The organism is Geobacillus sp. C56-T2, from assembly GCF_007829715.1.
Classification (GTDB): Bacteria; Bacillota; Bacilli; order Bacillales; family Anoxybacillaceae; genus Geobacillus; species Geobacillus icigianus.
This window is the reverse complement of the sequence record NZ_VJWB01000001.1, coordinates 2252107-2367449: the sequence shown is the minus strand read 5'-3', so window position 1 is coordinate 2367449 and position 115343 is coordinate 2252107. Positions and strand designations below refer to the sequence as shown.

Genomic DNA, 115343 nt, shown 5'->3' with positions numbered 1-115343 from the left:
AAAAGGAAAGGAAGATCGGGTCTACATCGCGACAAAATTTTGCCGCGCCGGCGATATCCATGACCCGGACAACTATTCCGAAGCGTCCGTGCGCGCGTATTGTGAGGCGAGCTTGAAGCGGCTCGGCCGCGAGGTGATTGACCTGTACCAAATTCATTGTCCGCCGTTCGCCATTTTAAAGCAAGGCGCCGTGTTTGAGGTGTTAGAGAAGTTGAAGCAGGAAGGAAAAATCCGCTATTATGGCGTCAGCGTCGAAACAGTAGAAGAAGGGTTGTACGTCATCGAACATTCGCGGGCCAGCGCGTTGCAGGTCATCTTCAACGTTTTGCGGCAAAAGCCGCTCGAGCGCCTGCTTCCGGAGGCGAAACGGCGCGGCGTCGGCATTTTGGCCCGCCTTCCGCTCGCCAGCGGGCTGCTGACCGGCAAGTTCACGAAGCAAACGACGTTTGCCGAGGATGACCACCGCCGTTTCAACCGCAACGGCGAACAGTTTAATGTCGGGGAAACGTTCGGCGGCTTGGAATTTGAAAAAGGGGTGGAGCTCGCCGACAAGCTGCGTTGGATGGCCGACGGGCGCGGCAGCATGGCGAAGGCTGCGCTTCGCTGGGTTCTTGACCATGAGGAAGTGACATGTGCCATTCCGGGCTTTAAAACGGTGAAACAAGTCGAAGAAAACTTGGCGGCGCTGGCGGTGCCATCGTTCAGCGAAGAAGAAATGGCGCGGCTTCGCCAGTTTTATGAAACCGACGTGCATCCGCACATTCGCGGAGCATACTAAAACAAAAAGGATGACGATACGTGCGGACAGGAAACATTACGCTCGTCAAAAAAATGAATAAACAGCTCGTTTTGAAATTGATTCGCGAAAAGCATCCGATTTCGCGCGCCGATATTGCGAAAACGACCGGATTGAATAAAGCGACCGTTTCCGCGCTTGTGGATGAACTGATCGCCGAGCACTTTGTTCACGAAAGCGGCATCGGCGAGTCAACGGGCGGGCGCCGGCCGCTCATGCTTCGCTTTAACGCCGATGCCGGTTCGCTAGTTGGCATTGAGCTTGGCGTCAACTATTTGTACGCCGTGTTGACGAACTTAAACGCGGAAATCATTTGGGAGCAGCGCCGTTCGTTTCGTCCGACGGAGGGGCAGGAAGCGATCGTCGGTGAGATGGCCGAGCTCATTGAAGCGGCGATCCGCCGGGCGCCAGCAACGCCGTACGGGGTGATGGGCATCGGCATCGGCGTGCCCGGCGTGGTTCACACCGAAAGCGGGACGGTCGTTTTTGCGCCGAACTTGCGCTGGGGAGATGTCGCCCTCGCTTCGGCGTTGCAAAAACGGTGGCCACACCATCCGATTATCGTCGAAAACGAGGCGAAGCTGGCGGCGCTCGGAGAAAAATGGTTTGGCGCCGGCAAAGAGTTTGCCCATTTTGTTTACATCAGCGCCGGCATCGGCATCGGCGCCGGCGTCGTTTTGCAGCACCAACTGTATCGCGGGGTAAACGGGCTGGCTGGCGAAATTGGCCATCATACGATCGATTTAAACGGAATCCGCTGCAGCTGCGGCAACATCGGCTGCTGGGAGATGTACGCTTCTGAAAAATATATTGAGCGGCGATTAGCCGAGCAAGGGCGTTCCGAATGGCTCGGCGACCGTTTTTCTGTCGCGGCGATGGCGCTGGCCGCCGAGAGCGATGAGCAGCTGGCGCGCATTTTGGAGGAAGCGGGCCGCTATCTTGGCATCGGATTGCTGCAGACGGTGTATGCCTACAACCCGGAAGCGGTCATCATCGGCGGTTCGCTCGCCCAAGCCGGGGAGCACGTGCTTGACCCGGCGCGCCAAGAAGTGAAGCGGCGCATTCTTGTGAAAAAAGAAAGCGAGCCGTATATCATTCCGTCGGAGTTGAAGGAAAAAAGCTGCGCGATTGGCGCTGCCGCTTCCGTATTAGAGGCGGTCGTCCTGCCGCCGGAATTTGAGCCGGCGCTTCCGGCACCGCAGGCAAAGCAAGGCTGATTCCCCCGTCTTTTCCGCACCGAAAGCGAGGGGCGGCCTTGAAGGCCGACGGAAAGGCAAACGAATGAAAAGGGGCTCGTCGCTTTCGAGCCCCTTTGGTTGTCGACGGGCGGCTACGCCTTTTTCTTTACTTTCCCCGTCCATGTTTTGAATCCGCCCTTTAAATGATACAAATTGCGGTATCCTTTTCGATACAGCATTTGCGCGGCTCGCCCGCTGCGCAGCCCGTTTTGGCAGTACAAATAAATCGGCTGATCTTTGCGCAGTTCTTTCATGCGCATGCGCAGCTGCGTGAGCGGAATGTTGCGCGCTCCTAAAATATGTCCAGCCGCAAATTCGTCCGGCTCGCGGACATCGACGAGTTGCGCTTTTCGGTAGCCGGCGCGGAATTCTTCTTCGGTCAACGCTTTGACGATTCTCCGCTGCCATAAATAGGTGATGAGCGAATATACGACGATCGCCCCGAGAATGATGAGCAGCGCTTTCACGCCTCACGCCTCCTTTCCCTTCGTCCACTATTCCTATTATATAGAGTCGCCCGTAGAAAGCAAAGTCTTTTCGTGATGCCATTTTTCTTTCCTTGACTGACGTTGTTTGCTAAACTAGTAGGGGCGGCCCAACGCCTCTTTCTCAAGAACGCAAGGGGCCGGAAGCAAGGAATGACAGAGAAGGTGGAACGATGGCAAAAGAAGTATGGCGCTTTATTGATTCAGGCGATTGTCCTCCGGCGTTTAATATGGCGCTGGATGAAGCGCTTTTGGATTGGCACAGCCAAGGAAAAATTCCGCCGACGGTTCGTTTTTACGGCTGGAATCCGCCAACCTTGTCGATCGGCTATTTTCAAAAAGTCGAAAAAGAGATCGATTTAGAGGCAGTGAAACGGCACGGCCTCGGTTTTGTCCGCCGTCCGACCGGCGGGCGCGGCGTTTTGCATGACAAGGAACTGACCTACAGCGTCATCGTCTCGGAATCGCATCCGGCGATGCCGCCGACTGTGACGGAGGCGTATCGCGTCATTTCCCAAGGCATTTTGGAAGGGTTTCGTTTCCTTGGGCTCGATGCGTATTTTGCCGTGCCGAAAACGGAAGAAGAAAGAGCGGATTTGCGCAGTCCACGTTCCGCTGTTTGCTTTGACGCGCCGTCATGGTACGAGCTGGTCGTCGAGGGACGAAAGATCGCCGGCAGCGCGCAAACGCGGCAAAAGGGCGTCATTTTGCAGCACGGATCGATCTTGCTTGATCTCGACGAAGAACTGCTGTTCAGTTTGTTTAAATACCCGAACGAGCGGGTGAAAGAGCGGCTGCAGCGCGATTTTAAAAAGAAGGCGGTTGCCATCAACGAACTGACGAGCCGGACGGTGACGATGGAAGAAGCGAAGGCAGCGTTTTACAAAGGATTTGAAAAAGGATTGAATATCGTGCTAGAGCCGTATACGCTGACGGCCGAAGAGCGCGAATATGTGGAAACGTTGGCGCGAACGAAATATGAAAGCGATGAATGGAACTTCAAGCGCTGAGCAGCGGTGTGGTCAATCGTTCGTTTTCCGGCAAAAATGGCGGCACTCCCCTGTTTTTCTCTGCTTTTCGCCGTGTTTAGCTTTTTTTGCTTGACAAAAACGACATGATTTGTTCTCTTCACAATATATAGTATGATTTTCGTAAAAAATCATACTATATATTGTTTTTTTCTGTCCGATATGGTAAGGTAGAGAAGACAGGGCAACGTTGGCAAAAACATGAGAAACTATAGAAAAGAGGAGAGATAGGAGAATGACGGTGGCGTCATCCGAAAAAATGAAGATCGATATCGACAAACTGAACGAGGACATCCGCCTATTTCCGCAAGTGCATCCGATTACGCCCGATATGCACATCACCCATAAAGGCGTATCCCGTTTGGTGATGCTTGACCGGTATTCGTTCAAGGACACGGAGAAATTGACGCTCGCGCCGGGCGATTTTGTCGTGTTGACGATCAAGGAAGATCCGAAGTTTCCGGCCCGCGGCCTCGGGTTTATCGTTGACGTTGATTGGGAGACGAAAAAAGCGCGCGTGCTAATTGAGGACGAATACCGGCACGTGCTCGAAGGGGAAGAAGCGGAGACCGGCATTGTCGTTCGGTCGCTCGACATTATCGACAAGCCGCTCGAGATTTTCTATGAGCAAATCGCCAAGCGGAATGCGACCGGGCTGGCGGCGGTGGAAAAGACGGAAGAAAAGCGGAAAGAGTGGTTTGAAAAGTTTTATCAAGAGCTCTCGAGCATGAACTTTGTGCCGGCCGGCCGCGTATTGTACGGCGCAGGGTCGGGCAAGGAAGTGACGTATTTCAACTGCTATGTGATGCCGTTTGTCAAAGACTCACGCGAAGGCATTTCCGAGCATCGGAAGCAGGTGATGGAAATCATGAGCCGCGGCGGCGGGGTTGGCACGAACGGCTCGACATTGCGGCCGCGCCATACGCTCGCGCGCGGGGTAAACGGCAAATCGTCCGGGTCGGTCTCGTGGTTGGATGACATTGCCAAACTGACCCACCTTGTCGAGCAAGGTGGCTCCCGTTGACTAGGGCGCAAAACGGCGGGAGTAAAATCTCGCGAATTGCTGGAACACCCTAAAGCCAACTTGACCACAACGGAGCTGGCGACGGCAGACGTGACGGTTGGAAAACAAGTTGGATGCAACAATGGGCAACCAGCAGCCGAGCATCTCTGGAAACGGAGATGAAGGTTCAACGACTATTGAAACTTCCTACAGCCCTCGGTACAATCAGGGTAACGAACACTGTTTCGTGGGGGGAGGGCTATGGAAGGAGTAAATCGTATCCCGCGGCAACGGGGATACGAGGCGCGAGACAGGGAAGAGATAATGAAAACAGCAAAGTATCTGCATGAGGAGGGATATAGCCAAGTTAAAATCGCCATGATGTTGGGGATTTCTAGGGGAACCTTAATGAGATGGAATAAAGATCAGGGAGTATTCCAAACCAGAGCACCTGGAGAGGCTGGTAAGTTAGCAGTAAAAAAATACGGTTATAACGAGAACTATTTTTCCAATATCAGAACCCCAAATCAGGCTTATTTAGTTGGCTATATCTTAGGTGATGGAACGCTATATGATCGTAAAAAATCAAAACGACTTGTATTAACTGTGGCAGAAACCGATAAAGATCTCCTTTATAGTATAGCAAGGGAGATGAATATTGCTCCTGAAGCTGTGAAGTTTAGAAAAAATAATACATGTAATGAACAAAATAAGTATTCATTAACAATTAGTTGTACAAAAATCTGTAATGATCTCATGAGACTGGGAATATCCCCTAAGAAAACTGGGAAAGAGCCATGGATACAATTTAACAGTATTGAATTGCAATGGAGTTTTCTAAGGGGGATATTCGATGCTGATGGGAGTATTAGAGTGTATAGAAGGTATTATCGTGATAGGGAGAAGGACTACCTTAGGGTAAGGTTTGGTATTACTGGATCAAGACCATTACTAGAAGGAATCTTAAATTTTCTCAAAGCTAATGGAATTGCCCAAAATGTCAACTCCCTAACTGCCAAACAAGGTTGTTTTGATCTATATGTTTCCAGTATTAACGATGTAAAGAAAATATTCCATCACTTGTATCGATATGGAGACCTTAAGTTGAACCGTAAATACGAGATCTTCTCTTCCCTGATGATATAGTCTGATCTCCGACCGAAAGGCGGAGAGCTAGGCAGAAATGACCTAGCCCGCTCGTGGAAGCGAGCGAGTAACAATGTGCGCGGCGCCCAAATGATCATGCTTGCCGACTGGCACCCGGACATTATCGAATTTATCGTCTCAAAAATGCAAAACCCGCGTATTTTGCGCTACCTGCTTGAAAATATGGAAGACGAAGGCATCAAAAAAGCGGCGCGCGACAAGCTGAAATTCACGCCGCTCACCGACCGGGAGCGGGCGATGTACGAAGCGATCGTCCGCTATAAGAACGCACCGGACTACGGAGGCTTCACGGAGGAAATCATTAAAGACGCGGAAGAAAAACTGCGCACCGGCGGTACATATACAGTGCACAACCCTGACTTTTTGACCGGTGCGAACATTTCCGTCTGCTTGACGAAAGAGTTCATGGAGGCGGTGGAAAACGACGAAGAATATGCGCTTCGCTTCCCGGATGTGGAAACTTATTCCGAAGAGGAAATGCGCATTTATAACGAAAAATGGCATGAAGTCGGCGATGTGCGCGAATGGGAGAAAATGGGCTACCGCGTTCGCGTCTACCGAAAAATCCGCGCCCGCGAACTGTGGAAGCTGATCAACATTTGCGCGACGTATTCGGCCGAGCCGGGCATTTTCTTCATCGACAACGCCAATGAAATGACGAACGCCCGCGCGTACGGGCAAAAAGTCGTGGCGACCAACCCGTGCGGGGAACAACCTCTGGCGCCATATTCTGTCTGCAACTTGGCCGCCATTAACTTGGCGAACATGGTAGACAAAGAACGAAAGGTCGTTGACTACGAAAAACTGAAACGCACGGTTGAAATCGGAGTGCGGATGCAAGACAACGTCATCGACGCGACGCCGTACTTCCTTGAGGAAAACAAAAAGCAAGCGCTCGGCGAGCGCCGCATCGGCCTTGGCGTCATGGGGCTGGCTGACTTGCTCATTTACTGCGAAAAAGCGTACGGTTCTGAGGAAGGAAATCAACTGGTGGACGAGCTGTTCCGCACGATCGCCACGACCGCGTACCGGGCGTCGATCGAGCTGGCGAAAGAAAAAGGCAGCTTCCCGTTTTTGGTCGGCGAAACGGAGGAAGAGACGCGCAAGCTGCGCGAAGCGTTCATCAACACCGGCTACATGAAACGGATGCCGGAAGACATTCGCCAAGATATTTTGAAATACGGCATCCGCAACTCGCATTTGCTGACGGTGGCGCCGACAGGATCGACCGGAACGATGGTCGGCGTCTCGACCGGCCTGGAGCCGTACTTCTCGTTCTCGTACTACCGGAGCGGACGCTTGGGCAAATTTATCGAAGTGAAAGCGGACATCGTCCAAGAATATTTGGACAAACATCCAGAAGCCGACCCGAACCACTTGCCGCCTTGGTTTGTGACAGCGATGGACTTGCCGCCGGAAGCGCACGCCGACGTGCAGTGCATCATCCAACGTTGGGTCGACTCGAGCTTGTCAAAAACAGTCAACGCGCCAAAAGGCTACACCGTTGAGCAAGTGCAAAAAGTGTACGAACGGTTATGGCGCGGCGGTGCGAAAGGCGGCACCGTCTATGTCGACGGCAGCCGCGATGCGCAAGTGTTGACGTTAAAGGCAGAGGAAAATCAGATCGAAGAGCAGCTTGAACTGCTCCCCGAAGAGGGGGAAGAACACGAAGCGAAACGCCCTGTCGTGCTCGTTGATACGATTCAAGACGTGCGCGCCACCGATGTGACGATCGGCTCGGAAATCGGCAACATTTGCCCGATTTGCCGCGAAGGGACGGTCGAAGAGATCGGCGGTTGCAACACGTGCACGAACTGCGGCGCCCAGCTGAAGTGCGGGTTGTAATGGAAAAGGATGGGATGAACGAAACGCTGGTTCTATAACAGAACCAGCGTTTTTTTACATAAAGGGGAAAAACGAAAATATAGTGATAAAAGGGAAACGGGTAGCGTCAAAAGTTCTATGAAAACTCCACACAGACCATCCCATTGAGCATCGTGGGGCATGCAGAGAGCCGGATTCGCCCTTGACCAACACCCGCCAAAGGTGGGAAAGAGTCGTCAAGGGCGACGGGGACAAAAAAGAAGGCAATAGGAAAGCCGCCCTTGCTTTTACCGAATTTTACCTTTGGCGGTGTTCGGTTGGTCAAGGGTTCGCTTCGCCGAATCCGGCAGGAGTTCTGTTCAACGGGCTCTGGAGGACAAAAAAGTTAGGCTGCCTCGTTTTGAAGGAAGTCCTGAGCCATGGTGATGAGCTTCGTCCACCGGGCTGGCATATGCGGCAGCTCGGCGAGCTCCGGGATGACGACCGGCACCCGGCCTTCGAGCGCGCTATGCGGGCGCAGAAAGTTGAAATACGCCACAAACAGCGTCACAAAGGACACCGAGCCTTCTTCCGCACCGAACCCATGGGTCGGGCGGTAGTTGCCTTTAAAGGTCCGGTTGAATCGCTCGATGATCTGCTTGAGAGGGCGAAACTCTTCCGAGACCGGATCTTCGTTGGTCAGACCGATCACCTGGCGGACGTCAAACGAAATCCCGTGCTGGGCAAAGAAGTGTTGCGCCAACCGGTAAATCGGGTTGCCATCCACGACGAACGACAAGTCGTCTGGAAGGGACGGCAGCTTCCTGAGGACATCATCGATCGCCTTGATGGCCGAGAGCGTGTCCCGGTTGGGCGAGACGCGATAGGACAGCACGATCTTTTTGATGGCGTCAAACATAAAGAACAGGTAATGCCAGCGCCCTTTGACGCGAATATACGTCTCGTCCCCGCAAAACGAACCGGACAGCTCATACGGGAACCGGTCGACAAAGGGCTTGATCCAAAGCGCGACGCTGTTGGCGTAGTTGAGCACCGTCTGATGGGAGATCGAGACGCCATGGATGTCCTTCAGGGCGGCGGCGGTTTCCCTCGAGGACATCCCAAAGTTGACGTAGTACGTCAACACGAGCCCCAACACGTGCGGCGATGCAGCCAGCCGGGACAAATCGACCTTCGGCTTGATGAGCGATGAGGAAGCCAACGGGAGAAAGTTAAACAAGAACTCTCGAAACAAATACCGCACCTTGAAGGCTTGAGGATCCTGTTGAAACTGTTGGCGTTCCTTCTTCGTCATCCGGCGAAGGTTGGCCTGGTAAAACGGGCAATCGTTGTTCTTGCACTTATAGATGTTGTATTCTTTGCGTTCCTTGATTTTTTCCAACGTCTTTTTGCAGTGCGGACAACGAAAGACCGCTTGCTTGGTGAATCGGTTCCGGTGGTTGAACCGGCATTGGCACACTTTGCATTGGTATTGCCCTTTTCCGCCGTTATTGGCGTACAGGTAAGAAGAGGGAGCCTGGCAGCGAGGGCAGGTCAACGAATCCGGAACACGGTGTTTCGCCTTCGCGCGACGCTGAATGGGCCGTAAAGGACGTCTGTGCTGGGCTTCATAGTCTGCCAACAGCTTCCGGTAATCAAGGGTTTCCGGCACATCGATGATCGGAAGGTCATCGACCTGAAGTTTCCGGTACGGCTTTTGGATGGGTTCGTCCCAGTCCTCGAGATGCAAGGATTTTCCCAATATCACACCCATCAAATACACAATGATTTGATATTGGGTCTTGATGATTTCGAGCAAATAGGCTAATAATTGAGGTAACAAGCTTGTCACTCCTTTGTTTTGGCTGTTGGGTGTCGTTACCTCAATGATGGCCGAAAACAATGGGGGTGGCAAGCTTTTTTTCTTCCAACCGTTGAAACTCAAGGGAAAACCGTGAGTGTGGAGGATAAACTTTTGACAATACCGGGAAACGGGTAGCGTCAAAAGTTCTATGAAAACTCCACACAGACCATCCCATTGGGCATCGTGGGGCATGCAGAGAGCCGGATTCGCCCTTGACCAACACCCGCCAAAGGTGCGGAAGAGCCGTCAAGGGCGACGGGGACAAAAAGAAGGCAATAAGAAAGCCGCCCCTGCTTTTACCGAATTTTACCTTTGGCGGTGTTCGGTTGGTCAAGGGTTCGCTTCGCCGAATCCGGCAGGAGTTCTGTTCAACGGGCTCTGGAGGACAAAAAAGTTAGGCTGCCTCGTTTTGAAGGAAGTCCTGAGCCATGGTGATGAGCTTCGTCCACCGGGCTGGCATATGCGGCAGCTCGGCGAGCTCCGGGATGACGACCGGTACCCGGCCTTCGAGCGCGCTATGCGGGCGCAGAAAGTTGAAATACGCCACAAACAGCGTCACAAAGGACACCGAGCCTTCCTCGGCGCCAAACCCATGGGTCGGGCGGTAGTTGCCTTTAAAGGTGCGGTTGAATCGCTCGATGATCTGCTTGAGAGGGCGAAACTCTTCCGAGACCGGATCTTCGTTGGTCAGGCCGATCACCTGGCGGACGTCAAACGAAATCCCGTGCTGGGCAAAGAAGTGTTGCGCCAACCGGTAAATCGGGTTGCCATCCACGACGAACGACAAGTCGTCTGGAAGGGACGGCAGCTTCCTGAGGACATCATTGATCGCCTTGATGGCCGAGAGCGTGTCCCGGTTGGGCGAGACGCGATAGGACAGCACGATCTTTTTCACGGCGTCGAACATAAAGAATAGGTAATGCCAACGGCCCTTCACACGAATATATGTCTCGTCCCCACAGAACGAACCGGACAGCTCATACGGAAATCGGTCGACAAAGGGCTTGATCCAAAGCGCGACGCTGTTGGCGTAGTTGAGCACCGTCTGATGGGAGATCGAGACGCCATGGATGTCCTTCAGGGCGGCGGCGGTTTCCCTCGAGGACATCCCAAAGTTGACGTAGTACGTCAACACGAGCCCCAACACGTGCGGCGACGCAGCCAGCCGGGACAAATCGACCTTCGGCTTGATGAGCGACGAGGAAGCCAACGGGAGAAAGTCAAACAAGAACTCCCGAAACAAATACCGCACCTTGAAGGCTTGAGGATTCTGTTGAAACTGTTGGCGCTCTTTCTTCGTCATCCGGCGAAGGTTGGCCTGGTAAAACGGGCAATCGTTGTTCTTGCACTTATAGACGTTGTATTCCTTGCGTTCCTTGATTTTTTCCAACGTCTTTTTGCAGTGCGGACAACGAAAGACCGCTTGCTTGGTGAACCGATTTCGGTGGTTGAACCGGCATTGGCACACTTTGCATTGGTATTGCCCTTTTCCGCCGTTATTGGCGTACAGGTAAGAAGAGGGAGCCTGGCAGCGAGGGCAGGTCAACGAATCCGGAACACGGTGTTTCGCCTTCGCGCGGCGCTGGATGGGCCGTAAAGGACGTCTGTGCTGGGCTTCATAGTCTGCCAACAGCTTCCGGTAATCAAGGGTTTCCGGCACATCGATGATCGGAAGGTCATCGACCTGAAGTTTCCGGTACGGCTTTTGGATGGGTTCGTCCAAGTCCTCGAGATGCAAGGATTTTCCCAATATCACACCCATCAAATACACAATGATTTGATATTGGGTCTTGATTATTTCGAGCAAATAGGCTAATAATTGAGGTAACAAAGCTTGTCACTCCTTTGTTTTGGCTGTTGGGTGTCGTTACCTCAATGATGGCCGAAAACAACGGGGGTGGCAAGCTTTTTTTATTCCAACCGTTGAAACTCAAGGGAAAACCGTGAGTGTGGAGGATAAACTTTTGACAATACCATGAACACTTTGGAGGGAAACGAATGAAACCGTTTGTGCCCAAACTTGTGTATTTCGAGCCGGAGGCGTTGTCGTATCCGCTCGGGAAGGAACTGTATGAGAAATTTACGCACATGGGCATCGAGATTCGCGAGACGACGTCGCATAATCAAGTGCGCGGCATTCCGGGGGAGACGGAGCTGGCGCGGTATCGAAACGCGAAAGCGACGCTCGTTGTCGGCGTGCGGCGGACGCTGAAATTCGACTCCTCAAAGCCGTCGGCAGAGTACGCGCTGCCGTTGGCGACCGGGTGCATGGGCCATTGTCATTATTGCTATTTGCAGACGACATTAGGAAGCAAGCCGTACATCCGCGTGTATGTCAACTTGGACGACATTTTCGCCCAAGCGCAAACGTATATTGACGAGCGCGCGCCCGAGATTACGCGCTTTGAGGCGGCGTGCACGTCGGACATCGTCGGGATCGACCATTTGACCCATTCGCTCAAAAAAGCGATTGAGTTTATCGGCGCGACCGACTACGGGCGGCTCCGGTTTGTGACGAAGTACGAGCATGTCGACCATTTGCTTGATGCGAAGCATAACGGCAAGACGCGGTTTCGCTTCAGCGTCAACTCTCGCTATGTCATCCGCCATTTTGAGCCGGGAACGTCGTCGTTTGACGCGCGGCTTGCGGCGGCGCGCAAAGTGGCCGGCGCTGGCTATAAGCTCGGCTTTGTCGTCGCGCCGATTTACCGGCATGACGGTTGGCAGGAAGGGTATTACGAATTGTTTCAGGAGCTCGCCCGGCAATTGGAAGGGGTCGACTTGTCGGATTTGACGTTTGAGCTCATCCAGCATCGGTTTACCAAGCCGGCCAAGCGGGTCATCGAGCAGCGTTACCCAAACACCAAGCTCGATTTGGACGAATCGAAGCGCAAGTATAAATGGGGGCGGCACGGCATCGGCAAATATGTGTACGTTGACGAGGAAGCGCAGGAGCTGGAGGAAACGATTCGCTCGTATATCGCTCGCTTTTTTCCGGCCGCTCAAGTGCAGTATTTTACGTAATGTCCTCTTCATGGTATAATGGGATTGATTGCTATTTTTTGACCTGCCGGGAACGCTAGCGGTGTGTATAGGCTGGGGAAGGATGGCAGGCGAATGTGGCAGGAGGGGACATGCGTTGCCGACACCAAGCATGGAAGACTATATCGAACAAATTTATTTATTGATCGAAGAGAAGGGCTATGCCCGCGTTTCTGACATCGCTGAGGCGTTGTCCGTTCATCCCTCCTCAGTGACGAAAATGGTGCAAAAGCTCGATAAAGACGAGTATTTGGTGTATGAAAAATACCGTGGGTTGGTATTGACGCCAAAGGGCAGAAAAATCGGGCAGCGGCTCGTTTATCGCCATGAGCTGCTTGAGCAGTTTCTCCGCTTGATCGGCGTCAACGAAGAGAACATTTATCGCGATGTGGAAGGGATTGAACATCATTTAAGCTGGAACGCCATTGACCGGATCGGCGATTTGGTGCAGTATTTTCAAGAAGACGAACGCCGCATTCAAGCGCTTCGCGATGTCCAAGCGCGCAATGAACAAGGAGAGTAAGCGGGAGGCTTGCTCTTTTTTGTTCGCCGTACTAAGCGCCCTTGTTTGGTCTTACATATGTATAAACGGCCAAAAAAGGGAGGCGCGGCAATGGACATTGATCTCGTTTTTTCCGGCGGCGGAGTCAAAGGATTTGCGCTGCTTGGAGCGTATGAAGCGATTGAGGAAAAAGGACTGCGCTGGAAGCGGCTTGCCGGCACGAGTGCGGGGGCGTTGCTTTCGGCGCTGCTGGCAGCGGGCTACAGCGCCGGGGACATCGCTCGACTGCTTGAGGAGCTGGAGCTGGAGCAGTTTTTGGATGCGCGTCCGCAGTGGATTCCGTTCCCGCTTTGGAAATGGGTGCGCCTTTACTGGCGTCTCGGCTTGTATCAAGGAAAGGCGTTTGAGCAGTGGCTGGAGGCTGCGCTTGCCGCCCGCGGCGTGCGGACGTTTCAAGATGTGCCGGCCGGCAGCTTGTCGATTGTCGCGTCCGATGTCACCAATGGACGCATCGTCGTCATGCCGGACGATTTGCATCGGTACGGCATTGATGCCAAAACGTTTTCCGTCGCCAAAGCGGTGCGGATGAGCATCAGCATTCCGTATTTCTTCGAGCCGGTCCGGTTAAACGGGCGGGACGGTCTGGCGCTCATCGTTGACGGCGGGGTGCTAAGCAATTTTCCGCTCTTTTTGTTCGATGAGGAAAAGAAAATGAAAAAACGCCCGGTGCTGGGCGTTCAGTTGAGCCCCAAGCCCGGGGAGCGGCCAAAGCGGACGATCAGCAACGCCCTCGATTTATATGAGGCGCTGTTTGCGGCGATGAAAGAGGCGCACGATGCGCGCTACATCTCGCGCCGCCACGAAAAAAACATCGTCTTTTTGCCGGTGGACAACGTCATGGCCACCGAATTTTCGATTGATCCGACAGCGCGCCGCCGTTTGATCGATTACGGACGCGAGCGGACGCGGCAGTTTTTGCGCCAATGGGCGTATTAAATCGGAGTGCGGTCACCACCGTTTGTCGCTGGCGCGAATCGAATGGGCGAAGAGACAAAAAAAGAATCAAGCTAAAATGAAGCTCGATTCTTTTTTTTGCCTTTTTTGCCCTCAATGACGGTCAGATGCGGAATGGCCGTCCGCTTTTTGAGCGGCCGCTTCAGCTTTGCCGGCTTTGTCTGTTTGCGCCCGGGGCGGGGATGGAGCTTTTTCGATTGCCGCACCGCCTTTCCGTACGACCATCGATCGCTGTCGGTGCGGCGTTGATAGACGAATCGATAGAAGAGGAAGATGGCGGCCACAAACAGGGCGACAAACAGCAGCTGGCGGAACAGCACCGTCGGATGGGCAAAAAGTGTATAGAGAATGCCAACCGTCCCAAGCATGATGGTAACCCCAACAAGCGGATGAATGGTTCGGCGCCGCAATGAGTCCACCCCCTTTTGAACGATTACTGCACCGCTTGTTTCTTTTCCGTTTCGGCTTCCAGATCAAGAAGACGCTGAAATGAGGCGATGGCCACTTCCACTTGGTCATCGTCCGGTTCTTTGGTCGTCAGCCGCTGCAGCCACAAGCCGGGGTAGCCAAGCCAGCGCAGCAGCGGAATGTCTCTCAATTTATTTGTAAACTGCAGCACTTCAAACGAAACGCCAAGCACGACCGGAATTAAGGCGAGGCGGTTGAGAACCCGCAGCCAAAGCGGCTCGGTCGGCACAAATAAGTAGAGGAACAAGCCGACGACAACCGTAAATAAAATGAAGCTGCTGCCGCATCGGTAGTGAAGGCGGGAAGCGCGCTGGACGTGTTCCACCGTCAGCGGCCATCCCGCTTCATACGCGTTGATGACCTTATGTTCCGCGCCGTGGTATTGGAACACGCGGCGAACAAGCGGTGTGAGCGAAAGAAAGAAAATATAGCCAAGCAATAAGGCGAGTTTAAAAACCCCTTCAAGCAAAATTTGGCCCGTCTTGCCCGGAACGAGCGGCTGTAAGAAGGCGGCGGCAAGCGCCGGAACGAGCGTAAACACCGTTTTGGCGAACAAAAAGGAGAGCACCCCAATGACGGCGGCGCCAACGATGAGCGTCAGTCTGGAGCTGTTTTCGCCTTCTGTCCGCCCCTCCTCCGAACCGGCTTCATACCGTTCGCTGGCGAACTGCAAATGTTTCGCCCCGTTCGCGCTCGCTTCCACGATGGCGACGATGCCGCGGACGAACGGAATTTTTTTAAGCAAAGCCAATGTCGGATAGACGCGCCGCGGCAAAGTGAAATAGTCAATCGTTCCATCCGGACGGCGAACAGCGGTGACCGAATGGGTTCGGCCGGCAAACATGACTCCTTCCACTACCGCCTGCCCGCCGTACAGCGGTTTCTCCACTCGTTTCATTTGATCAACACCAACCTATTTTTATGTTTATTATTTTATTCTACAAGAAACGTCCGGAAACCTCTAGGTTGATGTTACTGTTATGATTTCCAAAAAAACCATCATTTACACAAGCATGATCATTTTTTCGTTTCATTCATGGGGGAGAAGGCAGCCGGTCATACTAACACGTAAGGAGGTGCAGTATGATGGCGCAACAAAACGGAACACTCGAGCAGGAGAAAACGGAACGGCCGATGACGCTCGTACAGAAAACGATCATCATTGGGTTTGTCGGCGGAGTATTTTGGAGCTTGATCGGTTATTTGGCGTACTTTTTCAATTTTAGCGACATCAGTCCGAACATGATTCTCATCCCGTGGGTCGCTGGCGACTGGAAGTATGGAAAAGCCGGAAACTACGCGGCGGTCGTGTTGATCGGCATCCTTTCGATCGGGGCGGCGCTTTTGTATTATGCGCTGCTTCGCAACGTGCGCGGCATGTGGGCGGGGATGGTCTACGGCGCCGGGTTATGGGCGGTGGTGTTTTATTTGTTTCATCCGCTCTTTTTCCATGTTCAGCCCGTTGCTAAGCTCGACGCCAATACGGTGATCACGACGCTCTGTTTATACATTTTATACGGGGTATTCGTCGGCTACTCGATTTCTTTTGAAGCGCAAGAAATGAACCAGCCGTCGGCAAGCGAGGGAAAAGAGGCGGCGAAAGAAGGGAGTTGATTTTCTTGCCCGCGCAACGGATAGATGACGGGATCGTCCTCAGTATGGTAAAATAAAGAAGGTTTTTATTGTTTTGGCATCGTTCCCGTTCGGGACGCCCTCGGCCTCTTCGGCAGGCACGGGGAAGCCAAATACGCGGGAAGAGGGGAATGCGGGATGGAAAAGCTAGAAAAGCTGCGAAAACTTCTACAAGAGCACGGGATCGATGGGCTGTTGGTCACAAACGGCTACAACCGCCGCTATTTGACCGGGTTCACCGGCACGGCCGGCGTCGCGCTCGTCAGCTGTGACGGGGCGGTGTTGATTACCGATTTTCGTTACGTCGAACAAGCGACAAAACAGGCTGATGGCTTTGAAGTTGTCGAACATAGCGGACCGATCGTGAAGGAAATCGCCCATCAAGTCAAGCGGCTCGGCATCAAACGGCTCGGTTTTGAGCAGGAAAACGTCACGTACGCGGCGCATCAGACGTATCAGGAGGCGATTGGCGCCGAGCTCGTTCCGACATCTTCGCTGGTGGAAAAATTGCGCTTGATTAAGTCGGGGGCAGAGATTAAGATAGTAAAGGAAGCAGCCGCCATCGCCGATGCGGCGTTTGCTCATATTTTGTCATTCATCCGTCCGGGCGTTACGGAAATCGAAGTGGCGAATGAGCTGGAGTTTTTTATGCGCAAGCAAGGGGCGTCTTCGTCCTCTTTTGATACGATCGTCGCCTCCGGCTATCGCTCAGCGTTGCCGCACGGGGTGGCGTCAGAGAAGACGATTGAGCGCGGTGAGCTCGTGACGCTTGATTTCGGGGCTTATTACAAAGGGTATTGTTCCGATCTCACACGGACGGTGGCCGTCGGCGACATCAGCGCCGAGCTCCGGACGATTTATGAAGTCGTCCTTGAGGCGCAGCGGCGCGGCATGGCTGGCCTAAAAGCCGGCATAACCGGCAAGGAGGCCGATGCGTTGACGCGCGACTATATTCGTGAAAAAGGGTATGGCGATTATTTTGGCCATTCGACCGGCCATGGCATCGGCCTTGAAATTCACGAAGGGCCGACGCTTTCCTTCCGTTCCGACGCTGTGCTTGAGCCGGGCATGGTCGTCACCGTCGAGCCGGGCATTTATATTCCGGGGCTTGGCGGGGTGCGGATCGAAGACGATACCGTCATCACCGCCGACGGGAACGAAGCGCTCACCCATTCGCCGAAAGAGCTCATCATTTTATAACGGATTGTGTGAGGAGGATTTGGGCCAATGATTTCAGTCAACGATTTTCGCACAGGGCTGACGATTGAAGTGGACGGCGAAATTTGGCGCGTTCTCGAGTTCCAGCATGTCAAGCCGGGCAAGGGAGCGGCGTTCGTCCGTTCGAAGCTGCGCAATTTGCGGACCGGCGCCATTCAAGAGCGGACGTTCCGCGCCGGCGAAAAAGTGAACCGGGCGCAGATTGACACGCGCAAAATGCAATATTTGTACGCCAACGGCGACCAGCACGTCTTTATGGATATGGAAACGTACGAGCAAATCGAACTGCCGGCGAAACAAATCGAACATGAGCTGAAGTTTTTGAAAGAAAATATGGAAGTGTTCATCATGATGTATCAAGGTGAAACGATCGGCGTCGAGCTGCCGAACACCGTTGAGCTGAAAGTGGTGGAAACGGAGCCTGGCATCAAAGGCGACACCGCTTCGGGCGGTTCGAAGCCGGCGAAGCTCGAGACCGGCCTCGTCGTTCAAGTTCCGTTTTTTGTGAATGAAGGCGACACGCTCATCATCAACACGGCTGACGGTACCTACGTGTCGCGGGCGTAAGCGGCGGGCTGCGCAGGGGCTGCCCGAAAAGGCGATCTCCCCTCAAGAAAGACACAGCATATCGTGTGGCAGGGAAGCGGTTAGTGCCTAGAGATAGCGATGAGAGAGGGTGTCCCAGTCCTTTTCGGTCCCCCTTCAAGATAGCAACATTCCATGCGAGAGAAGCAGTCAGCACGTATAGACAGCAACGTAAAGAAGGTGTCCCGATCCGTTTCGGCTCGCCCCCTTCAACATAGCGGCATTCCATGCGACAAAAGCAGTCAGCACGTATAGTCGGCAACGAAAGAGGGGGTCCCGATCCGTTTCGGGTCCCTTCTTTCATTTTGGGAGCGGTAAACGACCGCTTTTTTCATCGGCCTTTTGGGGCCGCTTTTTTTATGCGCTGGTCGAGCGACAAAATCTTCTTCTGAACCGGCTTGTTTTTGCATACGTTTGTACTAACCGATTCCATTTTGTCAACTAGGAGGGAAACATGAAACAATGGCTGCGGTCGATCGACCCGTCCGTGCTGTCGATGGCTGGCATCCGGATGGTGTCGGCGCTGATTGAGCTGAGTGCAGCGCTGTTGATGCTCGTTTTCAACGACGTCAAAAAGGCGTTGGCTGTGAACGCCGTCCTCGCTGTCGTCGGTCCGACGATGATGATTGTCACGATGGCGATCGGGCTGCTTTCGCTAGCGGACGAGCTTTCGTTTTCCCGGCTCGGATTCGTTGCCCTTGGAGTGGCGCTCATTTTGTTTGCGATTCACAAGTAAGGCATCAATAAGTTCGTGAGTGGCAAGCAGCGATGCGCCGATTCGTTTACGATTGACAAGTAAGGCATAAATGCCCCGCTCTGCCCATACATATGAACTAGTCCACATGAAAAGGGGGAGGGCTATGGAAGCGGTATGGGGAATGTTGCCGAAACCGATCGCTGCGCTGCTGCAAGAATCGCTTGTCGGGCCTCATGAGGTGGAAGAAATCCGCATCCGCATCTCCCGGCCGCTTGAGGTGATTGCGCGCGGCAAAGCCCGTTTGCTGCCGTATGAGGTGACGAAAGAGGACGGGGTGCATTTGCTCAACAAATTGAGCCATTATTCCATGTATGCGGTTGAAGAAGAGCTCAAGCGTGGATTTATCACGATTGAGGGGGGGCACCGCGTCGGCCTGGCTGGCAAAGTGATCACCGAAGGCGGAAAAGTGAAAGCCATTCGCGATGTCTCCTCTTTTAACATTCGCATCGCCAAAGAACAAGTCGGCATTGCCGAACCGCTTCTTCCCTATGTGTATGACGGCCGCCGCTTTCGGCACACGATGATCATCGGTTCGCCGCAAACCGGGAAAACAACGCTCTTGCGCGATGCGGCCCGCTTGATCAGCAGCGGAACGAACCAGATGGCGGCGCAAAAGGTGGCGATTGTCGATGAACGATCGGAAATTGCCGGCTGTGTCAAAGGCGTTCCGCAATTTTCGTTCGGTCCGCGCCTCGATGTGTTGGACGCTTGTCCGAAGGCGGAAGGAATGATGATGATGATCCGCTCGATGAGCCCGGATGTCATCATTGTTGATGAAATCGGGCGCGAAGAGGACAGCGAGGCGGTGCTGGAGGCGGCGAACGCCGGCGTTTCGGTATGGACGACGGTGCACGGCCGCAGCCTCAAAGATGTCTGGCAGCGCCCCACCCTGCGAGCAGTGATGGAACAAAAGGTGTTTGAACGGTTTGTGGAGCTGACGAGCGTCCCTCGCCCCGGTTCCATCCGGCGCATTCTCGATGCCGACGGGTCGATATTGTATGAACGGGCGGTGGCGAGCCGATGAAATGGGTTGGGGCTTTATTGATCCTCGCCGCCTCGACATGGTTGGGGACGGCCGCTTCCCGTCTGCTGCATGAGCGGCCGCGCCAACTTCGCCAATTGAAGGCGGCGCTGCGGGTGTTGGAAGCCGAGGTGATGTACGGCCATACCCCATTGGCTGACGCGGCCGGCCGCCTCGCCCGGCAGACCGCCGCCCCTTTTTCCGAACTGTTTGAACGGTTTGCCGCCGCATTGAACGCGGGGGAAACAAGCGCGGCCATGGCGTGGGAAAAAAGTTTGCGCGCCGTATGGGAAAAAACGGCGCTGACGCAGGGGGAGTTTGAAGTCATGCAGCAATTTGGGGCTACGCTTGGCCAGTACGATCGCCTCACCCAGCAAAAGCAAATCGCGTTGGCGCTTGCCCATCTTGAACGCGAGGAAGCGGAAGCGGTCGATCATGAGGCGCGCTACGCCAAGATGGCGAAAAGTTTAGGCGTGCTAGCCGGGCTGCTGCTCGTCATTTTACTCATGTAGACAGGAGGCGGAAACAATGGGCATCGACGTCGATCTCATTTTAAAAATCGCCGGCGTCGGCATCGTCATCGCGTTTTTGCACACGGTGCTCGATCAGATGGGGCGGAAAGAATACGCCCAATGGGTGACGCTGCTCGGCTTCATTTACATCTTGTTTATGGTCGCCTCGATTGTGAGCGATTTATTCCAAAAAATTAAAGATGTCTTTTTGTTCCGCGGGTAGGGGGGATCGGCCATTGACATTTTGCAAATTGTCGGTTTCGGGTTGATCGCCACGTTTTTAGCGGTGCTGCTGCAGGAGCAAAAATCGAATCTCGCGTTTTTGCTGACGGTGTTTGTCGGCTGCACCATTTTTTTGCTGCTTGTGGACCAAATCAGCCGCATTTTGACGATGCTGCGGGAAATGGCCGAGGGCGCCCACATTCAAATGGTGTACTTAGAGACGATGTTGAAAATCATCGGCATCGCCTACATCGCCGAGTTTGCCGCCCAAATTTCCAAAGACGCCGGTCAAGGGGCGATCGCCGCCAAAATTGAGCTTGGCGGAAAAATCGTCATTTTGGCGCTCGCTGTGCCGATTTTGACCGCCATTATCGAAGCGGTCATCAGCCTGATTCCGGCGGCGCGATAAGGGGGGGACGGGGTGAAACGAATCACGGTTTTGACCGCTGTGCTAGTGGGCTTCTTTTTTTCCCCGTTTATCGTACAAGCCGCAAGCGGCGAGTCGTCCATCAGCGAACAGCTCGCCCGCCTGGATGTGAGCGAGATCCGCCGCTATTGGGAAACGATCGTTCACGAGTACGGCGGTTTTTTGCCGGAAAGCGAAAAAGGCCCGCTCGCCGATTTTATAAGCGGCGAGCGGCAATGGTCGCCCGCTGAGTGGCTGAAGGCGCTTGCTAGCTACTTGTTTTACGAGCTCCAAGTCAACGGCAAGCTGCTTGGCACGCTCATTTTGCTCGCGGTGTTCAGCACGGTGCTCCAATCGCTGCAAAACGCGTTCGCCCAACAGGAAGTGAGCAAAATCGCCCAAGCGGTCATCTATATGGTGCTGCTGCTGATCGCTTTAAACAGCTTCCGGCTCGCAGCGGACTATGCGCTCGAAGCGGTGCGCACGATGAGCCATTTCATCATCGCTTTGGTGCCGCTGCTGCTCGCCCTGCTCGCTTCTTCGGGCGGCGTTGTATCGGCGGCGTTTTTTCACCCGCTCATTTTATTTTTGATGACGACGACGGGGACGGTCGTCGAATATGTCACTTTGCCATTGTTGCTGCTGGCGGCGCTTTTAGGGGTTGTCAGCACGCTCAGCGACCGGTACAAGGCGACCCAGCTCGCCAATTTGCTGAACAAGGTGGCGATCGGGCTGCTCGGCGTCATTTTGACCGTGTTTCTTGGCGTCATGTCCGTGCGCGGCGCGACGGCTGCGGTGGCGGATGGCGTCGCGTTAAGGGCGGCGAAATTCGTCACTGGCAACTTCATTCCGGTCGTCGGCAAATTGTTCACAGACGCCGCCGATACGGTCGTCGCCGCCTCGATGCTGTTGAAAAACGCTGTCGGATTGGTCGGAGTGGCGATTTTATTGATGATCGCCGTGTTTCCCGCCGTGAAAATTTTCGCCATCGTCGTCGTTTATCAGCTGTCGGCGGCGCTTTTACAGCCGCTTGGCGGCGGGCCGGTCTTGTCGTGCCTAAACATCATCGGCAAAAGCATCGCCTACGTGCTGGCGGCGCTGCTCATCGTATCGCTCATGTTTTTCCTCAGTCTCACGGTCATGATCATGGCTGGGAACATTACGATGATGGTCCGCTAGGAGGAGCCGTATGCCATTTGTCATTGAGTGGGTCACCAACATTATTTTGTTTTTGCTGTTTGCGGTGGTCATCGATTTTTTGCTGCCGTCCGGAACGATGCAAAAATATGTCAAAATGGCCATCGGGCTGCTGTTGTTGCTAGTGATGCTTACTCCGGTGTTGCGGCTGGCCTCGGTTGCGCCGGAACAGCTTGTCGCTTCGGCGCTGGCCCGCTTTTCCGGCGAGCAAACGGGGGAAGATGCCATAAAAAATGAAATCGAGCGGCAGAAAAAAGAAATACAAGCCTCGCAACGCGCATATATTTTAGAACAAATGGCTGTCCAGCTCGAAAACGACGTAAACGAGGAGTTGATGAAAAAGTATGGGTTGAAAGCCGACGTCAACGTTTCCGCTGAGCCAACAAGCGAAACTTGGCGCATGCCGGATGACATCCGGACGATTTCCGTCGTCCTTTCAAAGCAGCGGCCGGCCGGGACGGTGGAACCGGTCACGATCGACACGACAAAGCCGCCGGATTGGCCGGCGGGCGACGCCGCGCTGGCTGAGGAGGTGCGCTCGTTTCTCGCCGGACGCTGGGAAGTGGATGAACATAAAATTGATGTGCAATTCAGGGGGAGGGAATAGGGGGGATGCTGCCGTTTTTAAAGCGCCTCATTTCTTCACCGGCGAAGGACGAAGACGGGGGAGGGGGGGCGAAAAAGTCACCGTTTTCTTACATGGTCTTGCTGTTGCTGGCTGGCATCGTTTTTATGGCGGCGAGCCACTGGACGAACAGAGGGGGGGACGAGGCGACCCGCCCTTCCGCCATCAAGCCGTCTTCCTCGGCGGAGCCGGCGTTTCTAGCGAGCAAAGAGACGAAAGAAAAAGTGATTGCTGCCTATGAGGAACAGTACGAGAAAGAGTTAAAAGCGGCGCTTGAGTCGATCGAAGGGGTCGATGACGTCACTGTCGTCGTCAACATCGATTCGACGGAGCTCAAGCTGTTTGAGAAAAAGCGTTCCACAGAGCAGCAGACGACTGAGGAAAGCGATAAGGAAGGCGGAAAGCGGACGATTGAAAATCAGTCGACCAATGAAGAAGTGATCATCATTCGCAATGGCGAGGAGGAAACCCCGCTCGTTGTAGCCACAAAAAAGCCGGACATCCGCGGCGTGCTCGTTGTCGCCAAAGGAGCGGACAATTTGCAAATTAAAAAATGGATCGTCGAGGCGGTGACGCGCGTCTTAAACGTTCCGAGCTACCGCGTCGCTGTCTTGCCGAAAAAATGATGGGTAAGGGGAGGAGACCGGAATGTTGAAAAAGCAAACCGTTTGGCTGCTGACAATGTTGAGCTTGGTCGTTGTGCTGTCGGTCTATTATGTGACCGCGCCGAAAAACATGAACAACAGCCCGGCGTTCACTGCTGGCGAAAAAACAAAGAACACCGACGAGCCGAGCGTGGCGGTTGAGGAGACACAAAAGCCATCGGCCGCGAAAGAGACGGGCGATGACTTATTTACGGCGCTGCGCATGAAAATCGAGGATGAGCGGAGCCGCTTGCGCGATGAGTTGAACGCCATCGTCGCCTCAGCGAACGCCACGGCCGAGCAAAAGAACGAAGCGCTTAATAAAATTGAAAAGCTGCAGGCGCTCTCCGAAAAAGAAGCGACATTGGAAACGCTCATCAAATCGAAAGGCGGCTATGAAGACGTGCTCGTGCGCGCCGATGACAGCCAAGTGCGCGTGACGATCAAAGCGAAACAAAGCTCAGCGAAATCAGCGAACGAAATCATCCATATGGTGAAAAAGGAAATGCCCGATGCCGAATACGTGACGGTCGAGTTCCAGCCGGCCGGATGAACGCGCTGCTCTTTCTGGGCGGCTTCTTTTTTTTTGTAAAAGTCTTTCGTTTTCCTGACGGTTGTGTATATAATCGTTATGAATATGTTTGAATGCCTTTGCGGGGCAGGCTTCTTGACACTTGAAGAAAGGTGTGAGGAACGATGAAAATCCAAGAGATCCGCGAATTGATCCGCTTAATTGACCAATCTTCGATCGATGAATTTGTATACGAACAAGGTGAAACGAAAGTACATATGAAAAAAGCGGCGGCCGGGGTCGCCGTCACGCCGGCGGTTGCCTCGGCGCCCGCCGCCCAGCCCGCTCCCGCTGTGACGGTGTCGGCTCCCGCTGCCCCAGCGCCCGCCGCTATGCCTGTTCAGGCGGCTGCTGAAGCGCCGGCAACCGAGGCCGATCAGCCGGCCGTTTCGGCGGCGAAGCAGGCGAAAGAAGGAGCTTTTCATCAAATCACTTCGCCGATGGTCGGCACGTTCTACGCCGCCCCAGCGCCGGACAAGCCGCCGTATGTCAAGCCAGGCGACAAAGTGAAAAAAGATACAGTGGTGTGCATTATCGAAGCGATGAAGCTGTTTAACGAAATTGAGGCGGAAGTCGAAGGCGAAATTGTCGAGGTGCTCGTGCAAAACGGCCAGCTTGTCGAATACGGCCAGCCGCTGTTTTTAGTCAAGCCTGAGTAAGGAGAGAGAGCGATGATCAAAAAAGTATTAGTGGCGAATCGCGGGGAAATCGCCGTTCGCATCATTCGCGCTTGCCGCGAGCTCGGCATTGAGACGGTCGCCGTCTTCTCGCAAGCCGACCGCGACGCTTTGCACGTGCAGCTCGCCGATGAAGCCTACTGCATCGGACCGACCGCATCGAAAGACAGCTATTTGAATTTCACCAACATCATGAGCGTTGCCACGCTCACGGGTTGCGACGCCATTCATCCGGGCTACGGATTTTTGGCGGAAAACGAAGCGTTCGCCGAGCTGTGCCGCGAGTGCCACGTGACGTTCATCGGCCCGAGCCCGGAAGCCATCGCCAAAATGGGCATAAAAGATATTGCCCGCGAAACGATGCGCGAAGCCGGCGTGCCGATTGTGCCCGGATCGCGCGGAGTCATTGAAACTCTCGATGAGGCGCGGGCGATCGCCCAAGAGATCGGCTATCCGGTCATCATCAAAGCGACGGCCGGCGGCGGCGGGAAAGGGATTCGCGTCGCCCGCAACGAAGAGGAACTCATCAAAGGCATCAACATCACCCAGCAGGAAGCGGCGACGGCGTTCGGCAACCCCGGCGTCTATATTGAGAAATATATCGAAGATTTCCGCCATGTGGAAATTCAAGTGCTCGCCGATTCGTACGGGAACACGATCCACCTCGGTGAGCGCGACTGCTCGATTCAGCGCCGGCTGCAAAAACTCGTCGAAGAAGCGCCGTCGCCAGCGCTTGATGACGAGATGCGCCAAAAAATGGGCGAAGCGGCCGTCAAGGCGGCGAAAGCGGTCAACTACACCGGCGCCGGCACGGTCGAGTTCATTTATGACCATCGCCACCGACAATTTTACTTCATGGAGATGAATACGCGCATTCAAGTCGAGCATCCGGTCACCGAACTGATCACCGGCATCGATTTGGTGAAGGAACAAATCCGCATCGCCGCGGGCGAAAAGCTGTCGATCACCCAAGATGACGTTACGTTCAACGGCTGGGCGATCGAATGCCGCATCAATGCGGAAAATCCGGCGAAAAACTTTATGCCATCGCCGGGGAAAATCGCCATGTACTTGCCGCCCGGCGGACCGGGCGTGCGCGTCGATTCCGCCGCTTATCCCGGTTATACGATCCCGCCGTATTACGATTCGATGATCGCCAAGCTGATCGTCCACGCGCCGACGCGCGCGGAAGCGATCGCCCGCATGAGACGCGCGCTTTCGGAGTTTGTCATCGAAGGCATTCATACGACGATTCCGTTCCACATAAAATTAATGGAACATGAAAAGTTTCAAAGCGGCGAGTTTAATACGAAGTTTTTGGAGTTATATGATATTATGAAGGCAGAATAGGAGGTGCCTTATGTCGGAGCATATTTTTGAGACAGAACAAACGTATCCGGCGCTCGGCAAGGTGGAAATCGCCCCGGAAGTGATCGAGGTGATTGCCGGCATTGCCGCGTCGGAAGTGGAGGGCATCGCGCAAATGCGCGGCAATTTTGCCGCCGGCGTCGCCGAGCGGTTTGGAAAGAAACATCACGGCAAAGGAGTCAAAGTCGACCTGCGCGATGACGGCGTCATCATCGATCTGTATTGCCTCGTCCAGTTCGGTGCCTCCATTCCGAACGTGGCGAAAAAGGTGCAGGAAAACGTGCGCCAAGCGCTTTGGAACATGACGGGCCTCGAGGCGAACGAGGTGAACGTTCATATCGTCGGCATCCAGTTTGAAGCCGGCAAGCAGGAACCGGATGCGGTCGAACAATGAGAGCCAGGCGGCTGCCGAAAGAAGCAGCCGCCTTTTGTTTTTTTCGTCAAAGTTTGTTATTGTAATGAACGAGGCTGTGGCGCGGCGGGCGGACAAGCGAACGACCGATCGAAAAAAGGTGGTTTTTCCCGAAAAATATGATATCATTTCAATATAAATGTTCGTGTTTGTAAGGAGGGATGGCTATGAAGCGGCACGAAGCGCGCGAAAAGGCGCTGCAGGCGCTGTTCCAAATCGATGTCGGCCGCATTGCCCCGGAAGAGGCGCTGGCCAACGTCATTGGCGAAGAAGAAGTCGACCCGTTTTTGCGCCGGCTGGTCATGGGCGTTGTCGAGCATCGAGAAGAGATCGACGAGCTGCTGCGCGCCAATTTGGAAAAGTGGACGCTTGAGCGGGTGGCGAACGTGGATCGCGCCATTTTGCGCATGGCGACGTACGAAATGAAATACGTCGATGAAGTGCCGGTGAGCGTCAGCTTGGACGAAGCGGTGGAGCTGGCGAAAAAATTCGGCGACGGAAAATCGGGAAGTTTTGTCAACGGTGTGCTTTCCAAAGTGAAAGCAGCGCTGCAAACATGATAGCGGCCGCTTGGGCGGAAGAAGACGGAATGATGGACGAGGAGAGGAGAAGGGAGACCATGACAGCACAAATCATTAGCGGAACGGAAATGGCCAAGACGATTCGCGCCGCACTGGCGGAGGAGGTGGCGCAGCTGAAAGCGGCCGGCGTCGAGCCGGGGTTGGCGGTCGTTTTGGTCGGCGATGATCCGGCGTCACATTCCTATGTGAAAGGAAAACAAAAAGCGTGTGCCGAAGTCGGTATTCGTTCTTTTCTTTATTCGTTTCCGAAAACGGTCGATGAAAAGACGCTGTTGGCGCAAATTCGCGCCTTGAACGCCGATTCGGCGGTACACGGCATTTTGGTGCAGCTGCCGCTCCCGGAGCATATTCGCGAATGGTCGGTCATTGAAACGATCGCCCCGGAAAAAGATGTCGACGGGTTTCACCCGATCAACGTTGGAAAAATGATGATCGGCCAGCGCGCGTTTCTTCCTTGCACGCCGCATGGCGTTGTCGCGATGGTGAAGTCCGCTGGCATTGACATCGTTGGCAAACATGTCGTCGTCGTCGGCCGAAGCAACATCGTCGGCAAACCGGTTGGCCAGCTTTTTTTGCGCGAACACGCCACGGTGACGTACACTCATTCCAAAACAAACGATCTAGCGGCCATCACCCGCCAAGCTGATATTTTAATCGTCGCCGCCGGCAAGGCCCGCCTCATCGGACCAGAGCACGTCAAGCCGGGAGCGGTCGTCATTGATGTCGGCGTCAACCGGCTTGAAAATGGCAAACTGTGCGGCGACGTTGATTTTGAGGCGGTGAAAGAAGTGGCCGGCTATATTACGCCGGTGCCGGGCGGAGTCGGACCGATGACGATCACGATGCTTTTGCACAATACGATCGAAGCGGCCCGAGAGCTGGCTGCAAAGTGAGGGCAAGGATCCGTGGAAGTCAAATATGTCACGGTCGGGGCATTGACGAAGTACATCAAACGCAAGTTCGATGTCGATCCGCATTTGCGCGACTTATGGGTAAAAGGCGAGATTTCCAACTTTAAGCAGCATTCGCGCGGCCATATGTATTTTACGTTGAAAGACAGCCAAGGGCGCATTGCCGCCGTCATGTTTGCTGGCTACAACCAGCATTTGCCGTTTCGTCCTGAAGACGGGATGAACGTGCTCGCGCGCGGGGAAATTTCCGTCTATGAACCGAACGGCAACTATCAGCTGTATGTCAAAGAAATGCAGCCGGAAGGCGTTGGCAGCTTGTATTTGGCCTATGAACAGCTGAAGCAGCGGCTCGAGGCGGAAGGGCTGTTTGCGCCGGCCCATAAAAAGCCGCTTCCCGCCTTTCCGCGCTGCATCGGCGTTGTCACATCGCCGACCGGAGCGGCGGTGCGCGATATCATGACCACCATCCGCCGGCGCTATCCGTTGGCGAAAGTGATTTTATTTCCGGCGCTCGTCCAAGGGGAAGGAGCCGCCTCCTCGATTGCCCGCGCCATTGAGCGGGCCAACGAGTTCGGCGCGGTCGACGTCTTGATCGTCGGCCGCGGCGGCGGATCGATTGAAGAGTTATGGGCGTTCAATGAAGAAATGGTCGCGCGCGCCATTTTCGCTTCCCGGGTGCCGATCATTTCAGCGGTCGGCCATGAGACCGATTTTACGATCGCTGATTTTGTCGCCGATTTGCGCGCGCCGACGCCGACCGCCGCCGCCGAACTGGCGGTGCCGCACGTCGGTGAGTTGGCGGAGCGGCTCGCGGAGCGGAAATGGCGGCTCATCCGCGCCATGAAGGAACGGCTCGCCGCCGGCCGAGAACGGCTTGATCGTCTGCAAGCGTCGTACGCGTTTCGCTACCCGAAACGGTTGTACGAGCAAAAGGAGCAGCAGTTCGATGCCTTGCTTGAGCGGCTTCACCGTCAGCGCCGATCGTATGTCGACGAGAAGCATCGACAGCTGCGCGAGCTTGACTTGCGGTTATGGCGCCATCATCCGGCGGCGGAGCTTGAACGGGTAAAAGAGCGGCAAATCGCGGCCGCCACCGCGTTGAAAAAAGCGATGCGGTCGGCGTTAGAGCGCCATGCGTTCCGCTTTCGCTCCAATCTCGCCCGGCTCGAAGCGCTCAGCCCGCTTCGCGTCATGGAACGCGGCTATAGTTTGGTGTACAATGAGCGAGGGGAGCTTGTCAAACGGCTCAGCCAGCTTGCTGTCGGCGAACGTCTGTCAGTTCGAGTTCAAGATGGACGGGTGAACTGCCAAGTCATGGGAGTGGAGGAGAAACGCGATGAGTGAAGAAAAAGAGCTGACGTTTGAAGAAGCGATGAAGCAGCTTGAAGCGATCGTGGAAAAACTCGAAGAAGGAAATGTGCCGCTTGAGGAGGCCATCGCCTTTTTTCAAGAAGGAATGAAACTATCGAAACTATGCCACGACAAACTGCAGCAGGTGGAAAACAAGCTCGAGTATTTGCTGCGCGAAGACGGCGAGCTCGTGCCTTTTTCGCCGGAGGAGGAGTAACGGGTGGAGCAGCGGGAGATTGAACAGTTTTTAAACGGGCAAAAGCGGGCGGTTGAGGAGACGCTTTCCCGTTATATGGCGCGCCTCCGCGGGCCGGAGACGCTCAGGCGGGCGATGGCGTACTCGCTCGAGGCCGGAGGCAAACGCATTCGTCCGCTTTTATTGTTGGCGACCGTGCAGGCGCTTGGCAAAGATCCCGCCCTTGGTCTGCCGGTTGCCGCGGCGGTGGAAATGATTCATACGTATTCGCTCATTCACGACGACTTGCCGAGCATGGACAATGATGATTTGCGGCGCGGCAAACCGACGAATCATAAAGTGTTTGGCGAGGCGATGGCGATTTTGGCTGGCGATGCGCTGCTGACGTACGCCTTTCAGCTGATCGCCGAAATCGATGACGATCGCATTTCCCCTCCCATCCGCCTTCAGCTCATCGAACAGCTCGCGCAAGCGGCGGGCCCGGAAGGCATGGTGGCCGGACAGGTCGCCGATATGGAAGGGGAAGGGAAAACGCTTTCGCTTGCGGAACTGGAGTATATCCACCGGCATAAAACCGGGAAAATGCTGCAATACAGCGTGCGTGCCGGAGCGCTCATCGGCGGCGCCAGCACCGAGCAGCAGCGCGAGCTTGAGGCTTTTGCCGACCACTTAGGCCTCGCGTTTCAAATTCGCGATGATATTCTCGACATTGAAGGGGCCGAGGAAAAAATCGGAAAACGAGTCGGCAGCGACCGCGACAACAACAAGGCGACGTATCCGGGTCTTCTCACGCTCGCGGGTGCGAAACAAACGCTGCGGGTTCACATCGAAGAAGCGCAGCGCCATTTGCGGCAAGCGAAGGTGAATGGCGCCGCGCTCGCCTACATTTGCGAGCTTGTCGCAGCGCGCGACCATTGACACAGGGCGGCGGCCTTTCCTGTTCGATCAGGGCGAGGCGGCCGCTTTGTTTGTTGTTGGCGATGATCACGGGATAGCTTGACGGAAACGGCGGCGCTTAGCGGCAAAAGTCGATTTTTCGCGCCTGATCATGTATAATAATACTACCTGTATCATAGAAGAACCGGGCCGAAAAACGACGAAACGAAAGCGAGTGATCTTGGTTGGACGTAACAAAAATTGACCATCCGCGCGTCGTGAAAACGATGTCCATCTCCGAACTGAAACAATTGAGCGCCGACATCCGGCGGTTTTTAATTGAAAAGCTGTCGAAAACCGGCGGGCATATCGGTCCGAATTTAGGCGTCGTGGAGTTGACGATCGCCCTCCATCGGGAGTTTGACAGCCCGAAGGACAAGCTCATTTGGGATGTCGGCCATCAGTCATACGTGCATAAAATTTTGACCGGGCGCGCTGCCGAGTTTGATACGCTCCGGCAATACAAAGGGCTGTCCGGGTTTCCGAAGCGAAGTGAAAGCGAGCACGACGTGTGGGAAACAGGCCATAGCTCGACATCGCTGTCAGCGGCGATGGGAATGGCCATCGCCCGCGACTTAAAAGGAACCAATGAATACATCGTCCCGATTATCGGCGACGGGGCGCTCACCGGCGGCATGGCGCTGGAGGCGCTCAACCATATCGGCCATGAAAAAACGGATATGATCGTCATTTTAAACGATAATGAAATGTCGATCGCCCCGAACGTCGGTGCGCTGCATAACGTTCTTGGCCGGCTGCGCACCGCCGGCAAATACCAATGGGTGAAAGATGAGCTCGAGCTGCTGCTCAAGCGTATCCCGGCGGTGGGCGGCAAGCTGGCAGCAACGGCCGAACGGCTGAAAGACAGCTTGAAATATTTGCTCGTTTCCGGTGTTTTTTTTGAAGAGCTCGGGTTCACGTATTTGGGGCCGGTCGACGGTCACGATTTTGAAGACTTGCTCGAGAATTTGCGCTATGCAAAAAAAATGAAGGGCCCGGTGCTCGTGCATGTGATCACAAAGAAAGGGAAAGGCTACAGCCCGGCGGAAAATGACAAAATCGGAACGTGGCACGGAACGGGGCCATACAAAATCGAAACCGGCACGTTTGTCAAAACGAAGGAAGCCGGCCCGTCTTGGAGCGCGTTGGTCAGCGAAACGGTGCGCCGGCTCGCTCGCACCGATCCGCGCATTGTCGCCATTACCCCGGCCATGCCAGTCGGCTCGAAGTTGGAAGGGTTTGCAAGCGAGTTTCCGGATCGGATGTTTGATGTCGGCATTGCCGAACAGCACGCGACGACGCTGGCGGCCGGGCTGGCGACGCAAGGGATGAAGCCGTTTTTGGCCATTTATTCAACGTTTTTGCAGCGCGCGTACGACCAAGTCGTTCACGACGTCTGTCGGCAAAACTTAAACGTCTTTTTCGCCATCGACCGGGCCGGATTGGTCGGCGCTGACGGCGAAACGCACCAAGGGGTGTTTGATATCGCGTTTTTGCGCCATGTGCCGAACTTAGTGTTGATGATGCCAAAAGACGAAAACGAAGGTCAGCACATGGTGTATACGGCTATCCGCTATGACGGCGGGCCGATCGCCATGCGGTTCCCGCGCGGCAACGGACTTGGCGTGCCGCTTGACGAGGAGCTGAAAGAAATTCCGATCGGGACGTGGGAAGTGTTGCGCGACGGTCATGACGCGGCGATTTTGACGTTTGGCACGACGGTTTCGATGGCGCTCGAGGCCGCCGAAGAGCTGGCGAAAGACGGAATGTCTGTCAAAGTGGTGAACGCTCGTTTTATCAAACCGATGGATGAGACGATGCTTCACGATCTGCTTGAGCGTCGCCTGCCGATTTTAACGGTCGAAGAGGCGGTGCTGCAAGGCGGGTTTGGCAGTGCGGTCTTGGAGTTTGCCCATGATCATGGCTATCACGGAGCGGTCATCGAGCGGATGGGGATTCCCGACCGCTTTATCGAGCACGGCAGCGTTGGCGAGCTGCTCCGGGAAATCGGGCTGACGGCGGCTCATATCGTCGACCGGATCAAAACGATGGCGCCAAGAAAACAGAAAAGGGCTTGAAGACGATGAAGGAAAGAAAAGAACGAATCGATGTGCTGCTCGTGGAACGAGGGTTGGCGGAAACGCGGGAAAAAGCGAAGCGGGCGGTCATGGCCGGGCTCGTCTATGCGAACGGCGTCCGGCTCGAAAAACCGGGGGAAAAGGTGCCGGCCGACATCCCGCTCGAGGTGAAGGGCAATCCGCTCCCGTATGTCAGCCGCGGCGGTTTGAAACTGGAGAAGGCGCTGCGCGACTTTCAAATCGATATCGAAAACAAAATCGTTCTCGATATCGGGGCGTCAACGGGAGGGTTTACCGACTGCGCCTTGCAGCATGGGGCGAGGCTGTCGTATGCCGTGGACGTCGGCTACAACCAGCTCGCTTGGAAGCTTCGCCAAGACGAGCGCGTTGTCGTGATGGAGCGGACCAACTTTCGTTACGTGACGCCCGACTTGTTTACAAAGGGGCTGCCGGAAGTGGCCGTCATTGATGTATCATTTATTTCCCTTCGCCTCATTTTGCCGGTTGTCAAAACGGTACTCGTGCCCGGCGGCGATGTCGTCGCCCTTGTCAAACCCCAGTTTGAAGCCGGCAAGGAACACGTCGGCAAAAAAGGCATCGTCCGCGACCCCCGCATTCATCAAGACGTGTTGGAATCGATCGTTCGCTTTGCTTGCCAGCAAGGATTTGACGTCGTTCATCTGTCGTATTCGCCGATCACCGGTGGTGACGGCAACATTGAGTTTTTGCTGCACGCCGTCTATCCCGGTGAAGACCGAGAGGGAGAAAACCGCCTGGCAGCGCCGATCGCGGATGTGGTGAGCGAGGCGCACGCCTGTTTGCGCGCTGGAGAGGTGCAGGGAAGCGGCCAGTAGGCGGGCTACAGAACCGGTTTCATCGCGGAAAGAGCAGGAGGTGGCCGAATGTGAACAAAGGACAAAGGCATATTAAAATTCGCGAAATCATTATGAACAACGACATCGAGACGCAGGACGAGCTCGTTGACCGGCTGAGGGAAGCCGGCTTTCGCGTGACGCAAGCAACCGTCTCGCGCGATATTAAAGAGATGCAGCTTGTCAAGGTGCCGATGGCCAACGGACGGTACAAATACAGCCTGCCGTCTGACCAGCGCTTCAATCCGCTGCAAAAGCTGAAGCGGGCGCTTGTCGATGTGTTTGTCAAGCTCGATGGGGCGGGCAATTTGCTCGTGTTGCGAACGCTGCCGGGCAACGCCCATGCCATCGGCGTCCTGCTCGATCATTTGGATTGGAACGAAATCGTCGGAACGATTTGCGGTGACGATACGTGCCTCATTATTTGCCGGACGTCGAAAGACGCGAACAAAGTATCCCGCCAGCTGCTTTCCATGCTCTAAAAGGTTGGTGAAAAACCGCTGTTTGCCTTGGTCGATGATGGAACGCGTGAACATAGAAGCTGATGCAACCAGTTTTTCTACTTGAGAAACGATTCCAAGAAGCGGTTGCGTGAGTCAATCACCGGCCCCCTAAAAAGCCGTTGATGAGACGAATGTTCGAAGCGATCGGTTCACCGATTCGAACATATGTGCTATAATGGGTAGGGAGAACGGATCGGACAGGCAAGGAGTGATGGAATGCTCGCGGAACTGTCGATTAAAAATTTTGCCATTATCGAGTCGCTTTCGCTGTCGTTCGACAAAGGACTGACCGTGTTGACCGGGGAAACCGGAGCGGGCAAATCGATCATCATCGATGCGATTCATCTGCTGATCGGCGGCCGCGGTTCCGCCGAATTCGTCCGCTTCGGCGCGGAAAAGGCAGAGATCGAAGGGCTGTTTTTGCTTGACGATGACCGCCATCCGTGCTGCCAAACATGCGCCGATGCCGGCATTGATGTGAGCGACGGAATGGTGGTGCTGCGTCGCGACATCTTGGCCAATGGAAAAAGCGTCTGCCGCATCAACGGCAAACTGGTGACGACGGCGACCTTGCGCGAAATCGGGGCGACGTTGGTGGACATCCACGGTCAGCACGAACATCAAGAGCTGATGGACCCGGCGCGCCATCTGCCGCTGCTCGACGAATTTGGCGGCGCTGAAACGGCGGCGGCGCTCGCCGCTTACCGCGCTGTATATGAGCGGTACGAAACATTGGTGAAAAAAATCAAAAAACTGAGTGAAAACGAACAGCAAATGGCGCATCGTCTCGATTTGCTGACGTTTCAGCTGCGCGAAATCGAGCAGGCGGCGCTCGAGCCGGGCGAAGACGAACGGCTGATGGAAGAGAAAGTGCGCATCGCCAACTTCCAAAAAATTTACACGGCGATCCAGCGAAGCTATGAAGCGCTAGCCGGCGAGGGCCGCGGTCTCGATTCGATCGGGGAAGCGATGCGCCAGCTCGCCGATGTCGCCGCCATGGACGCCGCCCTCAAAGAGGCGCACGATGCGACCGCGAACAGCTACTATTTGCTCGAAGAGGTCCTGTACAAGCTGCGCGATCAGCTCGAGGAACTCGAGTATGACCCGCTGCGGCTCGATGCCATTGAAAGCCGCCTCGCCGACATTCAACAACTGAAGCGGAAATACGGGGCGACGATCGCCGACATTTTGCAATATGCTGAGACGATCGCCGAAGAAATCGAAGCGATCGAAAACCGCGAAACGCATGTGCACGAGCTCGAGCGGCAGCTGGCTGTGGTAACCGATGAATTGCTCGCCGAGGCGAAGCGGCTGACCAACGTGCGGCAGGCGCACGCCCGGCAGTTGTGCGAGCGCATTCACCAAGAGCTGAAAGACTTGTATATGGACAAAACGAAGTTTGACATCGTTTTTGCGAAGCGGGAAGGCCCGCTTGACGCCCCGCTGGTCGACGGCGTGCCGGTCAAGTTTCACGAAGACGGCGTCGACGTTGTCGAGTTTTACCTTTCCACGAACGTCGGCGAACCGCTGAAACCGCTCGCGAAAGTGGCTTCCGGCGGCGAGCTGTCGCGCATCATGCTCGCCCTAAAAACGATTTTTTCCAAGCATCAAGGCGTCACATCGATCATTTTCGATGAAGTCGATACCGGGGTGAGTGGCCGCGTCGCCCAAGCGATGGCGGAAAAAATTTACCGCATCGCCAACCAGTCGCAAGTGCTGTGCATTTCGCACTTGCCTCAAGTCGCGGCGATGGCCGACACCCATTTGCTGATCGCCAAGGAAACGGACGGGGAGCGGACGAAAACGGTCGTGAGAAAGCTGGATGAAGAAGAAAAAGTGAAAGAGATCGGCCGCATGATTTCCGGCGTGGAGATGACGGAATTGACGAAACGGCACGCCAAAGAGCTGCTCGAATTGGCGGCGAAAATGAAACAATAAGCCGCCCGGCGAGGAGGGGAATTCACGTTGAAATGCCCGGTCAAGGGCGAAAAACAAAGAAAGGCCCGGCTTTTGGTCGTTTGATGCGGGCCGGCTTTGGACGTGCGAGCTGCCCGGATGCAACATCCATTCCGGGCAGCTTTTTTATGTCGGCGGCGATTATATTTTCCCCCGTTCAGGCAAAATTAAAACTGTAACCGTTTTTGCATGGTGTAGGCGGGAGCGAGGAGAGTGAACGACATTGAAGAAAGAGATGGCGCGAACAATCGCAGGAGTGCTGCTCCTTGGCATCATAGCGGCCATCGGGTTGTCCAAGCCGATGAAGGAATATTGGCAAATCCCGAAACAGCTTGTTCTGTTTGAAGGCGATGCGGTCAAATGGAACACCGCCTCCCTTCCAGCGCAAGCGGCCGTGAATGTGCAAAACGCTCCCGAAACGCTCGAAGTCGAGCAGAAAAACGGTTCATTGGCAGTCAAGGCGAAACGGCGCGGACAAGGAACAATGGTGCTTGAAGTCGCCGGGATGCCGATTAAGCAAGTGGATGTCAAGGTGCTGCCGACGCTCAAAGTCATTCCCGGCGGGCAATCGATCGGCGTCAAGCTCAATACGGTCGGCGTTCTTGTCGTCGGCTACCATCTTGTTGAAACCGACCATGGAAAACAATCGCCGGGCGAAGCGGCCGGCATCCAAGTCGGCGACATCATTACCGGCATCAATGGCCAAAAAATTGAAAACATGAGCGACCTCTCCCCTTTCATTGAGGAAGCCGGAAAAACAGGAAAACCGCTTCATCTGCAAATCCTGCGCGATCAGCACGCCATGACGGCGAAGCTCGTTCCGCTGAAAGACAAACACGATGGTGTCTACCGCATCGGCCTCTATATCCGCGATTCAGCCGCCGGCATCGGAACGATGACGTTTTATGATCCGAAGTCGAAAACGTACGGGGCGCTTGGCCACGTCATTTCCGACATGGACACGAAAAAGCCGATCGTTGTCCAAAATGGGCAAATCATGCGCTCGACCGTCACCTCGATTGAAAAAGGAACGAGCGGGAATCCCGGTGAAAAATTGGCCCGCTTTGCCGACGGGGAGGAAGTGATCGGCACCATCACCGTCAACAGCCCATTCGGTATTTTCGGCAAACTGACGAAACCGCTGCCGGATGGCCCGATCACCAAGCCGATTCCTGTCGCTTTGGCGAGTCAAGTGAAGGAAGGGCCAGCGAAAATGCTGACGGTGGTCGAAAACGACAAAGTCGAACAGTTTGACGTGGAAATTGTCAGCACCATTCCGCAGAAATTTCCGGCGACCAAAGGCCTCGTGATTCGCGTCACTGACCCGCGTTTGTTGAAGAAAACAGGGGGAATCGTCCAAGGGATGAGCGGCAGCCCGATTATCCAAGACGGCAAACTTGTCGGCGCCGTCACGCACGTGTTCGTCAATGACCCGACATCCGGCTACGGCGTCCATATCGAATGGATGCTTCAGCAGGCAGGAATCGATCTATATGGCAACCAAAAGAAAGCGAGCTGACGATCGTCGGCTCGCTTTTTGTCGCGGCTTGCCCAACCGCCCGGCTGTGCGAAGGACAAGTGAAAAAAAGAAAAAACGAGCAAAAATATGGCCATTTTTGCATAGATATTTGGTGAAACATCCGTTAGAATGGAGGTGGGATCACGATTTTTCGACAAACGTCTTTTTTCGAAAAACGAACATTGTCTAATCGACCCGTTTTTTGTTATAATTTTATTTTCAAAAAAATAAAAGGATTTTCCGTTGTTGTTGTCGAATGTACGTTAACGGAATGCTACATAGCAACAAAATGCGGGGGAGGACGATTCATTTGAGCATTAAAGTGTGCATTGCCGACGATAACCGGGAACTGGTGACATTGCTTGATGAATATATTTCCAGTCAAGCGGACATGGAAGTGATTGGAACGGCATACAACGGCCAAGAATGCTTGCGCATGCTGGAGGAAAAACGGCCTGACATGTTGCTTCTCGACATCATTATGCCGCATTTGGACGGGTTGGCGGTGCTCGAGAAAATTCGCACCCATTTCGAACATCAGCCGAACGTGATTATGCTGACGGCGTTCGGGCAAGAGGACGTCACGAAAAAGGCGGTGGAACTTGGCGCCTCCTATTTCATTTTAAAGCCATTTGATATGGAAAACTTAGTCCATCATATCCGGCAAATTCACGGCAAAACGACCCCGATCGTCAAAAAGTCGCTGTCAGCGTACCAAACGCGCGACAATAAGCCGAAAAACTTGGACGCGAGCATTACGAGCATCATTCATGAAATCGGTGTTCCCGCCCATATTAAAGGCTATTTGTATTTGCGTGAAGCGATCGCGATGGTGTATCACGATATCGAACTGCTTGGCTCCATTACGAAAGTGTTGTATCCGGACATCGCCAAAAAATACAATACGACCGCCAGCCGCGTTGAACGCGCCATCCGTCACGCGATTGAAGTCGCTTGGAGCCGCGGCAACCTCGAATCGATTTCCTCGCTCTTTGGCTATACGGTGAGCGTTTCGAAAGCCAAGCCGACCAACTCGGAATTCATCGCCATGGTGGCCGATAAGCTGCGGCTTGAGCATAAGGCGTCGTAAGCGGCGAGGGGAAAACGGCGCGGCATCGTCAAGGCGCCCCATCCGTGGGGGGCGCCTTTTCTTGCAGAGGAACCGACTATGTTTTCGTCCATCGTTGCCCGAGCGGATTGCAAACGTACAGAACCGGCCCGAGGAACCGAATGTGTTTTTGCTCATCGCGTTGCCCGAACGGATCGCAAACGTACAGAACCGGTACGAGGAACCGAATGCGTTTTTTGCCCATCGTTGCCCAAGCCGAGCCGCTGCACCGCCGCTTGGTGGCAGGCCTACGCGGCACCGCCGGCTTCGTTTGGAAGAGCGAAACGGTTAGGAGGAACCGGATCGTTTTTCTTTTTGCTCCCATTCACGCAGTTTGTTTATGAGAATGTGCGGCGGCATATGCATGATCTGCTCGATCGGCACGCCGAGCACCTTGGCCAGCTTTTGCGCCGTTTCCAGCGAAATTCGTAATGGCTGCATCATCTCACCTCATTCGTTCATATGTATGACAATAGTATAACGGATCACTGCCCGTTTCGGCCAGCTTGTTGGCTGACGGGCGAATGAATGCGAAAGGAAGGAAACGAATGACCTTGATTTTTGCCCATCGGGGAGCGGCAGGCACACACCCGGAAAATACGATGGTGGCGTTTATCGAGGCGGCAAACGTGGGAGCGGACGGCATTGAACTCGATGTGCAGCTCACCAAGGACGGCGAAGTGGTCGTCATTCACGATGAAACGGTCGACCGAACGACGGACGGAAGCGGCTGGGTGAAAGACATGACGTACCGCGAACTGCGGGCGCTGAACGCGGCGGCCACATGGCGGGGGCGGTATGGTCATTGCCCCATTCCTCATTTGGAAGAAGTGTTGGCGTGGTTGGCGCCCACTCCGCTGGCCGTCAACATCGAGTTGAAAAACAGCTTGATCGCTTACGAAAAGCTCGAGCAAAAAACGATTGCCCTCGTGCGCCGCTACGGGCTTGAGAAGCGGACGATTTTGTCATCGTTCAACCATAACAGCATGCGCCTTTGTCGAGAGCTGGCTCCCGACATGGAGACGGCGCTTTTGTCGATCGACCCGCTCCATGATCCATGGACGTATGTGCGAGTCATGAAAGCGGATGGCTTGCATCCTCATTATCGAACCGTCACGGCGAAATGGGCGGCGGAAGCGCGGCAGCGTGGGGTGGCGGTGCGCCCGTTTACGGTGAATAAGCGAAACGCGATGAAAACGATGTTTTCCTATGGCGTTGACGCCATCTTCACCGACTACCCGCAACAGGCGAAGCAATGGAAAGAGGAAACGCCTTGACTCGATGCGCACGGCCATCCGGGCGGCCATTTGCAAAGCAGCAAGCAAAGCGACGGAGGGAGGAAACGCCTTGACCGAAGAGGTAAGGCGTTTTTTTTTGCCTCTCTCAACGAGTGTTGCGGCGGCGCTGGAAACGCGTCTGCACTTTGTTCCGCTTTCGGTCATGATGCAATACAAATCCGCCGATAAACGCCAGTCCGGCGGCAAACAGCAAAAATCCTGCGAAAAATTGCAGCCATAAAAGCGCGAACGGCGGATCGCTGATGCCGAACAACGCATCGCGCATCCATTTAATGCCAAGCGCCGCGCCAAGGCCAGGAATGACTAAAATCAACAGCGCCATGATTCGCTCCATCGCGATCGCATTCCTTTCCGACAAAATGGACTTTATCGATTATCATAACGGTTATCCCCGATTTGTCAAGGAAAGAGGAAATCAAGTATGATAAAAGTGTCTGCAAAAATTGACATATAGCGAAGTGTGGTGGAGCGAATGAAGAACGTTGTGATCGTCGGGGCCGATGCGCGCGGAACATCGCTGCTGAAGCTGCTTCATGAAGCGTCGGGGTTTGAGGTGAAGGCGGTCGTCGATGTCGATGAAAACGCTCCGGGGCTGCAGCTGGCGAAAAAGTGGGGCATCGCCGCGGCCAGCGACTGGCGGCCGTGGTTGAGAGAGCCGCTCGATTTGATTATTGAAACAACGGGGAGAGCCGAGGTGCTTGAGGAGATTCGTGACTTGGCGCCAAACGGGGTGAACATCGTCCCAAGCGCCGTTGCCCGCATGATGGCGGAGTTGGTCGAAGAGAAAGAAGCGTTGATCGCCAAGCTGAAAAGCGAAGCAGCCCGGCGCGCCCTCATCTTTCATTCGTCCCATGACGGCATGATCGTTGTCGATGAATATGGGTACGTCACCGATATGAACGAAAGCGCCGCGGAGTTGCTCGCGCTTGACAAACAGGAAGCGATTGGCAAGCACATCCTCACCGTTTTGCCGTCGAGCGGGCTGCCGCGTGTTCTGAAAACTCGGCAAACGGAGTTTCACCAAGAAGTCGAGCTTCCCAATGGCAAAAAATTAATCACGACCCGCATGCCGATCATCGATGACAGCGGCCAACTGTTTGGGGCGCTCGCCGTATTGAAAGACGTCACTGAACTTGTCGCCTTAGCCGAGGAAATTACCGATTTAAAAGAAGTTCGGATGATGCTTGAAGCGATCATTCATTCATCGGAAGAAGCGATTTCCGTCGTCGATGAGAACGGAAACGGCATTTTGATCAATCCGGCCTACACGAGGCTTACCGGTTTGAAGGAAGAAGACGTGATCGGCAAGCCGGCGACCGCCGATATTGCCGAGGGCGAAAGCATGCATATGCAAGTATTGAAAACGCGCCGCCCGGTGCGCGGGGCGCGCATGAAAGTCGGCCCCAAAAATCGGGACGTCATCGTCAATGTCGCGCCGATTATCGTCGATGGCGTCTTGAAAGGAAGCGTTGGCGTCATCCATGATGTCTCGGAAATTCAGCGGCTGACGGCGGAGCTCAACCGGGCGCGGCAAATTATCCGCAATCTTGAGGCGAAATATTCGTTTGCCGATATTATCGGCGAGTCGGAAGAAATGAAAGTGGCGATTGAGCAAGCCAAGCTGGCGGCGAAAACGCCGGCAACGATTTTATTGCGCGGGGAATCGGGGACCGGCAAAGAGCTGTTCGCCCACGCCATTCATAACGCCAGCGATCGAAAGTATAACAAGTTTATCCGTGTGAATTGCGCCGCCATTCCGGAAACATTATTAGAAAGCGAATTGTTTGGCTACGAGGAAGGAGCGTTTTCCGGGGCGCGGCGCGGCGGCAAGCGCGGGCTGTTTGAAGAAGCGAACAACGGCAGCATTTTTCTTGACGAAATTGGTGAATTATCAGCGAGCACGCAAGCGAAGCTGCTTCGCGTTTTGCAGGAGCGAGAAATCGTTCGCGTCGGCGGGACGAAGCCGATTCCGATCAACGTCCGCGTCATCGCCGCGACCAACGTCAATCTGGAAAAAGCGATCGCTGCTGGCGCGTTTCGCGAAGATTTATACTATCGGCTCAACCGGATGCCGATTTCCATTCCGCCGCTGCGCGCCCGCAAGGAAGATATTCCGGCCCTTTGCCGACATTTGATTCAGAAACTGAACCAAGATTACGGGCGCAATGTCGAAGGGGTGACGGACGAAGCGATGGCGCAGCTGTTGGCCTATGATTGGCCGGGCAATGTCCGGGAGCTCGAAAATGTGCTTGGCCGGGCAATGATTTTCATGAAATTTCATGAGGTGATGATTGACGTCCTTCATTTGCCGCCGTTGACAACGCCGTCCTCCTCTCCTTCATTCGGCGGCGAAAGCGAAGAAGAATTGCGTCCGCTCGATGAAATGGTGGCGCGCTATGAGGCGCGGCTGCTCGAACAGGCGCTCCGCCGCCATGGCGGCAACAAAACGGCGACTGCCCGAGCGCTTGGCATTTCGGTGCGCAATTTATACTATAAGTTGGAAAAATACGGACTTGACAAAAAAAGCATGCAATAATTTTCGTGGTAAGAAAAAAGTTGCACATACCAACGAAGGAGAAATGGTTTGTTTAAAGCGCTTTCATTGTTTTGGTGTTGGCATAGTTTTTGCATAGATTATCGTGCAGCACGATAGGCAAAAAAGGTTGGTGTAGACGATGAAGCTCGAATCGTTAATCGAAGAGGCAAGCCGGCGCCAGAGCCAAACGGTGGCGGTGGCGGCGGCGGAAGATGAAGAAGTGATCGAGGCGGTGGCGATGGCGCTACAACATCGCCTTGGCCGGTTTGTGCTTTACGGAGATCGCGACCGGATTGCCCGATTGTTGAGGGAAAAGGGGTGCGCCCGCTTTCCCGATGTGGAGATCGTTCATGCGAATTCGGTCGGGCAAGCGGCGGAGCTGGCCGTGCGCGCCGTCCATTTGAACGAGGCCGATGCGTTGATGAAAGGGCATGTGCCGACAGCGACACTGCTGAAAGCTGTCTTGAACAAAGAGTACGGGCTGCGCACCGGAAAGGTGTTGTCCCATGTCGCGGTGTTTGACGTGCCGACGTTTGACCGGCTTGTCATCGTCACCGATGCGGCGATGAACATCGCCCCCGATTTGGAACAAAAGGTGCAAATTGTGAACAACGCCGTCATCATCGCGCGTTCCATCGGCATCGAGCGCCCGAAAGTCGCGGCGCTGGCAGCGGTGGAGACGGTCAATCCCGCCATGCCGGCAACGCTTGATGCCGCCGCGCTCGCGATCATGCAAAAGCGCGGACAAATCGGCGATTGTTTGCTTGACGGACCGCTTGCGTTAGACAACGCGGTGTCGATGGCGGCAGCGAAACATAAGCGGATTGAAAGCGATGTGGCCGGACAGGCGGACATTTTGCTTGTGCCGGACATTGAATCCGGCAACATGCTGTACAAGTCGCTCGTCTATTTTGCCAAAGCCAACGTCGGCGCCGTCATCGCCGGGGCGAAGGCGCCGATCGTTTTGACATCGCGCGCCGACTCGGCCGAAAGCAAATTGTATTCGCTCGCCCTTGCCATCTGTTCAGCAGCGAAATAAAAAAGAGGGAGGCCATCTCAGATGGAATTGTTCAAATATATGGAAACATACGATTATGAGCAAGTGCTGTTTTGCCAAGATAAAGAGTCAGGGCTGAAAGCGATCATCGCCATTCATGACACGACGCTCGGCCCGGCGCTCGGCGGGACGCGGATGTGGATGTACAATTCGGAAGAAGAAGCGCTTGAAGACGCGTTGCGCCTCGCGCGCGGCATGACGTACAAAAACGCGGCCGCCGGGTTGAATCTTGGCGGCGGCAAGACGGTCATCATCGGCGACCCGCGCAAAGATAAAAACGAGGCGATGTTCCGTGCGTTCGGCCGGTTCATTCAAGGGTTGAACGGCCGCTACATCACGGCGGAAGACGTCGGCACGACCGTTGCCGATATGGACATCATCTATCAAGAAACCGACTATGTCACCGGCATTTCGCCGGAATTCGGCTCATCCGGCAACCCGTCGCCGGCCACCGCTTACGGTGTCTATCGCGGGATGAAAGCGGCGGCGAAAGAAGCGTTCGGCAGCGATTCGCTCGAAGGAAAAGTCGTCGCCGTCCAAGGAGTCGGCAATGTCGCCTACCATCTGTGCCGCCATTTGCACGAAGAAGGGGCGAAACTCATCGTTACCGACATCAACAAGGAAGCGGTGGCGCGCGCGGTCGAGGAATTTGGGGCGAAAGCGGTCGACCCGAACGACATTTACGGTGTGGAGTGCGACATTTTCGCTCCGTGCGCGCTCGGCGGCATTATCAACGACCAAACGATTCCGCAGCTGAAAGCGAAGGTGATCGCTGGCTCGGCGAACAACCAGCTGAAAGAGCCACGTCACGGCGACATCATTCATGAGATGGGGATCGTGTACGCTCCGGATTATGTGATCAACGCCGGCGGTGTCATCAATGTCGCCGATGAGCTGTACGGCTACAACCGCGAGCGGGCGATGAAAAAAATCGAGCAAATTTACGACAACATCGAAAAAGTGTTCGCGATCGCCAAACGCGACAACATTCCAACGTACGTGGCGGCTGACCGGATGGCCGAAGAGCGGATTGAAACGATGCGCAAAGCGCGCAGCCAGTTTTTGCAAAACGGCCATCATATTTTAAGCCGCCGCCGCGCTCGCTGAAGGCGGGAAAGGGGCGGGCTTCCGCCCCGCGGCGGTCAACGGAGGGACAGCAACGATGCAAGAGCAGAAGTTTCGCATTTTAACGATCAATCCAGGTTCGACTTCAACGAAGATCGGCGTTTTTGAAAACGAACGGCCATTGCTGGAAAAAACGATCCGCCATGAGGCGGACGTGCTTCGGCGATATAAAACGATCGCCGACCAGTATGAGTTCCGCAAGCAAACGATTTTGCAAGCGCTCGATGAAGAAGGGATCAATTTATCGAAGTTGAGCGCCGTCTGCGGCCGCGGCGGGCTCCTCCGCCCGATTGAAGGCGGAACGTACCGCGTCAATGAGGCGATGCTTGACGATTTGCGGCGCGGGTATTCCGGCCAGCACGCCTCCAACCTCGGCGGCATTTTGGCGCATGAAATCGCCTCAGCGCTCAACATTCCGGCGTTTATCGTCGACCCGGTCGTCGTCGATGAACTCGAGCCGCTCGCCCGAATCAGCGGGTTTCCGCTCATTGAGCGGCGCAGCATTTTCCACGCGCTCAACCAAAAAGCGGTCGCGCGCCGCGTCGCCCGCCAGCTTGGCAAACGGTATGACGAACTCAACTTGATCGTCGCTCATATGGGCGGCGGGATTACGGTTGGCGCCCACAAGCAAGGAAGAGTAGTGGATGTCAACAACGGCCTTGACGGCGAAGGCCCGTTCAGCCCAGAGCGCGCCGGGACGGTGCCGGCCGGCGATTTGGTCGCTTTATGCTTCTCGGGCGAATACTACCGTGAGGAAGTGATGCGCATGCTCGTCGGCCAAGGCGGGCTTGTCGGCTACCTCGGCACGAACGATGCCGTCAAAGTGGAAGCGATGATCGAAGCAGGAGACGAACAGGCGAAGCTCGTCTACGAGGCGATGGCGTACCAAGTGGCGAAAGAAATCGGGGCGGCGAGCGCCGTGCTTGCCGGCAAAGTCGACGCCATCATTTTGACCGGCGGACTGGCGTACGGCAAATCGTTTGTCGAACAGATCACCCGCCGCGTCCAATGGATCGCCGATGTCATCGTCCATCCGGGCGAAAACGAGCTGCAGGCGTTGGCGGAAGGGGCGCTTCGCGTCTTGCGCGGCGAGGAAAAAGAAAAAACGTATCTCGGTGAAGCGGCTGCGCCGGCTTCGGCCCGGCGTTGAGGCAGCAACGGACAGAAAGGGGAAGGCAAAATGGCAAACGAATACGATGTCGTCATTCTCGGCGGGGGTACGGGCGGTTATGTAGCGGCGATTCGCGCCTCGCAGCTCGGGTTGAAAACGGCGGTCGTCGAAAAAGGGAGGCTTGGCGGCACATGTCTGCATGCTGGCTGCATTCCGTCCAAAGCGCTGCTTCGCAGTGCGGAAGTGTACGCGCAAACGAAAAACGGCGCGGCGTTTGGCGTCATCGCCGGCGACGTGCGCCTCGATTTCGCCAAAGTGCAGGCGCGCAAGGCAGCGATTGTTGAGCAGCTCCACAAAGGCGTGCAGCATTTGATGAAAAAAGGGAAAATCGATGTATACGCCGGCACTGGCCGCTTGCTCGGCCCATCGATCTTTTCCCCGCTGCCAGGGACGGTGTCGGTCGAAATGAACGATGGCAGCGAAAACGAAATGCTCGTTCCGAAGTTTGTCGTCATCGCCACCGGTTCGCGTCCGCGCACGCTGCCGGGGCTGGAGCCGGACGGCGAATTCGTGATGACGTCCGATGAAGCGCTGCAAATGGCGACGCTCCCGTCATCCATCTTGATCGTCGGCGGCGGCGTGATCGGCATGGAATGGGCGTCGATGTTGAACGATTTCGGCGTGGATGTCACTGTGCTTGAGTATGCCGACCGCATTTTGCCGACAGAAGATGAAGACGTGTCAAAAGAAATGGAAAAACTGCTCCGCCGCCGCGGCGTCAACATCGTCACCGGAGCGAAAGTGCTGCCGGAAACGCTCAAGAAAGGAAACGGCGTCACGATCGAAGCGGAGCATCAAGGCGAGCGGAAAACGTTCGCGGCCGACAAGATGCTTGTTTCCGTCGGGCGGCAGGCGAACATTGAGGGAATCGGCCTCGAAAACACCGAGATTGTCGTCGAGAAGGGGTATATTCAAACGAACGAATTCGGCCAAACGAAAGAATCGCACATTTACGCGATCGGCGATGTCATCGGCGGCTTGCAGCTCGCCCACGTCGCCGCCCATGAAGGGATCGTCGCCATTGAACATTTAGCCGGGCGCAACCCAGCGCCGATTGACTATACGATGGTGCCGCGCTGCATTTACACCCGTCCGGAAGCGGCGGCGGTCGGCTTAACCGAGCAAGAGGCGAAAGCGAAAGGCTATGACGTCAAAGTCGGCAAATTTCCGTTTAAAGCGATCGGCAAGGCGCTGGTGTTCGGCGAGGCGGAAGGGTTTGTCAAATTCGTCGCCGACCGGAACACCGACGACTTGCTTGGCGTCCATATGGTCGGGCCGCACGTGACCGATTTGATTTCCGAAGCCGGGCTCGCCCGCGTGCTTGATGCGGCTCCGTGGGAAGTGGCCCATGCGATCCATCCGCACCCGACGCTTTCAGAGGCCTTGGCGGAAGCGGCGCTGGCCGTCGATGGCCGGGCGATTCACTTTTAACTGTCATTTTTGCGAAGGCTGCGCCGTTGCAAGGATACCGGCTGCGCCCGTTTGCGATGCACTTTTCACTGTCATTTGCGAAGGCGCATTTTTGCCGGACAAGTGAACCAAGCGGCGCACGTGAGAGGGGAAAGAAGCAAAAGCACCGCCGCTCACTGCCCGTTCGGCGGACGGGCATCCGTTGCGGAAAAGCTCCCCTCTCCCGTTTGGGTGGGCTGAAAAAGGCAAGATTCGCAAGCTCATCGGCGGAATTGGCAAACGATTTTCATTAAGGGAGGTTGTTCCGATGGCGCAAAATCGTCATCAAGCGCTCGGATTAAGCGATGACACTGTGTTGCAAATGTACGAAACGATGCTTCTCGCCCGCAAACTCGATGAGCGGATGTGGCTGTTAAACCGCGCCGGGAAAATTCCGTTCGTCATCTCGTGCCAAGGGCAGGAAGCGGCGCAAGTCGGCGCGGCGTTCGCTCTTGACCGGACGAAAGATTACGTCCTGCCATACTATCGCGATATGGGCGTCGTGTTGACGTTCGGCATGACGCCGACGGAATTGATGTTGGCCGCGTTTGCCAAAGCGGAAGACCCGAACTCCGGCGGCCGGCAAATGCCGGGCCATTTCGGGCAAAAGAAAAACCGGATCGTCACCGGCTCCTCGCCTGTGACGACGCAAGTGCCGCACGCCGTCGGCTTTGCCTTGGCGGCGAAAATGGAAAAGAAAGATTTTGTCGCCTTCGTCACGTTCGGCGAAGGGTCGTCAAACCAAGGCGATTTCCATGAAGGGGCGAACTTTGCCGGCGTTCACAAGCTTCCAGTCATCTTTATGTGCGAAAACAACAAGTACGCCATTTCCGTGCCGATTTCCAAACAATTGGCATGCGAAAAAGTGTCGGATCGCGCCGTTGGCTACGGCATGCCGGGCTATACGGTTGACGGCACTGATCCGCTCGAAGTGTACCGCGTCGTCAAGGAAGCGGCCGACCGCGCCCGCCGCGGCGAAGGGCCGACGCTCATCGAAGCGGTGACATACCGTCTGACGTCGCACTCATCGGACGACGACCACCGCGTCTACCGGACGGAAGAAGAGCTCGCCGAAGCGCGCGCCAAAGACCCGATCATCTCGTTTGCCAACTATTTAAAAGAAACAGGTGTCTTAACGGATGCGTTGGAAGAAGACATTCAAGCGCGCGTCATGAAACAAGTAAACGAAGCGACCGACTACGCAGAAAAAGCGCCGTACGCCGAGCCGGAACATGCGCTTCGCTACGTGTATGCCGAGGAGTAAGGGGGAATGGACGATGCCTGTGATTTCGTATATTGATGCCGTGACGATGGCCATTCGTGAAGAAATGGAACGCGACCCACGCGTGTTTGTATTAGGAGAAGACGTCGGCCGGAAAGGCGGGGTGTTCAAAGCGACGCAAGGATTGTACGAGCAGTTCGGCGAAGAGCGCGTCATCGACACGCCGCTCTCGGAGTCGGCGATCGTCGGCGTCGGCATCGGTGCGGCGATGTACGGCCTGCGTCCGATTGCCGAAATTCAGTTTGCCGATTTCATCATGCCGGCGGTCAACCAAATTATTTCTGAAGCGGCGCGCATCCGCTACCGCTCGAACAACGACTGGAACTGCCCGATCGTCATCCGCGCTCCGTACGGCGGTGGGGTGCATGGCGCCCTGTACCACTCGCAGTCGGTGGAAGCGATTTTTGCCAATCAGCCGGGGCTGAAAATCGTCATGCCGTCGACGCCGTACGATGTGAAAGGGCTGCTCAAAGCGGCCATTCGCGACGAAGATCCGGTGCTCTTTTTCGAGCATAAACGCGCCTACCGCCTCATTAAAGGGGAAGTGCCGGAGGATGATTATGTGCTGCCGATCGGCAAGGCGGACGTCAAGCGTAAAGGAGAGGACATCACCGTCATCACGTACGGGCTGTGCGTCCATTTTGCCTTGCAGGCGGCCGAGCGCGTCGCCCAAGACGGCATTTCCGTCCATCTGCTCGATTTGCGCACCGTCTACCCGCTCGATAAAGAAGCGATCATCGAAGCGGCGAGCAAAACCGGAAAAGTGCTGCTCATTACCGAAGACAACAAAGAAGGCAGCGTCATGAGCGAAGTCGCCGCCATTATTGCGGAACATTGCCTGTTTGACCTCGATGCGCCGATTATGCGCCTCGCCGGTCCGGACGTTCCGGCGATGCCGTACGCGCCGACGATGGAAAAGTTCTTTATGGTCAACCCGGAAAAAGTGGAAAAAGCGATGCGTGAACTGGCGGCGTTTTAACAGATGAACGAACGGCGTCTCCGGCCCTTCGGCAGCGGGATGTCGGCCAAGGTGCACCCCGCTAAAATGGCCCGAAGCCAACCGTAGGCGGTTGGGGACGTCACGGCAAAGATATTGCAACAGAGATAGGAGGGTATCGATGTGGCCATCGAACAATTGACGATGCCTCAGCTCGGGGAGAGCGTCACCGAAGGCACGATCAGCAAATGGCTCGTCTCCCCGGGCGACAAAGTGAACAAATACGATCCGGTCGCCGAAGTGATCACCGATAAAGTGAGCGCGGAAATTCCGTCGTCGTTTGCCGGCGTCATTCGCGAATTGATCGCCAACGAAGGAGAAACGCTTCCGGTCGGCGCGCCGATTTGCACGATCGAAGTCGAAGGCGAAGTCGCCGCGCCAAGCTCGGAAGCGAAGCCGGCGGAGGAAGCGCTGAAAGCGGAAGACAACGCGAAGCCACCGGCGCCGAACAAGGCCGGCCGGGCCAACAACGGCCGCTATTCGCCGGCCGTGCTCCGCTTGGCGCAAGAACACGGCATTGACCTCGAACAAGTCGAAGGCACCGGCCTTGGCGGGCGGGTGACGCGCAAAGATTTGCTGAAGCTGATTGAGTCCGGCCAAATTCCGAAAGCGGGAGCGGCACCGGCGGCGGAACAAGCGGCGCCAAAAGCCGAGCCGCGAGCCGAACAGCCGACTCCGGCCGCCGCAACCGTTCAACCGTCTGCCGCGGCCGCACCAGCCGCGCCGCCGAAGCCAGCGCCGCCAACGATCGAAGCGGGAGCGGGCGACATCGAAATTCCGGTCACCCCGGTGCGCAAAGCGATCGCCGCCAACATGCTCCGCAGCAAACACGAAGCGCCGCACGCGTGGACGATGGTCGAAGTCGACGTCACCGACCTTGTCGCCTACCGCGATGCGATCAAAGACGAGTTCAAGCGGCGTGAAGGCTTCAATTTGACGTATTTCGCCTTCTTCGTCAAAGCGGTCGCCCAAGCGCTGAAAGAATTCCCGCAGCTGAACTCCGTTTGGGCCGGCGATAAAATCATTCAGCGCAAAGACATCAACATTTCGATCGCCGTCGCGACCGATGACGCTTTGTTCGTTCCGGTCATCAAGCACGCCGATGAAAAAACGATCAAAGGCATCGCCCGCGAAATCGCCGAACTGGCGGCGAAAACGCGCGCCGGCCAACTGCGACCGGAAGACATGCAAGGCGGCACGTTTACCGTCAACAACACCGGCGCGTTCGGCTCCGTGCAGTCGATGGGCATTATCAACTATCCGCAAGCCGCCATTTTGCAAGTCGAAACGATCGTCAAGCGCCCGGTCGTCAAAAACGGCATGATCGCCATCCGCGACATGGTCAACTTATGCTTGTCGCTTGACCACCGCGTCTTGGACGGCCTCATTTGCGGCCGCTTCCTCGCCCGCGTCAAAGCGATTTTGGAAAACATGAACAAAGACAACACGCCGATTTATTAACGCTTCCCCCATCGCCATCGGTTGGCGGTGGGGGTTTTGGCATGGCGCGATTTTTATCCTCTCCTGAAGGGAAATTGTTCGTTGATGAAAAACAAGATAAAGTTAAGCGCCACCATGAGAAAGGAGAGGACCAGAATAGATTTACAAAAATTTTTTATTTGTTATAATTTTTATGCAATCAACTGTAGATGAGTGAATAACCCCTGTTCCTTTCGATCGATGATACGATTGGCCAAAAAACGAAGCCTTCGTCACGGGCTGCCCACGCCATTCAAAGGAGTGTTGATATGATTTTATTAGAAATCAATCATATAAAACATTATGTAAGAGACCGCTTGTTATTTGATGTGAATAATTTACAAATCCATGATCATGATAAAATCGGATTAATTGGTCCAAATGGATGTGGAAAAACGACTTTATTGAACATAATAGCTGGAAAGATCAATCCAAATAATGGGGAAGTGACTCGGTACGCAAAAATTGAACTGATACCACAGATAAAACAACAAGCGGGTACTACAAAGAGCGGTGGTGAAGTGACAAAGGAATATCTTCAACAAGTTTTATATAGACATCCTTCTTTATTGCTTGCTGATGAACCAACCACAAACCTTGATACAGATCACATTGAATGGTTGGAAAAAATATTAAGCGAATGGAAGGGGGCATTTGTTATTGTTTCTCATGATCGTGATTTTCTAGACTCTCTTTGCACAACCATATGGGAAATAGATGATTGTAAGGTAATCGAGTACATTGGCAATTATACCAATTATAAAGAACAAAAAGAAAAAAAGAAGCTCCATAATCAATTGGAATATAAAAAATATATGGAGAAAAAGAAGCAGTTGGAAAGGGCGATCATCGATCTGAGGCATAGAGCTCAAAGAGCGACAAAGAAGCCGAAAAATATTTCTAATTCAGAAGCGAGAGTCCCCGGTGTAAAAACACACTACGCCAGTATTCAAAAAAAGTTAATGTTAAATATTAAATCCATTCAAAAACGGATTGAACGATTGGAAGCAGTGGAAAAAGAAAAAGAACTTCCTCCCATCAAAATGGAGTTAAAAAACGCAGAACTTCCTCGCAACAAACCAATTTTACGTGTTGAAGACTTATCTGGTATTGTAGGAGAACGTATTTTATGGAATAAAATAAGCTTTCAAATACGTGTGGGAGATAAGTTGGCGATTATTGGACCAAATGGAAGCGGGAAAACAACTCTAATAAAAAAAATTATAAATAAAGATCCGAACGTCAAATTTTCACCTTCTATAAAAATTGGTTATTTTAGTCAAGATTTAAATATTCTAGATGATAAAAAAACAATACTACAAAACGTTTGGTCCACTTCGAGTCATAACGAGACTTTTATTCGAACTGTCCTTGCTAGAATGCATTTTTTTGGTGAGGATATTTATAAACCCGTTGAAATTCTCAGCGGGGGAGAACGAGTAAAAGCAGCATTGGCGAAGATTATTTTAAGTGATGTTAATATGTTAGTTTTAGATGAACCAACGAATTTCCTTGATGCACAAGCTATTGAAGCTTTGGAAACGCTTCTAACGAATTATGAAGGCAGCGTAATCTTTGCTTCTCATGACCGTAGATTTATTAATAAAGTAGCTACACGAATTTTATCGATACGCAATGGAAAGATTGAATTGTTTAATGGCAATTACAAGGAATATAAAGAACACCAACAAAGAAAAATAACAGAAATAAAGGATCAAGAAAGAAACGAAAGGCTGCTTTTATTAGAAACAAAAATAGCCGAAGTTATTAGCCGTTTAAGTTTAAATCCATCTGAAGAATTAGAGATGCAATTGGAAAATTTACTCTCTGAAAAAGAAAAACTAATTCAAAAGAACTTTGATTAAACAGTTCTTCAGCAAAAGATGTACTTCAAAGAGAATCATGGAATGAAAAAATCACCAAAATCCTCCTTCTTTGTCAATTGCAATTTGAAATTCCTTTTGATTTTTTATTTGCAATAAACACCATTTTAAAGCGATTTAAAAGGAGTGTTTTGAATGGAATATATATACTTGCTTATTTTACCGATAATAGGTGTTTTATGGTTTTTAAATTTGGCGAGCTTTTTAAAGAATTTGCACAGAAATGAAAGCACACATAATCAAACAATGATCGGGGCTTTATTAACCTTTCTCTTTGTCTTTCTATATATGTACGGGTTTTTAGGGGCACATTAATCTTCAATCATCCTTCTGTACAAAAAAGATGGGACCGCCTCCACTTATCGGCGAATGCCGGTGGAAGTGGAGGATTCGTATTTCCTTTGCAAACAAAATACTGCCGATGATCCCTTCTTTCATGCTTTTGGATCCCGCTTGGTGTTCAAACAATCGGTCTTGTACTCATTGAGCCAACTCTTCCGTTCCGTTTCATCCCTTTTGAAGGAACGAAACCATATTTCCCTGTTTTTCTTCTTTTTAACGCTTCCCCATCGCCATCGATTGGGCGGTAGGGGTTTTTTGCATGGCGCGATTTCAAACTTCTTTCACAAATGTGAGGTATAATGAGGGCAGAAACGAACGTGCGGAGGAGAAAAACGAGATGAAACGAGCGAGCGTGTGGATGCTGTTGGGTTGCTTTTTTCTGCTAAGCAGTTGTGCCCATCCGTCGTTTCCCCCGGTGGCTGATTCGCTTTCCGTCGTCATCAGCCTCGATGTCAAAGGGGAAACGGTCACCTTTTTGAACGCGAAACATGGCGGCCAGATCGCCCGTTGGAACATCAACGAACCGTTTCAAGGCGGGGCGTTGAGCGCGGACGGTCGGACGCTGCTTTTGTACGGGCGGGATCTTGACGGCGTTTATCGGTACGATCTGGCCACCGGGAAGCCGCTTGCCGAGTGGAAAACCGGGAGCGGCATCGTCAGCGCGGTTCCATCCCCGGATGGCCGCACGTGGTTTTTTGGCGACAGCAAACATCGCGCGGTGCGCGTTGTGAGCCGGGACGGGGAAGAGATCGCCCGCCTTTCGGTCGGACGCTCTCCGATGACGCTGCTTGTCAATCGCGCTGGAACGAGGTTGTATGTGATCGATTTTCAAGACGAACAAGCGAGGGTCATCGATGTGGACCGCCGCCGCGTCATCCGTTCGTTTGCCGTGCCGAAGTTCGCTTTAGGCGGAGTGGTGCGGGAGAAGCAAGGGGAGCTGTGGGTCGGCGGGCACGGCAGCGGAAGCCGGGTGGAAACGAACATTCATGTCTACTCGCTGCAAGACGGCCGCTTGCTTCGGACGATCGCCGCGCCGGTGATGCCGGTCGATTTTGTTGAAACGGATCGCGGTGTGTTTGTGCTAAGCCATGGCTCGAACACGGTTTATCGGGTTTTGCCAAGCGGGAAGGGGCTCGGATCCGTCTCTGTCGGCGCCAACCCGTTTGCCATGGAAGCGGCAGGAGGCCGTTTGTATATCGCGAGCTATGACAGCGATGAAATCATCGTGGTCGATGAAGGGACGCTGCGGCCGCTCGCCCGTTGGAAGACGGGCGACGGTCCGCTGCAGCTGCTCATTCGGGAGGGACGAACATGAGCGAACGAACCGTTTTGATCGTCGATGATGAAGAAGAAATGCGTCTATTGGTCAGCATGTATTTAGAAAACGCCGGCTTTCGCAGTTTGGAAGCGGAAGACGGGGAGGAGGCGCTGGCGCTGCTTTCCCAACATTCGGTCGATGCCGTGCTGCTGGACGTTATGATGCCCAAACAGGACGGATTCGCCGTCTGCGCCCGCATTCGCGAGCAGTCGGACGTGCCGGTGTTGTTTTTGACTGCGCTCGGCGAAGAATGGGATAAAGTGAAAGGGTTCAAGCTAGGCGGCGATGATTACATCGTCAAACCGTTCAGCCCGGGAGAGCTCATCGCCCGTCTCGAGGCGGTGCTGCGCCGGGTGCGGCGCGGGCGCGAGAACGATGGGCGGCTGCAGTTTGGCGACCTCGTTATTGACGAAAAAGGACGAACCGTGATCGTCGGCAGCGAACCGGTGAAATTGACGTTGAAAGAGTTTGAGCTGTTGCTGTTTTTGGCGAAACACCGCGGGCAAGCGTTCAGCCGCGATGACTTGCTTGTCCATGTGTGGGGGTATGATTACACCGGAAACGCCCGCACCGTTGACACTCATGTGAAAACGTTGCGCATGAAGCTGAAAGACGCCGGCCGCCACATTCAAACCGTCTGGGGCATCGGCTACAAATTTGAGGGATGAGAAATGAAACGGCTCCGCTTAGGGCAAAAAGTATGGCTGGCGATCGGCGCCGCGGTCGTGGCGACGCTGGCGTTTTCCTTTGGCCTTCTCAATTATTTTTACCGAACGGTGTACATGAAAGAAGTCGAGCGGACGTTGATCGCGGAAGGGACGAGCCTCGCTCGCGACTATCGGGGCGGGGCGATCGCTCGGGAATACCGCCGGCAAATCGAATGGTATGACGAAAAATCGACGGCCACCATCCTATTGATCGACAACCCGCGCGAACTGAGCGCCTGTTTTCCGTTTCCAGTCCACTATGACGCGTTAGTCAGCGGCCGCGACCGAGAAACGCTGCTAGCCGGGAAGCCGGTTGTCAAAACCGGCTACGAAAAGCGGTTTGGCCGCCGTGTGATGGCGGTCGCCGTTCCGCTTCTTGATGACAAGCGGCTTATGGGAGCGATTTATTTGTATATGCCGCTCGCCGACGTCCAAGCAGCAACCAAACGGGCAGCCGCCGCGTTTTGGCCGTTGGCCGCCGCATTCGCCGCCGCGCTTTTGGTTGTCGGCCGACGGATGGTGCGGCAGCTGGTCGAACCGTTGCAGGCGATGGAACGCGCTGCTGAGCGCATGGCGGAAGGGCGCTACGAAGCGAGCATCCCCGTGCGGAGTGATGATGAAATCGGCCGCCTGGCGAAGGCGTTCAACCAAATGGCCGACGCCATTGCCAAAGAAGACGAGCAAAAGCGCGAGTTTTTAGCGAACGTTTCGCATGAATTGCGCACGCCGCTCAGCTATATGAAAGGGTACAGCGAAGCGCTTCTCGCTGGTTTTGCGAAGACGAAGGAAGAAGAAAAGGCGTACCTTCGCCTCATCCACCGCGAAACGGAACGGATGGAGCGGCTTGTTGGCGACTTGCTCGATTTGGCGCGCCTTGAAGGGCAAAGCGTGCCGCTCGAGCGCGCGCCGGTGGCGTTCGCTCAAGTGATCGAAGATGTCATCGCCATGTACGAACCGATCGCCGCGCAAAAGCGGATCAAACTGTCAGGCGATTTGGATTATGACGTCATCGTCAACGGCGACGCCGATCGGCTCGAACAAGTCATGCGCAACTTGCTTGACAACGCCATCCGCTATACTCCGGAAGGCGGCGCGGTAACGGTGCGGCTTTGCCGCCTGTCGGAAGCAGAAGGAGAACTCGTGATCGAAGACACGGGAAAAGGCATCCCGAAAGACCAGCTCCCGCTTCTTGGCCAGCGCTTTTTCCGCGTCGACCGCGCCCGCACCCGCAAAGAAGGCGGCACCGGCTTAGGGCTGGCCATCGTCAAGCAAATCGTCGCCCTTCACGGCGGCGCCATTCAGTTCGACAGCGACCTCGGCCGCGGGACGACGGTATCTGTCCGCCTGCCGCTCGTTAGGGAAGGGGAAGAAACATACGTTCAAGACAAAGGAACGGATGGTGTATCATCAATATAAAAATTAGGAGGCAGGTGGAGGAAATGGGTTCAAGGGAAAAGGAACAGGCCCCGATGACCTATAAAGAGTATGCGACATGGCCGGAAGGAAAACGGTGCGAGGTGTTGGACGGGAATATCATCAGCATGGTGCCGTCGCCCACACCGGAACACCAATCGATTTCGCTCCAGCTTTCGATCGAATTCGGAATGTATTTCAGAGGGAAGGATTGTCACGTGTTGGCCGCCCCGATCGACGTGTACCTTTTTGAAGATCATCGCAAGGGATGGATGGATGAAAACGTCCGAAATTGGGTATGTCCCGATCTTGTGGTCATCTGTGACAAAAACAAAATTCAAAAAAACCGCATTGTCGGTGCTCCAGATTTGGTCATCGAGATCTTGTCTCCCGCTACGGCCAAAATCGACCGGATGGACAAACGGATCGCGTACGAGCGGGCTGGGGTGAAGGAATATTGGATCGTTGACCCGGCGAATCAAGTCGTGGAAGTGTATTTGCGTGAGAAAACAGGGAAGTTCGAACTTCGCGGAGTGTACAGCCGTGACGACACCGTTCCCGTTCATGGATGGGAGGATTTGTTCATCGATTTACGAAACATTTTCGAATGAACAAATGGCCATTGACATCTTCGCTAGGCAGTATGTTGTCTAGAAGGCTGGTGATTTGATCGTGGATACGGCTTTGCAATGTCATTTCTCAACTAGAAAAACCTTGTTGCATCGGTCCTGCTTTTCGCTCATTCTCCCATTGATGAAGGGAATCAGCCGTTTTTCCCCAGCCTTCTAGGTTTCACCAGCCGATGTCGCATTCATTGGACGGCTCAACGCAACGAACGCGGCATCGGCGGTTGATGGGGAACGTTCAGGGAACGACTCTTCGGTTGAATCGTGTGGTCGGAAACAAAAGCGCACCTTCGCGGTTTGGTGCGCCGCTCTCCTTTGCCAACAGCCAGAAACAAGGTGTTTTGTTCATTGCCCAAACGCGGGCGATGTACTACAATAAACATAGAACCCGTTTTTTCCCACCAAAGCGCGGCTTCATTCGGTTGGCGTGAGGCGCCATCGGGTGCGGCTCGTTTTCAGGCGAAAAAACGAAAGCGGTTTCTTTTTTGGTAGAAAGACGCAAAGGGGGATGGGGAATGAGCGATGTCGCGAAGATGAAGGAAGCAGCGTTTCCGGCTCCGCCGATGGAGGAGTGGGAGCAAGAAGCGGAACGGTCGCTGAAAGGCAAGCCGCTCGAGCGGTTGGTGACGATGACGTACGAAAACATAGCGGTGAAACCGCTTTATACGCGCCGCGATGTAGAGGCGCTCGGCCCGCTGGAGCAGTATCCGGGCTTTGGTCAGTACGTGCGCGGGGCGCGGCCGGAAGGGTATCGGGGCGAGCCGTGGAAGGTGAGCCAAGAAATTTCAGCGGCAAGCCCGTCCGCCTGGAACGAGGCGGTGAAGCATGACTTAGCGCGGGGACAGACGGAAATCCATTTCGCTCTCGGACGGCTGCCGTTTGCCGTCGAGTCGGTGGAGGATGTGGCCGCGATGTTGGATGGCGTGCCGCTTGACCGCTATTCGCTCCGTGTGGACGCCGGGGCGCGGTCGCTTCCGTTTTTGGCGCTTTTGGCCGCTTATTTCAAGGAACGAGGCGTCTTGCTCTCGAGCGTGCGCGGCGCCATTGGCATGGATCCGCTCGGCGCTTGGGCGGAACAGGGGACGCTCCCGTGTTCGCTTGAGCGGCTGGATGATGAAATGGCGGAAGTGACGAAGTGGGCGATGGAACAAATGCCGGCCGTTCGCACGATTTTCGTGCGCGGCGAGCCGTACCATAACGGCGGGGCGAACGCCGTGCAGGAGCTCGCGTTTTCGTTGGCGTCGGCCGTCGAGTACATCCGCGCCGGGCTGGATCGGGGCTTGATGATTGATGACATCGCGACAAGGATGCAAGTGTCGCTGGCGGTCGGAGCCGACTTTTTCATGGAAATCGCCAAGCTGCGGGCGGCGCGGCGGTTGTTTGCGCAAGTGATCGAAGCGTTTGGCGGCAGCGAATCATCACGGCGCATCGAACTGTATGTGCGCACGTCGCCCTTTACAAAAACGGTGTACGATCCGTATGTGAACATGCTTCGCGCCGGAGCGGAAGCGTTTGCGGCCGTTGTCGGCGGCGCCGATGGCGTGCACGTGTCGCCGTTTGACGAAGCGATCGGGCTCGCTGATGCGTTTTCGCGGCGCATCGCCCGCAACACGCAGCTCATTTTGCTTGAAGAGGCGCATCTTGCCCAAGTCATCGATCCGGCGGGCGGCTCATATTATGTGGAGACATTGACGGCGAACATTGCCGAAGCAGCGTGGAAGCTGTTCCAGCAGGTGGAGGAAAAAGGCGGCATGAAACAAGCGCTTCAAGACGGCTTCGTGCAGTCGGAAGTGGGGGCAGTTGCCAAGCGGCGGCTCGAGCGCGTCAAACAGCGGAAAGAAAAAATCGTCGGCACGAACGTGTACGCTAATTTGGAGGAAACGCCGATCGAAAAGCCGAAGCAAACCGCAGTGAACATGGTGCTGCCGTTGGATGAACAGCGGGTGGCCGACATTCGCCGCACGCTTGTCGGTGGAAAGTGGATGGAAACGATGATTCGTGCGGCCCGCCGTCGAGCAACCGCTCGGGAAATAGCCGCGGCGCTGGCCGATGGGAACGAGGTGGCCATTGCGCCGATTCGCGCATGGCGTTTGGCTGAGCCGTTTGAGCAGCTGCGGAAGGCGGCCGAGGAGCATGCGGAGCGCACGGGAAGCCGGCTTTCCGTTCACTTGATCAATCTCGGGCCGCTTGTCCGCCATCAGGCGCGCGCCGATTTCATCGCCGGGCTGTTTGCGGCCGGCGGGGTGGCGGCTGAGCGAAGCGACGGCTTTGCCTCGGTCGAGGAAGCGGTCGAATGGGTGCGGAACACGAACGGGACGCATTATATCGTGTGCGGCGCGGATGACGACTACCCGGGGTTCGTTCCGGCGTTGGCTGAGGGGTTCAAGCAAGCTAAGCCGAACGCGAAGCTGTATGTCGCCGGAAAACCGCCGGAAGAGCTCGAGAACACGTACGCGGCAGCGGGCGTGGACGGGGCGATCCATCTCGGTTCGAACGCGTACGATGTGATCGTGGCGTTTTTCACGGAAAGAGGGGTGGCGTTGGATGGCGAAGGACGTTGATTTTACCAAGCTGACGCTTTCCGCGGCAGCGGCCGATGTGGAAGAAAAACAGTGGAGAGACGCGGTGGAGCGGCGCGTGCAAGCGTCGATCGATGAACTGTTGTTTCAGACGAACGAACACATTGCCGTGAAGCCGCTTTATACAAAAAATGACATCGATGGGCTCGATTTTCTTGATTATATGCCCGGGCTGCCGCCGTACTTGCGCGGACCGTACCCGACGATGTATGTCGTGCGACCGTGGACGATCCGCCAATACGCCGGTTTTTCGACGGCGGAGGAAAGCAACGCGTTTTACCGGCGCAACTTGGCGATGGGGCAAAAAGGGCTGTCGGTCGCCTTTGACTTGGCGACGCACCGCGGCTATGACTCCGACCATCCGCGCGTCGTCGGCGACGTCGGCAAAGCAGGGGTCGCCATCGATTCGGTGCTCGATATGAAAATTTTGTTTGACGGCATCCCGCTTGACCAAATGTCGGTGTCGATGACGATGAACGGGGCGGTGCTCCCGATCATGGCGTTTTACATCGTCACTGCCGAAGAGCAAGGAGTGACGCAATACAAACTGTCGGGCACGATCCAAAACGATATTTTGAAAGAATATATGGTGCGCAACACGTACATTTACCCGCCGGAGATGTCGATGCGCATCATCGCCGACATTTTCGCTTATACGGCCAAATACATGCCGAAATTCAACAGCATCAGCATTTCCGGCTACCATATGCAAGAAGCCGGGGCGCCGGCTGATTTGGAGCTGGCGTATACGCTTGCGGATGGGCTTGAGTACGTGCGCACCGGCTTGAAGGCGGGCATTGACATCGACTCGTTCGCCCCGAGGCTGTCGTTTTTCTGGGCGATTGGCATGAACTACTTTATGGAAGTGGCGAAACTGCGCGCCGCACGCCTCATGTGGGCGAAAATGATGAAAACGTTCAACCCGAAAAATCCGAAATCGCTCGCATTACGGACCCATTCGCAAACGTCAGGCTGGAGCTTGACCGAGCAAGATCCGTTCAACAACGTCGTGCGCACGCTCATCGAAGCGCACGCGGCGGCGATGGGGCATACGCAGTCGCTCCATACGAACGCGCTCGATGAGGCGATTGCCTTGCCGACCGATTTCTCGGCGCGCATCGCCCGCAATACGCAGCTGTACTTGCAGGAAGAGACGGGCATTTGCCGGACGATCGACCCGTGGGCTGGTTCGTATTACGTCGAGACGTTGACGAACGAACTGATGAAGCGGGCGTGGGCGCATATTGAAGAAATCGAAAGCTTAGGCGGGATGGCGAAAGCCATTGAAACCGGCATCCCGAAAATGCGCATCGAAGAAGCAGCGGCCCGCCGCCAAGCGCGCATCGATTCAGGGGCGGAAACGATCATCGGGGTGAACAAATACCGTCCGGAAAAAGAAGAGCCGATCGACATTTTGGAAGTGGACAACACCGCCGTGCGAAAGCGGCAAATTGAGCGGCTGAACGAGCTGAAGGCGACGCGCGACAACGAGCAGGTCGAAGCGGCGCTGGAGGCGATTACGAAAGCGGCGGAAACGGGCGAAGGGAACTTGCTTGAGCTCGCCGTCCAAGCCGCGCGCGTCCGCGCCACCCTCGGGGAAATTTCGTACGCCATTGAAAAAGTGGCGAAGCGCCATCGCGCCGCCATCCGTTCGATCAGCGGTGTCTACAGTTCGGAATACAAAAACGAAGCGCAGCTCGAACGGGTGAAGCGACGGGTGGAGCAATTCGCCGAACTCGAAGGGCGCCGTCCGCGCATCTTGATTGCGAAAATGGGGCAGGACGGCCATGACCGCGGGGCGAAAGTGATCGCGACCGCGTTTGCCGATTTAGGGTTTGACGTCGATATCGGCCCGCTCTTCCAGACGCCGGAAGAAACGGCGCGCCAGGCGGTCGAAAACGACGTGCACGCGGTCGGCATCAGCTCGCTCGCCGGCGGCCATAAAACACTTGTTCCACAGCTCGTTGCAGAACTAAAAAAATATGGTCGCGATGATATAGTCATTGTTGTCGGCGGCGTCATCCCGCCACAAGATTACGCGTTCTTGTATGAACACGGCGCCGCCGCCATCTTCGGGCCAGGCACGGTCATTCCGGAAGCGGCGGACAAAGTGCTCGATGAAATTTACGCCCGGCTCGGCTATGAGGACGTGAGCGAATGAACGGCGAAGAGAAACGATGGGAACAGACAAGCGCCCAGAGCGCGGCTTCGGATGGGCCGCCGCGCCGCCCGGAATGGGCGGACGGCGAGAGCGCGTCGTCGTACGTGCACGCCGAACGCCCGCCGGCGCCAAAGCGGATCGTGAGGCGGAAAGAGCGGTCGGTGGACGAGTACGTCCAAGGGGTGCTCGCCGGCGACCGCACGATGTTGGCGCAGGCGATTACGTTGGTCGAAAGCAATGCGGCTCGTCATATCGATCTTGCCCAGCACGTGCTTCATGCCCTGCTCCCGCACGTCGGCCGCTCGATCCGCATCGGCATCACCGGGGTGCCGGGGGCGGGGAAAAGCACGTTCATTGAAGCGTTCGGGACGTTTTTGTGCGAGCAAGGGCACCGCGTCGCCGTCTTGGCCGTCGACCCGACGAGCTCGTTGACCGGCGGCAGCATCCTCGGCGACAAAACGCGGATGGAGACGCTCGCCCGACATCCGCTTGCGTTCATCCGTCCGTCGCCATCCGGCGGGGCGCTTGGCGGCGTGCACCGGAAAACGCGCGAGACGATGATGCTGTGCGAAGCGGCCGGCTATGACATCATCCTCGTCGAGACGGTTGGCGTCGGGCAAAGCGAGTTTGTCGTCCGCGGGATGGTCGACTTTTTCCTCCTGTTGGCGTTAACCGGCGCCGGCGACGAGCTGCAAGGGATGAAGCGCGGCATCATGGAGCTTGTGGACGCCATCGTCATCAACAAGGCGGACGGCGATAATAAAGAAAAAGCGAAAGCGGCGCAAAAAGAATACAATCAGTTTCTCCATTACCTGCGCCCGGCCACGCCCGGCTGGGAGACGAAAGCGTACACGTGCTCAGCGCTGCTGGGCGAAGGGATCGCCGACATGTGGCGCGTCATCCAAACGTTCGTCGAGACGACGAAGCGATCCGGCGTCTTTTTCGACCGCCGCCGCCAGCAGCAAAAAGACTGGATGCACGCCATGATCAAAGAATATATCGAAACGCGCTTTTTCACCGACTCGATCGTGAAAGAAAAGCTCCCAATGCTCGAGAACAGCGTCATTTCCGGCGCCAAGCCGGTCACCGCCGCCGTCAAAGAGCTGATCGAGGCGTATGAGCGGAAGCGGAGCGGCGAACTATGATATGATAAAGGGAAAGCGAAGGAGGTGTCACGATGTTCCAATTTCAATTTCCGCTCTATAGCGACATCGTCGAACAAGCGCGGCGCGAAGCGGTCGAAGCCGGATTTGCAGAGCTGCGCACGCCGGAAGACGTCGACGCCGCGTTTCGCCGTCCGGGCACAACGCTTGTCCTCATCAACTCCGTGTGCGGCTGCGCCGGCGGCATCGCCCGTCCGGCAGCGGCCCACGCCGTCCACTACGACAAGCGTCCCGATCATTTAGTGACCGTCTTTGCCGGCCAGGACAAAGAAGCAACAGCCCGCGCGCGCGAGTATTTTGTCGGCGAGCCGCCGTCCTCGCCGTCGTTCGCTCTGCTAAAAGACGGGAAATTGTGCGCCATGCTCCACCGCCACGACATCGAGGGGCACGAGCCGGTGGCGGTCGTGCAAAAGCTGCAAGCGCTGTTTGACGAATATTGTGAGGAAGTGTGAATACAAACCCCCGAAGCCAAAAAGCGTCGGGGGTTACATCCCTCTGTTGATTTTTTTCGTGAAAACGCCGAATCGATGCATGCAGGATTTTCATTCCCGGATGGAGGGGGCAGATCGCGCTGCCTATGAAACTTTTCTTTGTTTACCAAAACTCCCGTCCAATCAAAATGGCGGCGATCACGATGCCCGCCCCCAGCCACATCATGGGGAGAAGGAGGGACAGCGAATCGGCCGGCGCTTGAAACAAAAACAGATGTGGCCACGGCATGAACGTTCCTTGCGTTGCGACTTCCATAAAGGTATAGACCGCGATGACCGATAAGGCGATATCTAGGCTGCCAAAGACGCCTAACAAGGCAAGCCCAATCAACTGGTAAAACGAAAACAGCAGAAACAGGTGCACCAACACGGGTGCGGTGAGAAACATCGTTCCATGAATCCATATGACCGCCGCGACAAGAAGAACGATGCATCCCCCGTGCAAAACAGCATAGCGAACCAAGTCGAAGACGACCGTTTTTCGGTAATGCCATAACAGCGCTTCTTTCGCCCCTTCGTCGTACAAATGGCGGTACAAAAAGACGAGATGCCATCCGGCGATCGGCACGGCGATGCCTTGGATGACGGTGTACGACAAAAACGGTTCGTCGGAGCGGGCGGACAAGATCCCCATCAACCCGACGCACAGCCCGTAGACGAGAAACGGAAACCAGTACAATCGGCCGAGCAAGCGGCGGTCGAAGGAAAAATGATGGGCGATCGTCTTTTTATCCATGCGCTTCCGCCTCTTTCAACAACGCCAAATATCCGTCCATCAGCCGCGGGGCGACGCGCCGACCGATCGGCTCTTCGGACAAGACGCGCACGACGACGTGGGAAGGCTCTTCGCTCATTTGCACGACTTCGTTGGTGGCCATGACCGAGTCAAGCTCCTCAAATGGCACGTCCAACTCATACGTATAAGGAGCGGCTTTTTGCTTGAGCTCGTCCGGGCTGCCTTCAAACAGCACCGTGCCGCGGTCCAAAACTCCGATTTTGGTGCACAGAAATTCAATGTCCTCGACAAGATGCGAAGAGATGACGATCGTATGGTCATGGCCCAGCCGCTTCAACAAATTGCGAAACCGCACGCGCTCGCGGATGTCAAGCCCGGCCGTCGGCTCGTCAAACAGCAGGATGGACGGTTCCCGAAGCAACAGCATGGCGATGCCCACCCGCCGCCGCATGCCGCCGGACAGCTCGCGCATTTTTTTGTTGATGTGCGAAGACAAGTTGACTTGTTCGATGACCTTTTCGATTTTGGATCGGCAGGCGACGGGATGTTCACCTTGCAAGACAGCGAGATGCTCGAGCACTTCATACATCGTCAGCTCCGGGTACATCATAAACTCTTGCGGCAAATAGCCAATCTCGTTCACCCGCTTCACCCTCGTACCGGTGCTGATCGGCTCGTCTCCGAGCGACACCCGTCCGGCATTGAACTCCAACAGTCCGGCCACAATGCGCATCAACGTCGTCTTGCCGGCACCGTTTGGTCCCAGCAAGCCGTACACGCCGGAGAGGGTGAGGGAGACATCGGATAAAATCGGCTTCTTTTTCACGATTTTCGTCAATCCTTCAATGACGACCGCCAACGCCGTTCACCTCCTGCATTATCTCGATGACGCGATCCCATGTCCAAGCATTGTCCATGTTCTCATACCATGTCCGTAATAATTGCTGTTTTTGGTCTACGTCAAGCGACTGAAACTCGCTATACACTGATTCAATCTGCTTCTGCACGGATTGAGGTTGCGACTCGAACCACTCACTTTTGGAGCTCCAGTCGATCACCGGCAGGTCATTTTTTTGCATCAACCAGCGGGTGGCCAGCGAAATCCACTCGTTGTACATGATCCGCGATCCTTTCGGCGGTACGGAAAGCCGGAGAATTTTTTCATAATAATCTCGTTCTACGTGATAAGTGTCAATGGAAGAAAAGTCAGTGTTATAGACAAGATGATCATTCGCCATAAATGACGATAGCCCCCAACTTGAGAACACAATGGATTTAGGCAACGATGGAACCGCTGTTGATGCGATTTGGTGGACATAATGAAACGTTTTTTCAAACTGGTGGATGACAGTTGGTGCGCGTTTCGCCATATTTGGCCAGTCGGCTGGGTAGGTGATTTTGTATCCTTGGTACACGAGTTGATGCCCTTGCCCTTTGATCAAGGTGACCGCTTGCGCCTTCCCTCGGTAAACCGTCCCCCGCTTTGGCACATTACAAAACAGCACATCGCCGTCCACGTTTAAGGTAAAAGTGTACGTTTCATTCGGAAAGAATTGATCGGTGAACGCCCCACCCCAAGCTCTCGTTCCCGCTACTCGATATTCGTAGGTCCGATACATGTGTGTAGCTCGTTTTTTCGGATACCACGCTCGATCCGCCAACAGAACGATACGGCCATTGGTGTACGGGATGAGCGCCGTATCGACGATCTCATACGAAAACGTGAGCGTCGAGGTGCGTTTCGGCAGCCACACGGTCACGAGATCGCCGTTTCTTGTAAACTTGACGGGCTGATGGTCCGCTTCAATCGAGTGGAGCGGATACAAATGGTACAGTTGAAACGTGGGCCGGTTCGTTTCCAACTGGGACAAGGCCACGCGCACGACCGCACGTGATCCATGCAAGGAAAGGTCATACGACTGGATACGGTAGCGCAAATCGGCGTTCGTCTCTTGTTTCATCTGGCGGTATTGCTCGAGTTCGGTCGTCTGATCGGCCCGAGTGAACGCCTTGGTGTTCGTTTGCAAGGAGTGGTAGGCGGTTAGGACGATCAGAAACGGGAAGACGAGAAATGCTTTCAAGACGGCGTTTCGCTCCTTTCTCGTCTGCGTAAAGCGGATCGACGACAACAACGCCAACCCGACAAGGGAAAGAAACCACGCGGCCCATTTCCATTCCCCGCCGCGGTCGACCTCAAACCCGATGTAGGAATCATACGCTTGTTGAATCGCGTGTTTTCCGATAAACAGCAACGACGCCCAGTCGCGGGCATGAACAGTTTTGGACAGATCGATGAACAGCTCCGTCGTCATCGGTCCGGTCAGGATCCACACAAGCAAAATAGCGAAAAAACTGACCTTTTTCGTTTCCAACAGCAGTGCGATGATGACGCCGTACAGGACGGTGAGCACGAGCGGTCCAAACTGATAGACGGCGAGAAACCGAAGCAGCGACAAATACAGATCCGAAGGCTCCACCCCAACGAAGAGATACACGATTGAAAAAACGCCGCAGCTCATCATCAGCATAATCCCTTGGTACAGCGCATGAACCGCAAGCAAGGCGCTCATTTTCTCCAGCAAAATCCGGTAGCCGTCGGCGAACCATGACGAGACACCGTACAGAAGCTCTTTGGAATAGAGAAGATAGAAAAACACGATGTAAAAAATCGAAACAATTTGTACAAGCATGAATACTTCCGATGGCAACTCTACAGCGTATTCCATGCCTGAGTTCATATCGTCTGAAAAGAATAAAAGGAATCTGATAAGCAACAAAGCAAAAAATAGTGTGCTGGCACCGAGGTATAGTTTACTTTTCAACAGTTTTTTTAGATAAAAGACGAGGAAATTCCACCTCATAGCTCATCAACCGCTTTCTTTCCAAAAAGTTGACAAAAGGGGAATGCAGCCAAGGATCGCCCCATTCCTGTTTGGGCGTATCCCTGACTTTTCTATCATCGTAATTCACTATTATTGGACAGTAATGGTTACATATCCTCTTGAACCAATCGTTTGACCAACAATTTGGCCATAATATTTATCGCCTTCTTGTTGTGTAAAATTGTGCACGTTGAAGGAAAAATGTTACGAAAATAACGAGAGTCACACTAGCCGCAAGCCCCGCGAAGGATCGCCGCATGCTTCGAAAAACGCCATAAACGGCGATGGAAGAAAGAATATACGCCAACTTGATCAGCACGCGTTCTTTTTGGAAGGTTAGGCTGAATAACGGGTCAATGTAAGGCCAACGATGGTTTCCCCACAAGGAGAAGGATGGATTGCGATATTCCAAAGAAAACAGCACGATGATCCACAAAACAAACACACCAACGAGCAACATCGCTTTTTTCGAAGAATGATAGGCGTAAACAGCGCCTGTGGACAATCCGATCATCCACGCCCATAGAAATGGTAGAAGAAAATGAATCAAATACAATGGAAACAGAAAAGTGAAAAGATCCCAACCCGCTGAATAGTTGGCCACCACCGCACCGGCGATGATCCCGGCCAAGGCCAGTTGCCAAGCGAAAAAACAAATAAATGCGATCAAAGTTTGGCAGAAGACGATCTTTTGCGGGTTTGGCATGATGTCATTCATCGCCATCCAGTGAATTGGAGTCGAAGTGAACAACGAAACATGCAAACGGAAGCTGAAGAGCAGCCAGACAGCCATTCCAATCGGAACCAAATATTTCGTATATAAGATCCATTCCGCTGGATTGGTGGTATGGGGATTGAGGCAAACAAACATCAAAACCCCAGAAAATACGAATATGAAACTAGCTTCTGCTTTTAAGCGGGACGCCATTCTTGAAATGAACACCCATTTCATATGGAATGCCCTCTCTAATCATGAATTTGAAATGTTTGTAAAATTCAATGGCATTATAAAAAAAGAAGAAGAAGGTGTCAACCTTTTACATGGAAATTCACAGTATATTCACAAATAATAGGAAAATCACATTGTCAAAATAACAAATTTTGTCATAATTTTGTGTCTTTCGACGTAAGGAGGGGGTCCGTTGTGCCCCGAGCTGTTGTCGCCGTGCTGAACGAAGCGATCGGGCGGGGGCAGAAGACGATGGATGGAACGCCTGCTCGCTGTACTTTTTTGTGTCTAGACCGGTTTGTTCTGCCTGAGCGGACAGCCGTCTTTTTTCCTTTCCGCGGCGGTGGGACAGGGGCTTGGCGATTGAGAGCGCGTGAGCTGAGGTGGCTCGTTTTTCCTTGCATCGAAAGCGCCGTTATCGGTACAATGAAGTCGGCAACCATTGGCAAAGGAGACGGCGCGATGAAAATCGGCTATCGGACGTTGAAAACGGCGGTCGGGGCGGCGCTGGCGATCGCCATCGCTCAGTTGATCGGCCTTCACAACTTCGCTTCTGCCGGCATTATCGTCATTTTGTGCGTTCAAGTGACGAAAAAGCGGTCGCTGGAGACCGCGCGGGCCCGTTTGGCGGCGTGCGTTGTCGCGATCGGGTTTGCGGCGTTGTTTTTTGCCGTCTTCGGCTACCATCCGTGGACGATCGGGCTGCTGCTGTTAGTGTTTATTCCGGTGACGGTTCGGCTGAAAGTCAACGAAGGCATTGCGACCAGTTCGGTGATCATTTTGCATTTGTATGCGGCCAAGGAGATCACATGGGAATGGGTCGTCAATGAGCTGCTGCTAGTCGCTGTCGGCATCGGGGTGGCGCTCATCGTCAACATGTACATGCCGAGCGCCGAGAAGCAGCTCAAAGAGTACCAGCGCATTGTCGAGGATTTGTTTCGCATCATTTTAAAAGAAATCGTGCGCTATTTGCGCACGAATGAGCTCGATTGGGATGGGAAGGAGCTGCCGCTTGCCGCGGAGATGCTTGAGCGGGCGAAAACGCTCGCGATGCGCCACGCCGACAACCAACTATGGAGGAACGAAGATGAATACGTCCGCTACTTCCGGATGCGCGAGCGGCAGCTGGAAATCATCGAGCATATGCTTCCGCTGGTGACGTCGCTGACGTACACGGTTGAGCAGCGGATGATGATTGCTGATTTTATCGATGAACTAAGCGATGCCATTCACCCGGGAAATACAGCTGATCGGTTTTTGCGGCGTCTTGCCGAGATGCGCGAGCAGTTTAAGGAGATGCCGCTGCCAACGACCCGCGAGCAGTTTGAGGAGCGGGCGGCGCTGTTTCATTTGGTGCGCGAATTGGAGCAATATTTGCTGATTAAAAGTGAGTTCCGCCCGAAAAATGAACCGGAAAAGCGGCGGTGGCCGTCGCTTGGTTGACCGAAAGGCGGCGCATACCCCCGCCTTTGTTGGCACACACTAAAGCCAAATGCCGCAAAGGGTGACTGATATGCGTAGATCGTTGCTGGTAGGTTTGTTGCTTGCTGTGCTGGTGGGGACGCCGTTTCGGACGGGGGCGGAGACGAAGCCGCTTGTGATCGTGAACAAAGCGATCAACAAACTTGCGCTCGTCCGCGACGGCCGGATTGAGGCCGTTTATCCGGTGGCGACGGGGGTGAATGCCGAACTGACGCCGGAAGGGCTGTTTACCGTCACGGTGAAGGCGGAAAACCCGTACTATCGGAAAAAAGACATCCCGGGCGGAGCGCCGAACAATCCGCTTGGCACGAGATGGATCGGCTTTAACGCGCGCGGGACGGACGGGCGCATTTACGGCGTTCATGGAACAAACAACCCGGCGTCGATCGGCAGCTACGTTTCGCAAGGGTGCGTGCGCATGCACAACCGCGATGTCGAGCATTTGTACGAACGAGTGCCGATCGGCGCCCGCGTGCTCATTCTCCGCAGCCATGAGCCGTTTTCCGCCATTGCGAAACGATACGGCGCGGTTCGATGAACACCGCAAGCTCCCTTGCTTTGGAGCTTGCGGTGTTTGGTGTCTAGGCGTAAAGAGTGCTCCCGCCTCCCGGAAAAGGCGGGGGCGTTTCCGTTTCTTTTCGTTCCGAAGGCGGCTTTCGTCGGCGCCACGAAACACCTGCGCCCTAGCTGTTTCAACAGGTAGTGATGAAGCTAAAACCACATGCTGATGCCGGCAAGGAGCGTCGTCAGCAGCATGCAAGCGAGCATCAAATAGACAATAAATTTTTGCGTTTTGCGCGACAACGGTCCGTCCTCCTTCCGTCCGCTGTTCTACGTTTATTGTAACGGCAAACGGCAGGGCGGACAAGAAAAAACAAAAAGCAGGATTTTTCGCCGAAACGGCGAATAGTAAGACGTTGGCCTGATCATTTTGCCGCAAAGGGGATGACGACCATGCGTGTGAAAAAAGTCGACCATATCGGCATTGCTGTCCGCTCGATCGAGGAAGCGCTTCCGTTTTATACGGAGGTGCTCGGCCTGCCGTTTCTCGGCATCGAGGAAGTCGAGTCGGAGCAGGTGAAAGTGGCGTTTTTGCAGGCCGGAGAGGCGAAACTGGAGCTGCTTGAGCCGCTGTCGCCAGAGAGCGCGGTGGCGAAATTTATCGAAAAGCGCGGTGAAGGGATCCATCACGTGGCGCTTGGCGTTGAGGACATCACCGAGCGCATCCGCGAGTTGAAGGAGCACGGCATCCGCATGATTCAAGATGCGCCGAAACGCGGCGCCGGCGGGGCGCTCGTCGCCTTCATGCATCCGAAATCGACCGGCGGCGTGTTGTATGAACTTTGCGAGCGAACGAACCAAACGGAGGGACACCGATGAGCGACATGTACGACAAAATCAACGAACTGTATGACCGCCGCCGCGAGATTGAACTGGGCGGCGGCGATGCGAAAATCGAACAGCAGCACGCGAAAGGGAAGCTGACCGCGCGCGAGCGGATTGACTTGCTTTTGGACGAAGGAACGTTTGTCGAACTCAATCCGTTCATCGAGCACCGTTGCACTGATTTTGGCCTCGGGGAAAAGAAGGGGCCGGGCGATGGGGTCGTCACCGGCTACGGGAAAATCAACGGCCGCACGGTGTTTGTCTTTTCGCAAGATTTCACCGTTTTCGGTGGGGCGCTTGGGGAAATGCACGCGAAAAAAATTGCCAACATCATGGATTTGGCGGCAAAAACCGGGGCGCCGGTCATCGGTTTGAACGATTCGGGCGGCGCCCGCATTCAAGAAGGGGTCTTGTCGCTGGACGGGTACGGGCACATTTTTTACCGCAACGCCATTTACTCCGGGGTCATCCCGCAAATTTCCGTCATCATGGGGCCGTGCGCCGGTGGAGCCGTCTATTCGCCGGCCATCACCGATTTTGTGTTCATGGTCGAAAAAACGAGCCAAATGTTCATCACTGGCCCGAAAGTGATTGAAGCGGTGACCGGGGAGAAAATCAGCGCCGAAGATTTAGGCGGCGCCCGCGTGCACAACACGATCAGCGGCAACGCCCACTTTGCGGCGGCGAATGAAGAGGAGGCGCTCGCCGAAGTGCGGCGGCTGCTTGGCTATTTGCCGTCAAACAATCACGAAAAGCCGCCGTTTGGCTCGATTCCGGACGGGGACGACTACCGGCCCGACTTGGCCGATGTCGTGCCGATTGACGCCGTCCGCCCGTACGATGTGCGCCACGTGATCGCCCACGTCGTCGATGACGGTTCCTTTATGGAAGTGCAAAAAGATTTTGCGAAAAACATCGTGATCGGCTTTGCCCGCATTAAAGGTGAAGTGGTGGGGCTTGTGTGCAACCAGCCGAAATTTATGGCTGGCGGCCTTGACATCGATTCGTCCGACAAGGCGGCGCGCTTCATCCGTTTTTGCGATTCGTTCAACATCCCGATCATTACGTTTGAGGACGTCACCGGCTTTTTCCCGGGCGTCAAGCAGGAGCACGGCGGCATCATCCGCCATGGGGCGAAAATTTTGTACGCCTACTCGGAAGCGACGGTGCCGAAAATCACCGTTATTTTGCGGAAAGCGTACGGCGGCGCCTACGTCGCTTTAAACAGCAAATCGATCGGCGCCGATGTCGTCTATGCGTGGCCGAACGCCGAAGTGGCCGTCATGGGGCCACAAGGGGCGGCGAACATCATTTTCGCGAGCGAAATTGAAAACAGCCCGAATCCGGAAGAAACGCGGGCGCAAAAAATTGCCGAATACCGCGAGAAATTCGCCAACCCGTACGTCGCCGCCAAATACGGGATGATCGATGACGTCATCGACCCGCGCGACACGAGAATCAAGCTCATCCAAGCGCTCGAGATGCTTCGCCATAAGCATGAAGAGCGGCCGAAGAAAAAGCATGGCAACATTCCGCTGTAAAAACGGGGTCAAACGGCCCCGTTTTGTCGGTTGGCCTCTATTTTGGCAAACCGATTCGCGTCCGTCAAGCTCTTTCCGTTGCCTGTCTGTCAGCCATTGAAACGTGCGCTAAAACTTTTCCAACGCGTCTGTCAGCGCCTTGCCTGCCGATCGTTCCGCTGTCCGGTTGGCGTTGAGTGGAAACTTTCGGTATACTTGAGGTGGAATACATAAACAGGAGGAAGAAAGTTTATGGTCAATGAACAGCGTCTTGTCGACGAGTTTTTGGAGCTCGTGCAAATCGATTCAGAAACGAAGCATGAAGGTGAGATCGCCAAGGTGCTGAAACAAAAGTTTGCAGCGCTCGGCCTTGAGGTCATCGAAGACGATGCGGCCGCGAAAACAGGGCATGGCGCCGGCAACTTGATTTGCACGCTGGCGGCGACGAAAGACGGGGTCGACCCGATTTACTTCACCTCCCATATGGATACGGTCGTGCCGGGCAAAGGGGTAAAACCGTCGATTCGCGATGGCTATGTCGTCACCGACGGGACGACGATTTTAGGCGCCGATGACAAAGCCGGCTTGGCGGCGATGTTGGAGGCGATTCGGGTGTTGAAAGAGCAGCACATCCCCCACGGCTTGATTCAATTCGTCATCACGGTCGGGGAAGAGTCAGGGCTCGTCGGGGCGAAGGCGCTCGATCCATCGCTGCTCAAAGCGAAATACGGCTATGCGTTGGACAGCGACGGCAAAGTCGGCAACATCGTCGTCGCCGCGCCGACGCAGGCGAAGCTGAAAGTCGTCGTGCACGGCAAAACCGCCCATGCCGGTGTGGCTCCCGAGCGCGGGGTGTCCGCCATTACGATCGCGGCCAAAGCGATCGCGAAAATGCCGCTCGGCCGCATTGATGAGGAGACAACGGCGAACATCGGCCGCTTTGAGGGCGGCACGCAAACGAACATCGTCTGCGATCGCGTTGATATTTTAGCGGAAGCCCGCTCGCTCGTTCCGGAAAAAATGGAAGCCCAAGTGGCGAAGATGAAAGAGGCGTTTGAAACGGTTGCTGCGGAAATGGGCGGCCGCGCCGAGGTCGAGGTCGAAGTGATGTACCCGGGCTTCAAATTCAGCGACGGCGATCATGTCGTCGAGGTCGCCAAACGGGCGGCGGCGAACATCGGCCGGCCGTGCGAGCTGCAGCGAAGCGGCGGCGGCAGCGACGCCAACGTCATTGCCGGCTTCGGCATTCCGACGGTCAACCTCGCTGTCGGCTATGAAGAAATCCATACGACGAACGAGCGGATGCCGATTGAGGAGTTGGTCAAACTGACGGAAATGGTCGTCGCCATCATCAAAGAAGTCGCCAATGCCGAGTAAGCATCCCGAAGACGGATGCCCTTTTTTTCTTCGGGCGCCGAAATCCGCTGAACATTCAGCGAGAATCGGCCGATAAAAAAAGCAGACACGATGTCAATCATTGAGAGAGGTGGCGGGGAATGGACAAATATGTGGTCTTTCGCGTCGAGCGGGAACAATACGCCGTTTCGATCGCGTATGTCGTCTCCATTGAAAAAATGACGGCGCCGACCGCGGTGCCGCATATGCCGGACTATATGGCGGGCGTCGTGCGCATCCGCGGCGAGCTCGTGCCGGTGCTTGATATGCGCAAGCTCCTGTACGGGCGGGCCATCGAAGAAACGGACCAGACGCGCCTTGTCGTCGCGGCGGTCGATGGGCTGTCAGTGGCGCTGATCGTCGATGAGGCGAAGGAAATCGCTGATATTGAGCCTGAGGCGATTCAGCCGCTTCAACTGATGTCCGCGGAGCGCACACCGTATCTTGTCGGGATGGCGACGCTGCCGGATCGATTGTTGACGGTGCTCGATCCGCGCGTGTTGTTCAACCATTTGGAGGAAGCGGAAGAGATCCGAGAACAAATCGCTGCTGTTCAACCCGATGAAGCGGTATAGAAGGCTGGTGAAAAACCGCTAATTCCCTTCATCAATGAGGGCAGGACCGCTGCAACAAGGTTTTTCTCGTTGAAAAATGAGATGGCAAAGCCGCATCTACGAGTCAATCACCGGTCTCATAGGTGTTTGCCTATACCGTTTTGTTTTCCGCGCATATCCTAACCATGGAAACGAACTTCACCCGATGAAGAGGAGGCGCATTCCATGGTTCGACCGTTTGGCCCGTATCCGGGCGGCTTTTATCCGCCGTACTATGGCGGCTACGGCCACTATCCGTATGGCTACTATCCTTATTGGTACGGGGGATATGGCGGCTATCACCACTTTCCATACGGGATGCATGATGGCCACTATCCGTTTTCGCCGTATGGCTTCCCGCATTACGGGGGGTATTGAGCACGAGGGGCATTCAGCCCCTCCCTCGATGAGAGGGAAGGGGGTAGCCCGGATTAGCGAGCAAACAAACGTCCATGGCCGACCAGTTCATCCGTTGATGTTGGGCGGTCTTTTTGAGATTCCATAGGACGGTGTAGATCCGCTCTGCCAATGTCCGCGGGCGGCATTTCCCGAACGGCTCCGATTGTATGTGGTGCAAGGCTGCTCTCTCAAATGGATTGGCTGGGTTTTTAGCAACTTCCGCGCTTTCGCCCCCATTCTCACGGCTGATCAGCCTTTTTGCGCACGCATCCATAAATCGATTTAGAAAACTTGCAGCCGATCCGTAAACTATGATATGTTCTTTGATGAACAATCAAAACAGAAAGGGACGTTGAAAGATGGCAAAACAGCAAATCGGCGTCATCGGACTGGCGGTCATGGGGAAAAACTTGGCGCTCAACATCGAAAGCAAAGGCTATTCGGTGGCGGTCTACAACCGTTCGCGCGAAAAAACGGATGAGTTTTTGCAAGAAGCGAAAGGAAAAAACATTGTCGGTACATACAGCATCGAAGAATTCGTCAACGCCTTGGAAAAACCGCGGAAAATTTTGCTGATGGTGAAAGCGGGAGCGCCGACGGACGCGACGATCGAACAGCTGAAGCCGCATCTGGAAAAAGGCGATATTGTCATTGACGGCGGCAACACGTATTTTAAGGATACGCAGCGCCGCAACAAAGAGCTCGCTGAACTCGGCATCCACTTTATCGGCACGGGTGTGTCCGGAGGTGAGGAAGGGGCGCTGAAAGGCCCGTCGATCATGCCAGGGGGACAAAAAGAAGCGCATGAGCTCGTGCGCCCGATTTTTGAAGCTATCGCCGCCAAAGTTGACGGCGAGCCGTGCACGACGTACATCGGCCCGGACGGCGCCGGCCATTACGTGAAAATGGTGCATAACGGCATCGAATACGGCGACATGCAGCTGATCGCCGAAGCGTACTTCCTGCTCAAACACGTGCTTGGCATGGACGCCGCTGAGCTGCACGAAGTGTTCGCCGACTGGAACAAAGGCGAATTGAACAGCTATTTAATTGAAATCACCGCTGATATTTTCACGAAGATCGATGAAGAAACAGGGAAGCCGCTTGTTGATGTCATTTTGGACAAGGCCGGGCAAAAAGGAACGGGCAAATGGACGAGCCAAAACGCGCTCGATTTAGGCGTGCCGCTGCCGATCATCACCGAATCGGTATTCGCCCGCTTCATCTCGGCGATGAAAGACGAGCGCGTCAAAGCAAGCAAAGTGCTGGCAGGCCCAGCGGTGAAACCGTTTGAAGGCGATCGCGCCCACTTCATCGAAGCGGTGCGCCGCGCGCTTTATATGAGCAAAATTTGCTCATACGCCCAAGGGTTTGCGCAAATGAAGGCGGCGTCTGAGGAATACAACTGGAACTTGCGCTACGGCGACATCGCCATGATTTTCCGCGGCGGCTGCATCATCCGCGCGCAATTTTTGCAAAAAATTAAAGAGGCGTACGACCGCGATCCGGCGCTGCCGAACTTGCTCTTGGATCCGTACTTCAAAAACATCGTCGAAAGCTATCAAGATGCGCTCCGCGAAATCGTCGCCACCGCAGCGATGCGCGGCATTCCGGCGCCAGGATTCGCCAGCGCCCTCGCCTACTATGACAGCTACCGCACGGCGGTGCTCCCGGCCAATTTAATTCAAGCGCAGCGTGACTACTTCGGCGCCCACACGTACGAACGCGTCGATAAGGAAGGCATTTTCCATACGGAATGGCTGAAGTAAGCAAAAAACCCTTAGAGCCTTATGTGGCTCTAAGGGTTTTTTTGGCGCTTGATGAAACTTCGTCTCAACCGTTGCCATCGCATGGAAGTCGCCCGACATGATCGCCCGGCGACCTTTCCGTTCATGCTGGGCATCTGATTACGTGCGTCGATAAATGGCATCGCCGACAATAATCGTGATTAAAGAGATCAGCATCGTCAATTTGACCGCTTTGTAGTCTAAAAAGCGCAGCACTTGTTCTTCAAACATGTAGATGAAAAAGAATATGACCATCAGCACGGCGAGAAATAAGGCAAATCGTTTTTTTTCGATTCATGAAGAGAAGCTCTCCTTCTATCTCCATATTTACAATTAATTTTCATTGGGAAATTTTCGAAAAACAAGAGCCTTTATTCCCATTTTTCAACCTGTAGATAGGCAAATCTCATAGCGCCTCACGAAGCAGCTGTTTGTCATAACGTACAGCCAACATGCCAAACAGCGAATAGCAGACTGTGTAAATCGCCATCACCGTCAACATCGGCGTCCACAGTTCGGTGCCGAAAAAGAACCAGCCGGAACGGACGGCAAAGTAGCTGTGAGACAATCCAAGAAGCAACGGAACCCCAAAGTAGAACAGCTGTTTCTGTCGGATGCCCGCGAAAAAGTCGTTTTCGGTGAATCCGAGTTTGCGTAAAATGGTGTAATTCGGCCGCTCTTCTTCGCCGGCGCCCATTTGCTTAAAGTAAAGAATACAGCCGGAGGTGACCAAAAAGGCGAGCCCTAAAAAGGTGACAACAAACATGATCAATCCGAATGTCTGTTTTTGATAGCGGCTCATGATCAGGCGCGAATCGGCGATGGAGGAAAACTTCATGCGTTGAAACAGCTGATCAGCCCGCTCGATATTTGTTTCGTCAGTCAGGTGAATTCCGATATGCACCTTTTTCATTTGTGGATCGGTTTCTTTTTGCAAACGAGCAAACATCGTTTGATCGACAACGACGGTGGGCATGCCGTGCGTAAAATGGTAGTTGACGTAATAGTCTTTTTTCATCCCAAGGTAATGAAGCGGGACCATGCGGCCGTTTGCTTCTAAGCGAATCATTCCCGTTTCTTTAAACGGCAAGAATTGGCGGAGGATGTCCTGATATCCCGTCAGCACAGCTTCCCCGGGCTTGACATCGATGCGGCCTGTACTTGTGTCGCTGATCACCGATAGCGCAGCGGCGGACGGCTGAAACTGGAGCCGGCTTTGATCAGCGATGTCTAAAATCATTGAAATATCAGTCGGTGTTTCAATGACATCGATCATCGTTTCCCGATAGCGAATATCATGAGATCGCAGCGCCGCCGTAAAACGGGCGGCATCTTTTTTGTCCGTGAACGCAAAGTCGGCGGCGACGTAGTTTTGCGCGGCCTGTTCGGCTGAATAGTAGGAAATATAGCTTAACGAAATCAACCCGATCGCGATGGCCGACACGGTCGTGATGATGGTGAGCAGCAAGGCATTTGATTTGATGCGAAACATAAGCGATGACATGGAAAGCACGTCGTCGATCGACAAATAGCCGCCTTTCCGCTTTCGCCATAGGTGGAAGAGAAAGCTGATCGTTCCTTTAAAAAACAAGTAGGTGCCGATGATGACCGCGCCTAAAATGAACGCCATGGCCATGAATAAGCCTTGAACGCTCTTCCAGTCGCTGCTAAACAATTTCATCGATATCCCATAGCCGCTGCCGATGAGGATGATCCCGGCCATTCCCACGACCATGTTCCATACGGATACATGTTTTGCTTCGGTTGTCGATGTCGTGCGGAACAAGGAGACAATCGTCTGTTTTTTGAGAAACAAGCGGTTCATCCCCATCATGAACACATTGATCACACTAAACACAATCAACGTTTGCACCAATGCTTGGCCCGAAAAGGAAAGAGACGCCTTGACTGGAATATCGATGATTTTAAACAAAATCATCATCAACAGCTTGGAAGCGGCAAATCCCATCCATATGCCGATGATCAGCGTGCCGTAATAAAGAATGACGTTTTCGGCCGCCAGCATCAAAAAAATGTTTCGTTTCGTCATGCCGATCAGCTGCAAAAGAGCGATCTCATGGCCGCGCCGTTGGATAAACAAGGCATTGGCATACAAAAGAAAGACGGCGACAATCACGATAAGAAGCACCGCGCCCGTGCGGACGGCCGCCGCCCCTTTCACTCCCCCTTTGATGGCATCAAGGGCTGGGTCGTACTGCAATGTCACGAACGCGAAATACAAGGCGGAAGCAAACATTAAAGCAAACACGTACAAATAATAATGTTGAATGTTTTGTTTCAAATTGCGGAACAAGAGTTGCTTCATGCTCATGGACGAACACCACCTAGCACGCCTTGTGTTTGCATAATGGCTTGGAAAAACTGCTGCTGCGTTTCGGTTCCTTTGTACAGTTGCGTATACAATTGTCCGTCTTTAATAAAAACGACACGGCTTGAGAAACTGGCCGCGACCGGATCATGGGTGACCATGATGATCGTCGTCTTCCGTTGTTGATTCAGTTTTCGCAGCTTGTGCAATAAATCGGAAGCCGATTTCGAATCGAGTGCGCCGGTCGGCTCATCGGCAAAAATGATGCTCGGCTCATGGATGAACGCCCGCGCCGCGGCCGCGCGCTGTTTTTGCCCTCCAGAAATTTCGCTTGGATAGTGGTTTTGGATGTCAATAATGCCAAGTTCAGACGCCAATTCGGCAAATTTCTTTTCCGCTTCTCGCTTGGGCGTTTTCGTAATCGATAAAGGCAAAAGGACATTTTCCTTCACCGTCAGCGTGTCAAGCAAATGATACTCTTGAAAAATGAATCCGACATGGCGCTTGCGAAATTCCGCCAGCTCCCGGTCTTTCATGGCGACGATGTTGTTTCCTTCGATGAAAATCGCGCCCTCGCTCACCCGATCGATGGAGGAAAGGACGTTGAGCAGTGTCGTCTTCCCTGATCCCGACGGGCCCATGATTGCGAGAAACTCTCCTTTCTCCACGCGCAAATCAATGCCTTTGAGCACTTCTTGTTGATTTTTCTTTGTTCCGTAAATTTTGCGGATGTTAGTTGCTTCGAGTATCGTCATCTCCTGTCCCCCTCCTTCGTTTCTATCATAAACAAAATGGTTCATTTTCTCCTTTGTTTGGTCGAACAAAACAAGACAGCATGTGACAGTTTTGTCACATGCCGTGCATTCGGATCAGGTCGTTTTCCTGGGGAAATACGATGGTAAAGACCGTCCCGCGCCCCGGTGAAGATTCGACGTGAAAGTCAAGCAGAAGCGGTTGGGCGGCTTTTTTCGCCAAATACAGCCCCATTCCCGTCGCCGCTTCGTTTTGGTGTTCGGCGGTGGAGGTGAAGCCCTTGTCAAAAATGCGCGGCAAGTCCTTCGGATCAATGCCGCGGCCGAAATCTTGAATTTGCAAGTGGATATGGCCGTTTTCTAGAAAACTTTTCACGATAATGTCGCAAGACTCACTATATTTCACCGCGTTCGTCACGATTTGCCGGATGATAAACGAAAGCCATTTGGCATCGCTGAGCACCGAGCGGACGTTCAATTGCAGATCAAAGCCGATGCCTTTTTGCATGCACCATGGCTGCAACGGTTTGATTTCATTGATGAGAAGCGGCTTGAGCTCGACGTGTTCAATATATAAATCGTTTTCCATGTGAGGGAGCCGCCGCTGATGGAGCTGCTGATCAAGCAGCAAATGAATGCGCAGCCATTCGTATAGGAGCGATGATTTGGTGTTTTCCTCTTCGACTCGTTCGATCATGAGCCGCATGGCCGTCAGCGGCGTTTTCATTTCGTGAATCCATGTCAGCAGTTCATCTCTCTCTTGTTCCAACGCTGTTCGGCATACGGTCAGTTCCTGTTTCCATTCGTCCATTTGGCTGGCTATGGCGCGCTCAACGATGCGTTCAAACGGACTGGCCGCCTGCAGGATGGAAGCGGGGGCCAAGGCAAGATGGCACGTTTGCAGCCGCTGATAAAATGCCGTTTCCTTTTTCCACCGGATGATGACAAAGACGGCAAAGAGGATAGATGTTAAAAAGACGATATAAAGAGCGGAGGAAAAGGGAATCGTCGGATCAAGATAAGCGACAAACAGAATGAACAGCTCGAGGAACAAAAAGAAGGCAAGCCAGCTTTTTCGTTCCATCAAGTAGTCTTTGATCATGAGCCGATCCCCTCTTCCTTTGCCATATACCCTTGTCCCACTTTCGTTTCGATGAAACGGCCCAAGCCCAGTTCGTCAAGCTTTTTCCGCAGCCGATTGACATTGACGGTCAGCGTGTTGTCGCTGATAAACCGTTCGTCCTCCCACAGCTGTTCGATCAGTTCTGTCCGCGTTACAATCGTGTTTTTCTTGTTCAACAGATGTTTTAAAATCAACAGTTCGTTTTTTGTCAGCTCCACCGTTCCTTGTTCATTGGTGACCGTGCTTTTGGCATAGTCGATGGTGGCGCCGCACCACGTTTGCAGGTGGATGGGGCCTGCATTGTAATCGTACACGCGCCGGAGCAGCGCCTGGATTTTCGCGATCAGCACGTCAAAATGAAACGGCTTTTGGATGTAATCATCCGCGCCAAGCTGCATGGACATGACCATGTCGGTCGGATGGTCGCGCGACGATAAAAACAAGATCGGGACGTTCGAATGCGCGCGGATTTGGCGGCACCAGTGAAATCCATCAAATTTCGGCAGCTGGATGTCAATGATGACAAGGTGTGGCTGGCAGTGTGAAAATTCCTCCATCACCCGGCTGAAATCACGGATGCCGCAAACGTTGTATGACCATTGTTCGAGACGTTGTTTGATTTCTTGAAACAACGTGGCGTCGTCTTCAATGAGTAAAATGTTCAACCTCGTGTCCCCCTACTCTTTTCCGCTCGATATGGCGTGTTGTTCTGTTTTCCATTATATCTGTTTTTTGGTTGTTTAGGGAGGTAGCGTCAAAAGTTCTATGAAAACTCCACACAGACCATCCCATTGAGCATCGTGGGGCATGCAGAGAGCCGGATTCGCCCTTGACCAACACCCGCCAAAGGTGGGAAAGAGTCGTCAAGGGCGACGGGGACAAAAAAGAAGGCAATAGGAAAGCCGCCCTTGCTTTTACCGAATTTTACCTTTGGCGGTGTTCGGTTGGTCAAGGGTTCGCTTCGCCGAATCCGGCAGGAGTTCTGTTCAACGGGCTCTGGAGGACAAAAAAGTTAGGCTGCCTCGTTTTGAAGGAAGTCCTGAGCCATGGTGATGAGCTTCGTCCACCGGGCTGGCATATGCGGCAGCTCGGCGAGCTCCGGGATGACGACCGGTACCCGGCCTTCGAGCGCGCTATGCGGGCGCAGAAAGTTGAAATACGCCACAAACAGCGTCACAAAGGACACCGAGCCTTCCTCGGCGCCAAACCCATGGGTCGGGCGGTAGTTGCCTTTAAAGGTCCGGTTGAATCGCTCGATGATCTGCTTGAGAGGGCGAAACTCTTCCGAGACCGGATCTTCGTTGGTCAGGCCGATCACCTGGCGGACGTCAAACGAAATCCCGTGCTGGGCAAAGAAGTGTTGCGCCAACCGGTAAATCGGGTTGCCATCCACGACGAACGACAAGTCGTCTGGAAGGGACGGCAGCTTCCTGAGGACATCATTGATCGCCTTGATGGCCGAGAGCGTGTCCCGGTTGGGCGAGACGCGATAGGACAGCACGATCTTTTTCACGGCGTCGAACATAAAGAATAGGTAATGCCAACGGCCCTTCACACGAATATATGTCTCGTCCCCACAGAACGAACCGGACAGCTCATACGGGAATCGGTCGACAAAGGGCTTGATCCAAAGCGCGACGCTGTTGGCGTAGTTGAGCACCGTCTGATGAGAGATCGAGACGCCATGGATGTCCTTCAGGGCGGCGGCGGTTTCCCTCGAGGACATCCCAAAGTTGACGTAGTACGTCAACACGAGCCCCAACACGTGCGGCGACGCAGCCAGCCGGGACAAATCGACCTTCGGCTTGATGAGCGACGAGGAAGCCAACGGGAGAAAGTCAAACAAGAACTCCCGAAACAAATACCGCACCTTGAAGGCTTGAGGATTCTGTTGAAACTGTTGGCGCTCTTTCTTCGTCATCCGGCGAAGGTTGGCCTGGTAAAACGGGCAATCGTTGTTCTTGCACTTATAGACGTTGTATTCCTTGCGTTCCTTGATTTTTTCCAACGTCTTTTTGCAGTGCGGACAACGAAAGACCGCTTGCTTGGTGAACCGATTTCGGTGGTTGAACCGGCATTGGCACACTTTGCATTGGTATTGCCCTTTTCCGCCGTTATTGGCGTACAGGTAAGAAGAGGGAGCCTGGCAGCGAGGGCAGGTCAACGAATCCGGAACACGGTGTTTCGCCTTCGCGCGGCGCTGGATGGGCCGTAAAGGACGTCTGTGCTGGGCTTCATAGTCTGCCAACAGCTTCCGGTAATCAAGGGTTTCCGGCACATCGATGATCGGAAGGTCATCGACCTGAAGTTTCCGGTACGGCTTTTGGATGGGTTCGTCCCAGTCCTCGAGATGCAAGGATTTTCCCAATATCACACCCATCAAATACACAATGATTTGATATTGGGTCTTGATGATTTCGAGCAAATAGGCTAATAATTGAGGTAACAAGCTTGTCACTCCTTTGTTTTGGCTGTTGGGTGTCGTTACCTCAATGATGGCCGAAAACAATGGGGGTGGCAAGCTTTTTTTCTTCCAACCGTTGAAACTCAAGGGAAAACCGTGAGTGTGGAGGATAAACTTTTGACAATACCTTTAGGGAGAAGGGGGGCGATGAGATGGAAGAGATGGGTGGGAATCAAAATTGAAAGTATATCGGACAATGAGTTATTATGGATTCAAAGAATGAATGGAAAATGGAGGTGGAATTTAGCGATGAGTTACTCATCTGAGGAAATGAGAACTAGGGATGCCATTTTAGATAAATTTTATACATTGGACTATCTCTGTTGCAAACAAGGAGTTGTTGCTGAAATCGTTGTTTTAGGGGGAGCGGCGCTTTTATTACTTATGGAGCAAATGGGAGAACAGTTTCGTCCTACGAGGGATATCGATGTTCATCTTATCAGCACCAACAATATGCAGGCCTTATTAAGGGAGTTAGAAAAAATAAATGTCGATGTGGTTGGAGGAATTATGGAGGTTCCTCCATCGGAAGACTTGCGGAATAAGGAGTCACTTTTTGAGTTGGATTTGGATTTTTCGGCTATTCGTGTCTATGTTCCAACCATCGAATTGCTTGCCTGTTGCAAAATTTTTTCCACTCGTGAAAAAGATTTAATTGATTTAAAGGAGACACAGATATTAGAAAAATGTGATACAGAAAAGTTGCTGGGAATGGTAGCGGAATATAGAGAATATTTGCTGAATCCCTCAAATCAAGATTTGAATTTGTATGAACTAGATAACATTTTGAAGGAAAAAGGCATATTATAGAGAGAATGTGATAAAATATTAGGTACAAATAAGTTGCAAAGGAAAGGGGGCAACTACCATGAATAGTAGGACGGGAGAGGAACCCACAGTGCCTTTTTCGGAATTTCTCGAAGAGCTACGTCGAGAGTTACGTTTTCAGCAAAATGGGGGAACTAGTTATCGAAAACAAACGGCACAATTATCATTACAAGTTGCCCAGAAAGCAGGATGTATAGATCCGTTTTTTAATAGAGAAAGTGCCAAGCGGACAGTTTCTCAATTGCTTCCTGACCTCGATCTTTTTCGTATCGAAGACATTGCTAAGATGTTGAATGTCATTGCAAGGGAACTCTATATGAATGCTACCCTTTCCGATGAAGTTAGAGATTATATACACCAAAAACGTCAACATCGCAAGCCTCTCTTAAAAGAACGGCATTTTCTTGGTTTTAAATCTAAGTTGCAATAAAGAATTTACTGGCTCATCACCACAACATGTACTTGACAGACGGTACACTTCTCTGAACAAGTGTTTGCAAAAATAATTTGTTTCCCGTTCTTTCTTGGTTGCATAAGTAAGGTACGTGATGAAAAAATCAAGTACAACTTTTGGTGAAGAGCCAATTTACTGGCTCTTCACCACAAAATGTACTTGACAAAAAACGTTTTTCATGATAAGAACGTCAAAAAGATTGATTACCATTTTTTGTTATTTTTGTTCAACCGGGAGGGATAATATCATGTTTGTTCCTAAAAGTCAAGTACATCTTTCGGTGATGAACCAATTTACTTCCAAATCCCCTTTTTATGTATTTAAAACCATTATATACAATATGCGACTGAGAAGTGTAAAACACAATTTCAAATAGTTATAGGAGTACTACTTATTTTGCTGGGCAGGCAAGGGGATGTCCTAAAGGGGAGCATCCCTATTTTATCACCTGCCATGTTTTGGCCGATCTTGCCCCTTTTCCTGTCTTGTTCTGACAAAAGGTCATTATGTCATCATGGCGCCTGAGCATAAGGCGCACGATTATTGTTTGTTTACACGTGGAGGGATTTGTCATGCCATCACAACGAAAGTCGATCATCCCCGACGGCTTTTTATGGGGCGGGGCGGTGACGTCGTTCCAGACGGAAGGGGCGTGGAACGAAGGCGGCAAAGGGCTGTCGATCGTTGATGCGCGCCCGATTCCGGAAGGTCATTCCGATTGGAAAGTGGCGGTTGACTTTTACCATCGCTACAAAGAAGACATCGCTTTGTTCAAGGAGCTCGGTTTTACTGCCTACCGGACGAGCATCGCTTGGACGCGCATTTTTCCGGATGGGGAAGGGGAGCCGAATGAAGCGGGCTTGGCGTTTTATGACGCCGTGTTTGATGAATTGAGGGCGAACGGCATCGAACCGGTCATTACGCTGTACCATTTTGATTTGCCGCTGGCGTTGGCGAAGAAATACAACGGCTTTGCCTCGCGGAAGGTCGTTGACTTGTTTGAGCGGTACGCGCGCACCGTGTTTGCGCGCTATCGCGGAAAAGTGAACTATTGGCTGACGTTCAACGAACAAAACTTAGTGCTCGAACAACCGCATTTATGGGGGGCGATCTGCCCGGATGATGAAGACCCGGAAGCGTTTGCCTACCGCGTCTGCCATCACGTCTTTCTCGCCCACGCCAAGGCGGTGAAGGCGCTGCGCGAGATCGCTCCGGAGGCGAAGATCGGCGGGATGGCGACGTATTTGACAACGTATCCGGCGACATGCCGGCCGGAAGACGCTTTGGCGAACGTGCAAGCGAAAGAGCTGTTCATTGATTTCTTTTTTGACATGTTTGCCCGCGGCGTTTATCCGCGCTATGTGACGAATCGGCTAGAGAAAAAGGGGATCCGCTTGCCGCTTGAGGCAGGCGATGAGGAATTGCTGCGCGCGCAGACGGTCGACTTTTTGTCATTTAGCTACTATCAAAGCCAAATCGTCCGCCATCAGGAACACGATGAGCGGATCATCAAAGGGCTTGCGCCGAACCCCCACTTGCCGAAGACGAAATGGGGCTGGGCGATCGATCCGCTCGGCTTGCGGATTGCCTTAAAAGACGTGTACGCCCGCTACCAGATGCCCATTTTCATCACCGAAAACGGCATCGGGCTTGAGGAGGAGCTAAACGAGAACGGCACGGTCGACGATGACGAGCGGATCGACTATATGCGCCGCCATATCGAACAAATGAAACTGGCGATCGAAGAAGGGGTCGAGGTGATCGGCTATTTGATGTGGGGGGCAACCGACTTGTTAAGCTCGCAAGGCGAGATGCGCAAGCGCTACGGCGTCATTTTCGTCAACCGCGATGATCAAAACTTGCGCGATTTGAAGCGTTATAAGAAAAAAAGCTTCTACTGGTTCCAGCGCGTCATTCGCACGAATGGGGAGGAGCTGTAAAGCAAGAACGAGTTTCAAAAGAGGGGCTCCTTCAAGATAGGCACAACATACAGTGCGGCAGAAGCAGTCAGTACGTATATAGCGATGAAAGAGGGCGTCCCGGTCCTTTTGGGACACCCTCTTTTTACCAGTCCTTAGGGCGACCGTGGCGAATGTTCAATCGTTTAACATGTTTGTCCCAAGTAACGACATCTTCTGGGGGATTCGCTTTTGCATGAGCGGCGATATACGCGTCAATGAAATCGACCTTTTTCTCGCCGTAATCTCGAAGCGCCTGTTGCACAACATCTTTTTCCTCTGTTTCGATCCCAATCCCATTGGTAAACTTTAATAAGGCGGCGGAAATGTCGGACGGCGATGCTTGATAGACGGAAGCCAGCACCCAGCAACATTCCGCGACGACGAGCGGATTAAGGCGCAAAATCAATTCTCCTGCTTCTACTTTCTGCAACATGTCCCCAACTTCTTCCGCAAGCTCTTGGGGATGGCCGGTCATGATTCGAATCACGACATTTGTGTCAATCCATAGCTTGCGAGCCACTTAGTTTTCCTCCCCGTCTTTCAATTCTTTTGCTCCTATCGTACGATATACTTCATCTCGGATTTCCTCAACAGGGCGGAACGGCTGAGTGGTTTTGAGAATGCCGATTAATTGTGACAAGCGATATTTCTTCGTGACTTCCACTTTTATTTCTCCATCTTGGTTGACGATAAACGTCAGATCATCGCCTTCGTTGAGGCCTAATGTTTTCCGGATTTCAACAGGAATGACCACTTGCCCTCGGCTGGACAGCTTGCTTGTCGCTTTCATGACGACCGGCGATGGTTGATCCGAAACATTCATTTTCTCCATTGGTGCGTTTCGCTCCTTCCTAAACCTTTTTCATACTTACTTTTATTATATGTCTTATTTGTATGCTTGATCAATCGTTGAAAATCATATTATTTTCGGTGTAGTAAGAAGTTGTGTGGGGGACAACAACAATGATAAGAATGTATGTTCATGCGTGGAAGAGGGGGCTTCTCGGTTTGAAATGATAAACAGCCGGTCCCATCAAGGGACCGGCTGTTTTCACGGCTCGCGGTCAAACAGCAAGACGCGCGCCGGGGCGGCGTCGGTGCCGACGAGTTTGAGCGGGGCGGCGACCATGAAATAGCGGCCTTCGGGGACCTCTTTTAGCCGCAGCCCTTCGATGACGATGACGCCGGCCGAAAACAATGTTTTATGGGTCGGATGGCCTTCTTGCGCCCGCTCGATGCCGAGCGCGTCGATGCCGACGCCGCGGATTGGTTTGGCGGCCAAATAGCGGGCCGCGTCTTCGGCGACGAAAATAAACTCGAAATTGAACGCATCTTCAAACGAATTTTTCGTTTTAAACAGAACGAAGTCGCCTTCCTGAATGTCGAGATGAGCGATGTCGTCTTTCGTAATCCGATCGTTGACATGCGTCAAATCAAACAGTTTGCACGGGCCGACGAGGCGGTCAAGCGGAATTGTTTCAAATGTCGCGCCGCCTTCGACCATGTGAAGAGGGGCGTCAATGTGCGTGCCGGTGTGCACGTCCATGTCAATGCGCGATTCGGTCACATAGCCATTGGTGACTGTCGTGCGCTTCGGCTGTTTTTCCGGTTTGTTTTTGTAAACCGGCATGCCTTCGTAAATCGGGGCGGTAACATCATACATCTTCATCGTTCCTTCACTCCTTTGCTTCAACGACGGCGGGCCAGCGGTCGAAAAACGGCTTGCCTGTCAGGGACTGGCGTTGTTCGGCGACGGCTGAGCCCGCTCTTTGTTTTGCCCGTGATCGTCCAGACGAACGGTGATGAAAACGGATCGCCTGACAACGTCTCGCCGAAGGGAAACGGCTGTGGATCGCCGGCCTTCTAGAAAGCCGGCGGTCAACGGTGCGTGCCGCTTTATTTCGTTGTTTCCCGTTTTTGCGGCTCGGTTTGCGCGCCAGCCGGTGTGAGCAGAGGGGCGAGCGCTAGTTTGTCCCCGCCTTTTCGGAACGCGGGTGGCTGATCGGCCACCAATGGAAGCTGTCTTTTTGCAGTAGTTCATCGGCCGCTTTCGGCCCCATTGAACCCGCCTCATAGTTCGGGAAATCGGCCGCTTTTGTGTTGGCCCACACGTCAGAAATCGGGTCGATAAATTGCCATGACGCCGCCACCTCATCCCAGTGGGTGAAGTTCGTCGCATCGCCGCGCATGCAGTCGTACAGCAGCTTTTCGTACGCTTCCGGCGTGTTGATGCCGTCGATGCAGTTGTTGCAGTAATCGAGTTGAAACGGGGCGGTTATCGTCGTTGACTCCCCGGTTTTTTTGCCGTTTAAGTGAAGGGTGATCCCTTCATCCGGCTGGATGTGAATAACGAGCAAGTTCGGGGCGATCGTTTCGTTTGTCCGGTAGTATAAGTTCATCGGTACATCTTTGAATTGGACGACGATTTTCGTTGACTTTTCCGCCATTCGCTTGCCGGTGCGGATGTAAAACGGCACCCCGGCCCAGCGGAAGTTGTCGATCAGGAGCTTCCCGGCGACAAACGTTTCCGTGTTTGAATCTGGATCGACGTTCGCTTCCTCGCGGTACGCTGGAACGGCTTTGCCGTGGATCACCCCGCTCCCGTATTGGCCGCGCACGAAATAGCGGTCGACGTCATCGTGGGAAATTGGGCGCAAGGCGCGCAACACTTTCACTTTTTCGTGGCGGATGTCATCGGTCGTTAATTTGATCGGCGGCTCCATCGCCAAAAGCGCGACCATTTGCAGCATATGGTTTTGCACCATGTCGCGCAGCGCACCGGAATGGTCGTAGTAGCGGCCGCGATCTTCCACGCCGAGCGTTTCGCTCGATGTAATTTGAATGTTGGCGATGAACCGGTTGTTCCAGAGCGGCTCGAAAATGGCGTTCGAGAAGCGGATGACCTCGATGTTTTGCACCATTTCTTTGCCGAGGTAATGGTCGATCCGGTAAATTTCCCGTTCGGAAAAGACGCGGCGAATCTCATCATTCAGCTTTTCGGCACTCGCCAAGTCATGCCCGAACGGTTTTTCGATGACAAGCCGTTTAAAGCCGCGCGTTTCCGACAGTCCTTCCGACTGCAAGCGGGAAGTGACGGTGCCGAAAAATTCCGGCGCCATCGCCAAGTAAAAAATGCGGTTGCCTTCGGTCGCATATGTGCCATCGAGCTGTTCGAGGAGCGACTTTAAGCGTTGGTACGACTCGGCTTCCGTCACATCGAACGGGTGGTAATAGAAATGGGAGATGAATCGCTCGTCCGCGAGCGGTTGCTGAAACGCCGTTTCAACCGAGTCGCGCACATAGTTTCGGAACTCGTCGGCCGACAACGGGCGGCGCGCGACGCCAACGACAGCGAATCTCTCGTTCAAATGCCCTTTTTCATACAGGCGGTAAAGAGACGGAAACAGCTTCCGTTTCGCCAAATCTCCCGTCGCTCCGAAAATGACGATGATCGATTTCGGGTTCATATTGTCCACCGTATGTACCTCGCTTTTGCCAAATTGACGTCTTCAATGAAACCATTGTAGAGGTTTGCCGGACAGAACGCAAATACTTTGTTGCGTTCCGAGGGCAGAGACCTTTGCCGGATAGGGCGCAAGGATTTGATTGCGTTCCGGCGGCGGAGACGTTGGCCGGACGAAACGCTAAGGTTTGGTTGTGTTCCGGCGACAGAGACTTTTGCCGGATAGGGCGCAAGGATTTGATTGCGTTCCGGCGGCGGAGACGTTGGCCGGACGAAACGCTAAAATTTGATTGCGTTTTGGCGACCAGGCGCGCCCATTCATAAAGCCGCACGGTGCTGAGCCGGCGGTGGTAGAGCGCAAAAGGAAGTTGAAAAGCCGTTCCGACATTGGTACGCTAACAACAGGCAACGTTGAGCGAGAACAAGGAGGGACGCCTGTTGGAACTGTTGTTTTTAGGCACCGGTGCCGGCGTGCCGGCGAAAGAGCGCAACGTCTCATCCGTCGCCTTGCAGCTGCTCGACGAACGGGGAGCGACATGGCTGTTTGATTGTGGCGAGGCGACGCAGCATCAAATTTTGCATACCGCCATTCGTCCGCGCCGCATCGAGCATATTTTGATTACGCACTTGCATGGCGACCATCTATTCGGCTTGCCGGGGCTGCTCGGCAGCCGTTCGTTCCAAAGCGGTGAGACGCCGCTCACTGTGTTTGGTCCGCGCGGTCTGCGCGCGTTTGTCGAAACGGCGCTCGCTGTCAGCGGAACGAAGCTTCGTTATGAACTGAACATTGCCGAGATCGAGGAAGGCGTTATTTTTGATGATGAAACGTTTCAAGTGATCGCCAAACGGCTCGATCACGGCATCCCGTCTTATGGCTTCCGCGTTGTCGAAAAAGACTTGCCCGGCCCGCTCTTGGTTGACCGGCTGCGAGCGCTCGGCGTCCGCCCCGGCCCGATTTATCAACAGATTAAGCAAGGAAAAACGGTCGTGCTCGAGGACGGCACCGTGCTTGACGGGCGCGAGTTTGTCGGCCCGCCGCAAAAAGGGCGAATCGTCACCGTGCTAGGCGACACCCGCTTTTGCGAAGCGGCGATTGAGCTCGCCCGCGATGCCGATGTCGTCGTCCACGAAGCGACGTTTGCCGCGGCGGAGCAGCAGCTAGCCCATGACTATTTTCATTCTACGACCATCGATGCGGCCGAGGTGGCGAGGCGGGCGCGGGCGAAACGGCTCATTTTAACCCATATCAGCTCCCGCTACCAAGGTGCGGCGGCGCAGCAGCTCGTCGCCGAGGCGCGCCGCGTATTTCCGAACACGGAGCTTGCGGCTGATTTCGCTTCGTTTTCGATCCCGCGCGGTTAAAACCGCCAGCCGCGCTCGTATTGCACCGGCGCTTCGATGCTCACTCCGAGCTCCCTTGCCGCGGCGTACGGCCAATACGGGTTGCGCAGCAGCTCGCGCCCTAAAAAGACGAGATCGGCGCGGCCGTTGCGCAGCACTTCTTCCGCCTGCCAGCCGGAGGTGATCAAGCCGACGGCGCCGGTCGGGATGTCTGCTTCGCGGCGGATCAGTTCGGCAAACGGCACTTGGTAGCCGGGATAAACGTCGATGCGCGCCGGCACGACGGCGCCGGAGCTGACATCGATGAGGTCGACGCCTTGTTCTTTCATGCGTTTGGCGTACGGAACGTAGTCGCTGGCTGTCAGCCCGTCCGGATGGTAGTCGGACGCTGAGATGCGGACAAACAGCGGGCCGTCCCACACTTCGCGGACCGCATCGATCACTTCACCTAAGAAACGGTAGCGGTTTTCCGGCGAGCCGCCGTATTCATCTTGGCGGTGATTGGCGAGCGGCGATAAAAATTCGTTGATCAAGTAGCCATGAGCGGCATGAATTTCAATGACGTCAAAGCCGGCTTCCTTCGCGCGGCGCGCGCCGTTTTGGAACGCTTGCACCGTCTCTTCGATGTCCGCTTTGGTCATTTCTTTCGGTGTGCGCGACGATTCTTGGAACGGAATGGCGGACGGGGCGATGATCTCTCCCGGCACTTCCGCTTTTCGGCCGGCGTGGGCAAGCTGGATGCCGATGGCGGCTCCATGCTCTTTCACAAGCCCGACGAGTTCGCGAAGTCCGGGGATATGGTCATCGCTCCAAATGCCTAAGTCGCGTTCAGAAATGCGGCCTTGCGGCGTCACGCCGGTCGCTTCGACGATGATGAGGCCAACTTGGCCGACGGCGCGCGCCGGGTAATGGATTTTATGCCATGTGCGCACCGTGCCGTCTTTTGTCTCGCATGAATACATGCACATCGGCGACATGACGATTCGGTTTTTCAGTGTCAGCCCGCCGATCGTATACGGCGAAAACAGCATCGTGTTCATGACAAGCAGCTCCTTTCTATGCCACGGAATGGTTCATGACTGATGATAGCATGCCGCTTGCCAAAAACAAAATGAAACGGATTGCCGCCCTGTTCGAATTAGGCAGAAAAGAGCGGTGCCCCGGGGCCATCGTGTTTACGCTTCGGCGATGGCGGCGAGCAGAGCGCTGCCGAGCTCTTCGGAGCGGGCCGTCGCCCGGCGGATGCAAGCGATGACTGCTTCTTGGAACTGGTACTGCTCAAGCACGCCAATGCCGGCTTCAGTCGTGCCGCCCGGGCTCGTCACTTCGCGGCGCAGGACGGACGGATGTTTGTCGGACGCTTTTAGCATCTCGGCTGCGCCGATGATCGTTTGCAAAATGAGCGGTTTGGCGACATCGCGCTCAAGGCCGATGTCGGCCGCCGCTTTTTCCATCGCTTCGACCAAGTAGTACACATACGCCGGGCCGCTTCCGGACAGGCCGGTGACCGCGTGCAAGTCGCGTTCCGGCACTACAGCGACGATGCCGACCGTTTCAAACAGTTGTTTGGCCACCTCGAGATGTTCTTTCGCGGCGAAGCGGCCGCCGGCGATCGCGGTCGCCGATAAGCCGACGGCGGCGGATGTGTTCGGCATCGCGCGCACGACAGGGATGTCGCGTCCGGCGAGCCGTTCGATCGTTTCAGTCGTGACGCCGGCCAGCAGCGAAAGGATGAGCGGGTTGGCACAAAGGGCGGGGGTGATGGTGTTCATCGCTTCGGCAACGTCTTTTGGCTTCATTGCCAAAACGATGATGTCCGCCTGTTCGGCGGCTTCACGGGCGTTTGGGGCCACCCGCACTCCGTAGCGGCGCGCCAGTTCCTCGAGACGGGCGCGGTTTTGCCGATTGGCAACGATGACGTCGGTTGGGCGGCAAAAAGCTTTCGTCATGCCGGCGATGAGCGCTTCCGCCATCGAGCCGGCGCCGATCAGCGCAATCGTCTGTCCGTTGTTCATCTTTTCACTCCTCCTTCGCTTGCGGGTGTCAGGGCAAAAGAAAAAGGTTTTCCGTCCTTGCAAAAGGACGGAAAACCTTCGTTTCCGCGGTACCACCTTTTTTGGCCTAGCTTGGCCCAAGCGCCAAACAGGCCCGACTCTGTCCCGATAACGCTGGGAATGCGTTTAGGTTGGCCTAACAGCTCCTAGGGTAGGTTCAACCGCAAAGAGGGCAGCAAAGCCTTCCAGCCGCGGGCTTCGCTCTCTGGTGCCGTTTGCGGTTTACTGGCCCTGTTCATCGCCGGTTTGGCCGTATCGGTGATGTTATTTGTCATTATGCCGCGGGACAAGGCTGGTTGTCAAGAGAGAAGCGCGAATTTTTTGGCCATTTCCGAAGTGCGGCAGAAAAAGGAATGACAAACGTATGAAATCGTTGTAAACTGTAAAATAACAAGATTTGTGAATCATCATTCAGTTTGGTTCGATGTCTGAACGGATCGCTACCGAACTGAAGGGAAAGAAGGGAATGCGATGAACGAGGAACGAGTGCATCGGATCACGGTGCCGACGCCGTTTCCGGTCGGCGATGTGCATATGTACGTAATCGCTGGCGATCGGCTGACGTTAGTGGATGCCGGAGTGAAAACGGAAGAAGCGTGGCAGCGATTTGTCCATCGTCTCGCTGAGATCGGCTACCGGCCGGAGGAGATCGAGCAAATCGTGATCACCCATCACCATCCAGACCATGTCGGGCTGCTGGATTATTTTCCGCACGCCCCGATCATCGGCCATCCGAAAGCCGACCCGTTTTTGCGCCGGGAGCGGGCGTTTATGGAGCGGTACGTCCGCTTTTTTGAAGGTTTTTTCACCGAATGCGGCGTCGATCGTCGCTTGTTTAGCCGGCTGTCCAAAGAAGGCGGATCGCTTCGCTACGCGAGCCGGCGGGCTGTTGATATCGCCGTGACCGACGGGGATGCGGTTCCCGGTTTGCCACGGTGGCGCGTGATCGAAACGCCGGGCCATGCGCAAAGCCATATCGTTCTCTATCGCGAGGAGGATGGTTTGTTGATCGGCGGCGACCATTTGCTCGTCCATATTTCCCCGAATCCGATGATGGAGCCGCCGGCGGAAGGGGAGACGGAGCGGCCGAAGCCGTTGCTGCAATACAACGAGTCGCTTGAGAAAATGCTGAACTACGACATCGTTCGTTCGTTAAACGGCCATGGCGATGATGCGACCGACATCCGAAGCCTTGTTCGCGAGCGGTTGACGAAGCAGCGCCAGCGCGCCGAGCGAGTGCTCGACATGGTGAAGGAACGCCCGCAAACGGTGTTTGACGTGTGCCAAAAGCTGTTCCCATCGGTTTACGAACGGCAGTTGATGCTGACGATGTCGGAGACGATCGGCCAGCTTGATTATCTCGAGGCGAACGGATACGTGACGAAAAAACAGGAAGCCGGCCGTTACGTCTATGAAGCGGCGGGGGTGTCGGTATGCGGTTGAAGGGTCGTCATGTCGTCATTACTGGAGCGTCGGGAGGAATCGGCGAGCACATCGCTGATGAAGCGGCGCGCCAAGGGGCGCTGCCGGTGCTGTTGGCGCGCAGTGAAGGAAAGCTGAAAGAAATCAGCGCGCGGATTGAGGCACAGACCGGCATTCGTCCGCGCTATGCGCGGCTGGATGTCGGCGACCGGGAAATGGTTGAGGCCGTTTTTTCCCGGTTGATGGCGGAGTTGGAAACGGTTGATGTGTTGGTCAATAACGCGGGGTTTGGCGTCTTTCGCTATGTCGAGGACATCGACTTGGCGGAAATGGAGCGAATGTTTGCCGTCAACGTCTTCGGCCTCATCGCCTGCACGAAGGCGGTGTATCCGCACATGAAAGAGCGCAAGGGCGGCCATATTATCAACATCGCCTCGCAGGCGGGAAAAATCGCCACGCCCAAATCAAGCGTCTACTCTGCGACGAAACATGCGGTTCTCGGTTTTACAGACAGCCTCCGCCTCGAGGCGGCGCGCTTCGGCATTTTTGTCACCGCCGTCAACCCCGGGCCGGTGGAGACAAACTTTTTTTCTGCGGCTGATGAATCGGGAGAGTATGTGCGCAATGTCTCGCGTTGGATGTTAAGGCCGGAGGCGGTGGCAAGGCGCGTGGTTGCCGCGATGATGACGCCGACGCGCGAGGTGAATATGCCGCGTTGGATGGACTTCGGCAGCCGGCTGTACCGGCTCGCTCCGGGGCTTGTGGAAAAGGTGGCAAAGCGGGCGTTTTTCCAAAAGTAAACGGCTGGCCTCGTGTGGGCCAGCCGTTTCATTTCTGTGAAAATGCCGAACGGGCGCGCATTTTCATCCCCGGGTGGAGGGCAGACCGCTGCCCATGGAACTTTTCGGTAAAAATTGCAGGACTGGTACGGACGTTCATCCCCGGGTGGGGGAAGAACGCGCTGCCTATGGATCTTTCCCGTAAAAATCTTGCGGCGGCGAGCAGTGATGGTCATCCCAATTGGGGACACATACTGTCTCGCGGTGGAGATGTCAATCAAGCGCCGGTCATAAACCGGTAAACGGCGTCATGGACGAGCTCATACATGTCGGCGTTTCGCTGTTTTTCTTTGGCGGCGGCGATTTGGGCGCAAAGCTGCCGGAGATCATCCTCATCAAGCGGCATCATCTCGTCGCTATAGCCATAGTGCCGTAAACAGTTGCGCACTTGTTTTTGCAGCCATCGTTCATCCATCGGTTTCACCGTCCGTTGTGAAAGTTGGGCAAGGTTTTGATGTAAGGGGGAACGGCCGCTTCTTACTGTTCATCCGTTTTCGGTGACGGGGCGCGGACGACCGACTGAAAGCGGCCTTTGTGCGAACCGTCGCAAAACGGTTTGTTGTTCGACAGCCCACAGCGACAGAGCGAAAACGTTTGTTTTGTCACAAACGGCTTTCCTTCTCCATCGAGCAGTTCCACCTCACCGGTGACTCGCAGCGAGCCGTTGTCGTTCACTTTGATTTGCACTTTTGCCATCGGATTTTCCTCCTTTTCGTTTTGACAGTCTTGCATGCCAACGGGTAGAATAGTAAAGAAACAAACGGAAAAAGGAGCAACGATGAGCGTGAACATCACGTTTACTGATGCAGCAAAACAAACGCTTACCCCTATTGTAGCCAAATCGGGGCGGCAGTTAAAGCTCAACTATGACACCGACGGCTGCGGCTGTTTGGTCGATGGCGTGCCGGCGCTATGGCTCGTTGATAAGGTGGATGAAGACGATGTCGTCGTCGAGACGAATTTCGTGCCGGTGCTCGTGGAACGGCCGCGCCTCATCTTTTTTGATGAGGAGATGACGATTGACATCAAGCCAGGGACGACCGTTTTTCAGCTCAAAAGCCCAAGGCAAATCTTGAACGGCCATATGCCGCTTGTCGAGGTGACAGCCGGCCATGAACGGTAAGCTCGAGCAGCTCGCAAAGGTGGCGAAGCAAAAAACATGGGTGTCGTTCACCCATGAAAACGACCCGTACAGCCTGCTTCATTGGTCGGTCGCCGGTCCGTACCAAGACAAAAAGGACGTGTGGCTTTTGCAAAATGAGATGACGTTTGAAACGAGAGAGTTTGCGACGCTTGATGACGCGATCGCTTGGCTCGGCGAGCATATGCCGCACATTACCGAGGTGTTGTAAAAACCGTAACCGGGCCGGTTACGGTTTTTCTATGATCTTTCTTATTGCGGGCTGTTTTGCCGCTTTGTCGGGTGGATCGCTTTTTCCAGCTCTTCTTTGCCGATGACCGGTTTGACCGTATCGGCGGACGGTTTTCCTTTTTGAGCGCGGTTTTTCGTCATTGGTCATCTCTCCTTTTCCATGTCGTTTCGTTGTATTGTTTGACAAACAAGCGGCTGTTATGCAAGGGGGTGAACATCGTGAAAACAGAGGCGAGGCGGAGAAAAGAGCGAGAGCAGTCGACGGTGACGCTCGCTGACCGGCTTGGCGCCGACATTGAAGCGAAGCTGCTTGCGAAAAAGAGGGCGCTTGCCGAGGAACAACAGCGGCAGCGGGCGGCGGAAGAAGCACGGCGCCGCGAGGAAGCGCGCCGGCGCGACGAGCGAAAGTCGTTTGCTGAGCTACTTGAAGAAAGCGAGCTTGACTGGCGCAAGTTTAAATAAAAGGAGGACACGATTGATGCTGTTTACGTTGCGGACGCGCCGCCCGCTGGAAGCCGCCCAGCTCTCGGCTATGGCCCAATCGGTCGGCTACTTGCTGTCGGCGGCCGGCCCGCCGCTGTTTGGGGCGCTGTATGATGCAGCCGGTCATTTTCTCCCACCCCTCGTTTTATTGCTAGCCGTTTGCGCGGCCATGATCGTGTTTGGCCTAGGGGCGGCAAGGGACAAGTATGTAGATGATAAGGTTGCCTGATGAAAAGGGAAACAGGATGAAAAAAAGAGCCCACAAGCGGCCATGTTGGCGCTGTGGGCTCTTTTTTTCATCGGTGCATGTCATAGATCGAGCGCTTCGTTACTTGTTTTAACCATTCGTATTCGTCAGCGTCAAGCGGCGGGGCGAAAGCGGCGGAGATGTTTTCCTCAAGCTGCTCGAGCCGGCTCGCCCCCGGAATGACGGCGGCAACGACCGAGTCATGCAGGCAAAATTGCAGCGCGGTCGCGGTCAAGGAACGGCGGCCGGCCGTTTTTTCTTTCAGCTTTGGGATGAGCGCCTGCAAGTCTTCGTATGAATAATCGAGGTAGCCGTGTTCTTTCACCGCCGCCTGCGCCGCTTCGAGCGGGCGGTTGGTGAGCAAGCCTTTAGCGACCGGACCGCGGGCGATGACGCTGATGTTATGTTCGCGCAAGAGCGGAAACCACTCTTCCGGGCGGCGGTCGAGCAAGCTGTATTGCATCATGACGCTGACGATGTTCGAGCGCTTCACGTATTCGCGGATGACGTTCGGGCGGATCGAGGAGATGCCGTACCAGCGGATGACGCCTTCTCGCTTCAGCTCTTCGAACGCTTCGATCGTTTCGTCAATCGGGTCGTCGATCGTGCCGCCATGGAGCTGGTATAAATCAATGTAGTCCGTTTGCAGGCGGCGCAGGCTGTCTTTGACCGCTTGTTTGATATAGGCTTTTGACGGATCCCAATCCCAACCGCTCCCGTCCGCGCGCCAACGGTTGCCGACCTTGGTGGCGATGATCACTTGGTCGCGTTTTCCTTTCACCGCTTTGCCGACCAATTCCTCGTTTAAGCCGCGGTCGTATAAATCGGCTGTATCCAAGTAGTTGATGCCGCGCTCCAGCGCTTCGTGAATGAGGCGGATCGCCTCGCGTTCGTCGGTGCCGAGCGACATGCAGCCGAGCCCGATTTCACTGACATATAAGTCGGATGTGCCGATGCGGCGCTTTTTCACCTTGCCAGCCTCCTTTGTCCATGGATGATACGTTCATTGTACAACGGAGGCGAAAAAATGGCCAACTTTGTAGTACAATGGAAAAGAGTCCACCAATCGATAGGGGAGAATGAAGAGATGGAAAAGTTGTATGAAAAAACGGTCCGCAAAGAGAAACTGTTCAGCGGCCGCATCATTGACTTGTATATCGAGGAAGTCGAGCTGCCAAACGGGAAAATGAGCCGGCGCGAGGTGATCAAACACCCGGGGGCGGTGGCGGTGCTGCCGCTGTTGCCGAACGGGAACATCGTTCTTGTCCGCCAGTACCGAAAAGCGCTCGAGCGCGCATTGGTCGAGATTCCGGCGGGCAAGCTAGAACATGGGGAAGAGCCGCTCGCTTCCGCACGACGCGAGCTTGAAGAAGAAACCGGCTACCGGGCCCGTTCGCTGCGCCATCTCATTTCGTTTTATACGTCGCCCGGTTTTGCCGATGAGCTCATCCATTTGTACGTTGCGGAAGGGCTCGAAAAAGTCGAAGATGGCGCCGGGTTGGATGAAGATGAGTTCGTCGAACTGCTAGAAGTGACATTGGAGGAGGCGCTTGCGATGCTTGAACGACGCGACATTTACGATGCGAAAACGGCGTACGCCTTGCAATATTTGCAGCTGCGCCGCGCGCTAGGGGAGCAAAATGGCGCATAACAAAAACGAGGGCGGCCTCGGCCGCTATTACGCGGATTTACATATCCACATCGGCCGCACCGCTTCCGGCCGCCCGGTGAAAATTACGGGGGCGCGGACGTTGACGTTGGCCAACATCTTGCATGAGGCGGCTGAGGTGAAAGGAATCGACATCATCGGCGTCATTGACAGCCATGTGCCCGACGTGCTGGACGAGCTGGAGCAGGCGATGGAGAAGCACGGGTGGCGCGAACATGAGGAAGGCGGCGTCAGCGCCGGAAAGGTGACGCTTTTGTTGGGCAGCGAAATCGAAGTATATGACGGCCATTGCCATGGACCGATCCACGTCCTCGTTTTTTTGCCGACCGTTCAGGCGATGCGCACGTTTTCCCGCTGGCTTGGCCAACGGGTGAAGAACATATCGCTCAGTTCGCAGCGCATTTACGCCTCCGGCCGCGAGCTGCAAGCTGCCGCGAAAGAGCACGGCGGCTGGTTCATTCCCGCGCACGCGTTCACCCCGTTTAAAAGCTTGTACGGAAAAGGGGTCCAACACAGCTTGACAGAAGTGTTTGACCCGGATCGGATCGATGCCATTGAGCTTGGGTTAAGCGCCGATACGGCGATGGCAGACCAAATCGCCGAATTGCACCGTTATCCGTATTTGACGAACTCTGATGCCCATTCATTGCGAAAAATCGCCCGCGAATATGAGCAAGTGCGGCTCGCCGCCCCGACGTTTGCGGAGTTGGAAAAAGCGCTCCGCGGTGAAGACGGGCGTACGATCATCGCCAATTACGGCTTGAATCCAAAGCTTGGTAAATATCACCGAACGGTGTGCGAACGCTGCCTTGCGCCGGTCTCGCCTGAGGCTGAGCGCTGTCCGGCGTGCGGCCACCACCGCTTTGTTAAGGGGGTATTCGACCGGCTTGCGGAGTTGAAAACGGCGGAGCACGGACCGAAGCGGCCGCCGTATATTTATCAAGTGCCGCTTGAATTCATCCCCGGTCTTGGCCCGAAGGCGTATGAAAAGTTGCTCGCCCGCTTTGGCACCGAAATGAGCGTGCTGCATGAGGCGGCGGAAGAAGCGCTGGCCGAGACGGTCGGGGAAAAGCTCGCCCGGCTGATCGTGCTCGCCCGCAGCGGGGCGCTCGCCATCGAAGCCGGTGGCGGCGGAAAATATGGAAAAGTGCAGGAGAGCTGAGCGCGAAGAAAGCGTTGGCGGCGAAAGGTAGGCAAACGTGCGGCCGTTTGCCGAGCGCAGGCGGAGCGATGGGGATGGAAAGCGGGATGTCCGGCGCGGCGGCGGTCCCGCTTTTTCGAAAAACAGTCATATCCAAGGCGGATGGACATACAATCTACTAAGAGACAAAGTAGGAGGACGAAGCACGATGAGAACCCATCCGCTGAAATCGGCTGCCGCTGTTCATTTGCGCGAACACGCTTCGCTGTACGTATTTGTGATCGTCCTATTTTTAATGGGCGTCATTTTTGGCGCCATTGTCGTCAACAGCCTCAGTTTCAGCCAAAAACAAGACTTGTACTATTATTTGACGCAATTTTTTGGACAAGTATCGAAAGACAATTTGGCGAGCGCTCACGACATATTCCGCCAAAGCTATATGCATAACGTCAAATACATCGCCTTGATGTGGGTGCTCGGCATTTCCGTCATTGGTTTGCCTATTATTTTCGTCCTGCTGTTTTTAAAAGGAGTCGTCGTTGGCTTTACCGTCGGGTTTTTAGTGAGCCAAATGAGCTGGAAAGGTTTTTTGTTGTCGTTTGTTTCCGTCATGCCGCAAAATGTTGTCGTCATTCCGCTGATGATCGTCATGGGGGTAGTTTCCATCTCCTTTTCTTTGCAAATGGTGCGCCATCAGTTTATGAAACGTCCGCATGGACCGGTCTTTCCGCTTGTGATGCGCTACGCGGCGGCGATGGCGCTGACCGCTGTCGGGCTGCTCATTTCTTCGACGATCGAGGCGTATGTTTCGCCTTTACTGATGAAGCAGGCGGTCAAATGGGTGGTAAATATAATACTAATTATTATATAATAATGGTTATTATTCTCTTGTAATAGTGATTTTACTTTGCCCCTTTCCTCGCATCTCTGCTATAATGGAGGGTGAATGGCGAGGGAGGAATGAAATGATGGAAGAACGCGTGGAACGAATTAAAAAGCAGCTGCATTCGGCCGGCTATAAGCTGACACCGCAGCGGGAAGCGACGGTAAGAGTCCTGCTCGAACATGAAGAAGACCATTTAAGCGCTGAAGACGTCTACCTCCTCGTAAAAGAAAAATCCCCGGAAATCGGACTGGCGACGGTTTATCGGACGCTGGAACTGTTGACCGAGCTGAAAATTGTCGACAAAATCAACTTCGGGGATGGGGTGTCGCGCTACGACCTCCGCAAAGAAGGAGCGGCCCATTTCCATCACCATCTCATTTGCCTTGAGTGCGGGTCGGTGGCGGAAATTCAGGAAGATTTGCTTGAGGACGTCGAAGCCATCGTCGAGAGGGAGTGGAAGTTCAAAATTAAAGATCACCGCTTGACGTTTCATGGCATTTGCCACCGCTGCCAACAAAAACATCAGGAAGAAGAAAAATAAAAAACCTTTTCCGATGGGAAAGGTTTTTTGCGTATAAATAAGGAAGTCAATGGCATATCCTCATACTAACAAATGGCCAAGCTGCCAGTAAGGAGGATGCCATGAAAACCGTTTGGCAAATGGTGAAAGTGTTTCTTTTGTTTACGGGATGCACCATTTTATTTTATTATAGTCTTGTATGGTTTCACCGTGAATATGAATACTATCATCGGTACGATGAGCCCGAGGGGTCGGCGGTCAAGGTGTCGGCGGTCGAACAGGCGCCCCCGACCTGGCTTGACCGGCTGTTATTTTTTTACCGCGATGGGGAGTAGAGAGCGTTGGAACACGAACTGAGCGATTTTTTGCACTATTTGATGGTGGAGCGGAATTTGGCGCACAATACGATCGTTTCATACGAGAGGGATTTGAAAAAATACGCGCGTTATTTGCGGCAGGTGGAGCAGCTTCAGGCGTGGGGCGAAGTCGAGCGCCTTCATATTCTCCATTTTTTAAAGTTTTTAAGCGAACAAGGGCAATCGGCAAGGACGATCGCCCGCCATCTGGCGTCGATCCGTTCGTTCCATCAGTTTTTGCTAAGGGAGAAAATCGCGGCGCAAGACCCGACCGTCCATATTGAAACGCCGCAGTTTGAACGGACGCTGCCGAAAGTGCTGTCGGTCGAGGAAGTGGAAGCCCTGCTGGCCGCGCCGCAAACCGATACGCCGTTTGGGCTGCGCGACAAGGCGATGCTCGAGCTGTTGTATGCGACCGGCATGCGCGTCAGCGAGTTGGTGCAGCTCAACCTCGGCGACGTCCATTTGACGATGGGGTTTGTCCGCTGTTATGGAAAAGGGCGGAAAGAGCGGATCGTTCCGATCGGGCGCATGGCGATTGAAGCGCTTACCCACTATTTGGAGCGAGGGCGCCCGCAGTTGGTCAATCCGCGCCGACGGGCAACGGAGGCGCTGTTTTTGAATCATTACGGTCAACGCTTGACGCGGCAAGGGTTTTGGAAAATTTTAAAGCGCCTCGCGAAAGAAGCCGGCATTGAAAAAGAATTGACGCCGCATACGCTTCGCCATTCGTTTGCGACGCATCTGCTTGAAAACGGGGCCGATTTGCGCGCTGTCCAAGAGCTGCTCGGCCATGCTGATATTTCGACAACGCAAATGTATACGCACGTGACGAAAACGCGTTTGAAAGACGTATACAAGCAGTATCACCCGCGCGCCTAGCGGATGCAGCCGGCTGGGCGCTTGCTCGTCGATGCGGTTGTCAGACTTCTGACCAATGTAACAAAGGCGTGTTTTGCTGAAAAGATGGGAACGATAGGAAGAGACCGAATTTTCATCGTAGGCGGGAGGGATGCATGTGAAAGCAATGTACCGGCGCGTCTTTTTGATTGTCATGGATTCGGTCGGCATCGGCGAGGCGCCGGATGCCGAGAAATACAACGACAAAGGGGCGGACACGCTCGGCCATATCGCCGAGCATCGCGGCGGTCTTCATTTGCCGAATATGGCGAAACTCGGCTTAAGCCATATTCGTGAGATCAAAGGGGTGCCGAAAGTCGATCAGCCGCTGGCTTACTATACGAAAATGAAAGAAGCGTCGGCCGGCAAAGATACGATGACCGGCCATTGGGAGCTGATGGGGCTTCGCATTGACAAGCCGTTTCGCGTGTTTCCGAACGGATTTCCGGATGAATTGATCGCCGAGCTTGAGCGGCGCACCGGGCGGAAGGTGATCGGCAACAAGCCGGCGAGCGGAACGGCGATCATCGAAGAACTCGGTGAGGAGCATATGAAAACAGGGGCGCTCATCGTCTATACATCAGCCGACTCCGTTTTGCAAATCGCCGCCCACGAACAAGTCGTGCCGCTTGAAGAATTGTACCGCGTTTGCGAAATCGCCCGCGAGCTGACGCGCGATGAGCCGTACATGGTTGGGCGCGTCATCGCCCGGCCGTTCATCGGGACGCCGGGCCGTTTTGAGCGAACGGCCAATCGACACGACTATGCGCTCAAACCGTTCGGCCGCACGGTGATGAATGAGCTGAAAGACGCGGGGTATGATGTCATTGCCATCGGGAAGATCGCCGATATTTACGACAATGAAGGAGTGACGCAGTCGTTGCGGACCGCATCGAATATGGACGGCATGGATAAGCTTGTGGACACGCTCGGCATGGACTTTACCGGGTTGAGTTTCGTCAATCTCGTCGATTTTGACGCCAAGTACGGCCATCGCCGCGATCCACAAGGATACGGCGATGCGCTCGAAGAGTTCGACGCCCGGCTTAACGATGTGCTGCCGCGGCTGACGGCGGATGACTTGCTCATCATCACAGCCGATCACGGCAACGATCCGGTGCACCACGGAACGGACCATACGCGCGAATACGTGCCGCTGTTGGTGTACAGTCCGCGTTTTCAAGGCGGAAAGCCGCTCCCGATCCGCGAGACGTTCGCCGATGTCGGGGCGACGATCGCCGCTAACTTCCACGTTGCTATGCCGCCTTATGGAACAAGCTTTTTGTCGGAACTTTCGCCAGCGTAGCCGGCCATGTTCCGGATTAGAATAGAAGGCAAGGGGGAAAGACAGATGGATCGACAAGCGATTGAAAAAGCAGCGGATGTGTTGCGGCAGCGCATGCCGGCACCGCCGGCGATCGGTTTGATTCTCGGTTCGGGGCTTGGCGTGCTCGCCGATGAAATCGAAGAGGCGGTTCGCATTCCGTATGAGGAGATTCCCGGCTTTCCGGTATCGACGGTTGAGGGGCACGCCGGCCGGCTCGTGTACGGCCGGCTTGAAGGGGCGACCGTTGTCGCCATGCAGGGACGGTTTCATTATTATGAAGGATACTCGCTTCGCGAAGTGACGTTCCCCGTCCGGGTGATGAAGGCGCTCGGCGTCCGCGAATTGATCGTGACAAACGCCGCCGGCGGCGTCAATGAACGATTCCACCCCGGCGATTTGATGATCATTTCCGACCATATCAATTTGCTTGGCACGAATCCGCTCATCGGCCCAAACGACCCGGAGCTTGGTCCGCGCTTTCCAGACATGACCGAAGCATACAGCCGGCGCCTGCGCCAGCTCGCCAAAGACGCGGCGGCAAGGCTCGGCATTCGCCTGCACGAAGGGGTGTATGTCGCCAACACCGGTCCATCGTACGAAACGCCGGCGGAAATTCGCATGATCCGGGCGCTTGGCGGTGATGCGGTCGGCATGTCAACCGTTCCGGAAGTAATCGTTGCCCGCCATGCCGGCATGGAGGTGCTCGGCATTTCATGCATTTCCAACTTAGCGGCTGGCATGACTGATGCTCCTCTCCATCATGACGAAGTCGTCGAAACAGCAGAGCGGGTGAAAGCCGACTTTTTGCGGCTCGTGAAAACGATTGTCGCCGAACTGGCGAAATAACGAGAGGTGATCGGGATGAGAATGGTCGATTTGATTGCCAAAAAGCGCGATGGAAAGGCGCTGACGACGGAAGAGCTGGAGTGGATCATCCGCGGTTATACGAACGGAGACATTCCCGATTATCAAATGAGCGCGTTGGCGATGGCCATTTATTTTCGCGGCATGACCGCCGAAGAGACAGCGGCGTTGACGATGGCGATCGTGCACTCCGGCGAGGTCATCGATCTGTCAGGCATTCGCGGCGTGAAAGTCGATAAGCATTCCACAGGCGGCGTTGGCGATACGACAACGCTCGTGTTAGGCCCGCTTGTCGCATCCGTCGGCGTGCCGGTGGCGAAAATGTCCGGGCGCGGTCTCGGCCATACGGGCGGGACGATCGACAAGCTCGAGTCCGTGCCTGGATTTCATGTCGAAATCAGCAAAGACGAATTTCTCCGGCTCGTCAATGAGAATCAGATCGCCATTATCGGCCAAACGGGCGACTTGACGCCGGCGGATAAAAAATTGTACGCGCTCCGCGACGTGACCGCCACCGTCAACAGCATTCCGCTGATCGCTTCCTCGATCATGAGCAAAAAAATCGCCGCCGGGGCTGACGCGATCGTCTTAGACGTCAAAACAGGGGCCGGAGCGTTTATGAAGGATCTCGATGGCGCCCGCCAGCTTGCTCGGGCGATGGTCGAGATCGGCAAGCGCGTCGGCCGCCGGACGATGGCAGTCATTTCCGATATGAGCCAGCCGCTCGGTTACGCGGTCGGTAACGCCTTGGAAGTGAAAGAGGCGATCGCTACTTTGCAAGGAAACGGGCCGCGCGATTTAACGGAACTTTGTTTGACGCTTGGCAGCCATATGGTGTACTTGGCCGAAAAAGCGCCGTCGCTTGCCGAAGCGCGCCGTCTGCTGGAGGAAGCGCTTTGCAGCGGAAAGGCAGCCGCAAAAATGAAAACGTTTTTGGCGGCCCAAGGCGGCGATCCGTCGGTTGTTGACGACCCGGACAAATTGCCGCGCGCCGCGCATACGATCCCCGTTGCCGCTGGCGAGGACGGTTATGTGGCCGAGATCGTTGCCGATGAAGTCGGCACGGCCGCCATGTGGCTTGGCGCCGGGCGGGCGACAAAGGAAGACGCCATCGATTTGGCGGTCGGCATCGTGCTTCATAAAAAGGTCGGCGACCGTGTGCAAAAAGGGGAAGCGCTCGCCACGATTCACAGCAACCGCGCCGATGTGCGCGACGTGGAAGAAAAACTGGCCGCGGCCATTCGGATTTCGCCGCAGCCGGCCGCTCCGCCGCCGCTCATTTACGAGACGATCGGCTGAGGCGAAGCTGTTAGAAAACGCTCGAAACAGTTGGTTTCGGGCGTTTTTTATTTTTGGTTCGTTTGTATAAAAATATCTCTGTTGGAAAAAATGGCATGTATAAAGAATGGAGGTTTGGGAGATGAAAACGACAGTCATTCGTCTGCTTTTATTGCCGCTTCTTCTGTTCCTTCCCCTTTCCGTGCACGCCGAGGAAAAAGAGGCGAAGGGAGCGAAGGTCGAACTAGCCGCTGAGGCGAAATCAGCGATTTTGATCGAACGCGATACAGGAAAAGTGTTGTACGAGAAAAATGCTCATGAAAAACTGCCACCGGCGAGCATGACAAAAATTATGACGATGTTGCTGATCATGGAGGCGATCGACGAAGGAAAGCTCTCCTACGATGAGAAAGTACGGGCGAGCGAATACGCCGCTTCCATGGGCGGCTCGCAAATTTTCCTTGAACCTGGTGAGGAAATGACGGTTGACGAGCTGCTGCGCGGCATCGCCATCGGCTCGGCGAACGATGCTTCGGTCGCCCTAGCCGAACGGATTGCCGGGTCAGAAGAGGCGTTTGTCGAAATGATGAACGAAAAGGCAAAGCGGCTAGGCTTAAACGACACTCATTTTGTCAACGCGACCGGTTTGCCGGCGGAACATCACTACAGCAGCGCTTATGATATGGCCATGATGGCGCGCGAATTGTTGAAGTATGAAGATATTACGAAATATACGAGCAAATACGAAGACTATTTGCGCGAACAGACGGATAAAAAGTTTTGGCTTGTGAACACCAACCGGCTTGTCAAGTTTTATCCCGGTGTTGACGGGCTGAAAACCGGCTTTACGAGCGAGGCGGGTTATTGTTTGACCGCGACAGCGAAAAAGAATGGCATGCGTGTCATTGCCGTCATTTTTGGGGCGCCGACGCCGAAAGCGCGCAATGCGCAAATTACGAAAATGCTCGACTATGCGTTTCAACAATATCAGACCCACCCGGTATACGAACGGAATCAAACGGTCGCTCGCGTGGAAGTGAGCAAAGGCAAGCAAACATCGGTGGCGGCGGTGACATCGGAGCCGGTGTCGGTGCTGACGAAAAAGGGGCAGTCCGTCGAGCAGATTGAAAAAATCGTCAAGGTGAAAGAACGGGTACAAGCCCCGATTCGCAAAGGCGATGAGCTTGGCGTTTTGATTTTGAAAGAGGATGGAAAAGAGATCGTGCGCAGCCCGCTTGTCGCCAAGCAAACGGTCGAAGAAGCGAGCTTTTGGGACTTGTTTAAGCGGGTGTTTAGTCGTTTCGTGCAGGCGGGATGATGTCAAGTTTTGCCGCCTTTTCGCTCTCTTTGGCGAACGGGTACTAGTTTTGTCGGGCGGCAGGATTTCCGAGCGCGGGCAGCGAAACTTCTCCGTATCCTGAAATGGACAAGGAGGAAGACGCTGTGAGTCTCGCGATTGACTTAGAAGTGAAACAAGACGTGCTGATCGTTCGCCTGTCCGGGGAGCTCGACCATCATACGGCCGAAGCGTTGCGCGAACAAGTGACGGATGTGCTCGAAAACCGGGGCATCCGCCATATCGTGCTCAATTTAGGTCAGTTGACATTTATGGACAGCTCAGGTCTTGGCGTCATTTTAGGACGCTACAAACAGATCAAAAACATGGGCGGTCAGATGGTCGTCTGCGCGGTGTCGCCGGCCGTCAAGCGCCTGTTTGATATGTCGGGACTATTTAAAATTATTCGCTTGGAAGCGGATGAGCAATTTGCTTTGCAGGCATTGGGGGTGGCGTAAATGCGCAACGAAATGCACCTCCAATTTTCCGCGCGCAGCGAAAACGAATCGTTTGCTCGGGTGACGGTGGCGGCGTTCGTCGCCCAGCTCGATCCAACGATGGACGAGTTAACGGAAATCAAAACGGTCGTCTCAGAGGCGGTCACCAACGCCATTATCCATGGCTATAACAACGACCCGAACGGCATTGTCTCTATTTCCGTCATCATTGAAGACGGCATCGTCCATTTGACCGTGAGGGACGAAGGGGTCGGCATCGCCAATATTGATGAGGCGCGCCAGCCGCTGTTTACGACCAAACCGGAACTAGAGCGTTCGGGAATGGGATTTACCATTATGGAGAACTTCATGGACGAAGTCATCATTGAATCGGAAGTGAACAAAGGGACGACCGTGTATTTGAAAAAGCATATTGCCAAAAGCAAAGCGCTATGTAACTGAGGGAGACATGCCTATGGATGTCGATGTCAAGCAAGATCAGTCGCCAATCAAAGACCAGGAGATGAAGGAGCTGATCCGCCGCAGCCAAGAAGGCGATCAAGAAGCGCGCGATGAAATTATTGAAAAAAACATGCGCCTCGTCTGGTCGGTCGTCCAACGTTTTTTAAATCGCGGCTATGAGGCCGACGACTTGTTCCAAATCGGCTGCATCGGCTTGTTAAAATCGGTCGATAAATTTGATTTGTCGTACGACGTCAAGTTTTCGACGTACGCCGTGCCGATGATCATCGGGGAGATTCAGCGCTTTCTTCGCGATGACGGCACCGTCAAAGTGAGCCGCTCACTGAAAGAGATGGGCAATAAAATCCGCAAGGCCAAAGACGAGCTGTCAAAAGCGCGCGGACGGGCGCCGACGGTCACCGAAATCGCCGATCATTTGGGCATTGCCAAAGAAGAGGTTGTCCTCGCTCAAGAGGCCGTCCGCACGCCGACGTCGATTCACGAAACGGTGTACGAAAACGACGGCGATCCGATCACGCTGCTCGATCAAATCGCCAACGATGACGAGGCGTCATGGTTTGACAAAATCGCTTTGAAAAAAGCGATCGAAGAGCTTGATGAGCGCGAGCGGCTCATTGTCTATTTGCGCTACTACAAAGATCAAACCCAGTCCGAAGTGGCAGCAAGACTCGGCATCTCTCAAGTGCAAGTATCCCGGCTGGAGAAAAAAATCTTACAGCACATCAAAGAGAAAATGGATGGCTAGAAACCTGCTTGATGAAAGAATGGGCCTTCGCTGCCCATTCTTTTCTATTTTTATGAAATCGATGGCGAATGCGGCCGAGCCGCATGATCGGCTTGACTGTCCACCAAACTAATGAAAAAAAGACAAAGGTGTGAAGCAAATGGCCAACACCGTATTTATTAAGCCGCGCCATCGCGTGCAAGTCGAGCCGGGGGCGGCGGTCACGCTCGGACAAGCGGCGCAAATCGCTGCGGCGGATGGCGAACTCGTCGAGCGGCTGCGGGCGGTCCCGCTCTACCGGGTGCAGCCAAGCGATAAAACGATCGTCATTATCGACATGATGCAAATGGTCAAGGCCGTGCTCGATGTCGATGAATCGCTCGATGTGCAGATGGTTGGCCCATCGCAGACGATCGTCGAAGTCGTGTATGAAAAGCGAAAAGTTCCGCTCGTCGTTTTCCTGCTCGTTTGGCTTCTTTTGTTCGTTGGTTCGGCGATGGCGATTATGAATTTCCACGAAGATGTGAGCATGCAACAAGTCCAACGCCATTTGTATGAAATGATCACCGGTCAGACGGTGGATAAGCCGCTTCTTTTGCAAATTCCGTATTCGCTAGGGCTTGGCATCGGGATGATTTTGTTTTTTAACCATTGGTTCCGCAAACGCATCAACGAGGAGCCCAGCCCTCTGGAAGTCGAAATGTTCCACTACCAGCAGTCGATCGATCAGTACGTCATTTTGCATGAAAACAAGGAAAGTTTGAAACCGCTTGACGATGCTTGACGTGCTGCTGGTAGTGTTCGTCGGCTTCGCTGGGGGGCTGGCGGTTGGAACCGGCTTTGTTGCGTTTCTCGTCGTGCTTGGCGTCATCCCGCGCCTGACGCAGCTGACGAAAACGATGAAGCGCATTCACGCTTATGAATGGGGCGCGGTGTTTGGCGCTCTCGTCGGCGGTTGGGTGAGCCTTCGCCATTCGGTCTTCCATTTGTCCAAATATTGGCTGGCGCCGATTGGGCTTCTGCACGGCATATTTGTCGGAATGCTCGCCGCCGCGCTCACCGAAGTGCTGAACGTTTGGCCGATTTTAGCGAAACGAATCGGGGTCGATGAGAGAATCGTCGCTTTATTGATGGCCATCGCCTTTGGCAAGGTGGTGGGCTCTTTGTTTCACTGGCTATATTTTGTCGATCATTTTCGCTGACAAAGGGGGACGAAAACGTGGGATTGAGAACCGATTATCTCCGTGAAGTCAAAGCGTTCCAACCTTCTCCCCCGTACGCGGCCAATGCGGGAAAAGCGTTTCTTGTCGGCGGGGCGCTTTGCGCGCTGGCGCAATGGCTGGCTGATTGGTATGGTGGTACGTTTGCCGCTTCAGCGCTCGAGGCCCATTTATGGGCGTCGATCGTCATGGCTGGATTGGCGATCGGACTGACCGCTGTCGGAAAATATGATGACATTAGCCAATTCGCCGGCGCGGGGGCGACGATGCTTCTTACCGGGCTCGCCAATGCGCTGGCTAGCGCCGCCATCGAGCACCGGAGCGAAGGGTGGATGGCCGGGGTGGGCGGGCAGATGTTGAAAGCCGGGGGCGCGGCGATCATTTACGGAGTGATTGCCGCCTATGTGCTCGGTCTGTTCTGGCCGTAGGAAAGAGGGGATCGCCATGAAGCGCGTCGGAAAACAGACGTGGTTGTTTGATGAAGGAGTCTACATTCAAGCGGCCGCGGCGGCGGTCGGGCCGTTGGAAGCGGATGGGCCGCTCGGAAAGTATTTTGATATTTGCTATCGTGACCTATATTGCGGGGAAAAGACGTGGGAGCTGGCCGAACGGCGGCTGATGCGGGAGGCGGTCGGCCGCTGCTTGCAAAAGGCGGGCGTTTCCGCTGAAGAGGTCGATCTGTTTTTGGCCGGCGATTTGTTGAACCAACAGGCTACATCCAACTATGTCGCTCGCGAGCTGCCGATTCCGTTTTTATGTTTGTTTGGCGCCTGCTCCACTTCGATGCAGACGTTGGCCGCCGCCGCCGCGTTGGTTGCCGGCGGATTGGCCGATCGGGCGCTCACGGCGACAAGCAGTCATAACGCCACGGCTGAACGGCAGTTTCGCTATCCGACCGAACTCGGAGTGCAAAAGCCGAAAACGGCGACGTTTACGGTCACCGGCGCCGGTGCGGCGCTCATCGGGCGCACCCCGGGGCGCTGGCGCATCCGGGCGGCGACGATCGGCAAAGTGATCGATGCCGGGCTGACCAATCCGCTCGATATGGGAGCGGCGATGGCTCCGGCTGCGGCCGATACGATCGAGCAGCATTTCCGCGACTTAGGCGCATCGCCAAGCGATTACGACTTGATTGTCACCGGCGACTTGTCGCGCGTTGGCAGCGTCATCGTTCGGGAGCTGCTTGCCGAAGCGGGCTATGACGTCAGCGAGATGTACAACGATTGCGGGCTGATGATCTACCGGCCGGATCAAAAGGTGTTTGCCGGCGGCAGCGGCTGTGCGTGCTCGGCCGTTGTCACGTACGGCTATTTGCTTCATGAACTTGCCCGCGGCGCGTTTCGCCGTCTGTTTGTCGTCGCGACCGGGGCACTGTTGAGCCAAACGATGGTGCAGCAAAAACAGTCGATCCCGGCTATCGCTCACGGCGTCGTCATCGAAGCGGCCGGGCAAGAGCCGGATGGGCCACGATCGGGGGGAATGTGAGATGGAATATGTCCGCGCGTTTTTGGCCGGCGGGCTTGTATGCGTCATCGCCCAGCTCCTGATCGACCGCGGGCGATGGACGCCGGCCGGGGTGGCCAGCCTGTTGGTCGTCCTCGGCGTCATCCTCGGGTTTGGCGGCGTATACGATCGATGGGTCGCTTGGGTCGGCGCGGGGGCGATGTTGCCGTTAAGCGGGTTGGGCTACGTTTTCGCGAAAGGCGTCATGGCCGGGCCGCAGCCAAGCGGACTTGTCGCGACCGGGGGAGCCGTGTTCCGCTTCGCTGGCGCGTTGCTCGCTTTTATGGTGGCGGGTTCGTTTGCCGCTGCGCTTATTTGCAAACCGAAAGGGTAGAGACGATGGAAAAACGACGGGTCATTTTAGTGACGGACGGAGACGAATTCGCCTGCCGAGCGATCGAACGGGTCGCCGCCGACGTCGGCGGCCGCTGCATCTCCTGCTCGCGAGGCAATCCGACCAAGTTGAGCGGCGAGGAGCTCGTCAAGCTGATTTTGCAGACGCCCCACGATCCGGTGTTTGTGATGTTTGACGACTGTGGTGCCATCGGTGAGGGAGCGGGCGAAGAGGCGCTTCGCTATGTGGCGACGCACGAGCAAATCGAGGTGCTTGGCGCGCTGGCGGTCGCGTCCAATACGCATCAGCACGAATGGACAAAGGTGCATGTGAGCATTGACCGCGACGGCGTGATGACCGAATACGGGGTCGATAAAGAAGGGATCCGCGATTTGGATGTGGGCCGCATCAACGGCGATACCGTCTACTGTCTTGACCAGCTGAACATCCCGCTGATTGTCGGCATCGGCGACATCGGAAAAATGGGGCGCCGCGACCGTGCCGAACATGGGGCACCCATTACGCGCAAAGCGGTTGAGTTGATTCTCGAAAGGAGTGGTGGCCATGGCGGAAAAAGAAAAAAAGAAGACGCCGATAGCGGGCAATCTCGTTGACAACACCAAGTTTTTGCAGGAGCGAATCGGCGTCGGCACAAGCTTTGATTTAGGCGTGCGAAAAATTCGTGTCTTAAACCGGGAAGTACATATTTATTACTGCAACGGTTTATGTGACACGCAATACATCATCGAATTATTGAAGCAAATCGTGCGCGTCAACGATGATGAACGGCAAGAATCGCAAGCGTGGAAAATCATTGAAAATCGGCTTGTCCATCAGCAAGTGAGCCCGGTGATGAGCCTCGATGAGGCCGTCGATAAGCTGCTTTCCGGGCTGATCATCGTCCTTGTCGAAGGGGAATCAACCGGATTTGCGGTCGACGTCCGCAGCTATCCGGGCCGGCAGCCGCAGGAGCCGGACACGGAAAAAGTGGTGCGCGGCGCCCGCGACGGCTATGTCGAGAACATTATCGTCAATACGGCGCTCACCCGCCGACGCATCCGCGACGAGCGGCTGCGCTTTGAAATGTTGCAAGTCGGCGAGCGATCGAAAACGGACGTATGCATCGCCTATATTCAAGATGTCGCCGACCCCGGGCTGGTTGAGCTGGTCAAAAAAGAGCTTCAACAAATCCGGGTCGATGGCTTGACGATGGGCGACAAAACGGTTGAAGAGTTTTTAGTCAAGCAAGGCTACAACCCCTATCCGCTCGTCCGGTACACGGAGCGGCCTGATGTGGCGGCGACGCATTTGCTTGAAGGGCATGTGCTCATTATGGTCGACACATCGCCAAGCGTCATCATTACGCCGACGACGTTTTTCCACCATGTCCAGCATGCCGAGGAGTATCGGCAGTCGCCGGGGGTCGGAACGTTTGTCCGCTGGGTGCGGTTTTTAGGCATTTTGTCGTCGCTGTTTCTGCTGCCGCTGTGGGTGCTGTTCGTTTTAGATCCGTCGCTGTTGCCGGAACCGTGGGCGTTTATCGGCCCGAACAAACAAACGAACATCCCGATTGTCGTACAAATTTTGTTGGCCGATTTTGGGATTGAATTTCTGCGCATGGCCGCCATCCACACGCCGACGCCGCTCTCAACGGCCATGGGCTTAATCGCCGCCGTCCTCATCGGGCAAATCGCTATCGATGTCGGGCTGTTTGTGCCCGAAGTCATTTTGTATGTCGCGGTGGCCGCGATCGGCTCCTTTGCGACGCCGAGCTACGAATTGAGTGTCGCCAATAAAATTTCCCGGCTCGCTCTCGTTATTTTGGTCGCGCTGTTTCACGTGCCGGGGCTCGTCATCGGCACGACCGTTTATTTGCTTTGGCTCGTCAGCATTCGCTCGCTCAATACCCCGTATTTATGGCCGTTCATTCCGTTCGATCCGGCAGCGTTTATGCAAATTATCGTCCGCCGTTCCGCCGCCGGGGCGAAAGTGCGTCCGAGCATCGTCCATCCGCAGGACCGGCAAAAACAACCGACGTGATCCCGCGCCCCTTTATCCGGCGGCCGCTCCCGATGGCATGGATGGGCGGCCGCTTTTTCGCTGTTGGCGCTATTGCAACTTTTTTGTCATTATGATAACGTAATATTTGATATTTACCGCCTTTTCCGAGCGGTGAAGCGGACGTTCGTTTTGGTGCGAACGCGCCAACGGGCATGTCCGAATCGCAGCCTAGTGCGCGGCAGAGCCGGTTGCTCTGCGGTTTTGTTTTTTCAGGGCCGCTGTCGGCGGCCAACGGCTTTTGGCTTTTCGTGCGCCATTTTGATGAGGAATGAGGGATGGTCGTGTTTTTGCATGGAACAAGCCGCGTCAATGAAAAAGGACATTTGGAAATCGGCGGCGTCGATGTCGTCGAACTGGCTGAGACGTACGGCACGCCGCTTTACATTTATGACGTTGCCTTGATCCGCGCCCGGGCGCGCGCGTTTCAGGAAGCGTTCCGCCGCCATGGTGTGCGGGCGCAGGTCGCTTACGCCAGCAAGGCGTTTTCTTCCATCGCCATGGTGCAGCTCGCCGCCGAGGAAGGGCTGTCGCTTGACGTCGTGTCGGGCGGGGAATTGCATACGGCGCTTGTCGCCGGATTTCCGCCGGAGCGCATCCATTTTCACGGCAATAACAAAAGCCGGGAGGAGTTGGCGATGGCGCTCGAATCCGGCATCGGCTGCATCGTCGTCGACAATTTTTACGAGTTGGAGTTGATCG

General features: G+C 54.5%; 116 protein-coding genes and 3 pseudogenes (2 of these 119 only partly in view). 92 read left to right on the top strand and 27 right to left on the bottom strand.

Annotation, left to right across the window (positions count from 1 at the left end; genetic code table 11):
- Together GC56T2_RS11800 and GC56T2_RS11795 are read left to right on the top strand one after the other, a co-directional pair.
- Positions 1-778 carry the 3' portion of an aldo/keto reductase gene (locus GC56T2_RS11800; protein WP_144975394.1) on the top strand. The gene continues 206 nt to the left of window position 1, outside the view, so only the last 778 of its 984 coding nucleotides appear in the window; its start codon lies off the left edge, out of view; the stop codon is at positions 776-778.
- 20 nt (positions 779-798) lie between these two features.
- Positions 799-2013 carry an ROK family transcriptional regulator gene (locus GC56T2_RS11795; protein ID WP_033019005.1) on the top strand — a complete coding sequence of 405 codons (1215 nt, stop codon included), beginning with the start codon at positions 799-801 and terminating at the stop codon, positions 2011-2013.
- A 113-nt stretch (positions 2014-2126) separates the two neighbouring features.
- On the opposite strand, the gene GC56T2_RS11790 is transcribed toward GC56T2_RS11795, so the two are convergent.
- Entirely contained in the window at positions 2127-2501 is a 375-nt protein-coding gene (locus GC56T2_RS11790; RefSeq protein ID WP_144975392.1) for a rhodanese-like domain-containing protein, read from the bottom strand.
- A gap of 191 nt (positions 2502-2692) precedes the next feature.
- Between GC56T2_RS11790 and GC56T2_RS11785 the strand changes: the two genes are divergently transcribed.
- The 4 genes and pseudogenes from GC56T2_RS11785 to GC56T2_RS11765 all read left to right on the top strand — a co-directional run.
- Positions 2693-3529: a lipoate--protein ligase family protein gene (locus GC56T2_RS11785; protein WP_144975390.1), complete on the top strand. Its 837-nt coding sequence runs from the start codon at positions 2693-2695 to the stop codon at positions 3527-3529.
- A 253-nt stretch (positions 3530-3782) separates the two neighbouring features.
- A pseudogene (locus GC56T2_RS11780) lies at positions 3783-4568 on the top strand (ribonucleotide reductase N-terminal alpha domain-containing protein); the annotation flags it as partial.
- Positions 4569-4811: 243 nt separating this feature from the next.
- Positions 4812-5696 carry an LAGLIDADG family homing endonuclease gene (locus tag GC56T2_RS18160; RefSeq protein WP_237746897.1) on the top strand — a complete coding sequence of 295 codons (885 nt, stop codon included), beginning with the start codon at positions 4812-4814 and terminating at the stop codon, positions 5694-5696.
- Positions 5697-7562 (top strand): annotated as a pseudogene (locus GC56T2_RS11765) (vitamin B12-dependent ribonucleotide reductase); the annotation flags it as partial.
- 364 nt (positions 7563-7926) lie between these two features.
- Here GC56T2_RS11765 and GC56T2_RS11760 read toward each other — a convergent pair.
- Both GC56T2_RS11760 and GC56T2_RS11755 read right to left on the bottom strand, forming a co-directional pair.
- Positions 7927-9363 (bottom strand): DDE-type integrase/transposase/recombinase, encoded by a 1437-nt coding sequence (locus GC56T2_RS11760; protein ID WP_144975384.1) that lies wholly within the window; start codon positions 9361-9363, stop codon positions 7927-7929.
- 415 nt (positions 9364-9778) lie between these two features.
- Positions 9779-11215: a DDE-type integrase/transposase/recombinase gene (locus GC56T2_RS11755; protein ID WP_144975383.1), complete on the bottom strand. Its 1437-nt coding sequence runs from the start codon at positions 11213-11215 to the stop codon at positions 9779-9781.
- Positions 11216-11382: 167 nt separating this feature from the next.
- Here GC56T2_RS11755 and splB point away from each other — a divergent pair, with 167 nt between their 5' ends.
- The 3 genes from splB (at position 11383) to GC56T2_RS11740 (ending at position 13924) form a co-directional block, all read left to right on the top strand.
- Complete coding sequence (gene splB / locus GC56T2_RS11750; RefSeq protein WP_033019325.1) at positions 11383-12408, top strand: spore photoproduct lyase; 1026 nt, start codon at positions 11383-11385, stop codon at positions 12406-12408.
- Positions 12409-12523: 115 nt separating this feature from the next.
- A complete protein-coding gene (gene mntR, locus GC56T2_RS11745; protein ID WP_033019326.1) occupies positions 12524-12949 on the top strand; it encodes a transcriptional regulator MntR in 426 nt (141 codons plus the stop codon).
- A gap of 90 nt (positions 12950-13039) precedes the next feature.
- On the top strand, positions 13040-13924 hold the full coding sequence (locus tag GC56T2_RS11740) for a patatin-like phospholipase family protein (RefSeq protein ID WP_144975381.1): 885 nt from the start codon (positions 13040-13042) through the stop codon (positions 13922-13924).
- 71 nt (positions 13925-13995) lie between these two features.
- On the opposite strand, the gene GC56T2_RS11735 is transcribed toward GC56T2_RS11740, so the two are convergent.
- Together GC56T2_RS11735 and GC56T2_RS11730 are read right to left on the bottom strand one after the other, a co-directional pair.
- Complete coding sequence (locus tag GC56T2_RS11735; protein WP_033019328.1) at positions 13996-14352, bottom strand: SA1362 family protein; 357 nt, start codon at positions 14350-14352, stop codon at positions 13996-13998.
- A gap of 23 nt (positions 14353-14375) precedes the next feature.
- Positions 14376-15308, bottom strand: coding sequence for a DUF1385 domain-containing protein (locus tag GC56T2_RS11730; RefSeq protein WP_144975379.1), 933 nt, complete (start codon positions 15306-15308; stop codon positions 14376-14378).
- 185 nt (positions 15309-15493) lie between these two features.
- On the opposite strand from GC56T2_RS11730, the gene GC56T2_RS11725 reads away from it, so the two are divergent.
- The 26 genes from GC56T2_RS11725 (at position 15494) to spo0A (ending at position 38249) form a co-directional block, all read left to right on the top strand.
- A complete protein-coding gene (locus GC56T2_RS11725; protein ID WP_033844169.1) occupies positions 15494-16024 on the top strand; it encodes a YqhR family membrane protein in 531 nt (176 codons plus the stop codon).
- Between the two features lie 156 nt (positions 16025-16180).
- Entirely contained in the window at positions 16181-17242 is a 1062-nt protein-coding gene (locus tag GC56T2_RS11720; RefSeq protein WP_144975377.1) for a M24 family metallopeptidase, read from the top strand.
- A gap of 27 nt (positions 17243-17269) precedes the next feature.
- Positions 17270-17827 (top strand): elongation factor P, encoded by a 558-nt coding sequence (gene efp / locus GC56T2_RS11715; protein WP_011231892.1) that lies wholly within the window; start codon positions 17270-17272, stop codon positions 17825-17827.
- Between the two features lie 472 nt (positions 17828-18299).
- Entirely contained in the window at positions 18300-18581 is a 282-nt protein-coding gene (locus GC56T2_RS11710) for a YqhV family protein (protein WP_144975375.1), read from the top strand.
- 124 nt (positions 18582-18705) lie between these two features.
- Entirely contained in the window at positions 18706-19626 is a 921-nt protein-coding gene (spoIIIAA, locus tag GC56T2_RS11705; protein WP_144975373.1) for a stage III sporulation protein AA, read from the top strand.
- Entirely contained in the window at positions 19623-20135 is a 513-nt protein-coding gene (spoIIIAB, locus tag GC56T2_RS11700) for a stage III sporulation protein SpoIIIAB (RefSeq protein ID WP_144975371.1), read from the top strand. The genes spoIIIAA and spoIIIAB overlap by 4 nt, the downstream gene beginning before the upstream one ends.
- A gap of 16 nt (positions 20136-20151) precedes the next feature.
- Positions 20152-20358, top strand: coding sequence for a stage III sporulation protein AC (gene spoIIIAC, locus GC56T2_RS11695; protein WP_011231888.1), 207 nt, complete (start codon positions 20152-20154; stop codon positions 20356-20358).
- Positions 20359-20379: 21 nt separating this feature from the next.
- Positions 20380-20766 (top strand): stage III sporulation protein AD, encoded by a 387-nt coding sequence (spoIIIAD, locus tag GC56T2_RS11690; RefSeq protein WP_033019335.1) that lies wholly within the window; start codon positions 20380-20382, stop codon positions 20764-20766.
- A 12-nt stretch (positions 20767-20778) separates the two neighbouring features.
- Positions 20779-21942, top strand: a complete 1164-nt coding sequence (spoIIIAE, locus tag GC56T2_RS11685; RefSeq protein WP_144975369.1) for a stage III sporulation protein AE — start codon at positions 20779-20781, stop codon at positions 21940-21942.
- A 10-nt stretch (positions 21943-21952) separates the two neighbouring features.
- Entirely contained in the window at positions 21953-22567 is a 615-nt protein-coding gene (gene spoIIIAF / locus GC56T2_RS11680; RefSeq protein WP_033844165.1) for a stage III sporulation protein AF, read from the top strand.
- A gap of 5 nt (positions 22568-22572) precedes the next feature.
- Positions 22573-23211, top strand: a complete 639-nt coding sequence (gene spoIIIAG / locus GC56T2_RS11675; protein ID WP_144975367.1) for a stage III sporulation protein AG — start codon at positions 22573-22575, stop codon at positions 23209-23211.
- A 22-nt stretch (positions 23212-23233) separates the two neighbouring features.
- Entirely contained in the window at positions 23234-23782 is a 549-nt protein-coding gene (locus GC56T2_RS11670) for a SpoIIIAH-like family protein (protein WP_033019340.1), read from the top strand.
- A 143-nt stretch (positions 23783-23925) separates the two neighbouring features.
- Entirely contained in the window at positions 23926-24459 is a 534-nt protein-coding gene (gene accB, locus GC56T2_RS11665; protein ID WP_144975365.1) for an acetyl-CoA carboxylase biotin carboxyl carrier protein, read from the top strand.
- 12 nt (positions 24460-24471) lie between these two features.
- The gene (accC, locus tag GC56T2_RS11660) at positions 24472-25827 is read left to right on the top strand and encodes an acetyl-CoA carboxylase biotin carboxylase subunit (RefSeq protein WP_144975363.1); all 1356 of its coding nucleotides are present in this window, start codon (positions 24472-24474) and stop codon (positions 25825-25827) included.
- A 10-nt stretch (positions 25828-25837) separates the two neighbouring features.
- Complete coding sequence (locus tag GC56T2_RS11655) at positions 25838-26239, top strand: Asp23/Gls24 family envelope stress response protein (protein ID WP_033844160.1); 402 nt, start codon at positions 25838-25840, stop codon at positions 26237-26239.
- Positions 26240-26424: 185 nt separating this feature from the next.
- The gene (nusB, locus tag GC56T2_RS11650) at positions 26425-26817 is read left to right on the top strand and encodes a transcription antitermination factor NusB (protein WP_033019347.1); all 393 of its coding nucleotides are present in this window, start codon (positions 26425-26427) and stop codon (positions 26815-26817) included.
- 59 nt (positions 26818-26876) lie between these two features.
- Positions 26877-27731, top strand: coding sequence for a bifunctional methylenetetrahydrofolate dehydrogenase/methenyltetrahydrofolate cyclohydrolase FolD (gene folD / locus GC56T2_RS11645; protein ID WP_144975361.1), 855 nt, complete (start codon positions 26877-26879; stop codon positions 27729-27731).
- Between the two features lie 12 nt (positions 27732-27743).
- Positions 27744-29093, top strand: coding sequence for an exodeoxyribonuclease VII large subunit (gene xseA / locus GC56T2_RS11640; RefSeq protein ID WP_144975359.1), 1350 nt, complete (start codon positions 27744-27746; stop codon positions 29091-29093).
- Positions 29086-29316, top strand: a complete 231-nt coding sequence (locus tag GC56T2_RS11635) for an exodeoxyribonuclease VII small subunit (protein ID WP_033019355.1) — start codon at positions 29086-29088, stop codon at positions 29314-29316. The genes xseA and GC56T2_RS11635 overlap by 8 nt, the downstream gene beginning before the upstream one ends.
- Before the next feature lie 3 nt (positions 29317-29319).
- The gene (locus tag GC56T2_RS11630) at positions 29320-30213 is read left to right on the top strand and encodes a polyprenyl synthetase family protein (protein ID WP_144975357.1); all 894 of its coding nucleotides are present in this window, start codon (positions 29320-29322) and stop codon (positions 30211-30213) included.
- Positions 30214-30416: 203 nt separating this feature from the next.
- Positions 30417-32309, top strand: coding sequence for a 1-deoxy-D-xylulose-5-phosphate synthase (gene dxs / locus GC56T2_RS11625; protein WP_144975355.1), 1893 nt, complete (start codon positions 30417-30419; stop codon positions 32307-32309).
- A 5-nt stretch (positions 32310-32314) separates the two neighbouring features.
- The gene (locus tag GC56T2_RS11620; RefSeq protein WP_033019360.1) at positions 32315-33163 is read left to right on the top strand and encodes a TlyA family RNA methyltransferase; all 849 of its coding nucleotides are present in this window, start codon (positions 32315-32317) and stop codon (positions 33161-33163) included.
- A 50-nt stretch (positions 33164-33213) separates the two neighbouring features.
- Positions 33214-33663, top strand: a complete 450-nt coding sequence (gene ahrC, locus GC56T2_RS11615) for a transcriptional regulator AhrC/ArgR (protein ID WP_033019362.1) — start codon at positions 33214-33216, stop codon at positions 33661-33663.
- A 237-nt stretch (positions 33664-33900) separates the two neighbouring features.
- A complete protein-coding gene (gene recN / locus GC56T2_RS11610) occupies positions 33901-35622 on the top strand; it encodes a DNA repair protein RecN (protein WP_144975353.1) in 1722 nt (573 codons plus the stop codon).
- A gap of 241 nt (positions 35623-35863) precedes the next feature.
- Positions 35864-37159 (top strand): SpoIVB peptidase, encoded by a 1296-nt coding sequence (spoIVB, locus tag GC56T2_RS11605; protein ID WP_144975351.1) that lies wholly within the window; start codon positions 35864-35866, stop codon positions 37157-37159.
- 289 nt (positions 37160-37448) lie between these two features.
- Complete coding sequence (gene spo0A / locus GC56T2_RS11600; protein WP_172706119.1) at positions 37449-38249, top strand: sporulation transcription factor Spo0A; 801 nt, start codon at positions 37449-37451, stop codon at positions 38247-38249.
- Between the two features lie 306 nt (positions 38250-38555).
- Here the strand turns inward: spo0A and GC56T2_RS11595 are convergent, their stop codons facing one another.
- On the bottom strand, positions 38556-38708 hold the full coding sequence (locus tag GC56T2_RS11595; RefSeq protein ID WP_144975347.1) for a YycC family protein: 153 nt from the start codon (positions 38706-38708) through the stop codon (positions 38556-38558).
- Positions 38709-38815: 107 nt separating this feature from the next.
- Between GC56T2_RS11595 and GC56T2_RS11590 the strand changes: the two genes are divergently transcribed.
- A complete protein-coding gene (locus tag GC56T2_RS11590; RefSeq protein ID WP_144975345.1) occupies positions 38816-39544 on the top strand; it encodes a glycerophosphodiester phosphodiesterase in 729 nt (242 codons plus the stop codon).
- Between the two features lie 106 nt (positions 39545-39650).
- On the opposite strand, the gene GC56T2_RS11585 is transcribed toward GC56T2_RS11590, so the two are convergent.
- Positions 39651-39899 carry a DUF2627 domain-containing protein gene (locus GC56T2_RS11585; RefSeq protein WP_144975343.1) on the bottom strand — a complete coding sequence of 83 codons (249 nt, stop codon included), beginning with the start codon at positions 39897-39899 and terminating at the stop codon, positions 39651-39653.
- Between the two features lie 138 nt (positions 39900-40037).
- Between GC56T2_RS11585 and GC56T2_RS11580 the strand changes: the two genes are divergently transcribed.
- From GC56T2_RS11580 to GC56T2_RS11495, 17 genes are all read left to right on the top strand, one after another.
- Positions 40038-42101, top strand: coding sequence for a sigma 54-interacting transcriptional regulator (locus GC56T2_RS11580; protein ID WP_144975341.1), 2064 nt, complete (start codon positions 40038-40040; stop codon positions 42099-42101).
- Positions 42102-42240: 139 nt separating this feature from the next.
- Positions 42241-43140, top strand: coding sequence for a phosphate butyryltransferase (gene yqiS / locus GC56T2_RS11575; protein ID WP_033019162.1), 900 nt, complete (start codon positions 42241-42243; stop codon positions 43138-43140).
- Positions 43141-43161: 21 nt separating this feature from the next.
- Positions 43162-44265 (top strand): leucine dehydrogenase, encoded by a 1104-nt coding sequence (locus tag GC56T2_RS11570; RefSeq protein ID WP_033009431.1) that lies wholly within the window; start codon positions 43162-43164, stop codon positions 44263-44265.
- Between the two features lie 55 nt (positions 44266-44320).
- Positions 44321-45433 (top strand): butyrate kinase, encoded by a 1113-nt coding sequence (gene buk, locus GC56T2_RS11565; RefSeq protein ID WP_144975339.1) that lies wholly within the window; start codon positions 44321-44323, stop codon positions 45431-45433.
- Positions 45434-45463: 30 nt separating this feature from the next.
- The gene (lpdA, locus tag GC56T2_RS11560; protein WP_144975337.1) at positions 45464-46885 is read left to right on the top strand and encodes a dihydrolipoyl dehydrogenase; all 1422 of its coding nucleotides are present in this window, start codon (positions 45464-45466) and stop codon (positions 46883-46885) included.
- A 286-nt stretch (positions 46886-47171) separates the two neighbouring features.
- The gene (locus tag GC56T2_RS11555; RefSeq protein WP_144975335.1) at positions 47172-48167 is read left to right on the top strand and encodes a thiamine pyrophosphate-dependent dehydrogenase E1 component subunit alpha; all 996 of its coding nucleotides are present in this window, start codon (positions 47172-47174) and stop codon (positions 48165-48167) included.
- A gap of 13 nt (positions 48168-48180) precedes the next feature.
- Positions 48181-49164: an alpha-ketoacid dehydrogenase subunit beta gene (locus tag GC56T2_RS11550; RefSeq protein WP_144975333.1), complete on the top strand. Its 984-nt coding sequence runs from the start codon at positions 48181-48183 to the stop codon at positions 49162-49164.
- Positions 49165-49305: 141 nt separating this feature from the next.
- The gene (locus GC56T2_RS11545; protein WP_144975331.1) at positions 49306-50643 is read left to right on the top strand and encodes a dihydrolipoamide acetyltransferase family protein; all 1338 of its coding nucleotides are present in this window, start codon (positions 49306-49308) and stop codon (positions 50641-50643) included.
- 287 nt (positions 50644-50930) lie between these two features.
- A complete protein-coding gene (locus GC56T2_RS11540) occupies positions 50931-52526 on the top strand; it encodes a Vga family ABC-F type ribosomal protection protein (RefSeq protein WP_144975329.1) in 1596 nt (531 codons plus the stop codon).
- Between the two features lie 697 nt (positions 52527-53223).
- Complete coding sequence (locus GC56T2_RS11530) at positions 53224-54201, top strand: YncE family protein (protein ID WP_144975325.1); 978 nt, start codon at positions 53224-53226, stop codon at positions 54199-54201.
- A complete protein-coding gene (locus tag GC56T2_RS11525) occupies positions 54198-54872 on the top strand; it encodes a response regulator transcription factor (RefSeq protein WP_144975323.1) in 675 nt (224 codons plus the stop codon). The genes GC56T2_RS11530 and GC56T2_RS11525 overlap by 4 nt, the downstream gene beginning before the upstream one ends.
- 3 nt (positions 54873-54875) lie before the next feature.
- Positions 54876-56327, top strand: coding sequence for a sensor histidine kinase (locus GC56T2_RS11520; RefSeq protein ID WP_144975321.1), 1452 nt, complete (start codon positions 54876-54878; stop codon positions 56325-56327).
- Positions 56328-56350: 23 nt separating this feature from the next.
- The gene (locus GC56T2_RS11515; protein WP_144975319.1) at positions 56351-56935 is read left to right on the top strand and encodes a Uma2 family endonuclease; all 585 of its coding nucleotides are present in this window, start codon (positions 56351-56353) and stop codon (positions 56933-56935) included.
- A 530-nt stretch (positions 56936-57465) separates the two neighbouring features.
- The gene (locus GC56T2_RS11510; protein WP_144975317.1) at positions 57466-59511 is read left to right on the top strand and encodes a methylmalonyl-CoA mutase family protein; all 2046 of its coding nucleotides are present in this window, start codon (positions 57466-57468) and stop codon (positions 59509-59511) included.
- On the top strand, positions 59495-61690 hold the full coding sequence (gene scpA / locus GC56T2_RS11505) for a methylmalonyl-CoA mutase (protein ID WP_144975314.1): 2196 nt from the start codon (positions 59495-59497) through the stop codon (positions 61688-61690). The genes GC56T2_RS11510 and scpA overlap by 17 nt, the downstream gene beginning before the upstream one ends.
- Positions 61687-62835 carry a methylmalonyl Co-A mutase-associated GTPase MeaB gene (gene meaB / locus GC56T2_RS11500; protein WP_144975312.1) on the top strand — a complete coding sequence of 383 codons (1149 nt, stop codon included), beginning with the start codon at positions 61687-61689 and terminating at the stop codon, positions 62833-62835. The genes scpA and meaB overlap by 4 nt, the downstream gene beginning before the upstream one ends.
- 32 nt (positions 62836-62867) lie before the next feature.
- Complete coding sequence (locus GC56T2_RS11495; protein WP_144975310.1) at positions 62868-63305, top strand: BrxA/BrxB family bacilliredoxin; 438 nt, start codon at positions 62868-62870, stop codon at positions 63303-63305.
- 142 nt (positions 63306-63447) lie between these two features.
- Here GC56T2_RS11495 and GC56T2_RS11490 read toward each other — a convergent pair whose 3' ends face one another.
- The 4 genes and pseudogenes from GC56T2_RS11490 to GC56T2_RS11475 all read right to left on the bottom strand — a co-directional run.
- Complete coding sequence (locus tag GC56T2_RS11490; protein ID WP_144975308.1) at positions 63448-64080, bottom strand: hypothetical protein; 633 nt, start codon at positions 64078-64080, stop codon at positions 63448-63450.
- Positions 64073-64939, bottom strand: coding sequence for an ATP-binding cassette domain-containing protein (locus GC56T2_RS11485; protein WP_144975306.1), 867 nt, complete (start codon positions 64937-64939; stop codon positions 64073-64075). Before GC56T2_RS11485 ends, GC56T2_RS11490 begins: the two co-directional genes overlap by 8 nt.
- Positions 64923-66941: a M1 aminopeptidase family protein gene (locus tag GC56T2_RS11480; protein ID WP_144975304.1), complete on the bottom strand. Its 2019-nt coding sequence runs from the start codon at positions 66939-66941 to the stop codon at positions 64923-64925. The genes GC56T2_RS11485 and GC56T2_RS11480 overlap by 17 nt, the downstream gene beginning before the upstream one ends.
- 202 nt (positions 66942-67143) lie before the next feature.
- Positions 67144-67914 (bottom strand): annotated as a pseudogene (locus GC56T2_RS11475) (hypothetical protein); the annotation flags it as partial.
- 459 nt (positions 67915-68373) lie between these two features.
- Here GC56T2_RS11475 and GC56T2_RS11470 point away from each other — a divergent pair.
- Complete coding sequence (locus GC56T2_RS11470) at positions 68374-69354, top strand: aromatic acid exporter family protein (protein WP_144977293.1); 981 nt, start codon at positions 68374-68376, stop codon at positions 69352-69354.
- A 70-nt stretch (positions 69355-69424) separates the two neighbouring features.
- Positions 69425-69931 (top strand): L,D-transpeptidase, encoded by a 507-nt coding sequence (locus GC56T2_RS11465; RefSeq protein WP_144975302.1) that lies wholly within the window; start codon positions 69425-69427, stop codon positions 69929-69931.
- A gap of 173 nt (positions 69932-70104) precedes the next feature.
- On the opposite strand, the gene prli42 is transcribed toward GC56T2_RS11465, so the two are convergent.
- The gene (gene prli42 / locus GC56T2_RS17830; protein WP_153017164.1) at positions 70105-70197 is read right to left on the bottom strand and encodes a stressosome-associated protein Prli42; all 93 of its coding nucleotides are present in this window, start codon (positions 70195-70197) and stop codon (positions 70105-70107) included.
- Positions 70198-70347: 150 nt separating this feature from the next.
- Between prli42 and mce the strand changes: the two genes are divergently transcribed.
- From mce to gndA, 6 genes are all read left to right on the top strand, one after another.
- Positions 70348-70773 carry a methylmalonyl-CoA epimerase gene (gene mce, locus GC56T2_RS11460; RefSeq protein ID WP_144975300.1) on the top strand — a complete coding sequence of 142 codons (426 nt, stop codon included), beginning with the start codon at positions 70348-70350 and terminating at the stop codon, positions 70771-70773.
- Positions 70770-72320, top strand: coding sequence for an acyl-CoA carboxylase subunit beta (locus tag GC56T2_RS11455; RefSeq protein ID WP_144975298.1), 1551 nt, complete (start codon positions 70770-70772; stop codon positions 72318-72320). Before mce ends, GC56T2_RS11455 begins: the two co-directional genes overlap by 4 nt.
- 231 nt (positions 72321-72551) lie before the next feature.
- Positions 72552-73676, top strand: coding sequence for a tripeptidase T (locus GC56T2_RS11450; RefSeq protein WP_144975296.1), 1125 nt, complete (start codon positions 72552-72554; stop codon positions 73674-73676).
- A 119-nt stretch (positions 73677-73795) separates the two neighbouring features.
- A complete protein-coding gene (locus GC56T2_RS11445; RefSeq protein ID WP_144975294.1) occupies positions 73796-74269 on the top strand; it encodes a chemotaxis protein CheW in 474 nt (157 codons plus the stop codon).
- A gap of 204 nt (positions 74270-74473) precedes the next feature.
- On the top strand, positions 74474-74665 hold the full coding sequence (locus tag GC56T2_RS11440; protein ID WP_031408435.1) for a hypothetical protein: 192 nt from the start codon (positions 74474-74476) through the stop codon (positions 74663-74665).
- Between the two features lie 380 nt (positions 74666-75045).
- The gene (gene gndA / locus GC56T2_RS11435; RefSeq protein ID WP_144975292.1) at positions 75046-76455 is read left to right on the top strand and encodes an NADP-dependent phosphogluconate dehydrogenase; all 1410 of its coding nucleotides are present in this window, start codon (positions 75046-75048) and stop codon (positions 76453-76455) included.
- A gap of 138 nt (positions 76456-76593) precedes the next feature.
- On the opposite strand, the gene GC56T2_RS17825 is transcribed toward gndA, so the two are convergent.
- The 6 genes from GC56T2_RS17825 to GC56T2_RS11410 all read right to left on the bottom strand — a co-directional run bounded on the left by GC56T2_RS17825 (position 76594) and on the right by GC56T2_RS11410 (position 83126).
- On the bottom strand, positions 76594-76734 hold the full coding sequence (locus GC56T2_RS17825; protein ID WP_186440034.1) for a hypothetical protein: 141 nt from the start codon (positions 76732-76734) through the stop codon (positions 76594-76596).
- A gap of 145 nt (positions 76735-76879) precedes the next feature.
- Positions 76880-78805, bottom strand: coding sequence for an FtsX-like permease family protein (locus GC56T2_RS11430; protein WP_144975290.1), 1926 nt, complete (start codon positions 78803-78805; stop codon positions 76880-76882).
- Positions 78802-79557 (bottom strand): ABC transporter ATP-binding protein, encoded by a 756-nt coding sequence (locus GC56T2_RS11425; RefSeq protein WP_144975288.1) that lies wholly within the window; start codon positions 79555-79557, stop codon positions 78802-78804. The genes GC56T2_RS11430 and GC56T2_RS11425 overlap by 4 nt, the downstream gene beginning before the upstream one ends.
- A 94-nt stretch (positions 79558-79651) precedes the next feature.
- On the bottom strand, positions 79652-80656 hold the full coding sequence (locus GC56T2_RS11420; RefSeq protein WP_144975286.1) for a sensor histidine kinase: 1005 nt from the start codon (positions 80654-80656) through the stop codon (positions 79652-79654).
- The gene (locus tag GC56T2_RS11415) at positions 80653-81342 is read right to left on the bottom strand and encodes a response regulator transcription factor (RefSeq protein WP_033844128.1); all 690 of its coding nucleotides are present in this window, start codon (positions 81340-81342) and stop codon (positions 80653-80655) included. The genes GC56T2_RS11420 and GC56T2_RS11415 overlap by 4 nt, the downstream gene beginning before the upstream one ends.
- 347 nt (positions 81343-81689) lie before the next feature.
- Positions 81690-83126 carry a DDE-type integrase/transposase/recombinase gene (locus GC56T2_RS11410; protein WP_144974183.1) on the bottom strand — a complete coding sequence of 479 codons (1437 nt, stop codon included), beginning with the start codon at positions 83124-83126 and terminating at the stop codon, positions 81690-81692.
- Positions 83127-83288: 162 nt separating this feature from the next.
- Here GC56T2_RS11410 and GC56T2_RS11405 point away from each other — a divergent pair, with 162 nt between their 5' ends.
- The 3 genes from GC56T2_RS11405 (at position 83289) to GC56T2_RS11395 (ending at position 86363) form a co-directional block, all read left to right on the top strand.
- The gene (locus GC56T2_RS11405; protein WP_144975284.1) at positions 83289-83951 is read left to right on the top strand and encodes a DUF6036 family nucleotidyltransferase; all 663 of its coding nucleotides are present in this window, start codon (positions 83289-83291) and stop codon (positions 83949-83951) included.
- A 58-nt stretch (positions 83952-84009) separates the two neighbouring features.
- On the top strand, positions 84010-84399 hold the full coding sequence (locus tag GC56T2_RS11400; protein ID WP_033023559.1) for a hypothetical protein: 390 nt from the start codon (positions 84010-84012) through the stop codon (positions 84397-84399).
- Between the two features lie 596 nt (positions 84400-84995).
- Positions 84996-86363 (top strand): glycoside hydrolase family 1 protein, encoded by a 1368-nt coding sequence (locus GC56T2_RS11395; RefSeq protein ID WP_144975282.1) that lies wholly within the window; start codon positions 84996-84998, stop codon positions 86361-86363.
- Between the two features lie 124 nt (positions 86364-86487).
- Here the strand turns inward: GC56T2_RS11395 and GC56T2_RS11390 are convergent, their stop codons facing one another.
- The 4 genes from GC56T2_RS11390 to zwf all read right to left on the bottom strand — a co-directional run bounded on the left by GC56T2_RS11390 (position 86488) and on the right by zwf (position 89860).
- Positions 86488-86904: a type II toxin-antitoxin system VapC family toxin gene (locus tag GC56T2_RS11390; RefSeq protein ID WP_144975280.1), complete on the bottom strand. Its 417-nt coding sequence runs from the start codon at positions 86902-86904 to the stop codon at positions 86488-86490.
- The gene (locus GC56T2_RS11385; RefSeq protein WP_144975278.1) at positions 86905-87216 is read right to left on the bottom strand and encodes an AbrB/MazE/SpoVT family DNA-binding domain-containing protein; all 312 of its coding nucleotides are present in this window, start codon (positions 87214-87216) and stop codon (positions 86905-86907) included. It lies immediately after the preceding gene.
- A 219-nt stretch (positions 87217-87435) separates the two neighbouring features.
- Positions 87436-88053, bottom strand: coding sequence for a cyclase family protein (locus tag GC56T2_RS11380; RefSeq protein WP_144975276.1), 618 nt, complete (start codon positions 88051-88053; stop codon positions 87436-87438).
- A 295-nt stretch (positions 88054-88348) separates the two neighbouring features.
- A complete protein-coding gene (zwf, locus tag GC56T2_RS11375; protein WP_144975274.1) occupies positions 88349-89860 on the bottom strand; it encodes a glucose-6-phosphate dehydrogenase in 1512 nt (503 codons plus the stop codon).
- A gap of 425 nt (positions 89861-90285) precedes the next feature.
- On the opposite strand from zwf, the gene rnz reads away from it, so the two are divergent.
- A complete protein-coding gene (rnz, locus tag GC56T2_RS11370; protein WP_144975272.1) occupies positions 90286-91209 on the top strand; it encodes a ribonuclease Z in 924 nt (307 codons plus the stop codon).
- Here rnz and namA read toward each other — a convergent pair.
- Together namA and proI are read right to left on the bottom strand one after the other, a co-directional pair.
- Entirely contained in the window at positions 91206-92228 is a 1023-nt protein-coding gene (gene namA, locus GC56T2_RS11365) for an NADPH dehydrogenase NamA (protein ID WP_144975270.1), read from the bottom strand. The two genes, rnz and namA, sit on opposite strands and share 4 nt — an antisense overlap.
- A gap of 135 nt (positions 92229-92363) precedes the next feature.
- The gene (gene proI, locus GC56T2_RS11360; RefSeq protein ID WP_144975268.1) at positions 92364-93203 is read right to left on the bottom strand and encodes a pyrroline-5-carboxylate reductase ProI; all 840 of its coding nucleotides are present in this window, start codon (positions 93201-93203) and stop codon (positions 92364-92366) included.
- A 510-nt stretch (positions 93204-93713) separates the two neighbouring features.
- Between proI and GC56T2_RS11355 the strand changes: the two genes are divergently transcribed.
- Both GC56T2_RS11355 and GC56T2_RS11350 read left to right on the top strand, forming a co-directional pair.
- Positions 93714-94685 (top strand): MBL fold metallo-hydrolase, encoded by a 972-nt coding sequence (locus GC56T2_RS11355; protein WP_033023549.1) that lies wholly within the window; start codon positions 93714-93716, stop codon positions 94683-94685.
- On the top strand, positions 94676-95464 hold the full coding sequence (locus GC56T2_RS11350; protein WP_144975266.1) for an SDR family NAD(P)-dependent oxidoreductase: 789 nt from the start codon (positions 94676-94678) through the stop codon (positions 95462-95464). Before GC56T2_RS11355 ends, GC56T2_RS11350 begins: the two co-directional genes overlap by 10 nt.
- A gap of 256 nt (positions 95465-95720) precedes the next feature.
- Here GC56T2_RS11350 and GC56T2_RS11345 read toward each other — a convergent pair whose 3' ends face one another.
- Together GC56T2_RS11345 and GC56T2_RS11340 are read right to left on the bottom strand one after the other, a co-directional pair.
- The gene (locus tag GC56T2_RS11345) at positions 95721-95918 is read right to left on the bottom strand and encodes a YqzH family protein (protein ID WP_144975263.1); all 198 of its coding nucleotides are present in this window, start codon (positions 95916-95918) and stop codon (positions 95721-95723) included.
- A 62-nt stretch (positions 95919-95980) separates the two neighbouring features.
- Complete coding sequence (locus tag GC56T2_RS11340; RefSeq protein WP_144975261.1) at positions 95981-96199, bottom strand: CDGSH iron-sulfur domain-containing protein; 219 nt, start codon at positions 96197-96199, stop codon at positions 95981-95983.
- Between the two features lie 82 nt (positions 96200-96281).
- Here GC56T2_RS11340 and GC56T2_RS11335 point away from each other — a divergent pair, with 82 nt between their 5' ends.
- The 4 genes from GC56T2_RS11335 (at position 96282) to GC56T2_RS11320 (ending at position 97587) form a co-directional block, all read left to right on the top strand.
- Positions 96282-96626 (top strand): iron-sulfur cluster biosynthesis family protein, encoded by a 345-nt coding sequence (locus tag GC56T2_RS11335; protein ID WP_144975259.1) that lies wholly within the window; start codon positions 96282-96284, stop codon positions 96624-96626.
- Positions 96616-96855 carry a YqkC family protein gene (locus GC56T2_RS11330; RefSeq protein WP_033023546.1) on the top strand — a complete coding sequence of 80 codons (240 nt, stop codon included), beginning with the start codon at positions 96616-96618 and terminating at the stop codon, positions 96853-96855. Before GC56T2_RS11335 ends, GC56T2_RS11330 begins: the two co-directional genes overlap by 11 nt.
- Before the next feature lie 239 nt (positions 96856-97094).
- The gene (locus GC56T2_RS11325) at positions 97095-97337 is read left to right on the top strand and encodes a YqkE family protein (RefSeq protein WP_172706138.1); all 243 of its coding nucleotides are present in this window, start codon (positions 97095-97097) and stop codon (positions 97335-97337) included.
- Positions 97338-97353: 16 nt separating this feature from the next.
- Positions 97354-97587 carry a hypothetical protein gene (locus GC56T2_RS11320; protein ID WP_255516078.1) on the top strand — a complete coding sequence of 78 codons (234 nt, stop codon included), beginning with the start codon at positions 97354-97356 and terminating at the stop codon, positions 97585-97587.
- 67 nt (positions 97588-97654) lie between these two features.
- Here GC56T2_RS11320 and GC56T2_RS11315 read toward each other — a convergent pair whose 3' ends face one another.
- Positions 97655-98575 (bottom strand): aldo/keto reductase, encoded by a 921-nt coding sequence (locus GC56T2_RS11315; protein ID WP_144975257.1) that lies wholly within the window; start codon positions 98573-98575, stop codon positions 97655-97657.
- A 117-nt stretch (positions 98576-98692) separates the two neighbouring features.
- On the opposite strand from GC56T2_RS11315, the gene GC56T2_RS11310 reads away from it, so the two are divergent.
- The 21 genes from GC56T2_RS11310 to lysA all read left to right on the top strand — a co-directional run.
- Positions 98693-99256 carry an NUDIX domain-containing protein gene (locus GC56T2_RS11310; protein WP_144975255.1) on the top strand — a complete coding sequence of 188 codons (564 nt, stop codon included), beginning with the start codon at positions 98693-98695 and terminating at the stop codon, positions 99254-99256.
- Positions 99246-100436 carry an endonuclease Q family protein gene (locus tag GC56T2_RS11305; RefSeq protein WP_144975253.1) on the top strand — a complete coding sequence of 397 codons (1191 nt, stop codon included), beginning with the start codon at positions 99246-99248 and terminating at the stop codon, positions 100434-100436. The genes GC56T2_RS11310 and GC56T2_RS11305 overlap by 11 nt, the downstream gene beginning before the upstream one ends.
- 187 nt (positions 100437-100623) lie before the next feature.
- The gene (spoIIM, locus tag GC56T2_RS11300; protein WP_144975251.1) at positions 100624-101286 is read left to right on the top strand and encodes a stage II sporulation protein M; all 663 of its coding nucleotides are present in this window, start codon (positions 100624-100626) and stop codon (positions 101284-101286) included.
- A gap of 97 nt (positions 101287-101383) precedes the next feature.
- The gene (gene fur, locus GC56T2_RS11295) at positions 101384-101842 is read left to right on the top strand and encodes a ferric iron uptake transcriptional regulator (protein WP_144975249.1); all 459 of its coding nucleotides are present in this window, start codon (positions 101384-101386) and stop codon (positions 101840-101842) included.
- Between the two features lie 101 nt (positions 101843-101943).
- Positions 101944-102156 carry a YqzK family protein gene (locus tag GC56T2_RS11290; RefSeq protein ID WP_144975247.1) on the top strand — a complete coding sequence of 71 codons (213 nt, stop codon included), beginning with the start codon at positions 101944-101946 and terminating at the stop codon, positions 102154-102156.
- A gap of 6 nt (positions 102157-102162) precedes the next feature.
- Entirely contained in the window at positions 102163-103059 is an 897-nt protein-coding gene (gene xerD, locus GC56T2_RS11285) for a site-specific tyrosine recombinase XerD (RefSeq protein ID WP_033023535.1), read from the top strand.
- Positions 103060-103189: 130 nt separating this feature from the next.
- On the top strand, positions 103190-104383 hold the full coding sequence (deoB, locus tag GC56T2_RS11280) for a phosphopentomutase (protein WP_172706132.1): 1194 nt from the start codon (positions 103190-103192) through the stop codon (positions 104381-104383).
- A 45-nt stretch (positions 104384-104428) separates the two neighbouring features.
- Entirely contained in the window at positions 104429-105250 is an 822-nt protein-coding gene (locus GC56T2_RS11275; protein ID WP_144975243.1) for a purine-nucleoside phosphorylase, read from the top strand.
- A gap of 15 nt (positions 105251-105265) precedes the next feature.
- Positions 105266-106567 carry a pyrimidine-nucleoside phosphorylase gene (locus GC56T2_RS11270; protein WP_144975241.1) on the top strand — a complete coding sequence of 434 codons (1302 nt, stop codon included), beginning with the start codon at positions 105266-105268 and terminating at the stop codon, positions 106565-106567.
- 121 nt (positions 106568-106688) lie between these two features.
- Positions 106689-107864: a D-alanyl-D-alanine carboxypeptidase family protein gene (locus tag GC56T2_RS11265; protein ID WP_144975239.1), complete on the top strand. Its 1176-nt coding sequence runs from the start codon at positions 106689-106691 to the stop codon at positions 107862-107864.
- Positions 107865-107989: 125 nt separating this feature from the next.
- On the top strand, positions 107990-108340 hold the full coding sequence (gene spoIIAA, locus GC56T2_RS11260; RefSeq protein ID WP_144975237.1) for an anti-sigma F factor antagonist: 351 nt from the start codon (positions 107990-107992) through the stop codon (positions 108338-108340).
- Positions 108341-108781, top strand: coding sequence for an anti-sigma F factor (spoIIAB, locus tag GC56T2_RS11255; RefSeq protein ID WP_144975235.1), 441 nt, complete (start codon positions 108341-108343; stop codon positions 108779-108781).
- Between the two features lie 13 nt (positions 108782-108794).
- Complete coding sequence (gene sigF / locus GC56T2_RS11250) at positions 108795-109547, top strand: RNA polymerase sporulation sigma factor SigF (RefSeq protein ID WP_144975234.1); 753 nt, start codon at positions 108795-108797, stop codon at positions 109545-109547.
- Between the two features lie 139 nt (positions 109548-109686).
- Entirely contained in the window at positions 109687-110310 is a 624-nt protein-coding gene (locus GC56T2_RS11245) for a stage V sporulation protein AA (RefSeq protein ID WP_144975232.1), read from the top strand.
- Positions 110303-110728 carry a stage V sporulation protein AB gene (locus GC56T2_RS11240; RefSeq protein ID WP_172706139.1) on the top strand — a complete coding sequence of 142 codons (426 nt, stop codon included), beginning with the start codon at positions 110303-110305 and terminating at the stop codon, positions 110726-110728. The genes GC56T2_RS11245 and GC56T2_RS11240 overlap by 8 nt, the downstream gene beginning before the upstream one ends.
- Positions 110729-110745: 17 nt before the next feature.
- Entirely contained in the window at positions 110746-111174 is a 429-nt protein-coding gene (locus GC56T2_RS11235) for a SpoVA/SpoVAEb family sporulation membrane protein (RefSeq protein ID WP_144975228.1), read from the top strand.
- Positions 111175-111190: 16 nt separating this feature from the next.
- Positions 111191-112231 carry a stage V sporulation protein AD gene (gene spoVAD / locus GC56T2_RS11230; RefSeq protein ID WP_033023514.1) on the top strand — a complete coding sequence of 347 codons (1041 nt, stop codon included), beginning with the start codon at positions 111191-111193 and terminating at the stop codon, positions 112229-112231.
- A gap of 1 nt (position 112232) precedes the next feature.
- Complete coding sequence (locus tag GC56T2_RS11225) at positions 112233-112583, top strand: SpoVA/SpoVAEb family sporulation membrane protein (protein WP_144975226.1); 351 nt, start codon at positions 112233-112235, stop codon at positions 112581-112583.
- A 5-nt stretch (positions 112584-112588) separates the two neighbouring features.
- Positions 112589-113197, top strand: coding sequence for a stage V sporulation protein SpoVABEA (spoVAEA, locus tag GC56T2_RS11220; protein WP_144975224.1), 609 nt, complete (start codon positions 112589-112591; stop codon positions 113195-113197).
- Positions 113148-114623, top strand: coding sequence for a spore germination protein (locus GC56T2_RS11215; protein WP_144975222.1), 1476 nt, complete (start codon positions 113148-113150; stop codon positions 114621-114623). The genes spoVAEA and GC56T2_RS11215 overlap by 50 nt, the downstream gene beginning before the upstream one ends.
- A gap of 302 nt (positions 114624-114925) precedes the next feature.
- Positions 114926-115343 carry the start of a diaminopimelate decarboxylase gene (lysA, locus tag GC56T2_RS11210; protein WP_144977286.1) on the top strand. Its footprint extends 902 nt past the window's final position, so the window shows 418 of its 1320 coding nt (coding positions 1-418); its start codon is at positions 114926-114928; its stop codon lies beyond the right edge, outside the window.

Coding starts and splice junctions, on each gene's coding strand:
- spoIIIAG (WP_144975367.1), top strand. CDS start 22,573: ATGCTGCCGTTTTTAAAGCGCCTCATTTCTTCACCGGCGAAGGACGAA.
- GC56T2_RS18160 (WP_237746897.1), top strand. CDS start 4,812: ATGGAAGGAGTAAATCGTATCCCGCGGCAACGGGGATACGAGGCGCGA.
- GC56T2_RS11730 (WP_144975379.1), bottom strand. CDS start 15,308: ATGAAACGAGTGGAGAAACCGCTGTACGGCGGGCAGGCGGTAGTGGAA.
- GC56T2_RS11555 (WP_144975335.1), top strand. CDS start 47,172: ATGGCGCAAAATCGTCATCAAGCGCTCGGATTAAGCGATGACACTGTG.
- GC56T2_RS11445 (WP_144975294.1), top strand. CDS start 73,796: ATGGACAAATATGTGGTCTTTCGCGTCGAGCGGGAACAATACGCCGTT.
- GC56T2_RS11335 (WP_144975259.1), top strand. CDS start 96,282: ATGAGCGTGAACATCACGTTTACTGATGCAGCAAAACAAACGCTTACC.
- GC56T2_RS11490 (WP_144975308.1), bottom strand. CDS start 64,080: ATGGATAAAAAGACGATCGCCCATCATTTTTCCTTCGACCGCCGCTTG.
- spoIIAB (WP_144975235.1), top strand. CDS start 108,341: ATGCGCAACGAAATGCACCTCCAATTTTCCGCGCGCAGCGAAAACGAA.
- GC56T2_RS11670 (WP_033019340.1), top strand. CDS start 23,234: ATGTTGAAAAAGCAAACCGTTTGGCTGCTGACAATGTTGAGCTTGGTC.
- spo0A (WP_172706119.1), top strand. CDS start 37,449: ATGCGGGGGAGGACGATTCATTTGAGCATTAAAGTGTGCATTGCCGAC.
- scpA (WP_144975314.1), top strand. CDS start 59,495: ATGGCGAAGGACGTTGATTTTACCAAGCTGACGCTTTCCGCGGCAGCG.
- GC56T2_RS11725 (WP_033844169.1), top strand. CDS start 15,494: ATGATGGCGCAACAAAACGGAACACTCGAGCAGGAGAAAACGGAACGG.
- GC56T2_RS11305 (WP_144975253.1), top strand. CDS start 99,246: ATGGCGCATAACAAAAACGAGGGCGGCCTCGGCCGCTATTACGCGGAT.
- GC56T2_RS11425 (WP_144975288.1), bottom strand. CDS start 79,557: ATGACGATACTCGAAGCAACTAACATCCGCAAAATTTACGGAACAAAG.
- efp (WP_011231892.1), top strand. CDS start 17,270: ATGATTTCAGTCAACGATTTTCGCACAGGGCTGACGATTGAAGTGGAC.
- GC56T2_RS11495 (WP_144975310.1), top strand. CDS start 62,868: ATGTTCCAATTTCAATTTCCGCTCTATAGCGACATCGTCGAACAAGCG.
- GC56T2_RS11570 (WP_033009431.1), top strand. CDS start 43,162: ATGGAATTGTTCAAATATATGGAAACATACGATTATGAGCAAGTGCTG.
- yqiS (WP_033019162.1), top strand. CDS start 42,241: ATGAAGCTCGAATCGTTAATCGAAGAGGCAAGCCGGCGCCAGAGCCAA.
- spoIIIAF (WP_033844165.1), top strand. CDS start 21,953: ATGCCATTTGTCATTGAGTGGGTCACCAACATTATTTTGTTTTTGCTG.
- buk (WP_144975339.1), top strand. CDS start 44,321: ATGCAAGAGCAGAAGTTTCGCATTTTAACGATCAATCCAGGTTCGACT.
- proI (WP_144975268.1), bottom strand. CDS start 93,203: ATGAACAACGGACAGACGATTGCGCTGATCGGCGCCGGCTCGATGGCG.
- accC (WP_144975363.1), top strand. CDS start 24,472: ATGATCAAAAAAGTATTAGTGGCGAATCGCGGGGAAATCGCCGTTCGC.
- GC56T2_RS11275 (WP_144975243.1), top strand. CDS start 104,429: ATGGATCGACAAGCGATTGAAAAAGCAGCGGATGTGTTGCGGCAGCGC.
- GC56T2_RS11465 (WP_144975302.1), top strand. CDS start 69,425: ATGCGTAGATCGTTGCTGGTAGGTTTGTTGCTTGCTGTGCTGGTGGGG.
- GC56T2_RS11340 (WP_144975261.1), bottom strand. CDS start 96,199: ATGGCAAAAGTGCAAATCAAAGTGAACGACAACGGCTCGCTGCGAGTC.
- GC56T2_RS11405 (WP_144975284.1), top strand. CDS start 83,289: ATGAGATGGAAGAGATGGGTGGGAATCAAAATTGAAAGTATATCGGAC.
- spoVAD (WP_033023514.1), top strand. CDS start 111,191: ATGAAGCGCGTCGGAAAACAGACGTGGTTGTTTGATGAAGGAGTCTAC.
- GC56T2_RS11270 (WP_144975241.1), top strand. CDS start 105,266: ATGAGAATGGTCGATTTGATTGCCAAAAAGCGCGATGGAAAGGCGCTG.
- GC56T2_RS11440 (WP_031408435.1), top strand. CDS start 74,474: ATGGTTCGACCGTTTGGCCCGTATCCGGGCGGCTTTTATCCGCCGTAC.
- spoIIIAA (WP_144975373.1), top strand. CDS start 18,706: ATGGAAGCGGTATGGGGAATGTTGCCGAAACCGATCGCTGCGCTGCTG.
- GC56T2_RS11380 (WP_144975276.1), bottom strand. CDS start 88,053: ATGAAGATGTATGATGTTACCGCCCCGATTTACGAAGGCATGCCGGTT.
- fur (WP_144975249.1), top strand. CDS start 101,384: ATGGAAGAACGCGTGGAACGAATTAAAAAGCAGCTGCATTCGGCCGGC.
- GC56T2_RS11420 (WP_144975286.1), bottom strand. CDS start 80,656: ATGATCAAAGACTACTTGATGGAACGAAAAAGCTGGCTTGCCTTCTTT.
- GC56T2_RS11355 (WP_033023549.1), top strand. CDS start 93,714: ATGAACGAGGAACGAGTGCATCGGATCACGGTGCCGACGCCGTTTCCG.
- GC56T2_RS11785 (WP_144975390.1), top strand. CDS start 2,693: ATGGCAAAAGAAGTATGGCGCTTTATTGATTCAGGCGATTGTCCTCCG.
- deoB (WP_172706132.1), top strand. CDS start 103,190: ATGCATGTGAAAGCAATGTACCGGCGCGTCTTTTTGATTGTCATGGAT.
- GC56T2_RS11290 (WP_144975247.1), top strand. CDS start 101,944: ATGAAAACCGTTTGGCAAATGGTGAAAGTGTTTCTTTTGTTTACGGGA.
- GC56T2_RS11590 (WP_144975345.1), top strand. CDS start 38,816: ATGACCTTGATTTTTGCCCATCGGGGAGCGGCAGGCACACACCCGGAA.
- spoIIIAB (WP_144975371.1), top strand. CDS start 19,623: ATGAAATGGGTTGGGGCTTTATTGATCCTCGCCGCCTCGACATGGTTG.
- GC56T2_RS11520 (WP_144975321.1), top strand. CDS start 54,876: ATGAAACGGCTCCGCTTAGGGCAAAAAGTATGGCTGGCGATCGGCGCC.
- GC56T2_RS11530 (WP_144975325.1), top strand. CDS start 53,224: ATGAAACGAGCGAGCGTGTGGATGCTGTTGGGTTGCTTTTTTCTGCTA.
- sigF (WP_144975234.1), top strand. CDS start 108,795: ATGGATGTCGATGTCAAGCAAGATCAGTCGCCAATCAAAGACCAGGAG.
- folD (WP_144975361.1), top strand. CDS start 26,877: ATGACAGCACAAATCATTAGCGGAACGGAAATGGCCAAGACGATTCGC.
- splB (WP_033019325.1), top strand. CDS start 11,383: ATGAAACCGTTTGTGCCCAAACTTGTGTATTTCGAGCCGGAGGCGTTG.
- GC56T2_RS11240 (WP_172706139.1), top strand. CDS start 110,303: ATGCTTGACGTGCTGCTGGTAGTGTTCGTCGGCTTCGCTGGGGGGCTG.
- spoVAEA (WP_144975224.1), top strand. CDS start 112,589: ATGGAAAAACGACGGGTCATTTTAGTGACGGACGGAGACGAATTCGCC.
- GC56T2_RS11245 (WP_144975232.1), top strand. CDS start 109,687: ATGGCCAACACCGTATTTATTAAGCCGCGCCATCGCGTGCAAGTCGAG.
- GC56T2_RS11515 (WP_144975319.1), top strand. CDS start 56,351: ATGGGTTCAAGGGAAAAGGAACAGGCCCCGATGACCTATAAAGAGTAT.
- GC56T2_RS11470 (WP_144977293.1), top strand. CDS start 68,374: ATGAAAATCGGCTATCGGACGTTGAAAACGGCGGTCGGGGCGGCGCTG.
- GC56T2_RS11430 (WP_144975290.1), bottom strand. CDS start 78,805: ATGAGCATGAAGCAACTCTTGTTCCGCAATTTGAAACAAAACATTCAA.
- GC56T2_RS11720 (WP_144975377.1), top strand. CDS start 16,181: ATGGAAAAGCTAGAAAAGCTGCGAAAACTTCTACAAGAGCACGGGATC.
- recN (WP_144975353.1), top strand. CDS start 33,901: ATGCTCGCGGAACTGTCGATTAAAAATTTTGCCATTATCGAGTCGCTT.
- GC56T2_RS11540 (WP_144975329.1), top strand. CDS start 50,931: ATGATTTTATTAGAAATCAATCATATAAAACATTATGTAAGAGACCGC.
- GC56T2_RS11400 (WP_033023559.1), top strand. CDS start 84,010: ATGAATAGTAGGACGGGAGAGGAACCCACAGTGCCTTTTTCGGAATTT.
- mce (WP_144975300.1), top strand. CDS start 70,348: ATGCGTGTGAAAAAAGTCGACCATATCGGCATTGCTGTCCGCTCGATC.
- spoIIM (WP_144975251.1), top strand. CDS start 100,624: ATGAGAACCCATCCGCTGAAATCGGCTGCCGCTGTTCATTTGCGCGAA.
- GC56T2_RS11310 (WP_144975255.1), top strand. CDS start 98,693: ATGGAAAAGTTGTATGAAAAAACGGTCCGCAAAGAGAAACTGTTCAGC.
- GC56T2_RS11215 (WP_144975222.1), top strand. CDS start 113,148: ATGGCGGAAAAAGAAAAAAAGAAGACGCCGATAGCGGGCAATCTCGTT.
- GC56T2_RS11350 (WP_144975266.1), top strand. CDS start 94,676: ATGCGGTTGAAGGGTCGTCATGTCGTCATTACTGGAGCGTCGGGAGGA.
- GC56T2_RS11635 (WP_033019355.1), top strand. CDS start 29,086: ATGAGTGAAGAAAAAGAGCTGACGTTTGAAGAAGCGATGAAGCAGCTT.
- GC56T2_RS11395 (WP_144975282.1), top strand. CDS start 84,996: ATGCCATCACAACGAAAGTCGATCATCCCCGACGGCTTTTTATGGGGC.
- GC56T2_RS11655 (WP_033844160.1), top strand. CDS start 25,838: ATGTCGGAGCATATTTTTGAGACAGAACAAACGTATCCGGCGCTCGGC.
- GC56T2_RS11385 (WP_144975278.1), bottom strand. CDS start 87,216: ATGGAGAAAATGAATGTTTCGGATCAACCATCGCCGGTCGTCATGAAA.
- lpdA (WP_144975337.1), top strand. CDS start 45,464: ATGGCAAACGAATACGATGTCGTCATTCTCGGCGGGGGTACGGGCGGT.
- meaB (WP_144975312.1), top strand. CDS start 61,687: ATGAACGGCGAAGAGAAACGATGGGAACAGACAAGCGCCCAGAGCGCG.
- GC56T2_RS11550 (WP_144975333.1), top strand. CDS start 48,181: ATGCCTGTGATTTCGTATATTGATGCCGTGACGATGGCCATTCGTGAA.
- GC56T2_RS11595 (WP_144975347.1), bottom strand. CDS start 38,708: ATGCAGCCATTACGAATTTCGCTGGAAACGGCGCAAAAGCTGGCCAAG.
- GC56T2_RS11740 (WP_144975381.1), top strand. CDS start 13,040: ATGGACATTGATCTCGTTTTTTCCGGCGGCGGAGTCAAAGGATTTGCG.
- namA (WP_144975270.1), bottom strand. CDS start 92,228: ATGAACACGATGCTGTTTTCGCCGTATACGATCGGCGGGCTGACACTG.
- GC56T2_RS11510 (WP_144975317.1), top strand. CDS start 57,466: ATGAGCGATGTCGCGAAGATGAAGGAAGCAGCGTTTCCGGCTCCGCCG.
- GC56T2_RS11455 (WP_144975298.1), top strand. CDS start 70,770: ATGAGCGACATGTACGACAAAATCAACGAACTGTATGACCGCCGCCGC.
- GC56T2_RS11480 (WP_144975304.1), bottom strand. CDS start 66,941: ATGAGGTGGAATTTCCTCGTCTTTTATCTAAAAAAACTGTTGAAAAGT.
- GC56T2_RS11320 (WP_255516078.1), top strand. CDS start 97,354: ATGCTGTTTACGTTGCGGACGCGCCGCCCGCTGGAAGCCGCCCAGCTC.
- GC56T2_RS11330 (WP_033023546.1), top strand. CDS start 96,616: ATGAACGGTAAGCTCGAGCAGCTCGCAAAGGTGGCGAAGCAAAAAACA.
- GC56T2_RS11345 (WP_144975263.1), bottom strand. CDS start 95,918: ATGGATGAACGATGGCTGCAAAAACAAGTGCGCAACTGTTTACGGCAC.
- GC56T2_RS11450 (WP_144975296.1), top strand. CDS start 72,552: ATGGTCAATGAACAGCGTCTTGTCGACGAGTTTTTGGAGCTCGTGCAA.
- GC56T2_RS11620 (WP_033019360.1), top strand. CDS start 32,315: ATGAAGGAAAGAAAAGAACGAATCGATGTGCTGCTCGTGGAACGAGGG.
- accB (WP_144975365.1), top strand. CDS start 23,926: ATGAAAATCCAAGAGATCCGCGAATTGATCCGCTTAATTGACCAATCT.
- GC56T2_RS11710 (WP_144975375.1), top strand. CDS start 18,300: ATGAAACAATGGCTGCGGTCGATCGACCCGTCCGTGCTGTCGATGGCT.
- GC56T2_RS11225 (WP_144975226.1), top strand. CDS start 112,233: ATGGAATATGTCCGCGCGTTTTTGGCCGGCGGGCTTGTATGCGTCATC.
- gndA (WP_144975292.1), top strand. CDS start 75,046: ATGGCAAAACAGCAAATCGGCGTCATCGGACTGGCGGTCATGGGGAAA.
- GC56T2_RS11525 (WP_144975323.1), top strand. CDS start 54,198: ATGAGCGAACGAACCGTTTTGATCGTCGATGATGAAGAAGAAATGCGT.
- GC56T2_RS11580 (WP_144975341.1), top strand. CDS start 40,038: ATGAAGAACGTTGTGATCGTCGGGGCCGATGCGCGCGGAACATCGCTG.
- spoIIIAC (WP_011231888.1), top strand. CDS start 20,152: ATGGGCATCGACGTCGATCTCATTTTAAAAATCGCCGGCGTCGGCATC.
- nusB (WP_033019347.1), top strand. CDS start 26,425: ATGAAGCGGCACGAAGCGCGCGAAAAGGCGCTGCAGGCGCTGTTCCAA.
- GC56T2_RS11265 (WP_144975239.1), top strand. CDS start 106,689: ATGAAAACGACAGTCATTCGTCTGCTTTTATTGCCGCTTCTTCTGTTC.
- GC56T2_RS11585 (WP_144975343.1), bottom strand. CDS start 39,899: ATGGAGCGAATCATGGCGCTGTTGATTTTAGTCATTCCTGGCCTTGGC.